Origin of the sequence: Streptomyces sp. NPDC048295 (assembly GCF_040652135.1) — a bacterium.
Taxonomy (GTDB): domain Bacteria; phylum Actinomycetota; class Actinomycetes; order Streptomycetales; family Streptomycetaceae; genus Streptomyces.
Window position 1 is genome coordinate 1 of the sequence record NZ_JBEZLL010000018.1, and the last position, 114071, is coordinate 114071.

Genomic DNA, 114071 nt, shown 5'->3' on the forward strand with positions numbered 1-114071 from the left:
TACTGGGTTCCCGCCCCCGGGACAGCGGAACCGGCGAAGATCCAGGAGGAGCTGGCCCCGGAGCAGCCCCGGCCCGCCCGCACCTCACAGCAACGCACAGCTCACACCCATCTGCCTCTCAACTTCCGTCTCTAGCCTCGACGTTCATGACAGAGACTCAAGGGCCCGCACACAAGAAGAACCTGTCCCGTCGCAGGATGGTGATCGCCGGAGGTGCCGCGATCGTCGCCGCCGGGATCGGGACCGGTGCCGTCGCCAACGCCTCCGCCGACGACGACACGTCCGCCGCGAGGAAGCCCGGTGGACAGGGCGAGGCGTGCTACCGGCTCACCTCGGAGACCACCGAGGGGCCGTACTACATCGACGCCGACAAGTTCCGGAAGGACATCACCGAGGACAAGGAGGGCATCCCGCTGACCCTCCGGCTCAAGGTGATCGACTCCGACACCTGCAAGCCCCTGCGCAACGCGGCCGTGGACATCTGGCACTGCGACGCCCTGGGGATCTACTCCGGGTACGAGGCCATGAGCTCCGGTGGCCCCGGCGGCGGTGGCCCCGGCGGTGGCGGCACCCCGCCGAGCGGCGCCCCCACCGACGCCCCCACCGGAACCCCCACCGGGGCTCCCCCGTCCGGCGGACCCGGAGGCGGGGGCGGCGGGCACAGCGAGCCCACCGACGACGAGCGGTACCTGAGGGGCACCCAGCTCACCGACAAGCACGGGTACGTGGAGTTCCGGACCGTCTTCCCGGGCTGGTACCAGGGGCGCTGCGTGCACATCCACACGAAGGTGCACGTCGGCGGGAAGATGACCGACGCCGGCTACGAGGGCGGGCACACCTGCCACACCGGGCAGTTCTTCTTCGCCGAGTCCGCGGTCCTCGAATCGGCGAAGTCCGAGCCGTACTCGACCAGCACGACCACCCGAACCACCCTCACGGAGGACACCATCTACGACGGGAGCGGGGTCACGGGCGGGCTGATGAAGCTCTCGTACCGCAAGGGCCGGATGGCCCGGGGCGTCGTCGGCTCGATCACGATGGGAGTGGACCCGGACGAGACGCACGACGGCACGGACCTCTGACCGGTACTCAGACCTCCGCTCCCCCCACGGAGCGGCGAGCCCGGAACCTGCACGCACGAAAGGGTTCCGGGCCCGCCCGGCGCGCGTCCCGCGGTCGGTACAGCCGTATGGCCCCCGTACGGATTCGCGCTCGCGCGACGCGGCGTTAACTGGGTTCGGCGGCAAGAGGCGTGACGGGGAGCTCGCCCGTGCTGCCGTCACCCCGCCAGCGCTGAGGAGTTCCTGTGTCCGTGTCCCGCCCGTCGGCCCTCCGGCGTCCCCCGTACGCCCTCCCTGTCGGTGCCTGTGCCGCCGCGCTGCTGCTGCTCACCGCGTGCGGCGACACCTCCGGGAACTCCGCCCACAAGGACCCCGCCGCCCGGGCGGGCGCCACGGCCACCGCCGGTGTCGCGGGCCCGCCCGCCGAAGGGGCACGGAAACGGGCCGCGCCGGCGCCGCGCGCGCCGGTCGTCCGGCCGCGCGAGATCCCCGCGCTCGGGCCGAGGACCCGGGCCGGGATCCCGGCGTCCTCCAAACAGGTCTTCGTCGTCACCGGCGACGACTACGACTCCAGCCTGTCCACCGCGGTCCTCTACACCCGCGACAACCCGGCCCTGGGCTGGCTGCCCGTCACGTCCCGCTGGCCGGCCCACAACGCGCTGAACGGCTGGACCGACGAGCACTGGGAGAACGATCTCCGCACCCCGGTCGGGGTCTACGGGCTGACCTACGCGGGCGGCCTGTTCGAGCCTCCCGAGACGGCCTTCCCCTATGACCGGAACCCGGCGTTCGTGGCGAGCGGCGAGGGCTTCGACGGGGAGCCGCTCGAAGGGTCCTTCGACTACGTCGTCGCCATCGACTACAACCGGACCCCCGGCGTCACCCCCCTCGACCACGAACGCCCGCTCGGTCGGGAACGCGGCGGCGGCATCTGGATCCACGTCGACCACGGCGGCCCGACCCAGGGCTGCATCTCGCTGCCCCTGGACCGGATGCGGGAACTCCTGAGCACCCTCGACCCGGCGAAGAACCCGGTCGTGGTGATGGGCGACGCGGAGGCACTGGAGCGGTGAACGGGATACGGGCCGGCAGGCGGGACCGTACGCTGGAGGCGGCCCGTTTCCGTACCAGTAGGCAGTGATGACCATGGTTGACGAGGGTGTGCTGACACAGGAGATCTTCGAGGACCTCGCCCGTCACGCCATACGCGCCGAAGAAGCGCTGCGTCTGGAATTCGTGAACGGGAAAATGGGGGTCAAGGCTGTGCCGGACGGGGATCACGGGCGGATCATCGAGTGGCTCACCCGGCAGTGCATGCAGGCTGATCCTGGCCGCTGGCTCTACGCCGAGCAAGGGCTGCGTATCGAGACATATCGGAGGGGCAACGCCCGGCCCGACGGGGCGCTCGCTCGCAGCGGCACCTTCGTCGGCCAGGGCGAATGGGCCAGCCCCGACGGCGTCCTGATGGTCGTCGAGGTCACCTCGTACGACGAGGACACCGACCGCCGGGACCGCGTCGAGAAGCCGCGCGCCTACGCCGAGACCGGTATCCCCGTCTATCTGCTGATCGACCGCGAAACCTGCGAGGTCAAGGTCCACTCGCAGCCGGACGGTGTGCGGTACGAGCAGGTGGTGACGGTGCCGTACGGGAAGACCGTCGAGCTGCCCGACCCGGTGGGCGTCGAGCTGGACACCGAACCGCTGAAGAACTGGGTCCGCTGACCAGGAGCCGGGTACGTCGAAGGGCGGGACCGACACGCGGTCCCGCCCTTCGACGTACGTACGTCGAAGCCGCTTACGCCGGCTTCTCCTCCAGGCGCGGGAAGAGCACCGCGCCCTTCGTCACCGTCGCGCCCGCCGGGAGCCGGCCCCAGCTGCCCGCGTCCTGGACGCGCTGGTCGGCCAGGGCGCCCAGGGACTCCTCGGCGCCCAGGGACTCCCACAGCTTCTGCGAGGTCTCCGGCATCACGGCGTTGAGCAGGACCGCGACACCGCGCAGCGACTCGGCGGCCGTGTAGAGGATCGTCGCGAGGCGGGCCTGGCCCTCGGGGGAGGTGTCCTTGGCGACCTTCCAGGGCTCCTGCTCCGTGATGTAGCCGTTGACCTGCTTCACGAAGTCGAAGATCGCCAGGATGCCGGCCTGGAAGTCCAGCTCCTCGCCGATCTTCTCGTCGGCCGCGGCGACGGCCTTCGCCAGACCCTCCTGGACCGCCTGCTCGGCCTCACCCGGCGCGGTGGCCTCCGGGAGCGCCCCGCCGAAGTACTTGCCGACCATGGCCGCGACGCGCGAGGCGAGGTTGCCGTAGTCGTTGGCGAGCTCGGAGGTGTAGCGGGCCGAGAAGTCCTCCCAGGAGAACGAGCCGTCGCTGCCGAACGCGATGGCGCGCAGGAAGTACCAGCGGTACGCGTCCACGCCGAAGTGCGAGGTCAGGTCCTGCGGCTTGATGCCCGTCAGGTTCGACTTCGACATCTTCTCGCCGCCGACCATCAGCCAGCCGTTGGCCGCGACCCGGCCCGGCAGCGGCAGACCCTGCGCCATCAGCATCGCGGGCCAGATCACCGCGTGGAAGCGGAGGATGTCCTTGCCCACCAGGTGCACGTTCGCGGGGAAGGTCCCGTCGAACTTCTCCTGGTTGGCGCCGTAGCCGACCGCCGTGGCGTAGTTCAGCAGGGCGTCGACCCACACGTAGATGACGTGCTTCTCGTCCCACGGCACCGGGACGCCCCAGTCGAAGGTCGAGCGGGAGATGGAGAGGTCCTGAAGGCCCTGCTTGACGAAGTTCACGACCTCGTTGCGGGCGGACTCGGGCTGGATGAAGCCCGGGTTGTTCGCGTAGAACTCCATCAGCTTCGGGCCGTAGGCGCTCAGCTTGAAGAAGTAGTTCTCCTCCTTGAGGATCTCCACCGGCTTCTTGTGGATCGGGCACAGCTTGACGCCGTCCTCGCCCTCCACCAGGTCGCCGGGGAGCTTGTACTCCTCGCAGCCCACGCAGTACGGGCCCTCGTAGCCGCCCTTGTAGATCTCGCCCTTGTCGTACAGGTCCTGCACGAACTCCTGCACCCGGTCGGTGTGCCGCTTCTCCGTCGTACGGATGAAGTCGTCGTTCGCGATGTTCAGGTGCTCCCAGAGGGGCTTCCATGCCTCCTCGACGAGCTTGTCGCACCATTCCTGGGGCGTGACGTCGTTCGCCTCGGCAGTGCGCATGATCTTCTGACCGTGCTCGTCCGTGCCGGTGAGGTACCACACCTTCTCGCCGCGCTGGCGGTGCCAGCGCGTGAGCACGTCGCCTGCGACGGTCGTGTAGGCGTGGCCCAGGTGAGGAGCGTCGTTGACGTAGTAGATGGGGGTCGATACGTAGAAACTCTTCACGCCGTCGCCCCCTTGCTTCTCGGATCCAGTGGCCGCCATGGTCGAAATCCTAACGGCCTGCGGGAGATCAACTCACACCGATAAACCCCGCCACGGCCGTGGAGACCTTTGCGAAACATCCCTTCCCGTAACAAAGACGCATCCTGGGAGGGAGTGGACACGCGTGTACGAGGCAGGGGACATCACGATGCGGGTACTGGTCGCCGAGGACGAGGAAATCCTGGCGGAGCTGGTCGCCACCGGGCTGCGGCGGGCCGGGTTCGCCGTCGACACGGTGTACAGCGGTGACGCCGCCCTCGCCTATCTGGGGCTGCACGACTACGACGTCGTCGTCCTCGACCGCGACCTGCCGCGGGTGCACGGCGACGACGTGGCGCGCGGCCTCGTCGCCTCCGGCTCCCGGACCAGGATCCTGATGCTCACCGCCGCCGGCTCCATGGAGGACCGGGTCGCCGGACTCGACCTCGGCGCCGACGACTACCTGGGCAAACCCTTCGAGTTCCCCGAGCTGGTGTCGCGGGTACGGGCGCTGCGGCGGCGCAGCGCCCGCCCCGTGCCCCCGCAGCTGGAACGGCACGGCATCCGGCTCGACACCGTACGGCGCACCGCCGCGCGGGACGGGCGGGAGCTGGACCTCTCGCCGAAGGAGTTCACCGTGCTCCAGCTGCTGCTGGAGGCCGACGGCGGGACCGTCAGCGCCGAGGAGCTGCTGGAGCGGGCCTGGGACGCCAACGCCGATCCCTTCACCGGCGCCGTCCGCGTCTGCATGAGCAAGCTCCGCGGGAAGCTCGGCGAACCGGCGCTGATCCGTACGGTGCAGGGTGTGGGGTACGCGCTGTGAGGCGCCTCGCGCAGGTGCCGCACTCCAGGATCCGAACCCGGATCGCGCTCGTGTACGGCGGAGTGTTCCTGGTCCTCGGCACGGCGCTGCTCGCCACCGTCAACCTCGCCTCCCGCGCCGGTACGGACTCCCAGGCGCGTGACATCGCCCGCACGGCCGCGGTCGTCCAGCCCGGTTACGCGGTGAACGGCCCGCTGGTCACCCGGCGCAGTCTCGGCCCGCCCACCGTGTACGACCTCACCGACCATGTCAGCGACGCGGCCGGGCATCAGCTGCTCATCTGGTCCGCGGCCTCGCTGCTCGTCATGACGGCCTGCGCGGTCGGTGTGGGCTGGTGGACCGCGGGGCGGGTGCTGCGCCCCGTCCACGCCATGACCGCGAAGGCGCGCCGGCTCTCCGAGCACAATCTGCACGAGCGGATCGCGTCCAGCGGGCCGGACGACGAGCTGAAGGAGCTCGGCGACACGCTCGACGCGCTGCTGGCCCGGCTGGAGAAGGCCTTCGACAGCCAGCGGCGGTTCATCGCCAACGCCTCCCACGAGCTGCGGACCCCGCTCGCCACCCAGCGCGCCGCGATCCAGATCGGTCTGGACGACCCGTCCCCGAAGGATCTCGTACGGACCCGGCAGACGCTTCTGGACAACAACCGGCGCAGCGAGCGGCTCATCGAGGGGCTGCTGGTCCTGGCCCGCAGCGAGCGCGGGCTCGCCGAGGGCGAGCGGGAGACGGTGGACCTCGCGCAGGTGGTGGCGGAGGAGGCGGCCCGGCACCCGGGCGTGAAGGCCGACACCCACTTCTGCAGGGTGCGGGGGAACCGGATGCTGCTCGCGCAGCTGGTGGCGAATCTGCTGGCCAACGCCGTCACGTACAACGTGCCGGGCGGGACGGTGGACGTGGCGTTGGTGACGGCCGGCGGCGGGGCGCTGCTGGAGGTCCGCAACACCGGGCCCGTGGTGGACGCGGCGGACATCCCCGGGCTGTTCGAGCCGTTCCGGCGGGGTGAGGGCAAGGACCGGATGGGGCGCGGGTCGGGGCTCGGCCTCTCGATCGTGCGCTCCATCGCCGTCGCGCACGGCGGTACGGTCACGGCGGTGCCGGGCCCTGGGGGCGGGCTCGCCGTGACCGTACGTCTGCCGGTGGATCAGGCGCCGGCCGCGGTGTCGCGGGCCGCGATCCACGCGGGGAGCGCGGCGAGGACCTCGCGGTAGAACGTGGTGTCCGCGACCTCGCGGGGCGCGGGGCCCGCGTGGAAGAACCCGGCGTTCGGGGCGTCCAGCTTGCGCAGGAAGTCGAAGCCCTTGGCGTCCTCGTCGCCGAACGCGACGAACTGGAAGAACAGCGGGAGCCGTGCCGCGTCGGCCAGCGCCTGCTTGGCGGCCTGCTTGGCGTCCGGCGGGCCGTCCGTCTGGAAGACCACCAGGGCGGGGCCGGTCGCCTCCGACTTCTCGTAGTGCGCGACGACCTCTTCGACGGCGCGCTGGTAGTTCGTACGGCCGAGGCGGCCGAGGCCCGCGTTCAGCTCGTCGATCCGGCCCTCGTGGTCGGCGAGGCCGACCGTGCCGGTGCCGTCGATGTCCGTCGAGAAGAAGACGACGGGGACGGTCGCGTTCTCGTCCAGGTGCGCGGCGAGTGCGACGGTGCGGTCGCCCAGGTGCTGGGCGCTGCCGTCCTTGTAGAACGGCCGCATGGAGCCGGAGCGGTCGAGGACCAGGTACACGGTGGCCCGCAGCCCGGTCAGCCCGTGGGTCTTCAGCCCGGCCTGGGCGGCCTTGTACGCGTCGACGAGCCCGGGAGCACGCGACTTCACCCGGGCGAGGGTGACGGCGGGCTTGGCGGTGGAGGCGGAGGCAGGCTGTGCGTCCGGCTCGGCGGGCTGTGAGGCTTCGGGCTCGGCGGGCTGTGCGGCTTCGGGCTCGGCTTCGGCCTTGGTGGGGGCTTCGGCCTTGAGTTCGATCTTGAGCTCGGCTTCGGGCTCGGCTTCGGCCTTGGCCTCGGTCGGCTCGGGCTTGGGCTCGGCTTCGGCCTCAACCTTGGCTTCGACCTCGACCTTGACCTCGACCTTGACCGGCTCGGCTTCGGCTTCGACCTTGACCGGTTCAACCTTGGCTTCGGCTTCGGCGGGGGCTTCGGCCTCAGCCTTGGCCGGGGCCTCAGCCTTGGCCGGCTCCGGCTCCGCGGCTGCCGGCTCGGGCTCCGCCGCGGCCTCCGCCTTGACCGGCTCGGGCTCCGCCTTCGCCTCCGCGACGGTCGGCTCCGCCTCGGCGGGCGTCTCCACGACCGCCACCTCCGCCGCCTCCGCCGCCTCTGCGGCCTCCGCCTTCGGCTCCGCTGCCTTCGGCTCCGCTGCCTTCGGCGCCTTCGGCTCCGCTGTCGCTTCCGCCTCTTCCTTTGCCTTTGCCTCTTCCTTTGCCTCTGCCTTCGGCTCCGGCTTCCGGGCCGAACCCTGCGACGGGACCGTGGGGAGGGACGGCTTGTCGAAGGCGGCCGCCACCAGGTCCGAGGCCAGACCGCTGTCGTCGGCGGACCGGGGAGAGGCGGGGGCCGGTACCGAGGCCTTCGTGGCCGGGGCGGTTTCGAGCTTCGGGGCCGGCTCGTCCGCCGTCTCCGTCTCCTTGACCGACTTCGGCTCCGACTCCGCGGGCGCGGTGCGCTCGGTCTGGGGCGGGACCGTGGCCGTCGGCGCGTCCTGCTCCGCGCGGTCACGGCCGAACACCTTGCGCAGCAAGCTCCGAATGCCCATGGGCGAGGCCTTTCGCGTGAGTTGGGTGCGAGAAATGTCCGACCTGCGGGAATTGATCCCTGGCCAGGGCGGATACGTAAGGTTAGCGGCCGGATCCGGCCCTTCGGTGGCGCGGCCCGCCCGTGTGGGAACTGAGCCGGAACCGATCCCTGAACGAGTCCTGTGCGCATGCCGTGCGGGCCTGATGTACGTCGTTCAAATGTGCGCACCAGGTCCTGAGTTGCCTCTTAACGTGAACGAACGGTGTGCCTGACGCGAAGTCAGGCACACCGTTGTCCGTGGTCCGCCCACGTTGTCAAGAAGGGCTCCCTCATGGGAAAACCATCCCGTAGAACACGTTTTGCCGCCTGTGCCGTCGCGGCAGGGGCGATGCTTTCCGGCCTCGTTCCGGCAGCCGGCGCCGCCGCCGCTCCGGCGTCCGCCCCGCCGTCCGCGGCGCGGGCCGCCGACGACCCCGTACCGGGCAACGAAGGTATGCCCGACGACGGCTTCGACAGTGAATCCGAGGGCGAACAGGACGACTTCGCCGGAACCGGAACCGGAACAGGAGCCGCAGCGGGCAATGGGGCCGCTTCCGCCGCCCCGGGCCGCTCCGCGGCCGCCGCCCCCGTCCCGGGACGGGCCGCCGACTTCAAGCTGGCGAAGGGCACCGACATCTCGGGTCTCGTCACCAAGCTGGACGACGCACTGCCCAAGCAGGGCCTCACGGAGCTGATGGAGCAGGCCAATCGGCCCGCCGACTGGGAGGGTGCCTGCGGAGACGCCGGCATCTACGGCCCCGATCTGGCGGTCAACCACCGCGTCTGCTGGAAGCACGACGACGCCGTCTCCTCGGAGTGGGTGCCGCAGGCCATCACCGGGGTCTCGGACGCGCAGGAGGACGAGGACTGGGGCACGTCCAATGCCGAGCCGATCGCCGTGGCCGGTTACGACGCGGAGAACCCGGGCCGTAGCGACTACGCCTCCGGCAAGGACAACTGCCTCCTGAGCCCGTCGACGGACGCGTGCAACGAGAAGGGCATCCGGGTCAGCTTCTTCAACCAGGCGACCAAGATGTACCGCCATGTGCTGCTGGTCTGGCCGTACATCAACTCCAAGGACCACATCTCCTTCGACGCGCTGCACGCGCGCGAGGGCAAGTGCCTCACCGAGGTGACGTCCGCCTGCGCCGCGCAGAACGGCATCCACGCCGGTGGAATGGTCTGGTACGGCAACTACCTGTACGTCGCCGACACCGCCAACGGCATGCGGGTCTTCGACCTGCGCAAGATCATGGACCTCAACCCGGACAACAACGCCGACGTCGACGACCCCACGCCGGACGGTCTGGTCAGCAACGTCGTGGACCAGAAGCGGATCGGCCGGCAGAACAACGTCTGGTACGGATACGGCTACCGCTACGTCATGCCGCAGGTCGCCACGCTGAAGTTCACCACGGCGAAGAACGGCGGGACCACCAGCGGGAACCAGTGCTACGCCACCGGCCGCCCGAAGGCCTCGTACATCTCGCTGGACCGCACCGACACCGACCACATGGTGCTCGGTGAGTACTGCAACACCAACAACGGCGGCACGAGCCCCGGCCGCGTGGGTACGTACCCGATGACCGCGCTGACCGCCGCCGTCGAAGGCGCGTCCGGCACGGCCGCCTCCGCCGATCTGGCCTACGGTCTGCCGACCGGAGCCACGTTCGGCAACGAGGCCCTGTGGCACAAGATCCAGGGCGTCACGCGGTACGAGGGCAAGTGGTACTTCCACCGCAGCAACGGCTACGACAACGGCCGGCTGCTCCAGGCCACGCCCGGCACCGTCGACGGAACGTCCCAGCTCGTCGGCAACACGAAGACGCTTCAGTCGTCGTTCGGGCCCGAGGACCTCTACCTCGCGCACGGGCGCGGTGACGGCTTCGCGCCGCAGCTGTGGTCGCTCAGCGAGCACGCGCCGAGCAAGTGCGGCTCGTGCAAGCGCGAGGTGTACAGCTACAACATGAGTGAAGTGATCAGCGACTTCGGCTGATCGCCGCGGTCCCTGCGCCCTCCACGACCCCCATGACAGGCCCTAGAGTCGGACACATGGTTTCCGGTGAGGCGCCGCAGGCGGAGGGCAGCGTTCGGGTCGACGTCTGGATCTGGTCGGTCCGGTTGACGAAGACCCGTTCGCAGGCCGCTGCCGCCTGTCGCGCGGGTCATGTGAAGGTCGCCGGTGAGCGCGCCAAGCCCGCCCAGGCGGTGCGCGTCGGCGACGAGGTACGGCTCCGGCACGCCGGCCGTGACCGGATCGTGGTGGTGTCGAAGATCGTCAAGAAGAGGGTCGGCCCTCCGGTCGCGGTGGAGTGCTTCATCGACAACAGCCCGCCCCCGCCGCCGCGCGAGGCGGCGATCCAGGTTCCGGTCCGGGACCGGGGTGCGGGGCGGCCGACGAAGCGGGACCGGCGCGAGATGGACCGGCTGCGCGGGGCCGGCCCCTCGGCGCGCGAGGCCTCGGCGCGTGAGGTCTCGGCCCGTGAGGCATCACGGGGTGACGGTCCCACGCGGTGACATGCGGCTACGGCTGCGGCTACGGCTGCGGCTGCGGCCGTGGCTACGGCTGGGGCGAGGCGATCGCCCGTGCCGCCGCCACCTCCTGGCGCAGCGGGGCCAGTACGCCCTCCTCGTCGCCCGGGAGTTCGGCGCGCACCCCCACCAGGACCTCGCTCGCCCGGATCCCGTCGGCCAGCTCCCGCAGCTGCCGCCGGACCTCCGCGACCTCCGCCGGCGGCGGCTCGGCTGCTCCGTGGTCGACGCGGACCCGGGCCGCCGTCGTCGCGTCCACGATGCGTTCGACCGCGACGACCAGCGGCCACCAGGCGGCGGCGCGGGTGCCGACCGGGGGCGGCTCCGTCAGGGCGCGCTGGAACTCGGAACGTACGACCGACAGATCGCGGTAGATCCGGCGCCGGGCCCGCACCCGTTCCGCCCGGTCGCCGGGTCCACCCGGTTCGAAGGCGTACGCCACGTAGTCGGCGATGTCCGTCACCGCGTCCGCGAGCCGGTGGCCGATCCGTACGTGCCAGCTCTCCGGCCACAGCAGATAGCCCGCCACCAGCACGATCGCGCAGCCGATCAGGCTGTCCAGGAACCGCGGCCAGACCAGGTGGAAGCCCTGGTGGTTCAGCAGGTCGGACAGGAGCAGGATGACCGGGGTGATGGCCGCGGTCTGGAAGGCGTAGCCCTTCGCCGTCAGCGCCGGGATCAGCGCGGCGAGCACCACCATCACCGGCACGTCCCACCAGCCGACCGGCACCGCGGCGAGCACCGGCGCGGCGACCACGAGACCGGCCGCGGTGCCCACCGAGCGCAGCACGGCCCGCGAGAACACCGAGCCGAAGTCCGGCTTGAGGACGAACGTGACGGTCAGCGCGACCCAGTAGGAGCGCGGCACCGGGATCAGCGAGGTCAGCGCCTGGGCCAGGCCGATGCACAGCGCCAGGCGCAGCCCGTAGCGCCAGGAGGCCCCGGAGAGCAGCACGTCGCGGGTGGCCCGCCGGATCCGTACCCCGAGCACGGCCGGGCGGCCGAGCCGGTCGTCGACGTTGTACGGGTCGGGGTCGGCCTTGTGCACGACGACCGCCGCGTGCCGCAGCGCGCTGTCCACGGCCCGGGTGGCGGGTGAGTCCGGTGCGGGCAGGGTGAGTTCGGGGCGGCCGGTGCGGCTCTCCTCGACGGCGGCTGCCAGTTCGCGTACCGCCGCCGGGATCTCGTCGGGGAGCGGGCACCGGCGCACATGGACGGCGGGGGCCGCCTCGACGAGCGGGATGACGACATTGAGCTGGGCGAGCAGCCGCACCATGGCGTTGCTGCGGCCGTGGTAGCGGGCCCGGCGGGCCAGGATCAGGTCGTAGGACGTGTTGAGGGACTGGGTGACGGCGTGCCGTCGGTCCTCGTACGCGTCGGTGCCCGCGGCGGCGAGCAGGTCGGCGACGGCGAGATAGGTGTCCGCGACCGCGACACGTTCCGGGAGCTTCCGGCGCAGCGGCCAGGCCAGCAGGGTCAGGGTGAGGACGAACAGTCCGCCGACCGTGAGCAGCAGGGGCGCCACCCACCAGGGTTCCGGCATCGGGAGCCCGGCGCCGACCACCGCGTTGAGCAGGAGGAGCAGCCCGGAAACGGAGGCGACGGCGCCGATCGTCGACATCATTCCGGAGACCAGGCCGACCAGGGTCAGCGCGGCGACCGCCGCCCAGCCGGTTCCGTACACCAGCGTGCCGAGCATGACGCCGAGCGCGCCGAAGAGCTGCGGCACGGCGATGTTGATGATGCGCATCCGGTACGCGTCGGCGGTGTCGCCGATGACGCCGGAGAGCGCGCCCATGGAGACGAGGGCGCCGTACGCGGGCCGGTCCAGCGCGAAGCCGACCGCGAGCGGCGTGGCCAGGGAGACGGAGGCGCGCGCGACCGCCGCCCAGGCGACGGGCGTGGACGACTGCGGGCGCAGCCCGCTCAGCAGCCAGGGCGGTGGCGTCACGCGGCGTCGTTCGGAAGCGGCCTCGGTATCGGTCAACGCGTCCCCCTGATCGTGCGGATCCCGGCGCTGTTCGAGCCGTGCCTCAACGGTACGCAGCCGTGCTTCGTCGGTACGGCGCCCGTGCTTCGACGGCACGGAGTCGTACTTCTGCGGTTCGCAGCCGTGACGGCGCCCGTCCGGGCCCGGACCCGTCCGAGGGCTCAGAGCACGATGACGGTCTTGCCGCGGGCGCCGCCCGTCCGGTTCCGGTCGAGGGCCTGCGGGGCCTTCTCCAGCGGGAGTTCGATGTCGATGGGCACCCGCAGCACCCCTTCGACGGCGCCGGCGGCCAGCACGTCCAGCAGGACCGGGGTGGGTTCGAGCCGGAAGTCGATGCCGGTCACGCCCGCGGGCAGGGCGGCCCCGGCGGCGACGCCCCGGGTGGTGAGCGCGAGGCCGCCGGGACGGACCGCTGCGGCACGCCCGGCGAAGGAGCCCGAGGTGGTGGAGGCCAGGTCGACCAGGGCGTCGACGCCGTCCGGGCAGCTCTCCTGCACCGCCGCTTCGAGGGGGCGGTCGGTGATGTCGATCGTGACGGCGGCGCCGAGCTCGGTCATCCGCTTGTGCTCGTCGCCGCGCACGGCGGCGATGACACGTACGTCGCGGGCCGAGGCGAGCTGGGTCAGATAGCTGCCGACGCCGCCCGCCGCACCGATGACCAGCAGGCTCTCGTGGCCGCGCAGGACCGCGGTCTCCAGGATCTGGGCGGCCGCCATCCCGGCGGAGGGCAGTGCGGCCGCGGCCCGGAGGGGGAGGCCGGGCGGGACGACGGTGATGGCGGAGTCCTGGGGCACGGACACGTAGTCGCAGTAGGTGCCGCCCCCTGCCGCGTTCGGCCGGGCGACCCGGCCGAAGACGTGGTCGCCGACCCGGAACCGGTTCTCGCCGCTGCCGATCATGTCCACCCGGCCCGCGAAGTCCACGCCGACGACCATCGGGAACACGCGCGGCGCCGGCCCGTCGTCCGGCGCCCCCTGTGCGGCCTGCCAGTCGGACGGGTTGAGTGCGGCGTACTCGATCCTGACCCGTACCTCTCCGGCCTCCGGCTCGGGCTTGGGCATCTCCACCAGTGCGGGGTCGGCCCGGAACGCGCCGACGGCTATGGCTCGCATGCGGAAGACCTCTCAGTCGCCCCCGATCCGGCAGTCACGAAATCCACTCTTCCCCGGCCCGTCCAACGCCGCACGTCGAGCCCGGGAGCCCGTCCCGTGCGGCGCCGCGCCCGGGTCATCCCGGGCCCGGCACGGACCGGCCCCGGACCGCCCGCAGCCGTACCAGCACCGCGCACAGCGCCACCGCCAGCCCCGCCGCGAACACGATCCACACCGCCGTGCGCAGCGAGCCCGTCAGCGCGTCGTACACCGCCGCGGCCCCCGCCGTCTCGCTGTCCGGCACCCCGGACAGCACCCGGCCGCGGGCGTACCAGACCGCCGCGCGCAGCAGGAGCGCCCCGAGCGCGAAGCCGAGACCGGCCACGGCGGCGGCGGAGAGCGCCGCGAGCCCGGAGCGCCTGCGCCCGGGGCCGCCGCCGCGCGCCCAGGCCACGACCACGGCCAGGACGGCGACCACGAGCGTGCCCACCGCCGGCCAGACGCTGCCGGTCCGCAGCAGGCGGAAGGTCTGGCGCAGCTGGTCGGCACGGTCGGCGGAGATGAGCGTGATGTCGGTGTGCTGGACCGGGATCCGGTCGGCGAACGGCACCCCGTTCTCCTCCAGATTCTGTTTGACCCGCTCGGTCACGGGCGCCAGGTCGATGGTCACGGCCTCGCCGGTGTTGCCGTTCAGGGCGGCGGTGACGGCCTCGTGGGCGGTGCGGTTGGCGGCGTTCCACGCGTCCTGGAAGGCGTCGGTGGTGGTGAAGGACAGCACCGCCTGGTGCAGGAAGTTCCGCACGGTGTTCTGGAGCGGTCCGGCGTCGATCTGTTTCATCGCCCCGTCGGTGATGAGGTCGGTGACGGTGCTCTGCACAGCGGGGTCGGAGGCGAGCGGGGCCACCGCGTCGACGTAACGGTCCGTGTTGTCGATCTCCAGATCCACCCAGGCGGACAGCGCGCCGACGGGGACGAGGACGGCGAGCAGCACCACCAGTACCGCCGAGAGACCCGCCGAGAGATACGTCCGCACCCTCCCAGGGAATCCCGCGGACGGGCGCCGCGCCCCGGGCCGTACGCCATCCGAGTTGCCGGGCGGCGCGGCCGGGTGTGCCCTGGAAGGAAAAGGAGTCACGGAAGGAGAACTCCGCCATGTCCACACACGCAGCAATGCCGGCTCGCGGACGGTCCGGGCCGAGGGCACACGCACGCGCACGCGGGCACAGCGCGCTCTCCTGGGCGATCCCCGTCACGCTGGGTGCGGCGTACGGCCTCTACGCCTCGTTCGTCCTGCGCAACAACGGTGCGACCGGCTACCGGCAGTTCTGGTACGGCCTGATCACGGCGGTGGTGCTCGCCGGCCTGTGCTTCGCGCTGGGCCGGATCCAGCACACCATGCTGCCCCTGGTGCGGGCGGTGGCCTACGGCGCGCTGACGGCGGCGGCGATCGGGCTGCTGGTCGGGCTGACCGATTCGAGCGTGCTGCGGTCCTCGATGCTGGGACTGGCGGTGGGCCTCGGCATGTTCATCACCACCTTCTACATCTTCTACACGCACGAGGACATCCGCCCCCGTGCGTGAACGCGGGCGGCACGCAGGTACGACGAGAGGGCGGGCCCGCACACGATCGGTGCGGGCCCGCCCTCATGTCCACGGCCGGTCCGTCGGCCGGCCCCGTCGTCAGCCGCGTACGACCGTCACCGGGCACGGTGCGTGCTGGGTGACATGGAGGCTGACCGAGCCGAGCAGGGTCGCCTTGAAGCCGCTGTAGCCGCGCGCTCCCACGACGAGCAGGCTGGCTCCCTCGGCGCGGTCCAGCAGGGACTGGGCCGGGTTGCCGATCACCACGATCTTGCTGATCGCCGCGGCGCCCTCGGCGCCCAGGGCCTCTTCCAGCGTCTCGGTGAGGGCCACGGTCGCCAGGGCCTGCGGGTCGAAGTCCTCCGGCATGCCGGGCATCATCGACGCCCAGCTCGTCGCGGGGTACTCCCAGCTGTTGACGGCCTCCACCGTGTCACCGGTCAGCTCCGCCTGGCGTACGGCCCAGTGCAATGCCTTGACCGACGACTCGGAACCGTCGACGCCCACCACGATCCTGCCCATCACTGCCTCCAGCTCGGTTCGGCTCAGTGCGCGGACGCGTCGTACGAGGCGAGCTCGTACGACGCACCTTTCGGTCCAACTCTAATCAAACCGGTACAAGGATTCCGTCGGCGGGTCCCTCAGTCCAGGCGCAGGTCGGCGAGCTGCTGCTCGAACGGCACGACCTCGTCGTCCAGCCCGAGTGTCCTCGGCGCCCCGGACGCCGCCCGGCCGCCCGTGATCATGGCGGCGAGCTCGCCGCCCGCCCGCCGGATGCGGGACGGCAGGCCGTCGGTGTACTCGTCGCCGGACGAGCCCCAGTCCTCCGAGGCCGCGTACACGGACGTCGGTACGACGGTGGCCCGCAGGTAGGCGAAGAGCGGACGCATCGCGTGCTCCAGGACCAGCGAGTGGCGGGCGGTGCCGCCGGTCGCCGCGATGACGACCGGCTTGCCGGTCAGCGCCGTGTTGTCGATCAGGTCGAAGAACGACTTGAACAGCCCGCTGTACGAGGCGGTGAACACGGGCGAGACGGCGATCAGCCCGTCCGCCTCCGCCACCTCCTTGATCGCGGTGTCCAGGGCGGCCGGCGGGAACCCGGTGACCAGGTGGTTGGCGATGTCGACGGCCAGGTCGCGCAGTTCGATCACCCGGACCTCGACCGTGCGGTCCTGCTCGGCCAGCAGCCGCTCACGGGCGGCACCGGCCAGCCGCTCGGCCAGCAGCCGGGTCGAGGACGGGCTGCTCAGCCCGGCGGACACGGCGACGATCCTCAGGGGCTCGGTCGCGAAGATGTCGGACACGGTGGTCAGGCCTCCTTCGTGGCGGCAGTGGCGGCAGTGGCGGCAGTGGCGGGAGCCGCGGTGCGGGCGGCGACGGCCGGGTGGACGGGCGCGGAGTCCGGGACCCCGGCCGGGCGCAGGGCGGCGAACTCCTTGCGCAGCACCGGGACGACCTCCTCGCCGAGGATGTCGAGCTGCTCCAGGACCGTCTTCAGCGGCAGCCCCGCGTGGTCCATCAGGAACAGCTGGCGCTGGTAGTCGCCGACGGCGTCCCGGAAGGACAGGGTCCGCTCGATGACCTCCTGCGGAGAGCCGACGGTCAGCGGGGTCTGCTGGGAGAAGTCCTCCAGGGAAGGGCCGTGCCCGTAGACCGGCGCGTTGTCGAAGTACGGGCGGAACTCCCGTACCGCGTCCTGCGAGTTCTTCCGCATGAACACCTGGCCGCCGAGGCCGACGATGGCCTGCTCGGCGGTGCCGTGCCCGTAGTGCGCGTACCGCTGCCGGTACAGGTTCACCATCTTCTTGGTGTGCTCGATGGGCCAGAAGATGTTGTTGTGGAAGAAGCCGTCCCCGTAGTACGCGGCCTGCTCGGCGATCTCCGGCGAGCGGATGGAGCCGTGCCAGACGAACGGCGGGACGCCGTCCAGCGGGCGCGGGGTCGCGGTGAAGGACTGCAGCGGCGTACGGAACTTGCCCTCCCAGTCGACGACGTCCTCGCGCCACAGCTTGTGCAGCAGGGCGTAGTTCTCGATGGCGAGCGGGATGCCCTGACGGATGTCCTTGCCGAACCAGGGGTAGACCGGACCGGTGTTGCCGCGCCCCATCATCAGGTCGACGCGGCCGTCCGCGAGGTGCTGGAGCGTCGCGTAGTCCTCGGCGATCTTCACCGGGTCGTTGGTGGTGATCAGCGTCGTGGACGTCGACAGGATCAGGTTCTCGGTGCGGGCGGCGATGTAGCCGAGCGTGGTCGTCGGCGAGGACGGGACGAACGGCGGGTTGTGGTGCTCGCCGGTCGCGAAGACGTCCAGGCCGACCTCCTCGGCCTTCTGCGCGATGGCGAGGGTGGCCTTGATCCGCTCGTGCTCGCTCGGCGTCCTGCCGGTCGTGGGGTCGGTGGTGACGTCCCCGACGGTGAAGATCCCGAACTCCATGGTCCGCCTCCGATTTGGTTGAACGTTGAACTATGTGAACACACCCTACAACGGAGCACCCCCCTGACCTATTCCGCGGGGGGTGTACGGGTCGGTGCGTACCCTGGACGGGATGTGCGGCCCGGCCACGGACCGCCCCGGACTGAGGCGGGAGCAGTGAGCGGGAACGGCGGCGAGAGCGAGCGCTGGAAGGAGCGCGGTGTGGCCCTGCGCGTCTTCGTCTACGTCTTCGCCACGCATCTCTTCGCGGGCTTCATCTGGATCCTGTTCTACGTGGGCGAGCACGCCAAGAAGTGAAGCGAAGCGATCGGGGTGGGGCGGGACGGTGCGCGGGCATGGCCGGCACCAAGCGGCGCACGGGCTTGTTCAAGGGCGCACCACCTGGGTCATCTCGGCGTCGGGGTCGGGGGCGGCCGCGGGGCGGCGTGCGGTGTCGCTGATGCGGATCAGGATGCCGATGAGGGCCCAGTTGGCGATGACGGAGGAACCGCCGTACGCCAGGAACGGCATCGTCATACCGGTCAGCGGGATCAGGCCCATCACACCGCCGGCGACGACGAAGACCTGTAGTGCGAACGCGCCCGACAGGCCGATGGCGAGCAGCTTGCCGAACGGGTCGCGGGCCGCGAGGGCGGTGCGTACGCCGCGCTCCACGATCAGGCCGTAGATCAGCAGGATCGCCATGATGCCCGTCAGGCCCAGTTCCTCGCCGAACGTGGCGAGGACGAAGTCGGAGTTGGAGGCGAACCGGATGAGGTCGGAGTGCCCCTGGCCGAGACCGGTGCCAAGGGTGCCGCCGGAGCCGAACGCCCACAGCGCCTGCATCGACTGCTCGGAGTGACCGGCCACGCCCTGGCGGCTGAGCATGTACTCGTGCATGGGGTCGAGCCAGGCCTGGACACGTTGCTGGACGTGCGGCTCGAAGGAGGCGACGCCGACGGCGCCGGCCGCGGACATCAGCAGACCGAACACGATCCAGCTGATCCGCTCGGTGGCGACGTACAGCATGATGACGAACATTCCGAAGAACAGCAGCGACGTGCCGAGGTCGGTCTCGAAGACCAGGATCAGGATCGAGAGGAACCAGACGACCAGGATCGGGCCGAGGTCGCGGCCGCGCGGCAGGAGCAGGCCCATGAAGCGGCGGCTGGCCAGGGCCAGCGCGTCGCGCTTGACCATCAGATAGCCGGAGAAGAAGACCGCGAGCGCGATCTTCGCGAACTCGCCGGGCTGGATGCTGAAGCTGCCGACGCGGATCCAGATCTTGGCGCCGTAGATGTTGGCGCCCAGTCCCGGGACCAGCGGAAGAAGCAGAAGGAGCAGCGCGCCCACCATGGATATGTAGGTGTAGCGCTGCAGGACGCGGTGGTCCTTGAGGAATATCAGCACCACGACGAACAGTGCGATGCCCATCGCCGTGTACATCAGCTGCCGTGGCGCGGCGGTGCCCGCCTGCTTGATCGACTGCAGCAGCTCGGACTGGTCCAGCCGCCAGATGACGACCAGGCCGAGCCCATTCAGCAGCGTGGCCAGCGGCAGCAGCAGCGGGTCCGCGTACGGCGCGGACTTCCGTACGACGAGATGGGCGACGCCGGCCACCAGACCCAGGCCCAGGCCATGGCTCAGCAGGCCGGACGGCAACTGGTCGTTGATGGCCAGGCCCACGTTGGCGTAGGCGAACACTGGGACGATGACGGCGAACACCAGCAGCGCGAGTTCGGTGTTACGCCGATTCGGCGCGCCGATCGGGGACGTGTGGTGCGCCGACGTGTTCGTAGTGCTGCTCATCGTGTGACCGAGCCCTTCACGGCTTGCCTACTGCCTACTGCACAGCGGGACGAACTCCCGCTCATCCTCCGAGGGGCCGGGGCCGGGTGCGGTAGTGCTCTTGGACGTGGATGGCGACTCGATGCCGACGGATTCGGCGGCGCTGCGGCCTTGGTTTTTGTTTTAGACGTGAAGGAAACGTGTGCGGTTCCTGTGGTGCTTGTGGTTTCGCCGGCCTGGCGTCGGCCCGGGGCGACTACAGCTACGTGGAGGCGGACTGGAGCAAGGCGTTCGACGGGGTGCTGAGCCAGTCGCAGGCCGGGCGGCGGAGCGGCGTACGTCCCGGGACCCGGGCCCGCGGGCCGATGTCGACGACGACATCGCCCGACTACGCTGCGGACCCGGGTGCGCACAGGGCGTGCCGCTGTCGGCTGGGAGCCCCGCCATGCAGTTCACCGGACAGACCCACATCCGCATCGCCCGACCGTCTCGGGACCTCGCCGCCGCCGAGCGTTTCTGGGTGGCGGGACTCGGGCTGACGGTGCTGTTCCGCGCCGACGCGGGCCGGGAGCCCGGCACCCACGACCTGCTCATGGTGGGCCACCCGGACGCGTCCTGGCACCTCGAACTCGTCCACGGCGGCGACCACCCCACCGCCCCCCGCCCCACCGAGGAGGACCTGCTCGTCCTCTACTTCGACGGCCCGGTACCGGAGGAGACGGTGGAGCGGCTACTGGAACACGGCGGCAAGCGGGTCGCCTCGCCGAACCCGTACTGGAACGAGTGGGGCGCCACCATCGAGGACCCGGACGGGTACCGGCTCGTGCTCTGCCGGCGCGGGTGGTCCAACTCCTGACGGGGTCGCGAGGGCGCGCAGCAGGGAATGATAGGCGCTGGGTATCATTGCGTCATGCTGTACGAGATGCCACGCCTGGACTCGGCCGACCTTCAGGTCCTGGAGCAGATCAACGGCCTGCGCGAACAACTGCGCCATGCGGTGCAGCAGGCTCCGATGAAGTGGACCCTTGATCTGCGCAAGGCCCTGACAGCCAGTGCCATCGCGGCGTCGAACACGATCGAGGGCTACAGGGTCGATGCCGTGGACGTCGCCGACCTGATGGACGGCGAGCGCCAGGTCGAGGCCAGTGATGAGGACAAGGCGGAGACTCTGGCCTGCCAACAGGCCATGACCTACATCCAGTCGCTGCACGACGTGAGCGATTTCCGCTACAGCAAGGAACTGCTCAACGGCCTCCACTGGATGCTTCAGGGGCATCACCACCCCCGCAAGCTCGCCGGGCAGTGGCGCAGGACCTCGATCCGCATCACCGCACCGGGCGACGAGCTCTCCACCGATTACGAAGGCCCTGACCAGGAGCGGGTTCCCGGGCTCATGGGCGAGCTCGTGGACTGGCTCGACGAGGGCGACCCGGACAGCCATGTCCTGCTTCGCGCAGCCATGGCCCACCTGAACCTGGTGAAGATCCATCCGTGGTCCGACGGCAACGGCCGCATGTCCCGCTCGCTGCAGACGCTTCTCATCGCACGCGGCGGTGTTCTCGCCCCCGAGTTCTCCTCGATCGAGGAGTGGCTGGGCATGCCGGGCAACACCTGGGAGTACTACAAGGTGCTGCGAGAGGTCGGAGGACCGGTCTGGTCGCCGGAGCGCGACACCTTGCCCTGGATCAAATTCAACCTGCTCGCCTACCACCAGCAGACTCAGCGGGTGCAACGCCGTGTCGACCGTTCCAACGACTGCTGGATGCAGCTGATGGAGGAGACAGGTACGCACGGAGTCACGGAGCGGCAGGTCACCGCGCTGCACGAGGTGGCCATGGTCGGCCGGGTTCGGCGCAGCCGGTACGAGAAGGCCGAAGCGATCAACACGCAGCAGGCCACGCGGGATCTGCAGGCACTCACCAAGGCGCAGCTGCTGACGGCCGTGGGCCGGACGAAAGGCCGTCACTACGTCGCAGGCCCACGGTTCCCGGAGCGGGTGCTGGCCACCGCGCGTCGGCATCACACCATCAGCAACCCGTACGCCACATGATCTCGTGGCGCCGCATGGCTCCTGGAGCGGGACCCGGACGCGTAGCCCTTGGGCGCGGAAAGGCCGTGGGGGCGGAGCTCGGTTCCGTTAAGCTCGGGTCATGACCTCCGTACCGTGCCGAAACTGGTGGCGCTCCTTCTAGGAGCGGCCACCTCCTCTCTGCACGGAATCAGGGCCGTTCGATAGGGACGGCCCTTTTCGCTGCCCTCGTACGGGTACGGATTCCGGCGATCACGGTGGGCCGTCCTCCACGCAACCAGCAACGCGAGGAGAGAAACCCCATGAACAGCACCGTCGCCACCGCACCGCCCGAGCAGCGCGCCGCCGAGCTGGAGGCGCGGATCCGGCAGGCCCCCGAGAAGTTCCGGGTGATGACCGGGGACCGGCCCACCGGGCCCCTGCACCTCGGGCACTACTTCGGCACCCTCCACAACCGGGTCCGGCTCCAGGAGCTCGGGGTGGACGTCTTCGTGATCATCGCCGACTACCAGGTGCTCACCGACCGGGACGTCGCCGACCGGCTCGGCGAGCACATGGAGCAGATGCTCCTGGACTACCTCGCCGTCGGGATCGACCCGGCACGCTCGACGGTCTTCAACCACAGTGCCGTGCCCGCGCTCAACCAGCTGATGCTGCCGTTCCTGAGTCTGGTCTCCGTCGCCGAGCTGAACCGCAACCCCACCGTCAAGGACGAGATCACGCACTCCCGGCAGTCGGCCGTCAGCGGGCTGATGTTCACGTATCCCGTGCACCAGGCCGCCGACATCCTGTTCTGCAAGGGCAATCTGGTGCCGGTCGGGCAGGACCAGCTGCCGCACCTCGAAGTCACGCGGACGGTCGCCCGGCGCTTCAACGAGCGGTACGGGGCGGTCTTCCCGGAACCGGACGCGCTGCTCTCCGACGCGCCGCTCCTCCTCGGCACCGACGGCACCAAGATGAGCAAGAGCCGGGGCAACTCCATCGCGCTGGGCGCCGGTGCCGACGAGACGGCACGGCTGATCAAGGGGGCGAGGACGGACGCCGAGCGGTACATCACGTACGACCCCGAGAACCGGCCCGGGGTGTCCTCGCTGGTGCTGCTGGCGGCGCTCTGTCTGGACCGGGACCCGCATGCCGTGGCCGAGGAGATCGGCGGGGGCGGCGCGGCCGCGCTCAAGCGGACCGTGACCGAGGCGGTCAACAGCCGGATGGCGCCGATCCGGGCCCGGCGGGCCGAGTACGCGCGGGACATGGGGTACGTACGGTCGGTGCTCCGGGCCGGGAACGAGCGTGCCAACGAGAGCGCGGCGGCGACGCTTGAGGAGGTGCGGGGGGCGATGGGGGGTGTGGTCTAGGACCACGGGCACCGGGGCCCGGCCGGCCATGATCCGCCGGACGGGCCCCGGGGGCTGCCGCCGCCCCGTGTCGCGGTGACGCGTCGCCCCCGTCGCCCCCTGCGATCCACGAACCGGGTTCGTCCCGGCGCCCGGACTACGGCTTGGCGCGGGTCAGTTCGCACCTCCCGTCCGCGCAGGACCGGCGCAGCCGGCCGGCCGAGACGGTCTCCGCGAGGCCGGCCGCCCAGCACATCGGGCAGCCGCGCAGCGCGACCAGGCCGACCGGGGCGAGCAGCAGGCTCGCCGGGCCGACGACCGGCAGCAGGGCCAGGGATCCGGCGAGCGCGCCGAACCCGACGGCTCCGCGGGCCAGATGGCGCGGAACGGTGGCGCTCGCGAAGCCGCCGCGGGCCGGCGCTTCGGGTGCACCGGCGGTGCCCGGCGCGGTGGGTGCCGTGGGCACGGTGAGCGTGGTGGGCGTGGTGGGGCGTGTTGCCGTGGTCGGGTCAGGCGCCATCGTCGGTTCCCTTCGTTCCGGTGGCTCCGGTGGCTCCGGTGGCTCCGGTGACTTCGGTGGCTTCGCGTGTTCCGGGCGTTCCGGCCGGTTGCTCGCGGAGTGCTTCCCGTACTGCCGAACGCGCGCGATGCAGGCGCGACTTCATCGCGGCGGTGCTGAGTCCGAGCCGGTCCGCGACGGTGCGGCCGGGCAGGCCGCCGATGTCCCGCATGATCAGCACCTGCCGCTGGTCGTCGGGCAGCGCGGCGACGGCGGACGCGACGCGTTCGGCCTCCAGGCGCAGCAGGACGTCCTCCTCGGCGGACCGCGCGGTGCCGCCGGACGCGTCGAACCGGCCCGCCGCGTCGAACCGGCCGGGCTCGTCGGCCGGTTCGCGGTGGCGCAGGGTGCGGGCGCGGCGCAGGCACTCGTTGCGGACGATCCGGAACATCCATGAGGCCAGCGCCCCGGAGGCGCGCAGCATGCCGATCTTGCGGTAGAGGATGATCAGCGCTTCCTGGGCGGCGTCCTCGGCGTCCTGAGGTGTGGCGCACAGCGTGTGCGCGAACCGCTGGACGTGCGGGTAGGAGCCGTACACCAGCGCGGTGAGCGCCTCGACGTCCCCGCTCTGCGCCGCGGCGACCAGGGTCGCGCCGGGCCAGGTGCGGTCAGCCACGCCGACGCCTCCGGCGGCGCAGCAGTGTGGCGGTGCACGCGCACAGCAGCAGCGCGGCGGCCGCGGCGGCGATGACGACGGTGGTCACGAGGGCCTCCCGGGGGGTGCAGGGCGGACGCGGTCGTCCGCACACCCATGAGAGGCGCGGCGGCCCCGGAAGGATTCACCCCCGCGCCCCGGCCGGGTCAGGGGGTGTCCGGCCAGGCGCCCCGGGCCGCCACTTCCAGGATCAGTGCCGCGATGTTCCAGGCGTCGTCCGCGCCGCTGTGGTGGCGGCCTTCCAGGGGGAGGCCCGCCACCTCCAGGGCCTGGGCCATGCCGGGGCGTTTGCGCAGGCCGTAGGCGGCGGTGAAGGGGAGCTTGGCGTTGGTGTGGCGGTGGCCGAACGGATAGCGGGTTCCGGTGGCCCGGCACTGGCGGGTGAACTGGTTGCGGTCGTAGTCGCCCCAGCTGGCCCAGGGACGGGTGCCCGACTCGTGCTCGGACGCCAACAGGCGGCAGGCCTCGGCGAAGGACACGCCCGTGTCCACCTCGGCCTGGGTGAGGCCGGTCAGCCCGGTGCAGAAGGCGCTGACCGCGGACCGGGCGGGCCGGACCAGGATCCGGTGACGGGCGAGCCTTCCCCGGGCTCTCGATCCCGTTCGAGCAGGGGAGATCCCCTCGGCCGCGCGCAGGTCGACGACGGTCAGCCCGATCTCGATGATCTCGCTCACCGCGCCCGGGGGCGGCTGCCCGTCCCAGCACGTCGCCTCGATGTCGATCACGTTGAGGAGGAGGTCGGGGGAGTGGGTGTCCATGGGGGGAAGGGTAGGCGCGGAGGGGAACGCCGGGCAGGTGGATTTCGGCGTCCACCGGGCGGCGCTACGGCCTTGGGGTCACCGGTCGCCACCACGTCCTTGGGATCACGGGGCGGCGCTACGGCCTCGGGACCCCCGGTCGCCGCCACGGCCTCGGTATCGCCGGCCGCCGCCACGGCCTAGGGACCACCGGCCGCCGCTACTGCCTAGGGATCACCGGGCGGCGTCGGCGCAGGAGTTCGGCCAGGCCCCGGCGGGTCGCGGCGATCACCACGCGGTCCTCGGGGCGCAGTACGTACCCGGGGTGCAGGTCCCAGACCAGGCCGGACGGGCGGTCAGGGGAGAGCGGGGCCAGGTCCGGGCGGCGGTCCTCGGGCGGGGTGGCGTCCAGGGCGAGGACCCGCCAGGCGCCGGCCCGGAAGGCCTGCTCCACCGTGCGGCCCTCCAGTTGGGGATGGCCCGCCACCTCGACCGCCGCGAAGAGCATCACCTTCCGTTCGACCGGGATCGCGCCCAGGATCTGCCGGCCCATCATGGCGACCGCGAAGGCGGGTGCGGCCAGATGGGAGACGGAGCGGGAGCGGGTCACGGCATGGGGGTGGGCGGTGCGCAGGGTGCGGTAGACGGCGGTGGCGAACTCGTCGTCGTACAGGCGCAGCGCCACCCGCAGGTCCGGCTTGACCGAGCGGGCGTAGAGGGCCGCCTCCAGGTTGGTGGTGTCGATGCTGGTCAGGGCGAGGAGGGCGCGGGAGCGCTGGATCTTCGCCGCCTCCAGGACGCCCTCCTGCGTGACGTCGCCGATGACCACCGGTACGTGCAGCCGCCGGGCGACGGGGATGCCGCGCGCGTCCGGGTCGTCCTCCACGCACACCACCGGTATCCCGAGCTCACGCAGCCGGACGAGGACCCGCGTACCGATCTTGCCGAGGCCGAGCAGCACCACATGGCCGGACAGGCCGCGGGGCGGGCGGCGCAGCGAGGACGCGGTACGGAGCGAGCCGAAGGCCTCCAGGACGCCCGCGACGAGGAGGGGGAGGAGCATCAGACCGGCGACGCCGGAGAGGAGCTGGATGATCTGGCGGGCCGTCGGGTCGCCGATCGCCGGGTCGCCCATCGCGAACAGGTCGAGCAGGGTGAGGTAGGTGGCGTGCACGGGGTTGTCGCCGGTGGTGAGCGTGGAGGCGATGGCGAGGGCCAGGACGGCCAGGCCGACGCCCAGCGCGGACCAGCGCAGCCGCCGCGAGAAGACCTGGCCGAGCGGTGCGCCCCGGCCGCTCATCCGGGATGCCGGGCCGGGCGGGCCGGCCTGGCTGACGGCTTCCAGGACGATCGTGCCGCGCCCCGTCGCCGCCGCCACCTGCCGTTCGTCGGGCAGCAGCCGGGGGCCTTCGTCGCCGCTGCTGTCGGAGCCCTCGGTGCCCGCCGGGTCATGGGTGGTGGAGGAGAGCAGCGCGAGGGTGCACAGGCCGGGGTCGGCGATCTGGCCGCCCCCGGGCGGGGTGCGTTCGGCGGCGCGCAGCAGCAGGCCCTCCGCCTGGATGACCTTGCTGGAGCCGGTGAGGACGGTCGCCGCGAGGGCGGGGGCCGCGGTGTCGGCGTCGGAGAGCACGGTGGTGGAGGCGTCCAGCGCGGCCCGGTCCAGGCCGGGGGTGGCGAGGGCGGCGGCCTGGTCGAGCAGGGTCTCCAGGTGCTGGCCGAGCTTGCGGTTGTAGAGCCGGATGACCAGCCGGAGGCGGGGGTTGATGCGGCGGGCGGTCAGCGCGGCGCGGATGTTGCGCTCGTCGTCGTCGTAGACCAGCGCCAGCGCGGCGGCCGACTCGATGCCCGCCTCCTCGAAGGCCTCGTCGGAGGGTTCCGGGGCCTCCATGATGCGGACCGCCTCGACCCCGGCGTTGGTGTCGTCGCCGAGCGAGTCGGCCCCGCCCCCGCCGTTGCCGCCGTTGCGGTTCATCGCCGAGGACATGCGCCCGAACAGCGCCGCCGCCAGTCCCCTTCCGGTCAGCGGCAGTTCGGGGCGGCGGGCGTCACGTCCGGGCGGCAGTACGAGAGTTACCCGCTCCCCGTACACGTAGCGCAGTTCGACGGCGAGCCGCCGGGCCAGTGCGTCGTCGCCGCAGACGACCATGTGTCCGCTGAACGGCGAACGTTGGGGCTGCTGGGGAAGTGGGGGCACATGACCCAGCATGCCTTGTCCTCTCCTTCGCGCGTGTGCGGTCAGTGATCTTCCGCCGGTCCGGCGGGCGGGGGTGCCGCGTGCCGGGCCTGCGGGTTGGCGAGCACCTGGCGCGGGTCGGCGACCCGGACGATCGCCGACTCCACCGCCGCGATCCGGTCCGCGAGCAGCCCCAGAGCGGCGACGGCCCGGGTCATGGGATCGCCGTCCGGGCCGCCCAGCGCCTGTGTGCGGACGTAGGCGGCGGTGATCGCGGACCAGCGCGCGGACTGTTCGGGGGTGAGCCGGCCGCGCAGCGCGGCGAGCTTCAGCAGGTTCGACTCCGCGCCGGACGTCAGTGTCTGGGCCTCGCCCGCGTAGTGGTCCTCGACGACGGCGGACAGTTCCGCGTCGTTCATCACCGGCACGATCCGCTCGGCGATCTTGTTCATGTTGCGGTACGAGCCCTGGAGCCGGAACGGCGGCTCGGTGCGCGTCGCGTCCGTCTGCGCCGCCGAGGCGATGTACGCGGCGTTCACGGCGAGCACCGTGTCCCGGGCGGTCAGCAGATGGCGCAGGACCGCGACGATCCGGTCCACCTCGGCGGGTGTGTACGGGTGCTCCAGCCGGTCCGCGCCGGGCGTCGGGGAAGTGCTGGAAGCCATGCGTACGAACCGGACGAGGTCCTCGCGGGAGCGGCCCGCGAGCGGGGCCAGCACCGGGTTGGCGGTCAGCGCGTTCTCGACGAAGCTCAGCGCGAAGACGTCCTCGCGACCGCTCAGCACCTCGCCGAGGTTCCAGACGTCGGCCCGGTTGGCGAGCATGTCGGGGATCCGGAACCGCTCGCCCGACTCCGTGTACGGATTGCCCGCCATGCACACCGCGAACCGCTTGCCCCGCAGGTCGTGGCTGAGCGGCTCGCCGTCCCGCACGCCCTCGATGCGGCGGGTGGCGTCGCAGAGCGGGATGAACTTCTGGAGCAGCTCCGGCGATGTGTGCTGGATGTCGTCGAGGTACAGGAGCGTGTTGTTGCCGGACTCCAGGGCGAAGTTGATCTTCTCGATCTCCTGGCGGGCGGTCGCGGTGCGGGCCTGGGCCGGGTCGAGCGAGGTCACGTCGTGGCCGAGGTTGGGCCCGCTGATCTTGACCAGGACCAGGCCGAGCCGGTCGGCGACGTACTCCATCAGCGTCGTCTTGCCGTATCCGGGCGGCGACACGAGCAGCAGCAGGCCCTGCGAGTCGGTGCGCCGGTCGGCGTCGGCGGTGCCGAGCTGCTTGGCGAGGCTGTCGCCGATCAGCGGCAGGTACACCTCGTCCAGCAGCCGGTTGCGGACGAACGCCGACATGACGCGCGGCCGGTGGTCGTCCAGCCGCAGCCGGGCCCGCTCGGCGTTCACCAGCGCGGTGCGCCGCCGCTGGTAGGCGCGGAAGCCGGGGACGGCCGCGGTGCGGAACTCCGCGGTACGGGCGAGGAGTTCGTCGAGGCGGACGGTCAGCGCGCCCCGGTCGATGCGCGGATGGGTGCCGAGCAGGCCGTCCACCCGCGCGGTCAGCGGGGCCTCACAGTCGTAGCGGTCGAGCACCGGCTCCGGGCACAGCTCCACGGCGACCGCCTCCGCGAGGTCCCCCGCGTCGGTCCCGGTGCCGCTCGCGGCGGCGTACGGGGCGAGCCAGCCCTCGACGAGCTGGCGGCGGGCCGGCAGGTCGTCGCCGAGCGCGGCGAGATCCTCGTCGTACGCCGGAGTCCCCGTCGTGCGCCGGAACTTGTCCAGGAAGGTGCGGACGGCGGTGCTGGTGACGAAGCCGGCCGGGCCGCTCGTCAGCTCCTCGAAGAGGTACGCGGCGACGGCGGACGGCGCCTCGCCTTCGATGACGGCCGCCCACTCCTCCTGGAGGGCCTCGACGGCCGGGGCGAGGCCGAAGGTCTCCCGGGCACGGGCCAGCGAGCGCGCCCGCCGGGTCCATGAGGTGCGCCGGGCCTCGTCCGTGCCGTACGCCCAGAAGAGCTGGGCCGCCGCCCGTACCGCGGGCGGGCAGCGCAGCAGCCCGGCCCCGGAGTGCAGCCGCAGCAGGGCGGTGAGGATCGCGGTGGCGTCCTCGTCGTGGACGCCGCGCTGATAGCCCTCGTCGTACGCGGCGGCGGCCGACTCCCTTACCAGGGCGGCCAGTTCGGCCGGGTCCAGGGCGGCGAGGGCGTCCGCGCCCCGCTCGTCGAGGAGCCGCGCGGCCAGGTGCTCGCCCCGGTAGACCCGCGGGGACTCCGAGGGGAGGGTCTGCTCCCAGTACGGGCGGGTCGCCTCGAACTCCGGGTCGGTGACCGGGGCGCGGTAGTCCGTGCCGGTGAGGGCGAACGCCAGCCGGTCCCCGTGCGGGACGAGCGTCAGGTCGAAGGGCTGGGTGTTCACCGCGAACCGGTGCCGGCCCAGCCGGATCACGGCGCCGCCGTCCGCGTACAGCTCGCTGCGGTCGCGCAGCGCCCGCCCGGCCTCCTGGCGGGCGGCCAGCAGCTGCCCGTCGAGCTCCTCGGCGCGCACCGGATCGCCGAGCGAGCGCAGCTCCTCGGCGGTGCGGCGGATCTTGGCGACCATCGGGTCGGAGGAGAAGTAGGTGTGGACGGCGTCCAGGTCGGGCAGGGCGGACAGCCGCCGGGAGACCGTCTCCAGGACCCGGGCCGCCGAATCCGCCAGCCGCTCGGCGCGCCGGGCACGGGCGTCCTGCAGGGTCTGCTTGCGGGCCGAGAACGCCTCGTACACCTCCGTACGGCGCTCGGCCAGCTCGGCGAGGAAGTCGTCGAACTCCGCGAACCGCGACTCCAGGTTCTCCAGCTGGAGGAGCAGCCTGGCCAGTTGCTCGTCACAGGCGTCCGGGGTGTCCGAGGCGGCGATCGCCCCCGTGACGGCCTGCCCCAGCAGGGCGAACTCGGCGGCGAACTCGGCGCGGCCCTCGTGGTCGAGGAGTTCGCGGCGGCGGGCCTCCAGCGTGGCGCGGGCCCGGTTGACCCCGCCGAGGACCTCGGCGATCCGCTCCAGGATCGACGTACGGACCGTGGTGTCCCCGATGTCGAGACCGGCGACCACGTCCGTGACGGTGCTCAGGCCCTCCGTCATCGCGCTCAGCCGCTCGCCGAGCGCCGCCGCGTCCGCGACGGTGGCGAGCGCGGACGCCTCGGCGGTGAGCCGGGCGATGTCCTCGTGGTAGCCGGTGAAGGCGTCGTCCCGGCCGAGGAAGGCGACGGCGCGCTGCGCCGCCGCTTCGAGGTCGGCCGCGGTCGCGGCGGAGAGTTCGGCGATCCGCCCGGTGTCCGCGTACCGCATCTCGGCGAGTGTCGCCAAGTGGCCGTGCGACTGGCGCAGTTCGGTGAGCTGGGCCACCCAGGCGGCGGCCGAGCGCGGGGCCTCGCCGCGGATGCGGCGGACGAGTGCGGTGATCCGCTCGGCCGCTCCGTCGAGCGCTTCGGCGGCCTGCCGGGTCAGCTCCCGTACCGTCTCGAACTCGCTCAGCACCTGCTGGGCGGTGGCCTTCAGCTCCGCCAACGGGTCGGCCAGCGAGCCGAGTTCGGTGTCGGTGAGCCAGTGGTAGCGGTCGGTGGCGCGGGTGCAGTCCGTGACCAGCTGCGCGTACACGGCGGCGGTCGGGGTGGTCTCGGCGGCGCTGTGCGCCAGCGCCAGGCAGTCGGAGATCCCGCGCACCAGATCGGCGTTGCCGACCCGGGCCAGCGGTCCCGTCCCGGTGGGGCGGGAGGCCGCGTAGGTGTCGGAGACGTACGGGGTCCGCCAGCGCTGCAAGGGGTGGACGCGGGCCGGTTCGTCGCCGGTGGCGGTGGTGCGCAGCAGGACGAGGGTGCCGTCGTCGAGCAGGGCGTGGCCGCGGCCCTGGAGCGGGGTGGCGACCTCCTGCCGGATCAGGTTGTAGGGCAGCAGCAGCTCGCGGCCGTCGTCGGGGGAGCGGAAGACGTACAGGACGTCCTCGCCGTTCGGGGAGCGGACGGCGCCCTCGAAGAGCGGGTCGGTGAGCGGCTCCGCGATGTCGAAGGTCTTCGCGGTACCGGTGGTGAGGTAGTAGCCGCCGGGGAAGATGATCCCCTGGTCCTCCGGGAGCCGGTGGCAGGCCGGGCCGATGCCGTCCAGGCGCAGCACGCTGCCGAGCAGCGTGTTGAAGACCAGGTGCCGCCAGGACTCCTCGTTGTACGGGCGGATACGGAGCAGGACCAGCGGCCCGATCGTGGCGTGCTCGACCTCCGCGTCGGCGAGCGACTGGAGGGGTTCGGCGACCGGCTCCTGGTAGATCCCGTCGGGGGTGTCGGTGTCGTTGACCGTCTTGACGGTGAGGGTGCCGCCGAGCGTGTCGACGAAGAGCAGGGCGGAATCCGGGCCCTCCCCGCCCACCGCGATGTGCGGGTGGCGGCCGAGCACGTGCGACTCGCGCCCGGCGGCGGTCCAGGAGAAGTCGTGCGAGGGCGGGAAGACATGGTCGCGGTCGCCGCGCGCGTCGAGGAACGCGCCCGGCGAACCGTCCGCGGCCAGCGCCCAGCGCAGCACCCGGATGCCGTCCGCGCTCTCGCCGGTACGGAAGACGGCGAGCAGCTTTCCGTCCACCCGGCGCAGCCGCAGCAGCCGGGCGTCGCGGTAGTAGCGGTGCAGGCCCGTGAACTCGCGCACGAAGCTCTCGTCGGCCAGCGGCCCGTCGTCCGCGGGCGAGTCCAACTCCGGCCCGTACAGCGCGAGTACGTCGGACACCTCGGCCGGGTCCGCCGCCCCGGGGCCCCGCTCGAAGCCGAACAGCAGCCGCCCGCCGACCGCCAGCAGATCGCGGGGCACGGCCGCGTACCCGGTGCGGATCTGCTCGGTGCCGGTGAGCCGGAGCCCGGTCGAGCCGAACTCCTCGGTGCGCCGCGCGTTGAGCTCCTCGGCGCGGCGTGCCAGCTCGGCGGCGCGGTCGCCGAGCCGGCGGCGCAGCACGTCGTACGTACCCGCGTCCACGGGGCCGCCGGTGGGCGCTGCGGTCGTGGTGTCGGTGTCCATACGTACGGCTCTCCCTGCGAGGTGTTACGGGGCGGGCGGGGTGGGCGGTGCGGCCTATGCGACCGGCGCGGACCCGTTCCGCGAGACGGGTACGGCGGAGGCGTCCGCCGTACCCGGTGCCGCGGAGGCGTCCGCTCCGGTCAGTACGGAGACCGGCTGGTCCGCGAGCCCCAGCTCCTTCGCGGCGGCCAGCAGCTGCTGGATCTGCCCCGAGGAGCCGGCGGCTCCGGGCGCCTGCATCATCCGCATCAGCAGCGCGGACACCGTCAGGTTCTGCACATCGCCGGTGGACACCGAGCCGAGGACCCGGGTCAGGTCGTCGGTGAACGACGAGGTGCCGTTGAGCCACGGACCCGCGAGGACCTTCGCCGTCTGCGAGTTCTCCACGAAGCCGTCGAAGCTCTTGCCCATCGAGACGGCCGAGACCAGCCGGTCGAAGAAGACCGACTCCCCGCCGACGATGTCGATGTCGGCGTTCTCCAGGCCCGTGGCGAGCACCGTCGCCTGCGCCTCGGCCACCTGGCGCTGCACGTCGAGACCGGCCAGCCGGATCTCCTTCTCCGCGGCGAGCCGCAGCCGGTACTCCTCGTGCCCGCGCGAGGCGTCGTCCAGCGCCGCCATCGCGGCCGCCTTCTCGGTCAGGCCCGCCGCCTCGGCCTTCAGCTTCTCGCCGATCATCGCCGCTTCGGCCGTCGCCTGGGCCTGCGTGCCCTCGGCCGCGGCCAGCGCCTTGAGCCTGGCGCCCTCCGCCTCGGCCCTGAGCCGGGCGGACGCGGCCTCGGCCTCGGCGAGACCGGCCTTCTCGATGACATCGGCCTCTGCTTCACGCACCTGGATCTGGGCGAGGCCGGGCGCCGCGGTCTCCGCCTGGATGCCCTCGGCCAGCCGCAGCTTCGCCTGGGCGTCCAGGTCCGCGGTCTTCAGCCGGGCCTCGGCGAGCGTCAGCTGCTCGGCGGCCAGGTGGGTGGCGGCGGACTCGGCGGCCTCGGCGGCCTTGATGTCCTTGACCAGCTTCTCCTGGGCCTCCGCCTCGGCGGCGATGATGACCGACCTGCGGGTGCGCTCCGACTCCTCGACGGCCCGCAGCGTCTTGATGGACTCCTCCTGCTCGGCGACCGTACGGTCCACCGCGATCCGCTCCCGGATCACATCGGCGACCTCGCGGCGCTCGGCCTCGACCTCCTTCGTCGCGGCGATCCGGTCGAGCTCGGTCTGCCGCTCGCGCCCGATGACCTCGATCAGCCGGTCCTTCTCGATGCGCTCGTTCTCCACGGCGATGACGCGCTCGCGGTTCTTCTGCGCGACGGCGATCTCCCGGGCCTGGTTCTCGCGCTGGATGCCGAGCTGCTCCTCGGTACGGATGAACGCGGCCTGGGCGCCGAGCCGTTCCTCCTCCTGGACCTTGGCGGTGGCGGCCTCCTCGCGGGCCCGCAGCGTCTCGACCTCGCGGCGCTGCTTGATCTCGGCCTCGGCCTGCCGGCGCTCCAGCTCCAGGATGGTCTCGCGGGCGTCGACGTCCTGCCGGGTGATCTCCTTCTGCTCGGTGCGCTGGAACTCGTTGGTGCGCACGTGCTCGATCGCCGTCAGTTCGGTGATCTTGCGGATGCCCTGCGCGTCGAGGATGTTGGCGCCGTCGAGCTGCGTCATCGGCGTCTGTTCGAGGAAGTCGATCGCGGCGTCGTCGAGGTGGTAGCCGTTCAGGTCCGTGCCGATGACCCGGATGATCCGGTCCCGGAACTCCTCGCGCTTGGTGTACAGATCGACGAAGTCCAGCTGCTTGCCGACGGTCTTGAGCGCCTCGGCGAACTTCGCGCCGAAGAACTCCTGGATCGCCACCTTGTCGCTGGCCCGCTCCGTACCGATGGACTGGGCGACCTTGATGACGTCCTCGACGGTCTTGTTGACCCGCACGAAGAAGTTGATGTGGATGTCGGCGCGGATGTTGTCCTGGCAGATCAGGCCCTCGCGCCCGGTGCGGCGGATCTCGATGGTCTTCACCGAGATGTCCATGGTCTCGGCCTTGTGCAGCACCGGCAGGACGACGGCCCCGGTGAAGGTGACATCGACCTTCTTGGTCTTGGAGATGATCAGCGCCTTGCCCTGCGCGACCTTGCGGAAGAGCCGGCTGATGACGAGGAGCAGGGCGACGGCGATGAGCAGGACAACGGCTACGAGCACACCGAAGCCCAGGGTGATGGCATCCATGACAGTCCTTGACGGCTGGTGAGGAAGGTGGTGAAGGGAATGTGGGGCGCGCGCGGCGGATCGGGAGCGGTGGGCCGGGTGTGGTCGGCCGGTGGGCCGGAGCGGTCCGGTCGGTCCGAGTGGTCCGGTCGGTCAGCCGGTGCGGCGCGGGGCGCGGCGCGTGGGTGTGCGCGGCGCCGTGCGTGGTCGGGGTGTGGGCGGACCCGGGTCCAGCGCCCTGTCGTAGGGCGAGACCCAGAAGAACTCGCCCTCGTCGTCGTACGCGTAGAGGAGTCCCGCACTGCCCGCGGCGAAGGCCGTGCCGTCCGCCGGGGCGAGCAGCCTGACCTGGACGATCGCGGTGGAGCCGTCGTCCGCCGTGACCTCGGCCTGGCCGAAGTCGGAGCTGACGGAACCGGTACGGATCGTGCAGACCCGCCCCAGGAAGTCCTGCCGCGATGGCGGGGGCTCGTCCGGGAACCTCCGGCGGAAGAAGCGCACCAGCAACCGCAGTACGACCCAGCCGAGCAGCAGCGCTCCGGCGAGCACGGCGCAGGCGAGCGCGGCCCGGGTGAGACCGGTGACATCGCTGCGGTGCAGCAGGACCGTGCCGGTGAGGCTCGCGAACCAGCCGACGACGACCATCACGGACACCGAGACGGTGACCGGCACCCCGCCGATCCCGGCGAGGTCGGTGTCGATGTCGCCGTCGAAGGAGTGGTGGTCGGCCGCGCCGGCCAGCACGAGGAGCCAGAAGAAGACGACGACGGCCAGCGCGGCGCCGAACAGAACGGCGGGAAAGGAGGTCGCCGCGCTCAGGAACTCCTGCATCCGTCCACCCCCTTGTCGTGCCGGGGCGGCCGGTGGTGGCCCAGGTGCTGCGGCGCCGCCTGAAACAGCGCCGCAGCATCCGGGTCGTCCCCCGTGTCCCCCCGTGTTTCCCCCGGTTGGTGCTGACCGGATCGTGTCATTCGTGGGCATCGCACCGCACTGCCGGACTCCGGCAATCTTTGCCCTTCCTTGATGCCGGGCACCGGCACCGGCCGGTATGCGTTGGGTGAGTGTCAAAGTCGTGTCAGGACTGGAGGAAAAACGAGTGCCGGAGCCGGAGATAACCGATGAGCTTCTGGGCGACTATGCCCGCATCCTGGAGGATGTGGCCGCCACCGGCCGTCGGCTCACCCGGGACGAGCTGGAGGACCGCCGCAGGCTGGGCCGCGAGGCCGCCGAGTCCGGCTTCCAGCTGCGTGCCCTGGTCGTCCGTCATCTCGCGGCGACCCGCACCGGCTGGCCGGTCGGCTCCTACGCCGACGGCGCGGGCACGGACTCGGTGCTGGCGGCGGTCGAGCAGGCCGTCGACGCCTTCGCGGAGGGCTTCGAGCGGGCCCAGCGGATGACGGTGCGCCGCGAGGAGGCGGCGCGGCGCGAGTTCATCGACGACCTGCTGTACGGGCGCAGCGATCTCGGGCGGCTCGCCGAGCGGGCCACCCGCTTCGGGCTGCGGCTCTCCCGCGCCCATGCGGTGGCGGTGGCGACGGGCCCGGAGGCGTACACGGAGACCGACTCGGTGCCGCGCACGGTCGAGTCGGCACTGCTCGCCCGCTTCGGCGGCCGGAAGATCCTGCTGACGACGAAGGACGGGCGGCTGGTCTGCATCGCCCCCGGCAGCCAGCCGGACGTGCTGCGGTACTTCGCCAAGCAGTCGCACGCGGCGACGGACGGCGGCCGGGTCGCGGTGGGCCGCCCGCACCACGGGCCCGGCGGCGTGGTCCACTCCTACGACGAGGCGCTGGACGCGCTGGACCTGGCGGAGCGGATGGATCTGGACGATCCGGTGCTGTACGCCGCGGACCTGCTGGTCTATCCGGTGCTGACCCGCGACCGGCAGGCGATGGCCGATCTGGTGCGCAGTCAGCTGGCTCCGCTCCAGCGGGCCCGTGGTGGTCCCGAGCCTCTGCTGAAGACGCTCAATGTCTACTTCGAGGCGGGCTGTGTGGCCGCCGAGACGGCCCGACGGCTGTCGCTGAGCGTGCGGGCGCTGACGTACCGGCTGGAGCGGATCCATCAGCTGACCGGCTCCGACCCGTCGGATCCGATGCACCGCTACACCCTGCAGACCGCGGTCATCGGCGCCCGGCTGCTGGACTGGCCGGCCAAGGAGGTGTGACGGGGGAGGCGTGACGGGCCGGACACCACAGGACCCCGCGTCCGCCGGCGGGGGCCGTGGAAGCGGGGTCCGTGAAGGAGTGGCCGGGGATGCACAGGGGGGAGTCGCGCATCCCCGGCCCGCCGGGCGCCGACCGGTGGTCAGTCGGTCCGCGCATCGTCCGGCGGTTCGGGGCCGGACCGGGCAACCGGTCCGGGGGCAGGGCGGGGGCCCTGGGGCCTTTCGGTCCTGCTGGTCGAGCTTGTCCTGCCGGCCGGACTCGTCCTGCGGGTTGAGTCCGTTCTGCGGGTCGAACTCGCCCTGCGGGTCGGACTCGCCCTGCGGGTCGGACTCGTCCTGCGGATTGAGTTCGACCTCCGGGCCGAGGCCGCCCTACAGGCCGAGCCCGCCCTGGAAGCCGAACTCGGCCCGGAGGCCGAACTCGGCCTAGAGGTCGAACTCGTGCGGCGGGAGGTCGAGGGCGAAGCACGCCTCGCGCACGACGGCCTGCTCCGACTTGTCGAAGTCGCCGTCGGCGCCGCCGATGACGATGCCGATCTGAATGACGGCACGCGCCTCGGCCGGCTTCTTCTTCGCCTTGCCGATCTCCTGGAGCACGCTGACCTTGCCGAAGGCGAAGTCGGCCGTGAGCTTGTTCACGTAGTCGTTGAAGCGGCGCTGCAGATCGTCCGCCGGGAAGTTCTGCAGGACCTCGTTGGTCGCGATCAGCGAGGCGACGCGCTGGCGCTCGGACGGATCGATGGAACCGTCGGCCGCGGCGACGAGGGCGCACATGGCCATGCTCGCGTCGCGGAACGCCCCGCTCTTCAGGTCGTTCTTCTTCGCTTCCAGCTGCGACTGCATCGACGAGGCGGATTCCTTGATCCGATCCCACAGTGCCATGACGTCTCCATACGTTGCGTTGCGGTGCGTTGCCGGATGGAAGTCCAACTCTACAGACGTGTAGAAGTTAGCAGCAGGGGCGCCCGCTGTGTCCCGGAAACGGCGGTCAGTAGGATGCTGCGACGCCGCGGCCGACGCGGCATCACAGAAGGGCGGACCCCCGATGGACTCGGCCAGGCCCGGCCACCACATGGACAACGAACCACGGTGCGACGGAGTGCCCGCCGCCGCGGATCCCGGAAGCGGGCGACTGCGCAGGCGGGGCCAGGGCGAACTGGAGGCCCAGGTGCTCGCCGTGCTGCGGACGGCGAACGGCCCCGCGACGGCCGGCTGGGTCCAGGAACACCTCGAAGGCGACCTCGCGTACACCACCGTCATCACGATCCTCTCCCGTCTCTATGCGAAGAAGGCCGTGACCCGCTCCCGCGAGGGCCGCTCCTACACCTGGACGTCCGCCTCCGACGAGGCCGGTCTCGCGGCCCTGCGGATGCGCCGCGTGCTGGACGGCGAACGGGACCGGGACGCCGTGCTCGCCCGCTTCGTCTCGGCCCTCTCACCCGGCGACGAGGAGCGGCTGCGCACCCTGCTGGCGCGGGCGGACGCCGCGGGCGGTCCGGGCGATCCCCGTGACCGGGAAGGCCTGTAGCCCGCCGATGGGTGTCTTCGTCTACCTGCCGCTCGTGCTGCCGCTGACCGCCCTGCCGATCGCGCGCCTGGCCGAACAGCATCTGCACCCCCGCAGCGCGACCCGGCTGCTCGCCGTCGTCGGCGCGCTGCTCGCCCTGTGCAGCACGCTCTGCCTGGGCCTGCTGATGGTGGTGGGCACCGCCCAGCTGCCGGGCAACCCGCTGCCGGACAGCTGGTCGGACCCGGAGGTGCGGGCCGCGGTGCCGTACGAGGTGAAGGCGGGCATCGCCGCGATCGGGGCGCTGGCCGCGGTCCTCGGGGCGTGCGGGCGAACGGTGTACCGCCATGTGCGGCTGCGCATCGGCGCGGGCCGGGCGCTGGCCGCCGCGCCCTCCGTCGTCTCGGGTGACGTCGCGGTGCTCCCCGACCCCGAGCCGTACGCCTACGCGCTGCCCGGAAGTCCGGGCCGGGTCGTCGTCTCGACCGCGATGACGGAGTGTCTGGACGCGTCGGAACGGCGGGCGCTGATCGCCCATGAGCGGGCCCATCTGGCCGCCCGGCACCACCGCTATCTGCTCGCCGTCCAACTCGCGGCGCGCGCCAACCCGTTCCTGCTGCCGCTGCGTACCGCGGTGTCGTTCAGCACCGAGCGGTGGGCGGACGAGGAGGCCGCGGGCGCGGTCGGTGACCGGCGGGTGGTGGCGATCGCGGTCGGCAAGGCGGCGCTGTACTCGCACCGCGCCCCGGACGTCTCGGCCGGTTTCGCCGCCTTCGCGGCCCCGGCGGGCCCCGTGCCGCGCCGGGTCGCCGCGCTGCTCGCCCCGGTCCCGCCGGTCCGGCTGTGGCCGCCGTCCTCCGCCCATGTGGCCCTCGCGGCGCTGATCGCGGCGGTGGGCACGGCGGCCTCGGCGCTGTCGTCGCTCAACGCGGCCGTGGCGTTGGTGGGGATCCTGCACGCGGCGACCCCGCTGTGAGCGCGGTACGGGCCCTGCGGACGGTCGTCCGCAGGGCCCGTACGCCCGGTCTTGGTCCGTCTCCAGTCCGTCTCCAGTCCGTCTCCGGTCCGCCTTCGGTCCGGCCTCAGTCGGCGGAGGCGGCGAACTCCTCCTGGACGGCGGGCGCCGCGGGCGCCGGACGCGCGGCGGGAACCTCGCCGCTGCCCTTGCCGCCGTCGCTGCCGTCCCGGCCGCGCCATGCCTGGATCTTGGCCACGACGGGCTGGGTCCAGCGGGCGGTGAGCGGTCCGACGATGACGAGGATCAGGACGTAGGCGGTGGCGATGGGCCCGATCCGGGGCTCGGTCGCCACGGCCAGACCGGCGATGACGATGGAGAACTCACCGCGTGCGACGAGCGTTCCGCCGGCCCGCCAGCGCCCGCGCGAACCGATTCCGGCGCGCCGGGCCGCGTACCAGCCGGTGGCGATCTTGGTGAACACGGTGACGATCGCCAGCAGCGCGGCGGGTAGCAGCACCGGCGGGATCTCGGCCGGGTTGGTGGAGAGCCCGAAGAACACGAAGAAGACGGCGGCGAACAGGTCGCGCAGAGGCGTCAGCAGCTTGCGCGCGCCCTCGGCGACCTCGCCCGAGAGCGCGATCCCGACCAGGAACGCGCCGACGGCGGCGGACACCTGCAACTCCTGGGCCACACCGGCCACCAGGACGGTCAGCCCGAGGACGACCAGCAGCAGCATCTCCGGATTGTCGGAGGACACCGCGCGGCTGATCAGCCGCCCGTGCCGCAGCGCCAGATAGAGCACGAACCCGACGGTGCCGAGCGCGATGAGCAGGGCGATGCTGCCGCCGGCGAGGCCCACTCCCGCGAGCATCGCGGTGAGCAGCGGCAGGTAGACGGCCATCGACAGGTCCTCGATGACGAGCACGCCGAGGATGACGGGTGTCTCCCGGTTGCCGAGCCGTCCGAGGTCGGTGAGCACCTTCGCGATGACCCCGGACGACGAGATCCAGGTGACCCCGGCCAGTGCGACCGCCCCCACGGGCCCCCAGCCGAGCAGCAGCGCCGCCACCGCTCCCGGGGTCGCGTTGAGTACGAAGTCCACGGCCCCGGACGGGTACTGCGTCTTGAGGCTGGTCACCAGCTCCGAGGCGCTGTACTCCAGGCCGAGCAGGAGCAGCAGCAGGATGACGCCGATCTCGGCGCCGACGGCGGTGAATTCCTCACTGGCCCCGAGCGGCAGCAGCCCGCCCTCGCCGAACGCGAGCCCGGCCAGCAGATACAGCGGGATCGGCGAGAGCCCTATCCGTCCGGCGAAGCGGCCGATGATGCCCAGCCCCAGAATGACGGAGCCGAGCTCCACCAGCAGCGCGGTCGTGTCGTGCACGGTCAGCCCTCCGCAATGATCTCGGAGAGCGTGTCGACGCCCTCCCGCGTTCCGACGGCGACCAGGGTGTCGCCGATGGCCAGCCGGAAGTCCGGCCCGGGGGACGGGTGCGCACTGTGCGTCCGCAGTACCGCCACGATCGAGGCCCCCGTCCGGGTCCGCGCCTTCGTGTCCCCGAGCAGCCGCCCGCCGTACGGGGAACGGCTCCCCAGCGGAATGTGCTCGGTGACCAGGTCGATGCCCTCGGTGCGCACGGCGTCGATGGGCGCCGAGTCGATGAGGTGCGCGAGGCCGGTGGCCTCCTGCGGTGTCAGGGGTACCGAGAGCCGGCACGAATCAGGGTCGTCCTGGTCGTAGAAGCCGATGAAGCGGCGTCCGTCGTGGTGGACGACAACGGAGATGTGCTGGCCCGACTCGGTCGTGTAGTCGTACTGCACACCGACTCCGGGCAGCGTGGTGCGGTGGGTTCCCATGGCTTCCTCCCGAGAGGTGCGGCGGCTCTTGACGCACTTGGTGATCTCTTTATTCGCCCATTACCTTATCCGGAGGCCCCCGCCGCCTGCGGGGCGCGGGGCTGCCGGGTGCGGAGTGCGCGTCCGATGCTCGTCACTCGCGCCATAGCGAAGGCCCCGGTCGGCGACCGGGGCCTTGCTCGTTGTCCGGACCGGGGCCAGGGCCAGGGGCCCCGCCCTGTGGCTGTGAGCTGCCGCCTTCGGCTAGGTCACGGTCCGTATGCGTGCAATACTTCTATTGATGAAAGTATCCTGAATGGAAGTATCAAGGGCTGAATCGCGGAGGTCGACCATCGTGAACGGGTTCATCGGGCGCCGTAGCGAACTTGCCCAACTCGGCGAGCTGTTGGGTCTGGTGAAGGGCGGCGGGCGCAGTGGAAGGCCCGGGCGGGCCGTGCTGATCCGGGGGCGCCGCCGAGTGGGCAAGTCGCGCCTGGTGGAGGAGTTCTTGGAGCAGTCCGGGCTGCCGCATGTGTTCTTCACCGCTGTCGGCGGCTCCCGCGAGGAGGATCTGGCAGGCTTCGCCACCGAGGTGGCGGCCTCCCGGCTTCCCGACGCTGCGCGGTTCCGTGATTTCACCGCCCCGCTGACCTGGGATGCCGCGCTGACCATGCTCGCCTCCGCGCTGCCCACCGACTCTCCCAGCGTGGTGGTCCTCGACGAGATGCCTTACCTCGTACGCGAGGACCCGAGCTTCGAGGGTGCGCTGCAGAAGGCGTTCGACCGGACGTTGTCGAAGCTGCCCGTTCTGCTCGTCCTCATCGGCTCCGACATCGCCATGATGGAACAGCTCAACACCTACGGGCGGCCCTTCTACCAGCGGGGCACCGAGATGGTCGTGCCGCCGTTGAATCCGGCGGAGGTCGCTTCGATGCTCGATCTGTCGCCCGCCGACGCCTTCGACGCCTACCTGATCTCCGGTGGGCTCCCGCTCGTCCTGGAGGAATGGCCGCAGGGCGCCGGTCCGTGGGAGTACCTCGAACTGGCCCTGCGCAGACCGACATCCGCCCTGCTGGTCAGCGGCGAACGAACTCTGGCCGCCGAATTTCCCACCGAGGCGCAGGCTCGCACCGTCCTGGGCGCCATCGGCCACGGCGAGCGCACCTTCACCCTGATCGGCAGAGCGGCCGGCGGCCTCAACCCCAGCTCGGTGTCCCGCTCGCTGGAGCTCCTCACCTCCCGCCGCATGGTCGCCGCCGAACTACCTCTTTCCTCCAAGCCCAGCCGTGAGACCCGCTATCGCATCGACGACCCGTACCTGCGCTTCTGGCTCTCCTTCATCGGCCCCGGCATCCCGGCGGTCGAGCGTGGCCGTGGTGACCGCGTCCTCGACACCATCCGTGCCGGCTGGACGTCCTGGCGGGGCAGGGCCATCGAGCCCGTCATCCGCGAGGCCTTGTGGCGGCTGGGCTCCGACGAAGGGCAACTGCCCCTGGGCACCCATGCGATCGGCGGCTACTGGACCCGCACCAACGACCCGGAAATCGACATCGTCGGCGCCGACCGCTCTCCCATCGCCAAGAGAATCACTCTCGTGGGTTCGGTCAAGTGGCTGGAGAAGAAGCCCTTCGACAACCGCGACCTCGCCCGCCTCATCACCCACCGCTCCCAGCTTCCCGGCGCCGACGACAGCACCCCCTTGCTCGCCGTGACCCGCAGCGGGTGCACCGCCGACGGCGTCCATGTCCTCACCCCCGAGGACCTCCATGACGCCTGGGCCTGAACCCATGGCCGGTCGTGCCACGGGATGCGGATCGCGGCGGTCGTAGCAGCGGTCAAGTCGCCCCGGGAAGCGTCGTTTTCGGCCGGGCCGGGCGGTTCGGGGCGGGGTTTCCGGTTGTGGCGCAGAGGGGTGATTCCATGCGGTACCGTGATCGCGTCATCACGCTCCGTGTGCTCCTGCGCGCGGAGCGGCCCCCGGGGGTGTTACAGCACCGCTCCGAGGGCCTTCACCGCGAGTGGAAAGAGAGTCCACTGAGATGCTTTGGCATGCTATCGCGCCCTCTCGGCGCTACACGAAGGCTTCGCACGATGTCGTGCGCCATCCGCGTCTGAACAGTGACGCGAAGATTCTTCTCCTGTACGTACAGGGGCTTCCCGAGCAGCAGGCCGGCAAGGCGCTCAGTGAGCACGGGAAGAAGCTCGGGATCACCGGCAGGGCCTACCAGAAGGCCAAGACGCAGCTGATCGCGCACGGGTTCGTGCACGAGTGGAAGCGGCAGGGGGACCGGGGGTTCTGGGTGACCGACCAGCTCTTCGCCAATGTCCCTCTCACGGACGACGAAGCCGGGGCGGTCCGGGAATCCTGGGTGGGCGCCGTCGCGGACCGTCCGGGTGCGCGGAATCCGGCCGTCGGTGAGCCGGGGTGCCCGGTGGCCGGTGGCTATGAACCGGTGGAGGAAGAACTCGGGGAGAACTGTTCCCACCCACCCTCCGAAGAGCCCGGGGCCGCCGAAGCCGCCCAGGGCGAGCGGGTGTTGCTGTCGCTGCGGCACGCGCATCCGCAACTTCACCTCGGGGTCCGGGAGGCGCGGGGGCTGGCCGAGGTCGCCGGTGAGTGGATTCGGCGCGGTGTGAGCACGGCCGAGCTGCGGCGGGCGCTGATCAGTGAGCTGCCCAGGGACGGCGTGCGGTCCGCCGTCGGGTTCCTGCGCCACCGGCTCGTCCAGAAGCTTCCGGCGCCGGTGGCCGCCCCGGCCCAGGCCCCACCCGTCGCGCCGCCGCCCGCAAGGGAGTTCGTCGTCTGCGAGGGGGAGGGCGAGGAGCATGTGTTCCGTCCCGTCGGCGACGAGACCCTGTGCGGGCCGTGTGCCCGTGAGGCGAACCGGGTCTACTGGGCGGCCCGGCGGGCCGAGATGGAGAACGAACCCGATCCACTGCCGTGGCGGGAGCGGATCGCGGCGATCATCGAGAGCGAGCAGGAGCAGGAGCCGGAGCGGGAGCGAGGGGCGGAGGCGGGTCCGTCCGGGGTTCTCGTCGCCACGCGCGCTTGTGGAAGCGTCCGGGATGCGGGAGCGGGGTCGTAAGCTCACGGTCACCGGCGGAAAGGACACGCGATGGCGGACTTTCGGGATCTGAAGTTCAGGGCGGTCGCGTCGCTCCAGCGGCACGTGGTGAACCCGCTGGCCAGGCGGTCGGGATCGCAGATCCTGCTGGAGACGACGGGGCGGTCCTCCGGGCTGCCGCGCCGTACCCCGGTCGGCGGTCGCCGTGTGGGCCAGGAGTTCTGGCTGGTCTCCGAGTACGGCGACAAGTCGCAGTACATCCGCAACATCCGGGCCGACCCCCGGGTCCGGGTCCGTATCGCGGGTCGCTGGTACGACGGGACCGCGCACCCGCTGCCCCAGGACGACGCCCGGGCCAGGCTCAGGACCCTGCCGCGTTACAACAGCGCCGTCGTGCGGGCGGTGGGTACGGATCTGCTGACCGTGCGGGTGGATCTCGCGGACTGAGCCCGGACATGGGCGTGCCCGGGTGGTGTGCGACCACCCGGGCACGCGAGGCCGCCGGAGCGGCCCGGTCAGTCGGTGATCTCGATCTTGCCGTTCTGGGCGCCGTCCTGGGCGGCCTCCGGCTGGGCCGGGACCTTTGCCCCGGCGCCCGAGCCCTTGAGGTTCTTCAGCAGGGCGGCGAGGTCGACTCCCGTGGTGGAGCTGAGGAGTTCCATGCCCTGGGCGACGTTGTCGGCGACCGTACGCGACAGTTGGCTCGCGCCGTCCGTCGAGATCACGGTCATCTTGTCGACGGCGCTCAGCGGCTCGGACGCCTTGGCGACGACCTGCGGCAGCACCTCGACCAGCATCTGGAGCACGGCCGCGTCGCCGTACTGCGCGAAGGCGTCCGCCTTCTTCTGCATGGCCTCGGCCTCGGCCGTGCCCTTCGCCGCGATGGCCGCGGCCTCCGCCTCGCCCTCGATGCGCACGGCGTCGGCGAGCGCCGAGCGGTGCAGCTTCTCGCCCTGACCGGTGAGCCGGGAGCGCTCGGCGTCCGCCTCGGCCTCCTTGACCTGGGCGATCCGGCGGGCCTCGGCCTCCTGCTCCGCCTGGTAGCGGGCGGCGTCGGCGGGCTTGCGGACCTTGGTGTCGAGTTCGCGGTCGGTCAGCGCGGCCTGGCGCTCGGCGACCTTCTCCTGCTCGGTGAGGACTTCCTGCTGACGGGCCGCCTCGGCGAGCGGGCCCGCCGCGTTGGCCTTGGCCGCAGCCGCCTCGGTCTCGGCCTTGATCTCGGCCTGCTTGAGGTAGAAGGTCCGCTCGGCGATGGCGATCTCCTCGGCGGCCTTCAGCCGGGCCTGCTCGGAGGCCTGCTTGGCGATCGCCTCGGCGATGTCCGCCTCCTGCTTGGCGCGGGCGGCCTCGGGGCGGCCGAGGTCCTCCAGGTACGAGCCCTCGGTGGTGATGTCCTGGATCTGGAAGGCGTCCAGGATCAGGCCCTGGCCGGAGAGGCTGGCCTCGGCCTCCTCCGCCACCTGGCCGGCGAACGCGGCCCGGTCGCGGATGATGTCCTCGACCGACATCCGGCCGACGATGGCGCGCAGCGCACCGGAGAGCACTTCCTGGGTGAAGCCGACGATGCCGTCCTGCTGCTGGAGGAAGCGCTGGGCCGCGGCGCGGATCGCTTCCTCGCTGCCGCCGACCTTGACGATCGCGACGCCCTCCAGGTTGGACTTCACACCGCGCAGGGTGACGGCGCCGCGCACCGCGATCGGGATGTGCCGGCTGGAGAGGTCCAGGGTGAACTTCTGCTGGACGAACGGGACGACGAAGACGCCGCCGCCGACGACGACCTTCTGGCCGCTGTTGTCGATGCTGGTGCGGCCGGTCACCGGGTCGGTGGACTTCTTGCCGCGGCGGCCGGTGATGATGAAAGCCTCGCTGGGCCCGGCGACCTTGTAGCGGGTGATGACGACGAGGGCGAGCAGCACCAGGAGTACGACGACTCCGACGACTGCGGTCACGACTGGGCTCATAAGGGTTTCCTCCCTGCCTCCCTGTGGGGACGGCAGCTCGGTCTCGGGCGGTGCGCCGCGCCGCGGTGCGGTGTGGCGCAGTGCGGTGCGGCGTGGCGCGGTGGATCGGGATCGGGCGGTGGCCGGTGCCCGACGGGTCGGGCTCGGTGTCCGGCGGTTCGGACTTGGTGTCCGGCGGTTCGGGCTCGGCGCCCGCCGGTTCGGGCTCGGTGTCCGGTGGTCGGACTCAGCGCTCGACGGGGCGGACCGCGACCGAGGTGGCCGACAGTGCGGCCTCCACCCAGATCTCGGCGCCGCGCTCCACCGGCGCCGCGCTCTTCGCCGCCAGCTTCACGTGCTGGCCCGCGAGCCGCAGCAGGACCTCGCCGTAGCCGTCGGCCGGGATGGCCGTGACGACCGACCCGGACGTGCCGACGAGGTCCTCGCCGCGCGGTGTGGTGCTGGTCTGGTCCCGCATCAGGGCCTTGCTGAACTTCCAGGTCAGCCAGGCCGCGACGAGTCCGGCCAGCACTCCCGCGACGGTCGCGGCGACCGTTCCGGCGCTGGTGGCGCCGAGCACGATCGCGCCGCCGAATCCGAGCATCGAGAGGAATCCGGCGATGACCGGGAGGGACAGCAGACCGTCGAAGAGGCCGTCCAGCACACCGCCGAAGAGGCCTTCGAGGATTCCGTCGAAGATCAGCGACAACGCGAGCAGAACGATTCCCGCGATGCCGAGACCGAGAAACAAGGTCACGTGATCACCCTCCCCGAGATCTCCCCGAAATCCCCCGAAAATTTCCGTCGAACTGGGTGGATGATCCCATAAGCGCCTGGCGGCTCGTACTGCCGGGTTCCGGCAATCTTTTACGCGCTCTTGATGCCGGAGAGCTGCTCGGTGAGTTTGTCGAGCGACTGGTACGTGGCGCCGAGCAGCGCGACGTGCTTCCAGCGCAGCACCCCGTCGGGGCCGATGAGGAAGATCGAGCGGCGCACCCCGATCCCGGGCGCCGCGACGCCGTACGCCCGCGCGGTGTCCCGTCCGGTGTCCGCGAGCAGCGGCATCCGCAGACCATGGCTGCGGGCGAAGGACTCGTGGCTGTCCACACCCTGTGGACTGATTCCCCAGACCTCCGCGTCGAGCTCGCCGAAGGCCTCCAGGCCCGAGGAGTACGAGCAGAGCTGCTTGGTGCATACGGCCGTGTTGTCGCCCGGGTAGAAGGCCAGGACCACGCTACGGCCGCGCGCTCCGGCGAGCGGGTAGTCGCGGCGTTCGAAGTCCTCGCCGGTGAGTACACCGCCCGGAAGGGTGAAGTCCGGTGCGGGCAGGCCGAGTTGCGGTGACGATCCCATGTCGGTTCCTCCGTGGTCCGGTGTGGCCGGGTTTCTTTCCCGCGCCGTGCGTACAGCATGCTCGGTACGGGTCCGGCTCCCGCACCAGGAGGTACGTATGGCACGTCCGCCGTCCGCCCGTCGCCCGTCCGCGGCCGTGCTCCTGCTGCACGGCGGCGTCGAGACGGGCCCGGCCGCGCCGCTGCCCGGTCCCCTGAACCTGCCCGCCATGCGGATGCGCCCGTTCGCCCGGTCCGTCGCCGGGGCGACCTGCGGCGCCGGAGGAGACGTACTCGTACGCACCGTCCGCTATGTGCACCGCGGCTGGAACGGCCCCCGCGCGGACCCGCTGCGCGACGCCGTACGCGCCCTCGACGCACTGGGCCGCGAGGCCGGGGAGATCCCGGTGGTCCTGGTCGGCCACTCGATGGGGGCCCGCGCCGCCCTGCGCGCCGCCGGTCACCCGCTGGTGCGCGGGGTGGTCGGCCTCGCCGCCTGGTGTCCGGACGACGACCCGGTCGACCAGCTCGCGGACCGCGACGTCGTCCTGCTGCACAGCACCCGGGACCGGATCACGAGCCCTCGCGCGGCCCAACTGCTCACGGCCCGTGCCCGGCTCGCCGGTGCCCGCTCCTGTCTCGTCGCGATCCGGGGCAGCGACCACGGGATGGTCCGGCGCGCGGGGGAGTGGCACGCGCTGACGGCCCGGATCGTCGCCGGACTACTGCGACTGGGCCCGCTCCCCGGGCCGGTCGCGGATGCGCTCTGCCTCCCGCCGGACGCCCCGGCGGTCGACGGCACGCTCGATCTGGACCTGCTGGGAGCCTGACGGGGCGCCGCGTTGCCTGTGCGCCCGAGGCGGCGCCGGAAACACCCGCCGGACACTGCCCGCGCGGCTACCCCGTCCTGTCCGCCCGGCCACCCCACCCTGCCCTCAACCCCCTAGCCGTACCCCCGGCCCACCCCGTATCCAGGAGGCGTCGGTGTTCCCGGAGGGGAAGAGGTCCCGTTGTGCGTGCCCAGGACCAGGACAGGGCCAGGGGGAACGAGCGCTCCCGTACGCCGGTGGCGCCCACTCCGGTGGCGGGGCGCGGGGTGCCGCCGACGGGGCTGATGGCGCAGCAGGGCAGTGTGGGAAACGCGGTCGTCCTGCAGATGCTTCGTGAGGCCGGGCATCCCTGGGCGGGCGAGGCGGGTGGCGCGGGCGAACAGGACGCGCCCCACGTGCAGCGTTCCGCCGTGCACGACGTGCTGCGCGGGCCCGGCCGGCCGTTGGACGGCGCGCTCCGTGCCGAGATGGAATCCCGGCTGGGCGCGGACTTCTCGGATGTCCGTGTGCACGACGACACCGCCGCCAGAGCCTCCGCCGCCGAGATCGGTGCTCACGCCTACACCAGTGGCAGCCATATCGTCCTCGGTGGTGGCGGCGTCGACCGGCACACTCTCGCGCATGAGCTGACGCACGTCGTCCAGCAGCGCCGGGGGCCGGTGAGCGGGCAGGACAACGGGGCCGGGCTGCGGGTCTCCGATCCGTCCGACCGATTCGAGCGGGAGGCGGAGAACACGGCGAGCCGGGTCATGGCCGCGCCCGTACCCACCGTGCCCACCGTCCCCGCAAGCCCCGCGTCCCCCGTGTCCGACGTGACCGGTGACGATTCCCGGCGGGGTGGCGAGCCCCTGCAACGGGCCGTCCCGGCCACCGGCACAGGGACGCCGGTGATCCAGCGGAAGTCGCGCTTCAGCAGCATCACGCCCAGGGAGACGAACGCTCCGCTGCCCGTGGACAGCCTGCACACCGCGTTCGAGCAGTACTTCCGGGAAGTCGGGCTGCCGGAGCAGTACCTCTTCGCCCCGCTGGGCCTGGTCAGGTCCGCGGACTACCGGACCGGCTTCCACCGGGCCGGACAGGTCACCGCGGAGATCGACCCGGCGTCCCACCGCAACGCGGACGGCAGCAACCGGGACAACGGGGTGATCGGGCCGTACGGCCACTTCGGCGTCATGGAGCGGGCCATCTTCGGGCGGCAGAACCTGGGCAACACCTACGACGGCGGGCATCTGGTCGAGCACACCCTGATGGAGGCACGGGACGCGGATGTGCACGGCAACATCGCGCCCCAGGAGAACAGGAACTTCAACCAAGGGCTGATGCGGGGCTGGGAGAGCATCCCCGAGGAACTGATGCGTACCGGGCAGCCGTTCCTCTACCGGGTCGAGGTGCGGTACTCCTCGGACACGTACCGGCGGACCGGACAGCAGCTGGTGGCGGCGGGCATCATTCCCGGCCCGGTCCTCGACGCACTGGCGAAGAAGCCGTCGCCGGTCGACCCCACCCGGACCCTGGCCGACCACTTGTACGCGGAGACCGTCTCGTTCCAGCGCTGGGTGCCGACACAGTGGGTGGGGACGGTGCAGGAGCCCACCGGGGCGGCCCTGCCCACGCTGACCCTCACCAAGGGCGCGCACTTCAGGAACCTGCACGGTTCGCAGGCCGACGCCATGAACGGCGTGGTGGACCCGGTCGCCCACGCGCTGGCCACCAACTCCGGTCTCCCCGGCCTGCCCCGGCAGAACTCGGGGACCCTGGGCGGCTACATCGAGACCGCCGCCGTGACCAACACCGGGCTTCTGTCGGTCGGCGGCCTGCCGTCGCTCTCGGCGCACATGTATCAGCCCGAGCCGCAGGATCTCGCCGATCAGCCCACCGCCACCACCACGCCCGCCGGAGCGGCACCGGCGCAGCTTCCCGCGTCGAGCATCGTCGTGAACATCCTTCCGCAGCAGGTGAGGCTGGCCGAGCTGTACCGGGAGCTGATGAGCATCGAGACGAAGAAGCGGAAGCGGCCCGGCGGGGAGCTGTCGAACGAGAACAAGGCGGCCGCGACGATCGACCAGGACGCCAAGAACGCGTCGGTCGGCTTCCGGACCCTGCGCACGCTGCTCGGCAACGCCGAGGACGGGAAGAAACTCGTCCTCGCCATCAGGGGACACGACGCGAGCACCGCCTTCAAGCACGGCGCGTTCGTCGAGGCCGTCCACCGCTCCGGCCTCGGCATGGACTTCCGCCGGACTCTGCTCGCGCTCGGATACGACCCCAACCTCGTGGCGTGACGAGGGAGCGGGAGAGGCCCGCCCGGCCCCGCCGCGCCGCGTGGGAGCGGGGCGTGGTGCGGTGCCGTGGTGCGGTGCCGTGGTGCAGGGGCGCGGTAACGGGAGCACCCTGGTAGGGAGGTGATCGTCATGGTGATGACAACTGTCGGGTGGCATATCGAACTCGAATTCGACGAGGACACCCACCGCACCCGTGCGGCCGCCATGGTGCGGCTCCCGGACGGGAGCGAGGTGCGCGCCCACGGGTACGCGAGCCGCCATCCTTCCGACAAGAACCAGCCGAGGGTGGGCGAAGAGATCGCGGGAGCCAGAGCGCTCAACGAACTGGCGATGAAGATGCTGACGAAGGCGCACGACGAGATCGACGAGGTGTCCGGCCGGACCTCGCACCCGCTGGCCTGACCAGCACGAGAGAACTGATCGAGGGGCCGGGCCCCGCGAACCCTTCCGGGCCCGGCCGGGCCGGCGGACGCCCGGCCCGCGGCGGTGGTCCGCGGATGCGGTCTGCGGATGCGCGGCGGGGGCGGGCGGCCGACGATTGAGGGGCGGGCAGCGGGTGGTCCGCGCCCGCCCCAGGAGGTGGACGTGGCGGCCGATGTGTACGCGGACAGCCCTGTGCCGTTCGACCCCGGTGCCCTGGCGGCCCTGGTCGACGGGACCATGGCCGGGGTGGGCGTGCTCGACACCGGGCTGCGCTACCTCTACGTCAACCCGGCCCTCGAACGGATCAACGGCATCCCGGCCGCCGAACATCTCGGGCGTACCGTCACCGAGGTCCTTCCCGGGCTCGACGCGCGTGAGGACATGATGCGGGCGGTGCTCGCCGACGGGAAGCCCCGCGAGATCACCGTCAGCGGCTTCACCGCCCAGGACGCCACGGTCCGGCGGCAGTGGCACGGGGCGTTCCACCGGCTGGAGTCCGACGGGCGGGTCGTGGGGCTGGCCGGGATCGTGCTGGAGGTCATGGCCGCGGACAAGGAGCAGCGGGAGCTGGAGCAGGCCCGGCGCCATCTGACCCTGCTCGACACCGCGGCCGCCCGGATCGGCACCACCCTGGACATGGACGCCACCTGCGCCGAGCTCGTCGACCTCGTCGTGCCGGGGCTGGCGGACCTCGCGACGGTCGAGGTGTTCCCGCCCGACGTCGCCCCGCCGGTCCGCCCCGCGCCTCCCGGGGTGCTGAGGCTGCGGCGGGCGGCGCTGAAGGCCGTGCCGGGGCTGAGCGAGGAGCTGGACGGGTTCGGGCTGACCGGCGAGTACATCGACTACCAGGACAGCGCGGCCGTACCGCGCTGTCTGGCCACCGGCCGGCCGGTGGTGGAGAACCTCACCACCGACGAGCAGCTGTTGCGCTCCGCCCCCGGCCCCGAACGGCTCGCCGCCTACCGCGCCCTCGGGATGCACTCGGCGGTCATCGTGCCCGTCACCGTGCGCAGCGGCCCGCTCGGCATCCTCGGTCTGATCCGGGCGGGTGACTCACCGGTGTTCAGCGACGAGGACGTGGTGGTCGCCCGGGAGCTCGCGAGCCGGGCCGCCGTCGCTCTCGACCACGCCCGCCGGTACGCCCATGAGCACACCATCGCCCTGGAGCTCCAGCGTTCCCTGCTGTCCGAACCGCGCCCGCCGCACCCGCACATCGAGATCGCCACCCGCTATCTGCCGGCCGGCCGGAGCGTGCTGGTCGGCGGCGACTGGTTCGACGTCATCCCGCTGCGGGACGGGCGGCACCTCAAGGCGATGGGCGATGTGATGGGGCACGGGGTGGAGGCGGCGGTCGCCATGAGCCACTACCGCTCCATGCTGCGGATGTTCGCCGAGGACGAGCTGCCGCCGCACCGGATCCTGGAGCGGCTCGACCGGCTGGTGGAGCGGTCCGGGCTGGACCGGGCGGCGACCTGTCTGCTGGCCGTCGTCGACCGGTTCGGCGGGGCGTGCGAGGTGGCGAGCGCCGGGCATCTGCCACCGGTGCTGATCGACCCGCTGGAAGGGGCCAGGGTGTGCGACGAGATGGCGGTGGGGCCGCCGCTCGGCACCGGGTTCGGCGGGTACCGGACGACGCTGCTGGAGTTCGATCCGGGCACGGTGCTGTTCCTGTACACCGACGGTCTGGTCGAGCGGCGCGGCGAGGACATCGACGTCTCGGTCGGACGCCTCAAGGAACTGGCCCTGCCGCCCGGCGGCAGCCTCGACGGCCTGCTGGACGACGTCCTCAAGCGGTTCGGTCCGGGTGCCGAGGACGACATAGCGGTGCTGGCCTCCCGTACCCGGAGCCAGGCGGCGCTGATGCCCGACGCCACCTGACCCGGACGGGAGCCCCTGACCCCGGGCGGCCGTCAGCCCAGCTCCAGGCTGGTGATGCCGAACAGTCCGGCGTGGTCGACGTCCGGCGCCGGTCCCGTGTACATCCGGGCCGTCTCGAACGACGGGGTGAGGCCCAGCTCTTCGGCGAGCCGCACCGCCGCCGGGTTGACGTCGGGCACGTCGATCGCGACCGGCACGCCGGGATCGGCCGCCGCCAGCGCACCGACCAGAGCACCCGCCACCTCGGGCGATTCCGCGTACACGGGACCGATGCGCGACGACGCACGGCAGGGGCGCATCACGGCCAGGCCGCGCAGCTCCCCGTCACGGACGGCCGCGAGGGAGATGCGTGTGGGGTGGGCGATCCACGGGGCGAGGAAGCTGTCCCGCTCGGCCGGGAAGAAGCGGCGGTCGTAGGCGGCGAGCCGGTCGAACGGGACGGTGCGCCCGTCGACCAGCTCCGTACCGGCCGGGGTGGCCGGGGCGGCGGGCGGCAGGCCCTCGTACCGCATGTTCGTCCATACGGAACGGAAGCCGGACTTACGGTAGTTGGGCTGCTGCGCCACCACCCCGTCGAGCCCGACGTTGCGCCCCTCCAGCCGCGCCATGCCGGCCTGCCAGAGCCGGATGCCGTATCCCCGGCCGCGCAGGTGCGGCCGGGTGAGGTAGAAGCCGAGGAACCCGAAACCGGAGCCGTAGCGGACGACGGAGACGCAGGAGACCGGCTCGCCGTCGAGGCGGCCGATCAGGAAGCCCCGGGGATCGGCGGCGAAGAAGGCGTGACGGTCGGTCAGCCCGGGATTCCAGCTCTCCTCGTGGGCCCATTCGGCGAGCATCGTGAGGTCGTCGGCGCTTGCGGTGGTGATCTCGAAGTTCGGCACGGGGCACCTGTACCCCGCCGGACGGCCGTTTCAACGACGGTTCACACGAACAGGAACACACCCGCCGTCGCCGCCCCCAGCGAGCCCCCGGCGACGGTCTGCGCCACCGAGTGGTACCCGAGCGCGACGCGCGACCAGCACACGGCGACCGTCATCGTGTAGGCGAGCAGCCACCACGGCGAGTGGACCGCGGCGAGCAGGGCGACCACGGCCGAGGCGACCGCGGCGTCCACCGAGATCTTCCAGACCGTGTTGACGGCCAGCAGGACGACGGTCATCGCCCAGAGGGCGAGCATCGCCGCGAGGATGCCGGTGGGGGCGTGGCCCAGGACCATCACCAGCGAGCCGATGCCGATGGAGCCGAGGATGACGAAGAAGATCGGGGCCCGCTTGGTGCGGTCGACGACATGGCGGTCGCCCCAGGTGCCGCGCCCGCGCTCCCACTCGATGTACCCGGCGGGTACGAGGCCCGCGCACAGGGCGCCGAGGAATCCCCAGAGCAGACCGGTCCAGTGACCGGCGGCGGCCAGGCCGACGCCGAGCATGCCGATGAGCAGGAGGTTGCGGGGCTGGAAGACGTCGGTGACGGTACGCGCGGTGGCGTGGTCCGGCGACGCGGTGGTGTCGGTGGTGTCGGTGTTGTCGGGGGTGGCGGTGTTGCCGGTGGGGGTCATGCCGTCTCCTCGGTGGAGGCCGTGCGGGGCGCTGCGGTTGCGGTTGCGCTTGCGGTGGACGGGGTGGGTGCGGCATCCGCCAGCACCTGTGCCGCCCGGTTCTGCGGGACCGTCCGGTAGGCGGTGGCGACCCGGACCAGCCAGGCCACCTCGCCGTCCTGGTCGGTGGCGTGCTGGGTCTCCACCGCCGCGGCGACGGAGGCGGGTGCCCCGCTGTTCTTCGCGGTGAGCGCCGCCTTGATCCAGTACGCCTCGGCGAGCGGGCCCGCCCGGTCCGGGTCCGTGCCGCCGTCTGCCGCCGCGGCGGCCTTCGCGGCCGGGAGCAGGGTGTCGGGCACGTAGTGGCGCAGCTTCTCCACCGCGTCGGCGATGTCGGCGGCCCAGCGGTCGATCCGCAGGTCCGCGGGGGTGTCGAAGCGGGTGAGTTCGCGGGCCAGGGAGGCCGGGGGGTCGAAGGGCTGCTCGGGGAAGGCGGTCATCAACTCGCGCCAGAGGCCGTGCAGTTTGACCTGGGCCCGCCAGAGCTTCGCGCGCCGCTGCCCCTTGCTGAGGGCGGGGATGGAGGCGCCCACGGCGAAGAAGGCGAACAGCACCACCTGCGCGGCCTCGGTGATCTCGTCGAAGCGGAGCGCGAAGGACTCGCTCGGGTTGTCGACGACGCTGACCCACAGGAACAGGGTCCGGCTGACGGTGTAGCCGACCCCGATGAACATGGCGAACGTCATCATCCCGAGCCCCACCCGCAGGTAACGGAGCCCGGCATTGGCGGTGGCCAGTGCCCACTGGTACGCGCAGACGGCGGACGCGGCGCCCAAGTAGAGGTAGAACACGCTCATGTACAGCGTGGCCCCCCACTGTCCCGCGTGGTCGGCGACGAAGCGGTCCGAGGGGACGGAGCGGTCGACGACGGTGAAGAACAGCACCGTCAGCAGGATCAGTGTGGCGATCGACGCCTTCGTCGCCACCTGCTGGATGGCACGGGCGAACCGCACATGGCGCGGCACGGTTCCGCCGTCGGGGTACCGGCCGTAGATCGCGACGATGTAGCTGAGGATCGCCAGGATCGCGATCGTCGCCGTGTAGTGCTTGATGAGGACGGCGAGGTCGGTGACGGCGCTGTCGTTGAGCGCGAGCCGTACGGCCCGGGTCTTGGTCCACAGCGCGGCGGCGAACCCCGCGTAGCAGCCCCAGAGGGCCCGGCGGCGCTTGTCTTCTTCGTCGCCCCACAGGGCTGCCGGCATGCGCCACAGGGCGACGGCCGTCATCAGAGCGGCCACGAGGTAGCCGGCGAGGTCGAGCGGGGTCACGGCGGGGTCCTTGGGGTGGTGGTGGGGGGTGGGGAGGCGAGGCGGGGACGGTCGGTGTCAGCTGCGGCGGAACAGGCCCCGGCGGCGGTTGGCGACCGGGCGGGAGAGGGAGTTGGCCAGCCGCCCCACCATGTCGTCGCTGGTCACGTCCATGGCCATGCGGGGGATGAGCGAGGCACCGAACTCGGCCATCCGCTCGTCGAGCGTGTCGTACTGCGCGCGGGCCTGCACGGTGCCGTCCCCCGACCGGAGCGCGTCGGCGATCTCGGCCACGACCGGCGACGGCTGCGGGGGCGAGGGCGGGGGTTCGGTCCCGAGGACCCGGCTGATCAGCGAGGTGTCGAAGACCGGGAGCAGGCGCCGGAGTTGCTCGGGATCGAGGGAGGTCCCGTGGTCGAACCACTCGTGGCACAGCTCGTGCAGGATGACGTGCTGGGTCTGGTACGCGGTCGGCCGGCGGCGGTAGAGCACGAAGCTGGTCCCGCCGGTCTTCAGCCGCAGCCCGCAGGCGGCGTTGACGCGGGCCAGCCGGTCGGGCATCTCGTGCAGCACGATGGTGCGGCCCCGGGCCGCCTCCATGTTCGCCACCAGTGCGTCGATGGAGAAGGGCGCGGGGATGGGCAGATCGGCCAGCCCGGCCTCGCACTCCTTGCGTAGTTCGCGCAGGGACATGGAGGGCTACTTCTCCGGCTCGCCATGGGCGCCGACGCCGTCGGCCGCACCCTGCCGGTCCCTGGCGTCCTCCAGCAGGGAGAGCGCGAACTGCAGCAGCTCCGGCGGGAGACCGTCCTCGTCGAGGCCGCGCCCGGCCACGCCGCTGATCTCCCCCGTGCGCCGCATCGCGAGGAACTGCAGACCGGCGACGACGTCGTCGACGACCTCGGACTCCTCCTTGAAGAACCGCCAGTCCACGCCGAAGCCCAGACCGAGCGCCTTGAGGATGTCCTCGGAGGGCTGGGTGACCTTTCCCGCAAGGATGTTGGAGAAGTAGCTGTGCGAGAGCGACCCGCCGCGCTCCTTGACCAGATCGGCGAAGACGCGCCCCGAGATCTTCTGGCCGGGGAATGTCTTCTCGACCATGTACTCGACCTTCTGCTGCAACGTCCGCAGCTCCGGCGTGCGTTCCTCGACGCTGTCCATCCGGCCCCCCACCTGTCCGTTCCCGTCCGATCGGTGTTCACCGTCGTCGATTCGGTCAACGGGCTCGTACTGTAACGAACCCTGACGCGGCGTCCTCAGTGCGGTGGGCGGTACGGGAACGGGCTTGCGCAAATACGCAACGTCACTGTTAACTCGAAAAAACACGGGCAGGGGACCACGAGGGGAGTCCCTTGCCCGTGATAACAACGGGTTCCGTGTAAATTCACCACGGACAAAAGGTGCATGACGCACATGCATGATGCGCGGACATAGGTGTAGCCCTTCACGACGGGGGATGCGTGAAGGGCTACACGTGCATTATGGCTGCTGGTCAGGCCGTCATCAACTGTCCTCTGCGGCGGCGTGTCCGGGGGTGGGGCCGGTGCGGGGTCGACCTGGGGTGCTCGCCGGCGGGGCCGCGGCGCCCGGCCCGGCCGCGTGAACATTGATTTCCGGCGGACAGAGAATTCACGCGATGTCCGGCTCGATTCTAATGGGCGCCGAATCGGGGCGGAATAAGTGCTGAATCGGATCGGGATCGGAGTTGAATTCTGATCCGGTGTACCGGAATTACTTTCCCTGCCGGGCTGCTTCCGCCGTGCTATTCTGGAAGCAGTTGCAGTTGTGGTTCCCGAAGACTCCAAGTGCGCTCCCCGGCTCAATGTGCCGGGGGCTGCGCTTTTGTGTTTTCCGGTGCTTTTCCGGATGGGGTAATCATCGCGGCGACGTGGGATGCGCACCGTGCGCATCCCCGGGAACTGCCCCCCCATGAAGGAGACAGAACATGGCTACTGGCACCGTCAAGTGGTTCAACGCGGAAAAGGGCTTCGGTTTCATCGAGCAGGACGGCGGCGGTCCCGATGTCTTCGCCCACTACTCGAACATCGCGGCCAGCGGCTTCCGTGAACTCCAGGAAGGTCAGCGGGTGAACTTCGATGTCACGCAGGGCCAGAAGGGCCCGCAGGCGGAGAACATCACCCCCGCCTGATCCCGCCGCTCCGGCGCCGACGCGCTGTGACGACTTGCACGATCGGGGCCCGCACCTCCGGGTGCGGGCCCCGGTTCGCTGTCGTCCGGGTCGGCCGCCGGCCGCCCGAGCCGCTCCGGGGCGGCTCGTTTTTCGCAGCCGGGCTTCGCCCAGGCTTGTCAATGGCCCGTTCTTGCGATTCCTGTGCCGCCCGCCGCCGCAGCGAATTCCTCGATACGTGCCCCGTCGAGGAAGGGTTCTGCATGGACCGCGATCGCACAGCACGTTCGAACGACCGATATTCCCGTACCTCCCGCACTTCCCGTTCCGGCAGTCGCGGGCCCGCCCCCGTGCAGGGGGAGTTCGCGCTGCCGAAGACCATTACCCCGGCGCTGCCCGCCATTTCCGCCTTCGCGGAGCTGGAACTGCCCGGACCGCTGCTCTCGGCGCTCACCGCCGAGGGCGTCACCACGCCGTTCCCGATCCAGGCGGCCACCCTGCCGAACTCCCTCGCGGGGTGCGACGTACTGGGCCGCGGCCGGACCGGTTCCGGCAAGACGCTCGCCTTCGGCCTGGCCCTGCTGGCCCGGATCGCGGGCAACCGGGCCGATGCCCGCCGCCCGTTGGCCCTGGTCCTCGTCCCCACCCGGGAACTGGCCCAGCAGGTCACCGACGCGCTCACCCCGTACGCCCGCGCGCTGAAACTGCGGATGGCCACCGTCGTCGGCGGCATGTCGATCGGCCGGCAGGCCACCGCGCTGCGCGGCGGTGCCGAGGTCGTCGTCGCCACACCGGGCCGGCTCAAGGACCTCGTCGAGCGCCGCGACTGCCGGCTGGACCGGGTCTCCGTCACCGTTCTCGACGAGGCCGACCAGATGTGCGACATGGGGTTCATGCCGCAGGTGACCGAACTGCTCGACCTGGTGCTGCCGCAGGGCCAGCGGATGCTGTTCTCGGCGACCCTGGACCGCAATGTCGACCTGCTCGTACGCAACTATCTGCACGACCCGGTGGTCCACTCGGTCGACCCGGCAGCCGGTGCGGTGACCACGATGGAGCACCACGTGCTCTACGTGCAGGGCGCCGACAAGTTCGCCACCACGACCGAGATCGCGGCCCGCGACGGCCGGGTGCTGATGTTCCTGGACACCAAGCACGCCGTGGACAAGCTCACCGGCCATCTGCTCGGCAGCGGGGTACGGGCCGCCGCGCTGCACGGCGGGAAGTCCCAGCCGCAGCGCACCCGCACCCTGGACCGGTTCAAGAGCGGCCAGATCACGGTGCTGGTCGCGACGAACGTCGCGGCGCGCGGCATCCACATCGACAACCTGGACCTGGTCGTCAACGTCGATCCGCCGACCGACCACAAGGACTATCTGCACCGGGGCGGCCGCACCGCCCGGGCCGGGGAGTCCGGCAGCGTCGTCACGCTGGTGCTGCCGGGACAGCGCCGCGAGATGACCCGGCTGATGGCCGACGCCGGGATCACCCCGCAGATCGCCCAGGTCCGTTCCGGCGAGGCCGAACTGAGCCGGATCACCGGAGCGCGCAAGCCCTCGGGGGTACCCGTCGACGGCAGCGCACCGGTGACGGAGCGCCCCAGGAGCGTGCCCTTCCGGGGCCGGGGCAGCGTGTCCCCGAAGGCGGGCCGGTCACGCCGCTCCGACCAGCCCACCGCGGAGGCACGCGCCGCCGCGAAGCAGCGCCGCGCCAACCGCGGGGGCTAGCGCGCGTCCGCCTGAGAAGCCCCGCCTGCCCGGAGCGATGCGCGGTTCGGCGTCCGCCCGTGAAGCCTCGCCCGGAGGCGTGGCTCATCGGTCGCCTGTGAAGCCCCGCCTGCCCGGAGGCGCGGTGCTGTTCACCGGCCGCCCGGAAGGCCCTGCCCGCCTGGGGCGCGGTGCGGCTTACCGTCCGCCTGTGAAGCCTCGCCCGCCCCGCCCGGAGGCGCGGTTCATCGCCCGCCCGCGACCCGCAGGACCGTCCCGGTCACGTAGGACGCCTCGCCCGACAGCAGCCAGGCGATCGCGGCCGCGATCTCCGGGGCGGATCCGACGCGGCCGAGCGGGATGCCGGGGACGGCGGCGTCCGCGCGGCCCGGGTCTCCCGCCGTGGCGTGCATGTCGGTGTCGACCATGCCGGGGGCGACCGCGTTGACCCGGATGCCGTCGGGCCCCAGCTCCTTGGAGAGCCCGATCGTCAGCGCGTCCGTCGCCGCCTTGGTCGCGGCGTAGTGCACGAAGTCCCCGGGGCTGCCGAGGGTGGCGGCGGCCGAGGAGACATTGACGATCGCGCCCGCCCCGTGGGCCGCCATGTCCTTCGCGGCCCGGCGGCAGCAGAGCAGGTAGCCGAGGAGGTTCACGTCCACGACGCGGCGCAGCGTCTCGGCGGAGGTGTCGGCGAGCCGCCCGAGCGGGCCCGTCACCCCCGCGTTGTTGACCAGCCCGGTCACGGGGCCGAGCTGTTCGGCCGCCGTGTCGAAGAGGCGTTCCACATCGGCCTCCTCGGCGGTGTCCACCCGTACGGTGACGCAACGCGCCCCCGCGGCCCGCACCGCCGCCGCGGTCCGCTCGGCGGCCTCCGCGTTGTTCACGAAGCCCAGGGCGAGGTCGTGCCCGTCGGTCGCCAGACGGATACAGGTCGCGGCGCCGATGCCCCGGCTGCCGCCGGTGACGACGGTGACGGGACGCGATGAAACAGTGGTGCTGCTGTCCGGCACGGGAGGCCTCTCACTTCGCTCGCGGACGACGATCACGACCGATCACGGAGATCACAACCGGTCACGACCGATCGCGACCGATCGCGGAGATCACGGAGATCACGGAGATCACGGAGATCACGGGGATCACCGGGATCACCAGGATCGTGCTGATCAACTCAGCGAACCACCGCGGACGCCGGTGGATCAAGGCCCGCCCATCAGGTGACCGCCGGCGCCTGCCGTTGGAGTGGCGCCGGGCCGCGCACCGGCGTGGTGCCGGGCGCGCGGCGCGAACGGTTGCCTAGCGTCGGCGCCTGACGGACCGCTGTCGGCGCGGAACGGGTTGAATCGCCCGGGCGCTCGGTGACGGTTCCTCCCCAACGGCGTTCCTCTGCCACCGCCTCGCATTGCGGTGGCAGGGGACGCCGGCCGCAGGCCCCGGGGCCTGTCCGGCGGATCGGGGTCCGGCAGGCCCTACGGCCAGAGCACCCCCGCCAGCGCGACCCCGGCGAACGCCGCGCCCAGCCCCGCCGCCACACTTCCCACGACATTGGCCACCGCGTAGGACCTGGCGCCGTCCTCGGCCAGCCGCAGCGTCTCGTAACTGAACGTCGAGTACGTGGTGAGCGCCCCGCACAGTCCCGTGCCGAGCAGCAGCTGCAGATGCGAGGAGGCGGCGCCGGCCGCCACCGCGCCGGTCAGCAGGCCCAGGATCAGCGAGCCCGACACATTGATCGTGAAGGTCCCCCACGGGAAGACGCTGTCGTGCCGGGACTGCACCGCCCGGTCGGTCAGATAACGCAGCGGCGCCCCGACCGCCGCCCCGATGATCACCAGCAGCCAGTTCACCGGCCCCGCTCCCGTCCGCCGCCGAAGCGCACGATCTCGCACTCGTCCAGGACGACCAGACCGCCTTTTGCGACCAGTTCCTCGATGAGCGGCAGGAACGCGCGGATCCGGTCCTCGGTGTCCACGATCACGACCGCCACCGGCAGGTCCTCGCTCAGCGACAGCAGCCGCTGTGTGTGGATCATCGACGAGGCGCCGAAGCCCTCGATCCCCCGGAACACGCTGGCACCCGGGAGCCCCGCCCGGTGCGCCCGGTGCACGATCTCGGTGAAGACCGGCCGGTGGTGCCAGATGTCGGACTCGCCGACGAGCACCGTCAGGCGCAGGGCCCGTTCCGTCTCCGGGGTCGTCATGGCTGCCTCCAGGCCAGCACGCGGCGGGTCGCCCACACCGCACTCCACACCGCCGCGAGAGCCGCGAACAGCGTCAGTCCCAGATAACCCAGGCCCGCACGGACCCGGCCGACGTCGACCAGGCGCTGGATGTCCACCGCGTACGTTGAGAACGTGGTGAACCCGCCGAGCACCCCCGTGCCGAAGAACGGCCGCACCAGCCGGTGCGCCGACCACACCTCGCTGATCACCACCATGAACACGCCGATCACCGCGCATCCGACGGCGTTCACGATCAGCGTCGTCCACGGGAAGCCGCCCGGGGCGGTGGGCCAGATCAGCGTGGCCCCGTAGCGGGCACACGCTCCGATCGCACCACCCAGCGCCACCACCGCGACGACGGATCCTTGCGGATTGGGGGCTCCCATGGGCACATGTCTCCTGCCTGCTCCACGCACCAGGCTATCGCCGCCGCCCGGGCCGGGCGTCCCGGGCAGGGCATCCCGGGCCGCTCACCCGAACGGCCCGCACGGCGCGGGCGGCGGCCACCGCCCCGGGCCCCGGCCCCGTCACCCGTTCGGCCCCGCCCATCCGGCGCTGCGTGACTCCGACGGCTCAACTGTCAGGACGTCGTACACGCTGTCGCACCCGGAGGTACGCCCGAGATGACGACCGGCTCCCCGCAGACCGCCACCGCCACCACCACCGCTGTTCGAGGCACCCTCGTCCGCTACCGGAACGACCCGTTCCTGACGAGCCGGGAGGACGCCTTCGTCCATGAACCGGACGGCCTGCTGATATGCGAGAACGGGAGGATCACCGCGGCCGGTGACTACACGGCCCTGCGCGACCGCATACCCCCGGGTGTCACACCCGTGCACTACCCGGGTCACGTCATCAGCGCCGGATTCATCGACACGCACATCCACTACGTGCAGACCGGCATCATCGCCGCGTTCGGCTCGCAGCTCATCGACTGGCTGAACCACTACACCTTCGTCGAGGAGCAGCGCTTCGCCGACGGCGCCTACGCCCGCAGGGTCGCCTCCGCCTTCTGCGACGAACTGCTGCGCAACGGCACCACCACCGCGCTCACCTTCGCCGCCGTCCACCCGGACTCGGCCGACGCCCTCTTCGAGGAGGCGTCCAGGCGCGACATGCGCATGGTGGGCGGCAAGGTCCTGATGGACCGCAACGCCCCCGACGCCCTCCTGGACACCGCGCAGTCCGGCTACGAGGACTCCAGGAAGCTCATCGAGCGGTGGCACGGCAAGGGCCGCAACCTCTACGCCATCACACCGCGCTTCGCACCCACCAGCACCCCCGAACAGCTCGAAGCGGCAGGGCAGTTGTGGAAGGAGAACCCAGGGACCCTCGTCCACACCCATGTCTCGGAGAACACCGGCGAGATCTCCTGGGTGCGGTCCCTGTTCCCCGAACGCCGCGGCTACCTCGACGTGTACGACCACTACGGGCTCCTCGGTGACGGCGCCGTACTCGCCCACGGCGTCCATCTGACCGGCCGCGAGCGCGACCGCTGCGCCGAGACCGGCACCGCCGTGTCGCACTGCCCGACCTCCAACCTCTTCCTGGGCAGCGGCCTCTTCCACGTCCACGACGCCAAGGACCCCAGGCACCCGATGAAGGTCGGACTGGGTACGGACATCGGCGCCGGCACCAGCTTCTCGCTGCTGTCCACGATGAACGAGGCGTACAAGGTCGCCGAGCTGACCAACTACCCGCTGGACTCCGTCAAGGCGTTCTACCTCGCCACCCGCGGCGGCGCGGAGGCCCTCGGCCTCGAAGACACCATCGGCTCCCTCGAACCCGGCCAGGAGGCGGACTTCGTGATCCTGGACCCCGAGGCCACCCCGCTGCTCGCCCAGCGCACCGCCAGGGTCGAGGACATCGAGGAACTGCTCTTCGTCCTGGCCGTGATGGGCGACGACCGGACCGTGCGCGCGACCTACGTGGCCGGCGCCCTCGCCCACGACCGGGAGGCCTGACATGTCGACCACCACGGACACCGACCGGCCCGCCGCCGAGCACCGTAACCATCCCGGCGCCCGCATCCTGCACGGCCCGCACCGCACCATCGGCGGGGTCGAGGCCTGGGTCATCTGGGTGCTCTGCGCGCTCTTCGTGGTCTGGCTGTTCGCCATCCAGACCGGGTACGCCGTCGTCTCCCCGGAGATCCAGAAGACCGCGTCCCTCACGGTCGCCCAGATCAGCCTCGCGAGCTCGGTCTACACCTGGGCGTTCGCGCTGTGCCAGTTCTTCAGCGGGGCGCTGCTGGACCGCTTCGGTACGCGTCCGCTGCTCGCGATCGGCGTCGCGTTCGTCACCGCGGGCGCCTTCCTGTACGCGCAGACGACGAACATGGCCACGCTCGTCCTCGCCCAGATCGTGCTGGCCATCGGCTCGTCCTTCGGCTTCGTCGGCGCGGGCTACGTCGGCGGTCAGTGGTTCCCGGCGGCCCGCTACGGGCTGATGTTCGGCCTGGTGCAGATGCTGGCCTCGCTGGGCTCCGCGGTGGGCCAGCCGGCCATCTCCTGGCAGCTCGACCACATGACCTGGCAGCAGCTGCTCAACGGCTTCGGCGCGATGGGCGTGCTGCTGATCGTGCTGTTCGTCCTGCTCGTACGCAATCCCGCGCCGGGGCCGGAAGCGCTCCGGCAGGCCACCGCCAGGCCGCCGCTGTTCGCCAGCATCTTCAAGGACCTCGGCAAGTGCTTCGCCAACCGCAACGTGGTGCTGTCGTCCGTGCTCGCCGGGGTCTCCTTCGGCTCGATGCTGGCCGTCGGCGTGCTGTGGGGGCCCCGGGTGATGGAGGCGCGCGGCGCCGACCCGGGGTTCGCCGCGACGCTGACCGCCATGTCCTGGCTGGGCCTCGCGGTCGGCGCGCCGGTGTTCAACCTGCTCTCCGACCACTGGCACAACCGCCGCACCCCGGCGGTCGTCGGCGTACTGCTCCAGGCGGTGGCCATCGCCCTGCTGATCTATCTGCCCAAGGAGACCAACAGCGTCTCCATGGTCGTGATGTTCGCCGTCGGGCTGTTCGCCGGGGCGCACATGCTGGGCTTCACCGTGGCCGGGGAGTCCGTCGGCGGTGCCCTGGTCGGCAGCTCCGCGGCCATCGTCAACGGCATCTGCTTCATCGTCGGCGGTGTGCTCCAGGCCGTGCCCGGCCGACTGCTCCCGGACAACCCCGGCCTGTCCGACTACGGCACCGCCCTGCTGATGATGCCGATCCTGCTGGTGATCGGCGCACTGGCCGGCTTCTTCATCAAGGAGACCGCCCGGAAGCCGTCGGACTGACGGTTCCGGGCGGCCCGCTCCCGTCCGGTGAGGCCCCCCGTACAGCCCCCGGTGCTCGACCTACCAGGTCTTGCCCGGGGGCTGCTTGGTGGTGACGTTGACGCGGTTGAACAGGTTCGTCAGACCGATGGAGAGCACCAGGGCGGAGAGCTGCTTCTCGCTGAAGTGCCGGGCGGCCTCGTCCCAGATGGCGTCCGGCACCGGGTCGGAGCGGTCGCTGAGCCGGGTCGCGTGCTCCGCGAGCGCCAGCGCGGCACGCTCGGCGTCGGTGAAGTACGGCGCGTCGCTCCAGGCCGACACGGCGAAGAGCCGCTCGTCGCTCTCACCGGCCTTCCGGGCGTTGCGTACGTGCCCGTCGACGCAGAAGGTGCAGCCGTTGATCTGGCTGACCCGCAGCCCGACCAGTTCCAGCGTGGTCTCCGGCAGTCCGCCCTTGCCGATGGCCTTGACCAGGCCCAGCACGGGTGGCAGGGCCTCGGGAAGGATCTCCGCCGGGTTCTCGATACGTGCCTGCATGATGTGGTCCCCTTCGATGTCCGTCGCGGTCGCGGCCGCGTTCTCGCCGCGCCCTCACCGCACTGACGGACGGCGGAGGGGAAGTGTGACGAGCGCGGTGGGCCGGCGCCCTCACCGCGTCCGCCGGAGGGAGCTGCGCAGCCCGTTCTCCTCGGTGACCCTGGCCCGGAGCTGCCGTATCGACGTGGAGTCCGCTGCGTCGGCGTCCCCGCCGGAGCGGCACCGCGCGCACTCGCAGGGGGGCCAGCGCAGCGGGTTGAACTCGGGGAACTCCGGCTCGGGAACCGGCTCTTGCTCCTTCACGCCGACCCCCGTTCCGTGCAGTCCGCCGTGCGCCGGTGACGCTGGAGCAGCACCCGGCAGTCGGTCGCCCCGCTGTGGTCGCGCTGATCATTGGCGAGGGCCTCGGCCAGCCGGAGCTTCTGGCACTCGGGACAACAGCCTTCTGTTTCACGCCTGTTCTCGGCGAGCACGGAAAACTCCTCTCCGTAGTCATTCCACTACTAAGGGGGTTCAGATTGGCCTAGAGTCGGGAGTGCTTCAACTTGTTCGGCGCGAACGAAAAGTCAGGTGACAGCAGTTGAATCGCAAGGAGCTGGACCCCGAGAGCAGCCCGGAAGCCGCCTTCGGCGCACGCATCCGCAGCTTGAGAGAGGAGCACGGATGGAAACAGGAGGAGTTAGCCGAGCGGCTGGGCTACTCCGGCACGCATGTGTCCGCCGTCGAAACTGGTCGCAAGATGCCGACTCTTCGGTTCTCGCGCAACGCGGACCAGGTTTTCGGCACCGGGGAAACAGCAGACACCTTCGAACGCCAGTACCGCGAGATCCGGCATGGCTCGCTGCTGGAGGGGTTCCCGCAGTACGTGGGCTACGAAGGACGTGCAGTGGAGATCCGGCTCTACGAAGTCGGGATCGTCCCTGGGCTGTTGCAGACGCCGGAGTACGCGCGAGCGTTGGCGGAAGGCGATGTGTGGCGCGGCTCCATCACGTCCGAGCAAGCGGGAGACCGCGTCTCGTTTCTGGCTGAGCGTCAGGCTGTGCTGGTGCGGCCTCGACCTCCCACGATGCTGGTGGTGATGGACGAAAGTTGTATCCGCAGACGGGTCGGCGGGGACGAGGTAGTGGCCGCCCAGCTCGACCGGCTGCTGGAATTCGCCGAGCTGCCGAACACCGTGCTCCAGATTGCCCCCTTCGACATGGCGGAGCGCCGCCCGTTCAACCTTCCGATGAACCTGCTCACGCTGTCGGACCTGTCCGCAGTCGCGTACGCGGAATCCCAGATGCGGGGCCATCTGGAACGCGATACGACCTTGGTGCTCCCCTTGCTGGCGTCCTACCATCAGCTACAGGCCGAAGCGCTGTCCCAGGCGGCATCGGTGGCCATGATCAACGAGGCACGAAAGGGCACCCCGTGACGACCACGACCGAGTCACCCCGCTGGTTCAAGTCTTCGTACAGCTCCAACGGCGGCAACTGCATCGAGGTCGCCGCCAATCTCGTCGCCCCGCGCGGCGTGGTCCCCGTCCGTGACTCCAAGAACCCCGGCGGCCCGGTGCTGAACGTTCCCGCTGCCTCGTTCGCCTCCTTCGTGGCGGGCGTCAAGGCCGGAGAGTTCGGCACCGTCTGACCGCCCCAACCGGCGCATGTAAGCGCGAAGGCCTCATCCCGCAAAGCGTGGTGGGGCTTCTCGTTGTCCGCGACGGGCGGCCGGGGGCTAACCCCACCGCATTCCGTCGTGCCTCCCGGATGGGTTGCCGACGCTCACTCAACAAGGCTTGTTCCATGAGGACTTACGGAAAATCAGCCGCCTTCGTCGCCCTGTCCGTCACCGCCGTCGCCACCGCGCTCACCGGGGCCGCGCCCTCGCCGGCCGCCGCGTCGTCCAACCCCGCAACCGCGCTCTCCTGGCGGCCGTGTGCGCAGGACGGCGGCCCCGCCGGGCAGGAGTGCGCCGAGCTTCCCGTACCGCTCGACTACCGCGACCCGGGCGGCCCGCAGATCTCCCTCGCGGTGACCCGGGTCCGCAGCGACCGCCCGGCCGCCCGGCGCGGGACGCTGATCGTGATCCCGGGCGGTCCGGGCTCCTCCGGGGTGCAGCGGGTGACGCAGAAGGGGGAGAGGTTGCAGCGGGAGACGGAGGGGCGGTACGACATCGTGAGCCTCGACCCGCGCGGGGTCGGCGGCAGCCCGAAGGCGAGCTGCGGGCTCGACCCGGAGGACCGGGAGCTGGTGAACCTTCGGTCCTGGCCCGGTGCCGACGGCTCGATCACCGAGAACGTCACCCGCTCCCGGCGCGTCGCCGAAGCCTGCGCCCGCAACGGCGGAGCGATGCTGAAGAACCTCACCACGGCCAATGAAGTACGGGACATCGACCGCTTCCGGCAGGCCCTCGGCGAGGAGAAGCTGTCGGCCTGGGGCAGCTCGTACGGCACCTACGTGGGAGCCGTGTACGCGCAGAAGTACCCGCAGCACACCGACCGTTGGGTGCTGGACAGCAGCGGCGACCCGAACCCGTCGCGCGTCGCCAAGGGCTGGCTGGCGAACATGGCGGTGGGGGCGGCCGACCGCTTCCCCGACTTCGCGCGCTGGGCCTCGGACCCGGCCAGGGACGCGGAGGGGCTGCGACTCGCGCAGCGGGCCGAGGACGTGCAGCCGCTGGTGCTGGACCTGGCGGCGCGACTGGACCGTGAACCGAGGGAGTCCACCACGCCGGGCGTCCCGCTGACCGGCAACCGGCTGCGCCAGGCGGTCCAGCTGGCCCTGTACGAGGACGACGCCTTTGCCGGGCTCGCGGGGCTCGTCCGGGCGGCCGGTGACCCCTCGGCGAAGCCGGTCCTGCCCGATGCGCTGAGCGGGCCGATCCCGGACGCGGACGCGGCGGTCACGGTCGGCGTGATCTGCAACGACGTGCGCTGGCAGGGCACGGTCTCCTCGTACGAGCGGGCCGTCGCCGCCGACCGCGTGAAGTACCCGCTGACCGCCGGGATGACGGCGAACATCACCCCGTGCACCTTCTGGAAGGACGCCCCCGCCGAGCAGCCGACCAGGATCACGGACCGGGGACCGTCCAACGTCCTGATGATCCAGGGCCTGCGCGACCCGGCGACCCCCTACTCCGGCGCCCTGAAGATGCGCGCGGCCTTCGGCGACCGGGCCCGCCTGGTGGCCGTCGACCACGGCGGGCACGGCATGTACCTGGGCCACGGGAACGCCTGCGGCGACCGGGCGGTCACCACGTTCCTGAACACCGGGGTCCGCCCGGAGCGGGACGCCTACTGCGCGGACTGACCCGTGACCGGGCGGGGCCGTACCCGCTCGCTCAGTCGCAGCCCGGTGTCACATGGCCGCTGTTCCTGGCCTGTGCCAGCAGGGTGACGACCTCCTCGTCGGACGTCTGGGAGAAGTCCCGGTACCACTCGCCGACCGCGTAGAACAGGCGCGGCACCGACAGGCACACCACCTCGTCCGCGCTCCGGCGCAGCCGCACGACCGCCTCCGGCGGCGCCACCGGTACGGCCACCACCAGCCGCGCCGGCTGCTGCGCCCGTACCACCAGGCAGGCCGCCTCGGCCGTGGCGCCGGTCGCGAAGCCGTCGTCCACGACGATCACCGTCCGGCCGTCGAGCGGGGTCCGGGCCCGGCCGGCGCGGTACACCTGGGCCCGGCGTACGAGCTCCGCCTCCTCGACCCGTTCGACCGCCGCGAGATCCTGCTTCCCCACCCGCAGCCGGCCGGCGACGTCGTCGTTGACGACCCGTACCCCGCCCTCGCCGATGGCGCCGAACGCCACCTCCTCGTGGTGCGGTACGCCGAGCTTGCGGACGACGATCACATCGAGTTCGGCACCGAGGGTCTGGGCCACCTGGAAGGCCACCGGGACACCGCCGCGGGGCAGTCCCAGCACGACGGGCTTCTCCCGTTCGAGGTGGTGGAGCGCTTCGGCGAGCTGCTGTCCCGCGTCCACGCGGTCGGCGAACAGCACGGTGGTCTCACCCCCAGCCAGGGGACCGGGGCCGCGTGCGTACGTACCCCGCCGGCATCCCTACTACCGAAACAACCGCATGCGCGGCGCCCCCGCAACTCGGGCGGTCGCGGCCGGCCGCCGGGCGGGACGCCGCGCTCGGGAGACAGGTCAGGAGACCGGAGTCGTCGTGGGGATCTCGCCCTCGGTGGTGTGGACGTCGATGACGGAGAACGCCGCGCCCTGCGGGTCCGTCAGTGCGGCGAACCGGCCGAACGGCATGGTCATCGGGCCGAACCGCAGGACGCCGCCGCGCTCGGTGGCCTTCGCGACCGCCGCGTCGCAGTCGGCGACGGTGAAGTACACGTTCAGGTGCGGCGGGACCTCGGGCGGGAACTCCTCGCCCATCTTCATCCGCCCCATGACGGTCCTGTCGCCGAGGTTGAACATCCTGAAGTCGACGTGCTCGTCCGCGATCTTCACCATCGTGTAGGGGAAGACGGCGGGGAAGAAGGCGTCGGACTTCTCGGGCTCCCGGGTGAAGACCTCGGCCCAGCAGAACGCGCCGGGCACCCTCTCCGCCTCGAAGCCCTCGTGGCTGCCGGCCTGCCACACACCGAAGACGACGCCGCTCGGGTCGCGGGCCAGCAGCATCGTGCCGAAATCGCCGACCTGCATGGGGTCCATCAGCGTCTCGCCGCCGTTGTCCCGGATCTTCGCCGCGGTGGCCTCCGCGTCCGGCGAGGCCAGGTACAGGCACCAGGCCGACGGGCCCTCCTGGCCGGGCATCGGGGGCACCACCGCGGCGACCGCCTTGCCGTCGGCGTACGCCTGCGTGTAGTCGCCGAACTCCGACGAGGACTCGCCGAACGTCCAGCCCAGCACATCACCGTAGAAGCTCTTCGCTCCCTCCAGGTCGGCGAACATCGCGTCGGCCCAGCACGGAGTGCCCTCCGGTCGTACAGCCATGGCCCTGACTCCTTCGCGCTCGGTGGGTGGTCCCGCCTTTCACGCTAGCCAGCCGACCGACTCCCCGCGCGTCGGGAACGAGGGCGAGAGGCCTCAGACGGCCGTGCCCCGGCCCTGCGGCGGGTCCACCCGCACCAGGCCCGACTGGTAGGCCATGGCGACCAGTTGGGCGCGGTGCCGGGCGCCCAGCTTCGTCATCGCACGGCCGACATGGGTGCGTACGGTCAGCGGGCTGACGTGCATCCGGGCGGCGATCTCGTCGTTCGACAGGCCCTCGGCGGCCTGCGCCATGACCTCGCGCTCGCGGGCGGTCAGGACGTCCAGGGCCTCCGGCACGGCGACACCGCCCTCCGGGCGGGCCAGGTAGCGGGTGATGAGGGCCCGGGTGGCGGTGGGCGACAGGAGGGTGTCGCCCGAGGCCACCGTCCGGATGGCGTCCAGGAGCTCCTCGGGGCCGACGTCCTTGCCGAGGAAGCCGCTGGCGCCCGCGCGCAGGGCGCGGGCCACGTACTCGTCGATCTCGAAGGTGGTGAGGATCAGGATGCGGGTGTCCCGCAGCGCCTCGTCCCGGCAGATCGCCTCGGTGGCCGCCAGCCCGTCCATGCCCGGCATGCGGATGTCCATCACGACCACGTCCGGCGCGGTGGCACGGGCCCGCTCCACCGCCTCCCGGCCGTCCGCCGCGACACCGACGACCTCCATGTCGTCGTTCGAATCGATCAGCAGCCGGAAGGTCCCGGCCAGCAGCGCCTGGTCATCGGCCAGCAGTACCCGGATGGTCACCGCGCCGTCCTCTCCTTGTCGTCCTGATGGGGGTCGGGCTCCGCCGTCTCCAGGGGAAGCTCCGTGGTCACCTCGAAGCCCCCGTCCGCCCGGTGCCCGGCGGCCAGCCGGCCGCCCGCGGACAGGGCCCGTTCGCGCATGCCGATGAGGCCGTAGCCCGGCTCGCCCGCCGCGGGCGGTGCGTGCCCGTCGTCGGAGACGGTGAGCGTGAGCAGTCGGCGCGAGTAGCCGAGGCGGACCGAGGCCCTCGCACCGCCCGAGTGCTTGGTGACGTTGGTCAGCGCCTCCTGAACGATCCGGTACGCGGTCAGGTCCGTGCCCGACGACAGCGCCCGCCTCTCACCTTCCACCGACACCGAGACGGACAGGCCCGTCTGCTCGAACGAGGTGATCAGCTCGGGGAGCTGGGCCAGCCCGGGGGAGGGTTCCAAAGGTGTCTCCGGGTCGCCCTCGCGGCGCAGCAGTCCCACGGTCGCCTTGAGTTCGCGCAGTGCGGAGGAGGTCGTTCCGGCGAGCTGGTCCATCATGTCCTGCGCCTGCTCGGGCCGGCTGCGCAGCAGGTACGCGGCGGTGGCCGCCTGTGCGTGGGCGAGCGCGATGTGGTGCGCGACGATGTCGTGGAGCTCGCGGGCGATCCGGGTCCGCTCCTCGCTCACCCGGCGGCGCGCCTCCTCCTCGCGGGTGCGTTCCGCCAGCTCGGCCCGTGCCTCCACGGCGGCGAGATGGTCGCGCCGGTTCCGTACCGACTCGCCGACGGCACCCGCCAGCAGCACGCACGAGAGGGTGCCGATCTGGTCGGGCCGCAGCAGCGTGCCCTTGCCCCAGCCGACGGAGAGGATGACGAGGGCGACGGCCGCCCCGCTCGTGTACAGGATGGTCGTGCGGAGTTCCGTACGCAGGGCCAGGAGATAGAGCGCGACCAGGGCGGCACCGACGACGCTGGGGCTGGGGTCGAAGCCGATCCGGCCGCCCATGACGCCCAGGACACCACCGCACACCGTCGTCACCGCCACCACCGTGCGCGGGAACCTGCGCCGTCCCAGCAGCAGAACGACGGAGGGCACGACGGCGGCCAGGGAGAAGGCGAGGGGCGGGACGCGGACGATCCGGGCGTCGGTCAGGGTGCTGGAGAAGACCGCGGAGATCCACAGCGCCACGGCTATCGCCACGTCGACGGCCCGGGGGTGGCGTCGGGCCCACTGCCACCAGTCGGTGAACACGCAGTCTCTCTTCTTCCTCTTCCACAGGATGCGGGTCCGCGGGGTTCGCGGGTTCTACGGGCTCAGCAGGCCCGCAGGCGGGGTCCGCAGGGCCTGTCCGACCATCCATGGTCCTCGATCCGCCCGTCCGCCCGCGCAGCGAGACCGGAGGCCCGTCCGTCGTACTCACCACGGACGGGCCTCCGGCCGCCTCACATCACTCCGCCGTGACTCACACGCGTACGGGGTCGGGGGCCGGTTCCTCCGCGGGTGCGGGTGCGGGCGCCGCCGGTCCGCCGTGGTTCAGCTTCTCGCCCTCGACGTCCACCTGGGGCAGGACCTTCGCCAGCCACTTCGGCAGCCACCACGCCCGGTCGCCGAGCAGGGCGAGTACCGCCGGGACGACCGTCATCCGGACGACGAACGCGTCGAAGAACACGGCCGAGGCGAGACCGACGCCCATCATCTTGATCATCGACTCGCTCATCCCGATGAACCCGGCGAACACCGCGATCATGATGACGGCGGCGGCCCCGACGACCCGGGCACTGTGCCGGAACCCGGTGACGATCGCTTCGCCGGGCCGCTCCCCGTGGACGTACGCCTCCCGCATCCGGGTCACCAGGAAGACCTCGTAGTCCATGGCCAGCCCGAAGACCACGCCGATCAGGAAGATCGGCATCATGCTCATCACCGGCCCGGTCTGCTCCACGCCGAGGGCGTCGGCGAGCCAGCCCCACTGGAACACCGCGACGATCGTGCCGAAGGCCGCCGTCACGGAGAGCAGGAAGCCGAGCGCTGCCTTGAGCGGGACCAGCAGCGAGCGGAAGACGACCATCAGGAGCAGGAAGGCCAGACCGACGACGAGCGCGAGGTAGGGGACCAGCGCGTCGGTGACCTTCTGCGACACGTCGATGTTCACCGCGGTCGCGCCGGTGACCAGCATCGTCGCACCGGTCCCGGACTCCAGGCCACGGGCCTCGTCGCGGATGGTGCGGACGAGCTCCGTGGTGTCCTCGGAGCTGGGCCCGGTGGCGGGCACGGCCGTGAGCACCGCGGTGTCACCGGCCTCGTTGAAGGCGGGGGGCGTCGTGACGACGACGCCCCTGGTCGCGGTGAGCTGCTCGGCGGCCTGTGCCGCGGCGGCCTTCGGATCCTTGGCGGCCTTCGCGTCGACGACGACGGTGAGCGGTCCGTTGAAACCGGGACCGAAGCCGTCGGCCAGGGCGTCGTAGGCGCGGCGCTGGGTGGTCGAGGTGGACTTCGCCTCGTCGCCCGGCATACCGAGCTGGAGATCGAGCGCCGGTACGGAGATCAGGCCGAGACCGAGGATGCCGAGCACCAGGACCGCGAGCGGCCGGCGGATCACGAAGCGGGCCCAGCGGGTGCCGAGGTTCGGCCGGCCGTCCTTGGCGCGCTGCCCGCCGTGTCCCTTGCGCCGGGAGCGCGGCAGGACGGCCTTCTGGAAGAAGCCGAGCAGTGCGGGCAGCAGGGTCATCGCGACGAGGACGGCGATCACTACGGTGCTCGCCGCGGCGAGACCCATCTTGGTCAGGACGGGGATGCCGACCACGGCCAGGCCCGCCAGCGCGATGACGACGGTGAGCCCGGCGAAGACGACGGCGGAACCCGCCGTGCCCACCGCCCGTGCGGCGGCCTCCTCGGCGCCGTGGCCCTCGGCGCGTTCCGTCCGGTAGCGCGAGACGATGAACAGCGCGTAGTCGATGCCGACCGCGAGCCCCAGCATCAGGGCGAGCGTGGTCGTGGTCGTGGACATCCCGATGGCGACGATCGAGGCCACGCCCACGCCGATGCCGACGATCGCGGTGAGCAGCGGGAGGCCCGCCGCGGCGAGCGACCCGAAGGTGATGAGCAGGACGACCGCGGCGGCGGCGACACCCACGAGTTCCGTCGTGCCGCCCATCTCGCTCTCCGGCACCAGGGCCGAACCGCCGAGCTCCACGGTCAGCCCCGCGTCCCGCCCCTTCTCGGCGGTGTCCTCCAGCGCCTTCTTGGTGGCGGTCGTGAGATCGATGCTCTGCACGTCGTACGAGACGGTGGAGTACGCGGTGGTGCCGTCCTTGCTCACCGCCCCGGCCATCTTGAACGGGTCGAGGGCGCCCTTGACCTGGTCACCGCCCGCCACGTCCGCGACGATCTTCTCGATGGCCGCCTTGTTCGGGCCCGCCGTGACCTTCTGGCCCTCGGGCGCGACGAAGACGATCCGGGCGTCGGCGGCGTTGGAATTGCCGCCGGGGAAACGCTGGTCCAGCAGGTCGAACGCCTTCTGCGACTCCGTCCCGGGCATCGAGAACCCGTCCTCGGGGGCGGTCGGGGCCTTGGCCGCGGCGAACGCGCAGGCGGCCAGGACCACCACCCAGAGCAGGGCGACGAGCCGACGTCTCCGGAAGGAGAAGCGGCCGAGCCGGTAAAGGAAGGTAGCCACGAAGAGGCGCTCCAGTCTCTCTGGATCGGGCAACGGTCCGCGGCGCGGTGCCACGGCTCCGGCCGTGCCTGGGCCGTGCCGGGGCACGGCGGGGCCGGAGGAATGCCTCAATCCTTCGTGAACAGGGGCGTCATCGTCGTCGTCGCCCTGCATGCACTCGTACGTACTGTCGTTGCAGTACGTACGGCTGCGCGGGGCCGTCAGTCTCCGGCGGTCCTCGTACGCGCGAAGTTCCGTCGGCATGGCGGGAGATGGAGAAGGTGCGCTACGGTGACCACGTCATCACGTTCCGTGTGCTCCCGTGCGCATGGAGCGGCCCCCGGCGGTGCGCTAACACCAATCCGAGGGCCTACACCACCAGTGGACTGCGAGGCCACCGGAAATGCTGCGTCATGCTATCGCGCCGTCCGCGCGCTATACGAAGGCATCGAACGATGTCGTACGCCATCCGCGTCTGAACAGTGACGCGAAGATCCTGCTCCTCTACGTCCAGGGCCTCCCGGGCGATGCCCTGTGCAAACCGTTGGGCGAACTCGCCCGCAAGGTGGGCATCAAGGGCCGCGCGTACCAGAAAGCGAAGCAACAGCTCGTCGAGCACGGCTTCGTGCACGAGCGGCGGCGCCAGGTCGCGGGAGGCCGCTGGCTGACCGCGCAACTGGTCGCGAACAATCCCCTGACCGCTGAACAGGCGGCACTCCTCCTGGGCGAGCCCGCCCCCTCGGCCACGGCCACCGCCACCGCCACGGCCACCGCCACGGCCACGGCCACGGCCACGGCCACGGTCCCGCCGCCGGGTACACACTTCCCGACGGTCGGTGAGCCGACCCCTCGGGTGGCCGGTGGTCATGAACCGGTAGAAGACCACGGTGATAAGACAACTCCCCACCCACCCACCAAACCTGAGCGGGCGACAGGCGCCACACCCGACCCGACCCCACGGACCCCCACGGCGGATCCCGCCCAACTGGCCCGCGCGGAACGGGTCCTGCTCTCCCTGCGCCACACCCGACGCGAGCTGTTCCTGGGGGTACGCGAGGCCCGCGCCCTCGCCGTCGAGGCCGTCAAGTGGCTCGAACGCGGCCTGAGCGAATCCGACCTCCGCCACGCCCTGCTCGCCGAACGCCCGCAGGACGGCGTCCGCTCGGCCGTCGGCTTCCTGCGCCACCGCCTGATCCAGAAACTCCCCGAACCCCCGGCCCGGCACCGGCCCTACGAACGCCCGCCCCTCGCCGAACTCGTCGAATGCGCGGGCCCCGGCGAGCCACATGTCTTCCGCCCCCGGTTCGGCGAATCCGAATGCCCTGCCTGCCACCGCGCCGCCGCCCGCACCGAACCCGAACCCGTCCCCTGGCGCGAACGCATCGCCGCAATCAACGGCACACCTACGGCCCTGCCGACCGGGGCCTGACCGCCGCCCTACCGTCGCCGGGTCGCCGACGCGGTGAGGGGCCCCGTTCGTGCCGAACGCGGAGGAGGCATGGGCTGACTCGCTGAGCAGCTGAGTCGCCCACCGGTGGGCGCTCAATGCACCATACTTGCGCAGAAATTCGAGTTTCTGCACGCACGTGCGCACGGGGAAGGACGGCATCGATGGCCTGGGGCGAGTGGGATCAGTTGAAGTCGGAGGCACGCGCCAGCAGCTCGGTGTCGATGCGTCTCAACCAACTTCCCGCCGGTACCGACGGGGCGCCCCCTTCCCCGTCCGTCGCCACGCCCGACTTCGCTTCGACTCCGGCCGAGAAGAAGGCTGCTGCCGACGCCATCGACGGGCCCATCCTCGATGGCACCCGTAAAGCCGGCAACTGGGCGGACGAGTCCAACAGCGCGGCGGCCAAGGCGTTCGGAGCCAAGGACGGGGACGGGTGGGCCACATCGAGCGCGTTGAAGAAGGCTGACAAGGACTGGGGCGAGCAGGTCGAAATGCTGTGCAAGAGGCTGGCCTCGGAGAGTGCGCTGCTGCGCGACACCGGCATCCGGTTCCAGAGCCACGACATCGGCGTCGGCAACCGGCTCAAGGGCGTGTCGAAGCTCAACGACATCAACTGATCGGGGGATCAGAAGTGCCCAGCTACCACGAAGTCATGACCACTGACCTGTCCGCGCTGACTACGGCGGCCGAGAAGTGGGACGCGATGGCTGCCGAGTTCGAGAAGGTCGAGCGCGCTTACAAAAGGGACGTCCATGGCATCAGCTTGGGACAGTCCTGGTCCGGTCTGAGTGCTGATGCGGCCAACAAGCGCTTCACCGCAACCCTCAAGGAATACCGGTCCGCGCAGACCGAGGCGAAGGCGGTCGCCTCGCTGATCCGCGACGCGCACACCCAGTTCGTCGATCTGCGGGCGAAGGTGAAGGCTGCCGTCGCGGATGCCGTCGAGGTCGGAATGGCTGTTTCCGACCAGGGACAAGCCCGCTTCGATTACAGCAAAGCCACAGAACAAGAACGTTTTGCCGCTCATCATGACCCGGGGTTGCGTGATACCGAGCAGTCCTGGACTGATCACATAGCCGCCGCTGTCCGCGCAGTCGGAGACGCCGACGACGGATTCGCACTGGCACTGAAGGCCGCGATGCAGGACAGCGACCCATTCGACGGCACCATAGGAGGCTTCAACTCCATGGCGACTGGCGACATCGAGAAGTACGAGGCCGACGCCGCCGCAGACACGGCCATGAAGCTGAACTCGGGCGAAAAGGTGTCCGAAAGGGAGCTCGCAGGGCTGGAACGCGCGTTGCGTGATAACAGCGGCAACAAGGAATTCAGCCAGCCTTTCCTGAAGGCGCTGGGCGCGGACGGCTCCATCAGGCTCAGTAACAAGCTCTTCGAGATGGCATACGGCGGCGACAAGAGTAACCGCACGCAACTACTGCAAACTCAGCGAGAGTTGGGGAACTCGGTGGCCAGTGCGACGTGGAAACCGAGCAGTGATCAAGATCGTGCGTTCTACGAGGAATTCACCAAGGACCTCAAGGAGAACGGCACCAAGAACTTCGGCTCGGACTCCAACCCGGTCACTGGTTACTCCACGTTTGTCAGCATGATGAACGCGGCTGATGGCAAGTTCAATCAAGATTTTCTGCACGGACTGGGTGACGATCTCATCGCCGCGGAGAAGAAAGATCATGAGCTCTTCGTGCAGAAGGGCGCCGGCCACAACGGCGTTCGTGCCGACGCCATCGACACCCTGCTCGGTGTGATGAGTCGTGACCCCGACACAGCCACTGCTTTCCTCGACCCCGGCCAGGACCCGGAGAAGGGCAACCAGCGGCTGGAGTATTTGACCGGAACCGGCGAAAAGTCCAGAGACTGGCCGAAGATTCTACTCACCGGTTATCCCAAGGTGGAGGTCGACGACCCCTACAGCCACACCGGCCTCGGTGCCGCGCTGGAGGCCGCCTCCACCGGACATCCGCCGCTGGCCGAGGGCGAGTCCAACGGCCGCCCCGGCCCGCACACCCCCGCCCAGGCCCGGGTCATGCAGGGCACCATTGAGTACCTCGACAGTGGCGCGGCCGGTGACAGCGTGCCCAAGAACATGCACCAGAATCTGGCCAACGCGATGGCGGACTACGCGGCTGACAACCACAACATCCTCGCGGAGACCGACGGTCCTCGTTACGGAAGTCCGGCGGGACGAGACGGCATTTGGCAGGACGGCTCGGGGCACGACGCCAAGGCAGGGATCACCGTGGGCAAGGACTCGCTCATGCGGGTTATGCGTGGCGTCACCGAGGAGGCCGACACCGCCAACTTGCTTTACGCGACGCAGAGGGACTACGCAATGGAGCGCCTGGTCGACGCTCCGGCACAGGGAGGTGAGGGCTATGTGCGCTGGACCAACCCGGCCAACGATCTCGGCCACGTCATGGGTGCCATGAACTCCATCGGCTCCGATGTGATCCTCGACGAACGCGACGGCAAGATTGCCCAGGTCAACGACGATACCCGGTACGGATACCACTTGATCGGTGCTCCGATCACCGGCCTTCCGGTGCTGGGCGACACCGCACAGCGTCTTGTGGACGCGGCTGGGTACGAGTGGTCAAAAGATGTCAGCGAGGCAGCCGAAGCGGCAGCCGTGGAGAAGAACTCCGGCCACTACAGCTCCGGGATCAACGGTACGTACGAGCTCATCGATGCCTGGGCCAAGGACCGGGGTGTGGACATCGAGGACCATGAGAACTCGAAGCACGACCCTGACTGGGATGCGTGGAGGGACATGCGCACCAGGGCCAAGCAGTCGTATACCAGCGCTCGCAGCGATGCGGCCACCTACCTCGGATGGGAATGAACGCACGTGACCACGGAAACACCCCGAACGCGGCGTCGGTGGCGGCGGGGCCTCGTCCTGGCCGGTTGTGCACTGCTCGTGGTAGCGGGAGTGACGGTGGCGGCCAATACGAACGCGTTCGGACCCCGGGAACTGTGTGATGGCTGGCTGAGCAGTGATGACGCCCAAGAAGGTCTCGGCGGCAGTGGCCGGGTGACCAGCCGCTTCGACTCGACCAACGCCTGCGTGCTGGAACGGGCCGGCTGGCTTCCTGGCGGGAAGGACGTGGAAGTCCGCCTCCGGGCCACCGCCGTCGCAGCCGACCATCCCTTCGCCGATTCCCTGTGGACCGTCTCGGGCGAGCACAACACTGTGGCGGGCCTCTTCCCGGGTGCCTTCGACACGCACGGCACCGGCTGGGTCTCTCTCCCCGCTTCGTGCGCCATGGTGGGCGAAGGGGCGGCCAAGGGCGATCGCACCGTCCTGCGGGTGGGAGTGGAACGGGGTGATGTGGACCCGGCCAAGCTGTCCCGGACGGCGGAGCGGGTGGCCCGTGCCATCGCCACGTCTCACCAGTGCCTGCCGGCCACCTCGCAAGCGGGCTCCACGGCGTCGGGAACGGGCGGCTTCCGCTACTTCCCCGCCTCCCGGGTGAGCAAGTCAGATCCGGCCAAGGTGTGTGGGCTGGCCGGCTTCTCCTTCGCCGCCACGGCCCCGGCGGGCACCTCCGTGCAGCAACAGACCTCGGGTTCCTTCGACGGCGCCTGGTTCTGCGACCTGTCCCTGGAGCGCCCCGCGACCGGCTTGCCGAGGGACGACGAACACGGCCCCTTCGCCCGCCTCGCCGTCATCCGGAACCCGGAACTGTTCAGCGGCGCCGAAAAGCGTGGCTTCGAACGGGCCGTCTGCGGGGGCAAGGAGACTTATTTCGCCATGGACAATCTCTTCCTCGAAGAGAACACGAAGGGCCCGGTGGACAAAGCGGCCATGGACTTCTTCCGCAACTCCTCGGTCCTGGAGCGCTTCCCGAAGGCCGCGCGCACCGCTCTCGGCTGCGGCTGAGCAGGCCGCCTCGCCCCGGCACCGGCCGGGGCGGGAGGCCGACCGGGGCCTGACCGCCGCCCTACCGTCGCCGGGTCGCCGCCGCGACGGTGGCCATGAGTTCCGCGTCCAGGACGGACGGGTCGGCCAGCCGGGTCGGGGCGGCGTAGGAGTTGAGCAGCGCCTTCGTGACGCGGAGGGCGGCTTCGGGGCGGCGCACGATGGGCTTGGCCCAGGCGGTGACCGCCGCGTCCAGGTCGCTCTCGGGCACGATGCGCTGGAGGACCGACAGCTCGTACGCCTCGGTGGCGTCGAAGGCGCGTCCGGTGAGGATGAGTTCACGGGCGCGGGCGGCGCCGACCTCGTGGATGAGCCGGGGCAGTACGCCGCCCCAGGCGGTGGGCAGCCCGAGCGCCAGCTCCGGCAGCCGGAAACCGGCGGTGTCGGCGCCCACGCGCAGATCGCAGGCGAGGGCCAGCGCGAGACCGGCGCCGATCGCCTTGCCCTGGATCCGGGCGATGGTGACGGCCTGGTTCGTGGAGATCGCCTCGCAGACCCGGCGGGCCTTGTCACCGGCGATCCGGATGCCCCGCCCGGTGGGGTCCTCATCGAGCCAGTCGGCGAACTCGTTCCGGTCGCCGCCCAGGCAGAAGTCGTCCCCGGCCCCGCTGAGCACCAGTACCCGCACGTCGGGGTCCGGTACGGCCAGGACCGCCAGCAGATCGTCCAGCATCGCCTCGGTGACCGCGTTGCCGGTGCCCGGGGAGTCCAGCTCCACCCGGAGAACGGCGCCCTCCCGCTCGGTGCGCACCGTGCTCGGGCGCCTGTGCGGGGTCAGGTACTGCGGCAGCGAGAGCTTCATATCGCCACGCCCAGCGAGGTGACCCGTCTGAAGACCAGCCGGGAGGCGTACGTGGCCGGCGCGATGGCGCGCAGGGTGGGAAACCGTTTCAGCAGCTGCGTCAGGAGCGTGCGTGCCTCCAGGCGGGCGAGGGCCGCGCCCAGGCAGTAGTGCACCCCGCCCCCGAAGGTCAGATGCGTTCCGGAGCGCTGTACGTCGAAGGCGTCCGGGTCCTCGTTGCGCCGCGGGTCGTGGTTGGCGGCCCCGTACATGACGTGGACCATGCTGTCCTTGGCGATCGGCACACCCGCCAGCACGGTGTCCTCGGCCGCGATCCTGGTGTTGATGTGGATCGGCGGGTCGTAGCGCAGGACCTCGTCGACGGCGGCGTCGATGTAGCCGGGGTTCTCGCCGAGCCAGGCCCACCGGCCGGGTTCCTTCAGGAGCAGTTCCACCATGGCCGACAGCAGGGTCGCGGTGGTCTCCAGCGAGGCGATGGTGACGAACATGGTGAGCCGGTAGAGGATCTCGTCCGCCGCCTCGCGGTCGGGTTCCCGGGCGTCCCAGGTGTGGATCCAGCCGGTCAGGACATCGTTGCCGGGGTTGGCCCGGCGCTGCTTCACCAGCTCGGTGAAGTAGCTGCGCAGACGCACGGTCGCCTCGGCGGAGACGGCGAGCTGCTTCTTGGTGGGCAGCAGCTCCTGGGCGTGCACCTGGTCGTGGGTGATCTCCAGGATGTGCGCGTAGTCCTCGGGAGGTATCCCCAGCCAGGAGCCGATGGTGCTGATCGGCAACTGCTCGCTGACCGTACTGACGAGGTCGGCCTCGCCCCAGTGCAGCTTGTCGGCCAGCTCGTCCAGGAGCCGGGCGACGTGCCCCTCGACCTGCGGGGTCAGCCGCGTGATGGTCGAGCGGTCGAAGAGGTTGCCGAGGCTGCGGCGCTGGCAGGTGTGCTCGGGTGCGTTGAGGCGGGAGAGGGTCTTGGTCATCTCCTGCGTGGCGACGGCCTCCCAGCGCTCGGTGTCCGCCTGGCGTTCCTGCCAGGCGAAGTCGGGCGCCAGCCAGTTGCGTCCGCGCAGCACCTCGCTGCACGCGTCGAAGCCCGTGACGAAGTACGCCTCCCAGGGCGCGCGTACGACGTCGCCCATGGCTCTCAGATCGGCCAGCAAAGGGTAGGGATCAGCCTGCCCCTCGGGCGATTTGAGACGTTTCAGGAGAGAGATGAGGGCACGGCGGTCGACGGGGGGTCTGTCTGTGCCACATATAGCGCTCACGCAGAGTTCCTTGACCTGGTCTCATGGTTACCGGCAGAACCTACCCCTCCGCATATGCCCGCCATGCGTGGATCGTTGTTGCCCGTATCACAGAGAAACTCTGCTTCAGCCCCTTGTCATCTGTCGCGTGCGCCTCAACTCCCTCTCCTGTCACAGCTGTTATGCGCGAGAAAACCCGCTTTGCGGGCATGGGCCGTACGGCACGCCCGATTAGACGTTCCTCACACCCGGAACACGTCCAGGAAGGAACTCCACCAGCCCTTCGTCTTCTTCTGCGGCTCCGCGTGGTCGTAGTGCGGGGCCGGCGTCTCGCTCGGGGCGGCATGCCGGGCCGGAACGGGCGACTGCGCCGCCGACGTCGTGGTCCGGCGCGCCGGGGCGGCGCTGAAGAACACGGGCAGTGACACCAGGGCCCGGTGGAAGGGGCCCGGACGCCATTCGACCGCGTCGGGCGACACCGCGAGGGCGAGGTCGGGCACCGAGTTGAGGATCTTCTCGATCGCGGTGAGGGCGATGAGCTGCGCGGGCGACTTCGCCGGGCAGACGTGCGGGCCCGCGCCCCAGGCCAGATGGGCGCCCTTGCTCAGGGTCTGCCGGGCGTCGGTGAGCGCGGGGTCGCTGTTGGCGGCGGCGAAACTGATCAGTACCGGGGTGTCCGCCTTCAGCGTCACACCGCCCAGGTCGATGTCCTGGACCGGGTAGTGCGTCGCGTAGTTGGCGATCGGCGGGTTGTTCCACAGCACGTCGTCGAGGGCGTCCTCGACCAGCATCCCGGTGCCCCGCCGCTGCGCGGCCCCGGTGTCGCTGGACAGCATGAGCAGCAGCGCGTTGGCGATCAGGTTGCGCTCCGGCTCGATGCCCGCGCCCATCAGCATGACGAGCTGGTCCTTGAGCTCCTCGTCCCGCAGCCCCGCCGGGTGCTGGATCAGCCAGGAGGTGATGTCCTCGGCGGGCTGGCGCCGCTTGAGCGCGACGAGCTCCATCAGACACTCGGTCAGCTCGGCGTTGGCCCGGAGCACGTCCTCGCCGTCGAAGATCGCGGACATGCTGCGGGTCAGCCGGTCGCCGATGTCGCCGGGGCAGCCGAAGAGCTGGTTGAACAGCAGGAGCGGCAGCAGCTTGGCGTAGTCGCCGAGCAGGTCCGCGCTGCCGCGCTCGATGAACTGGTCGATGAGGTAGTCGGCTATCCGCTCCACATCCCGGCTGAGCCGGGTGGTGTTGAGCCGGCCGAGGCTCTCGGTGACCGCCTTGCGCAGCCGCAGATGCTCGGTGCCGTCCGTGAACAGGCAGTTGGGCCGGTACGCCATCATCGGCAGCACCGGGCTGTCCAGCGGTACGCGGCCCTCCCGCAGCGCGGCCCAGCGCCTCGCGTCACGGGCGAAGAAGGACGGATTCTGCAGCACCCGGAGCGCGGCCTCGTGCTGCACGACCAGGGTGGCCTCCACACCGGGGGCCAGCTCGATCGGAGCGGCGAGTCCGTGCGCCCGGAACGCGTCGTACACGCGCTGCGGATCGGACGCGAACTCCGGCCCGTAGAGCGACGTCTGGTGCTCACCGCGCATCGGGCACCCGGTGGGGGCGCTGTACGGGGTGGATCCCGGCGACGAGTCCATGTGTGATTCCTCGATGTGATCGCGGGCCCAGAAGGGCCCGGACGGTGGTAGGAGAACGGGCCCGGGAGCCATCGCCCGACCCGGGCCGTCCGAACGGCGGCCGGGCGACAGCTTCTCAGGCCACGTGTGCCAGAAGGTGCTGGACCAGAGTGATCAGGGCCTGCGCGGACGAGTTCTCGTCCCGGGCGTCGCAGTACACGACCGGGGTGTCCGGCAGCAGATCGAGAGCCTCGCGCAACTCCTCCTCGGCATGCCGGGAGTACGGATCGAAGCTGTTGACCGCGACCGCGTACTCCAGTCCGTACGTCTCGACCAGGTCGATCACCGGGAAGGTGTCGGCGAGACGGGCCGGGTCGACGAGGAGCAGCGCGCCGAGCGAGCCGCGGGCCATGTCCTCCCACAGCTCGACGAAGCGCTGCTGGCCCGGCGTACCGAACAGGTACAGCACCAGTTCGTCGCTGAGCGTCAGACGGCCGAAGTCCAGCGCGACCGTCGTGGTCACCTTGTCGGGTGCGCCGCGCAGATCGTCGATGTGCGCCCCGGCCTGGGTCATCCGCTCCTCGGTGCGCAGCGGCGTGATCTCCGAGAGGGTGCCGATGAGCGTCGTCTTGCCCACGGCGAAGTGCCCGACGACGAGAATCTTCGCCGCACGCCGTACCGCGTCCGGCACATAGATGCTGTCAGCCGAACCGGACGTGGAGTCCATGCAACACCTCTTCGAGGATCTTCCTGTCAACGAGCTGGGCCGGCGGTGGCGCCTTGCGGCGCATCAGGTGACCTTGTTCAGCTAAATCGTTCAGCAGCAGCCGCGCCACACCGACCGGCTGACCGAGGTGACCCGCCACCTCCGCCACCGAAAGATAGCCGCCGGAGCACAGCTCCCAGATGGCCCGTACCTCCGGGCTCGGGTTCGGGGGCGGCTGCCGGTCGGGCGCGATGGTGACCAGGGTGACGAGGGAGAGGCCCTCCGCATCGGGCAGGCCGCGCCCGCCGGTGATCACGTACGACCGGACGAACCCGCTGTTGACCGCCTGTTCCTCGCCCGGGGTCGTCATACGTCGATTCCCGCGTCCTGGCGGGGAGGTGTGGTCATCGCCTTCCCCAGCGCGGTGACCTGTTGCTGCATGCGGAAGGACATGGCCTCCATGTCCACGTCGGCCGCCGCGGCCGCCGCCAGGTAGGCGCCGGTGCCCGCCGCGATCAGGAAGATCCAGCCGTGGTCGTACTCCAGCAGCGTCTGGCGCCAGCGGCCCGGGGCCTGGGCGCCGATGAAGGGCGCGACGGCCCGGCTCAGCGACTGCATGGAACTCATCGCGGCCGCCACGGTCTCCGCGTCGTCCCGGCCGATCTCACTGGAGTTGGCCAGCAGCAGACCGTCGGCGGAGACGAGGATCGCGTGCCGTGCGCCGGGTACCTGGAGCACATCGTTGAGCACCCAGGACAGATCGGGGTTCACTGGAACTCGGGTCCTTCCATCGTCGTCATGTCACGCCCGGACCGGGTACCGCGCTGGAACGCGCCCAGACGGGAAGCGGTCTCCTCGTTGCTGCGCACCGGCTCCGGTTCGGCCGACGGCACGACCGACACCGGGCTCTTGCGACGACGCTTGGGCAGCCCGCCGGCGGTGGTGGCGGGCCCGGTGGGCAGCGGAGCGGCGACCGGCTGCGCGGCCGGCGGGAACAGCGGGGTCGGGGACGGCGCGTGCGCCTGGCGCCGGGGGAGCGCCGAGATCTCCGCGTCGTGGTGCTCGACGAACGTGGGCGGCGCGGGCACATCACCGGTCAGCAACTCGTCGGGCAGCAGAACCACGGCGCGTACGCCTCCATAGGGGGACACGGAATCCACCGAGACCTTGAACCCGTAGCGGGCGGCCAGCATCCCGGAGACGGCGAATCCGAACTGCGGGGGGATGCCCAGACTGGAGAGGTTGATCGCGGCCTGCGGCGCGAGGAGGGCCGCGGCGCGGTCCTTCTCCTCCTGGCCCATGCCGAGACCGGCGTCGTCGACGATGAGGCAGACGCCCGTCGGGACGGCCTGGATGTTGATTTCGACCGGGGCGCCGGGCGCGGAGTAGTTGGTGGCGTTGGCCAGCAGCTCGGCGAGGACGACGGCCACGGGCTCCACGGCCTTGCTGACGACCGAGAAGTTCACCTGCCCGTTGATCCGCACCCGGTCGAACTGCCGGATACGGCCCTGGGCGCTGCGGGCCACGTCGAAGACGGACGCGACGGTCTCCCGGCGCCCGAGCCAGCCGCCGCACAGCACAGCGATGCCCTGGGCACGCCGTCCGAACTGGCTGTTGGCGTGGTCGATGGCCATCATGTCGGCGAGGATGCCGGGGTCGTCGCCGTACTTCTGCTGGGCGTTCTCGATGACCACCTGCTGCTCGTCCGCGAGCCCCTGGAGGGTACGCACGGCGGCCTTGAGGACCGCCTTGGTCTCCTCCTCGGCGTCCTTGCGGACCTCGGTCAGCTCGGAGGAGTGCTGATGCGTCAGACCGGTGTACGCGACGTGGAGTTCGTCACGTTGGCGCTGCAACGTGTCTCGTTGCTGGTGGAGTTCGGAGTTCTGTCTGCGCAGTCCGATGTTGGTCTTGCGAGCCCGCAGAACGGCACCCACGGCGACCAGCGCGACGACAACCAGTGCCCACAGAAGAGGGCCCTGTGCAAATGTCATGAGACTCACTTCAAGTGCCATGGCTATGGATACGGCTTGACGCTCCCTCACGTGCCGCAGTGCCGGGCCGGTCTAGCCGCGGTCTGCGTCACCCAGGAAGGGCCCCTCCGGGTGTGGGGCCGAGGAATTCATTCCTCCCGGAATGCCCCCATATGCCGTCAGCCCACTGGAAGTAAGATGATCTTAACATCGGTCAGGTGGGCAATTGTCAAGACCGACACGCCAGTTGCACTCTTGCGCTGAATGTTCACAACAGAGCCGCTGTGGCGGCGGTCGGAAGTCGGCCGCAGGACGGCCGGGAGTCGGCCGCGGGGGCGGTCCTGAGTCGGTCGCAGGGGGCGGTCGTGAGTCGGCCGTGAGTCGGCTGCGGGGGCGGTCCTGAGTCGGCCGGGGGGTGGTCAGCCGACGCAGAGGAGGAGCACGCAGATCCGGCCCGGCCGGGTCGTTTCCGGCGCGGGGCTCGGGGGCGGTGCGTCCGCCGCCGGGTTGCCGGCCTGCGAGGGAGCGGGTGCGGGTGGCGTGCTCGTCTGCGGGGCCGGGGTGCCGGTGGCGGGCGACCGAGGGGTCGCCGCCGTGGCGGGACGGGCGGCGGCGACGGAGTGCCGGGTGCTGTTCGTGACCGTGGCGGGCACCGTGGAGGTGTTCCGGGGCAGGCCGGTGGCCGCGAGCGATCGGTCGTCGGTGCCGGAGCTCAGTGCGTCGCGGGTGTGCGTGCGTACGGCACGCGGCGAGCCGGCACCGGTGTCCGTGTCCGTACCGGCGTCCGTGTCGGTGTGGGGGACGTCGGCCCGGTCCGTGGCGGTGGCCGTGGATTTCGGCTCCGGCAGCGTGGAGGCCTGGGTGCTGTGGGTGGTGGACGGCCGGGACGGGAGTACGGCGAGGGTCAGGCCGCCGCCGACGAGTGCGACGGTCGACGCGAGCACCGCCCGGCGCCGGTGCTTCTTCCAGCGCGCCAGTTGGCGACGCCTGGCCGCACGGCCCTGCGGTGCGGGGGTGCGCGGCCATTCGTCGACGTGCGGTGCGGGGGCGCGCGGCTCGGAGGTGTGCGGCTCGAAGGTGGCGGGCTCGAAGATGGCGGGCTCGAAGATGGCGGGCTCGAAGATGGCGGGCTCGGCCCCGATGTGCGGCGTGTCGAAGTACCCGGCCGAGTCGGGGAACTCCTGCGCCGGCCATTCCTCCACCACCCTGACGGTGGCCATGGGCGCCGTGGGTGCCACGGTCGTCGCCGCTGCCGGGCCGTGTCGGTGATATCCGTGCGGGGCGATGTCCGGCGCGTACGCACCGCATCCGGGGCACGTCAGGGCCCCGTTGAGCGTCCGACGGCACGAGGAGCAGTAGTCCATCCGCGATCTCTCTGTGCTGACTGCGCCACCAGGAACTCCGGCGACCTGTTCAAGTTCGCACTCACGATCGAGCGGGCAACAACGTAACGGCACTTGCGGGAGGTTGTGCGCAGTCGGTGTGTTGCTCTCGCGAAGATTGTTCGCCGACGGCCGGGCCGTACTCGCCTCCGGAGTCGGCCACTATATGAGACGACCTGTCTTGCATGGTGGATTCGGTGCAATAGTTGCAGCCTGCATGCACCAGGGAGGAACGGGGAGGACCGCTGTGCGCCGTTGGATGATGCTGGCTCTCGGGACCGCGGCGCAGACGGTTGCCTGCACCTTCCTCTACGGACTCCCGTACACCTCGGAGGCGCTGAGGCGGGACAACGGGCTCACGCTCGGTCAGGTCGGGCTGCTGATCGCCTGCCCCACCGTCGGCCTCATGCTGACGCTCATAGCCTGGGGCGCCCTGGCCGACCGCTTCGGTGAGCGGGTCGTCATCACCTCCGGTCTGGGCATGACGGCGGTGCTCCTCTCCCTGGGGGCCACGATGAACGGCCTGGTTCCCCTGGGCGTGCTCCTGGCGCTGGCCGGGGCGGCGAGCGCCTCGGTCTCCGCGGCGAGCGGCCGGCTCGTCGTCGGATGGTTCTCCGCCCGGGAGCGCGGGCTCGCCATGGGGATCCGGCAGACGTCGACCCCGCTGGGGATGGGCATCGCGGCTCTGGTGGTCCCCACGCTCGCCGCGCGCGGCGGCCTGGCGGGGACCGTGCTGTTCTGCGCGGTGCTGTGCGGCGTCGTGGCCGTGCTCGTCGGCGCGCTGACCTCGGATCCGCCCCGTGCCGCGCGGACCGCGGGGCGGGAACCGGCTCCCAATCCGTACCGCCGCGCCGGGCTGTGGCGCATCCACGCCTCCAGCGCGCTGCTGTGCGTACCGCAGTTCGCCACGAACGCCTTCGCGATGGTGTTCCTGATCGACGTGCGGGGCTGGAGCGCCGTGCACGCCGGGCAGCTCCTGGTGGTGTCGCAGGTGCTGGGGGCGGCGTCCCGGGTGGCCGCGGGCCGTTGGTCCGACCGGGTCGGCAGCCGGATGCGGCCGATGCGGCAGCTGTCCGTGTGCATCGCCGTCGTCATGGGCGCGACCGCGCTGGGCGCGCTGTGGCCCTCGCCGCTGACGGACCTCGCGATGGTCGTCGCCTGCGGTGTCACCGCGAGCACCAACGGGCTGGCCTTCACCGCCACCGCCGAGCTCGCCGGGAGCTCCTGGTCGGGCCGGGCCATGGGCGTCCAGAACACCGGCCAGAACCTCGCCGCGTCGCTGACGCCGCCGCTGCTGGGCGGGCTGATCGGCTCGGCCGGTTACGCGCGGGGCTTCCTGCTGGCGGGAGTGCTGGCGGCCGCGGCATGCTTCGTGATTCCCGCGCGGGGGGCCGCGGAGACCCGGCCCTGACCCTTGCCCCGGAGACCCGGCCCTGACCCTTGTCCCGGCCGGTGTCACGGAGGGCTCGTCGGGCCCGCGGGGTTCACCGTGCCGCGGGGCTCACAGTGCCTCGGGGTTCACGGTGCCTCGGGGTTCACAGTGTCGCGGGGTTCACAGTGCCGCAGGGCTCACAGTGCCGCAGGGCTCACGGTGTCGCGGGCGTGAAGATGCGGTCGAGGTGGTGGCGCAGTACCTCGGCGGCCGACTCCGGCCGGCGCTGGCCCACCAGGATGCTGGTGCCCATGCCCGCCGCCATGGCGAGCAGGCCGATGGCCTCCGTGCGCGCGTCCACGCCGGGATCGGCGAGACCGGCCTCCTGGGCCCGGCGCAACAGCCCGGCCAGGGCGTCCTCGGCGGCGTCGGGACTGTCGATGAAGGGCTGGGCGGCCAGCGCCTCGTCGGTCACGGACAGGATCGCGTACGAGGTGTAGAGGAGGTGGAAGGTCCGGCTCTCCTCGTCGGTCGGGAGGGAGGCCAGGAGCAGCGCCTCGGCGGTCGCACGCGGCCCGGTGCCCGCGCCGCCGTCCCGGAGACGGGCGCCCACGCGGGCGGTGAACCGATCGGTCAGATGCTGGAGCCCGTGGAGCAGCAGCTTCTCCTTGGTCCCGAAGTAGTACTGCACCAGCCGCAGCGACACACCGGCCTCGGCCGCCACGTCCCGCATGCCGACCGCGTGCAGTCCACGCCGCCCGGCGACCCGGACGAGCGCCTCGGCGATCTGGCTGCGCCGTTCCTCGTGGTCCACGCGTTTCGGCATGCTCTCGTGTCTCCACCCGTCGGTCGCGCCTGTGCGGCCCGGCTTCCCGGACCTCTTCATGGTACCGCCGTATCAGCATAGTGATACCGTCGTATTACGAAGGACGATTCCTCACCGGAGGTACCGCCGTGCCCGAGACCGCCACCCGAGCCCGCCGCGACGTAGGCCACTACGTCAACGACACCCTGCGCGAGCGGTACTTCGCCGCCTGCGACGCCGTCTACGCACTGGGCGCGCCAGCCCGCTCCGAGACGGATGTCGAGACCTCCTTCGGCACCACGCACGTCTACCGGTACGGCCCCGCCGACCCGGCCGCCGAGTCCCGCACGCCCGTCGTCCTGATCCACGGGTCGGGCGGCTGCTCCGCGATGTGGTACCCCAACACCCGGGCGCTCGGCGCCGAGCGCCCCGTCTACGCCCTCGACACCCCCGGCGACCCCGGCCGCAGCGTGCACCGCGAACCCATGTGGCAGCCCGAGCGCGCCGCCCAGTGGATGGACGAGGCCCTCGACGCGCTCGGCCTGGACCGGGTCCACCTCGTCGGCTCCTCCTACGGCGGCTGGCTCGTCATCAACCAGGCACACCTGCGGCCCGGCAGGCTCGCCTCGGTCACCGCACTCGACCCCGGCGGCCTGGAGAAGGTGGGCCTGCGCTTCTTCGTCTGGATCTTCGCCAGCCTCTTCGCCACCTTCGCGCCCAAGGCGCTGCGCCCGCGCCTGGCGGCCTGGCTGGAGCAACCGGTCCTCGTCGTACCGGAGTTGCGCGCGATGGTGCGGGCGGGCGTACGGGCCTTCCGTATCCGCAGGCCCGCGCCTCTGCCGCTCTCCGACGAGCAATTGGGCGCTATCCGGACGCCGTTCCACCTGATCATGGGCAAGCGCAGCCTGCTGGTGCACCCGCAGCGGCAACTGGAGCGCGTCCCGCGTCTGATCCCCGGAGCCCGCGCCGAGATCATCGCCGCGACCGGCCATGGACCGCAGATCGACCACCCCGACCTGGTCAACGCCCGGATGCTGGAGTTCATGGAGGACGCCGACTCCCTGGGCCGTGCCGCCGACCGGGGCGTGGCCGGGGCGTGACACCGCTGCCCGCGTGACCGTGACGCGCGCGGCAGCTTCCATCCGGTGGTCATCAACGGCGATCGGAAGAGGGTCGAGCGATGAGCACACAGCAGGAAGCCGCCGGGGAGTCGCCCATCACGTCCTGATCCTGGGGGCGGGTTACGCGGGCAGGTCCGCGGTGATCCAGCTCGCGGCACGGATCGAGCGGCGCGAGGACGCGACGTGCAGGTGGTTCTGGCGAACGCACAGGAGGGGCTCCCCCTCATCCGTCGCAGGGCTCCGGCGTTTGTCGCCGGTCCCCTGCGGGTTCGTCCGCGATCCGTAACAGAGGTATCCCGTAGCGGCGTTCGTGTGACTTGATGAGAGCAGCGCAGGTCAGGGCATCGGCGGAGACAGCAAAGGGGCGGGCGGGCATGGCGAAGCACAAGGGAAAGGGATGGCACAGCCGGCTCATGGGGGCGGCGCTCGGGGTGACCGTGGTGGCCGCTGCCGCCTCGGTGTGGACCGCGCAGGCCGACACCGCCGGAGGGCGTCCGCCGCAGGCGGGTGTCTCGACGCCGGACGCCCGGCATCAGGACGGGAAGGTGACCAAGGTGGCGGAGGACATCGCGCACGCCTCGGACCGCGGCGCCCGGGGCGTCAACATCACCATCGACGACGGACCGGACCCGACCTGGACGCCGCAGGTGCTGCAACTGCTCAAGGACAACGGCGTGAAGGCCACGTTCTGCATGGTGGGCACGCAGGCCCAGGCTTATCCGGACCTGGTCAAGGAGGTCGTGGCGGCCGGGCACCGGCTGTGCAACCACACGGTCTCGCACGACACCGCCATGGACCACAAGTCCGAGGCATACCAGTCCCAGCAGATCCTGGACGCCGAACGCATGATCACCAAGGCGTCCGGAGGTGTCCGGCCGCAGTACTACCGGGCTCCGGGCGGTGCCTTCACCCCGTACAGCCGGCACCTCGCCGCGTCCCGGGGGATGCGGCCGCTGGGCTGGAACGTCGACTCCAGGGACTTCGAGCGTCCCGGTGCGGACACCATGGTCGCCACCGTCAAGCGCGAGATCCCCAACGGGCCGACCGTCCTCTTCCACGACGCGGGAGGGGACCGCTCCCAGACCGTGGCCGCCCTGCGCGAGATCCTGCCCTGGCTGAGGCAGCAGGGGTACTCCTTCGGCTTCCCCGTGCGGTGATCGAGACCCGCCCGTACTGACGCGAAGACCCGCGCGCACTGACGCGAAGACCCGCGCGCACTGACGCGAAGACCCGCGCGCACTGACGCGAAGTCCCACCCGCACTGACACGAAGTCCCACCCGCACCGACATGAAGCCCCACCCGTACTGACGCGAAGTCCCGCCCCCTGCGGCACCGGCGGACAGATCACGCATCGTCAGGCGGACGAACCGCTGTCGATGACCAGGTCGGTGCCGACCACCGCGCCGGCCGCGGGCGAGGCGAGGTAGAGCACCGCGGCGGCCACTTCCTCTGCCTCCGCGACCCGCCCGAGCGGGTTCTGCGACTTCACCCGCTCGGTACGCCCGGCCTCGGTCTCGCCGGGCAGGAGCGACATGGGAGCGGCGGAGGCGCCTGGGCTGACCGCGTTGATGCGAATGCCCTGGTGGATGTGGTCGAGAGCCGCGGCGCGGGTCAGCGCGGAGACCGCTGCCTTCGAGGTGATGTACGCGGCGGCGTTCGGGATACGCAGGTGCGCGCCCAGGTTGGAGGAGACATTGACGATGACTCCGCCGCCGTTCTCCTTCATGTGCGCGATCTCGTGCTTCATGGCCAGCCAGACGCCGGTGACATTGGTCCGCAGCACCGCGTCCCAGTCCTCCTCGCTCACCTCCCCGACAGGTACGGCGCCGCGGAGTATCCCGGCGTTGTTGACCGCGATGTCGAGCCCGCCGAAGCGGGTGACGGTCTCGCGTACGAGGTTGTGGAGCCGGCCGGAGTCGGTGACATCGGCGGTGGCGGCGGCAGCCGTGCCACCGGCCGCCTCGATGAGGCCGACCGTCTCGTCCAGGGAGGCCGCGGTGCGCCCCGCGGCGACCACGGATGCGCCCTCGGCGGCGAAGGCGAGCGCGATCGCGCGGCCGAGACCGGAGCCCGCGCCCGTGACGAGCACGGTCCTACCGGTGAAGCGGTTCATCTCGATGACTCCTTCTGAGTAGTGGATGGCTTGGCGTGGTGCGGTGGTTCAGGAGGGCACGCGGTGCGGTGGTTCAGGAGGGCAGGGGCAGCCCCGTCGCGGCCAGGGGCCGGGGGCCAGGCGTCGCGACCCGTCGGCCGAGTCCCGTCGCGCCGTTCAGCGCACTGCCCGCGAGCCCGGTCCGGTCGGACCCCGACCTGATATTGGATCGATCGGTCCATTATTTGGGCGTGCGGGAGACGGCTCCGTGGCTCCGGCGAGTGGGATTCAGTCCAGCAGGGTCAGCGCCTGCTCGGTCGCGTCCCGCACCCGGGCGGAATCGCTGGACGCCTTGCCGACGACCCGTACGCCCTGGAGCAGGACGAGCAGCAGGCGGGCCAGTGCGCGCGGATCGCGGTCCGCGGGCAACTCGCCCTGGGCCCGGGCCCGTGCGAGCGCGGAGTGCAGCGCGGTTTCGATGTGCGCCCAGCTGAGCTCGACCCGACGGGCCGCCGCGGGGTCGTGCGGTGCCAGCTCGGCCGCGGTGTTGGTGATGAGGCAGCCGCTCAGCCGGGCCTCGGGGGAGCCGGCCTCCGAGGCGAAGCGGCGTACCAGCGCCCGCACCGCCGGCAATGCGGGCCCCGGCTGGGAGAGTTCGGCGAGGAGGAGTGGATCGTGCCCCTCGGAGTACCGGTCCATGGCCTTCAGGTACAGCTCGTGCTTGTTGCCGAAGGTGGCGTAGATGCTGGCGCGGCCGATGCCGAGGTGCTCGACGAGGTCGGCCATCGACGTCGCTTCGTAGCCGCGTCGCCAGAACAGCTCAAGGGCCGACTGCAGCGCCGCGTCCGGATCGAATTCCTTGGTTCTGGCCACACCGGAGACCCTAGATCCATGTGGAACGATCGGTCAAGAAACGTCCGCCGCCGCGGAGTCGGCGCACCCGGGGCTCCGTGGCGCTCACCCGGGGACGCTCGACGACAGGACCCGCCGGTGCGTCGGGCGTGGCCTCCTCATGGAGTGCGACGCCGGGGCCCGCTGCTGCCCGGTCCTCCTGCCGGCACGTTGTGACACGGCCTTACCGATGTGGGGCGGCTTCGCCGCAGGCGCCGTCGGCCGTCTCTCCTGCGGCGAAGCTTCGGACTCAGAGCAGCGAGCGGCCGGTGGGCGCGAGCCGGAGTACCTGAGGCGCTGCCGTCTGTTCCCGTTCGACACCCGGCAGGACCTCGCCCCGTACGAGGGGATGGGATCGCACCTCGGCGAGATGCCGGCGGTGCGCACTCTCATCGGGGTACGAGGTGAAGACCGCGGCGACGTTCTCGTCGGCGCGGACCGGCAGCCCGGCGAATGTGTTGTGCGCGTGCTCGGTGGTCAGGAAGGCGAGCGGCGCCGGCCCCGTCTCCCGGAGTGCGGGCAGCAGGCCGTCCCGGATCAGTGAGATGCCGCCCTGCCGTCCGGGAGGGAAGGACCAGACGGTTGCGGACATGAACCGGCCGGGTGCGGGAGCGCCGATCGGGGGTCGCCCGGAGAGGGAGCCGGTGAGGACGCCCCGGGCCGGCACGGGGCGCAGGAGGAGGACGTCGTCGGAGTCGATCATGGTGTCGTTCGCCTGCGGACCGTGCTCGGCCCAGACGGGCCCGCCGTAGAAGTCCGTGAGCGCGCGGTGGCGGGCCACCATGTCCGGGAATCCGCGCAACCAGACGAAGCGGTCCGGATCGTCGAGGTCCCGGAACTGGCCGAGCACCCTCATTCCCACGTCTTCCTGGGGTTCGACGAACTCCCGGTCGAACAGCTCGATGAGTTCGTCGCGCCGGCGGGGACGCAGGGTGTACTGGCGGAGCTCGATCACGGCAGGCAGAGCGACGAGTTCGGTGGGTGGCACGGCAAGACTCCTGTTCGGCGTTCTCCACGCAGGGCTCCGGTCTCTTCGGCCGGAGCCGGCAGCTGTGACGACGGTAGGGGGACCGTGTGACAGGTGCTGTCAGGGTTTCCGGGGAGAATGCGCGCATGCCTGCCAGTCGACTGCTCTCGGTGCTGCTGCTGTTGCAATCACGGGGCCGCATGTCCGCCCGGCAGATCGCCGACGAGCTGAACGTGTCCGTGCGCACCGCCTACCGTGACGTGGTGCGCCTGCAGTCCGCAGGGGTGCCGGTCTACGCGGAGCCGGGCCGCGGGGGCGGTTACCAGCTGCTCGACGGCTACCGCACCCGTCTCACCGGGATGAGCGAGGGCGAGGCACGGGCGCTGTTCTTTGCCGGACTGCCCGGACCCGCCGCCGATCTGGGGCTCACGGCCGAGATGTCGGCGGTCCGGCTGAAGCTTCTCGCCGCGCTGCCGACAGGACTGCGCGAGGAGGCGGAACGGGCCGCGGCGGTGTTCCATCTGGACGCCCCCGGCTGGTACCGGGAACCCGAACGCACGCCACACCTCCCCGTGTTCGTCGACGCGGTGCTCACCCGGCGTGCGGTGGACGTGCGTTACCGCCGCTGGCGCGCCCCGCAGGAGGTGAACCGCCGCCTCCACCCCTACGGCCTGGTACTCAAGTCCGGTACCTGGTACCTCGTGGCCGCCACCGGGAAGGGGACCGCGACGTACCGCGTCGCCCAGGTCCTCGACGCGGTGCCGGGCGACGAACGGTTCGACCGGCCGCAGGACTTCGACCTGGCTGCGCACTGGGCCGCCTATCTCGACGACTTCCGGGCTCGCCGCTACACCGGCACCGCCACCGTCCGCCTGTCCCCCCGCGGACGCCGCCGCCTCCCCGACAACGTTCCCCCGGAGGTGGTGCGGGCGGTCGACTCCACGGCGACCGCTGTGGGCGACGACGGATGGGTCGAGGCGGTCATCCCGATCGAGGGCACCGAGCACGCCTGTGGTGAGCTGCTGAGGCTCGGCGCGGACGTCGAGGTCGTCGCACCCGCCGAACTCCGCCGGGCCGTGGCCACCACGGTAGGGATGCTCGCCCGGACCTACGCGGACAGGGCGCCGGGTGGTGCGGAGGTGATGGGTGACGCCTGGAGCGGCCCGGGGAACGACGCTGCCCCGGGCCGCTGACCCGGGGCAGCGTGGACGAGCGGGTGACGAGGATCGAACTCGCGCCCCGGGCACGGGAATCGCCCGGCACGTCGTGGCACGGTCGCCGAGCGGGTTCGGTGGTGGTCGGACCCGCCGTCGCCCCGCCGGCATCGTTCAGCCCCCGCCCGAACTCCGGCGAAGCGTTTCGGCAGCGCCGGGGGCGGCCTCGGCGGAGAGGCCGCCGCGTACATGAGGAGGGAACCCTCCCGGAGGTCCCTGACAGCCCCCGGGAGGTGCTTGACGGGCTTCCGGGAGGTCAGTTCCAGAAGCCGGCGTGGACCTCGCGGGCCTCGGGGAGGTCGATCGGGCCGACGACCGGGAGGTCGCGCTGGCCGGCCTCGAAGACCTCGCGGCAGGGCAGGGCCATGGTGGGGTTCTCCTCGTTGGCGCCGGTCAGGGCGAGGAGTTCGTCCTCGCCGAGCGCGTACACGACGCGGCCGATGTTGCCCCAGTAGATGGCGCCGGAGCACATCGCGCAGGGCTCGGTGCTGGTGTAGAGCGTGCAGGTGCGCAGGAAGTCGGCGTCGTACTTCTCGGTGGAGAGGCGTACGAGGTTGGTCTCGGCGTGGCCGGTGGCGTTGCGCTCCGTCGTGACCGTGTTCTCGGCCTCCAGCAGGATCTTGCCGTCGGGGCCGGTGAGGACGGCGCCGAAGGGGTGGTTGCCGGCGGCGCGGGAGCGGCGGGCGAGCTGCACGGCGGCGTGCAGGATCCGGACGTCGGCGTCGGTCGCGGTGATGGTGGGGACGGCGGTCATGCGGAGATCTCCTCGTGCGTATCGGTGGTGGTGCGGGTGGTGGCTCCGGTCCGGGTCTTCCGGGTGAGCGCGTAGTGGACGAGCCCGGCGGTCAGGAAGGCGACGGCCGCGGCACAGGCGCCGAGGGCGGGATGGCTCTCGGCGATCGGGCCGACGAAGACACCGGGCTGGCTCATGAACGGGACGGCGGCGAGCAGTCCGAGGAGCCAGGCGGCGAATCCGGGCCCGAAGTTCCGGGGGGTTTCCTCGTCGCCGGAGCGGACGAGGAAACGGTGGACGAGCATCACGGCGAGCCAGGGGGCGATCCAGTTGCCGAGGACGATGAGGAAGTTCTCGAAGGACTTCCAGTAGTCGCCCTGACCGGCGAACCAGCCGATCGCGCTCCCGAGTCCGCCGACGACGAGGACGGCCTGCCAGCGGGCCATCCTCACTCCGGCGATGAGCCAGGCCAGGGCTCCCGAATAGCAGTCCAGGCAGCTGGAGGTGATGGTCGAGACGCCGAGGGCGAGCATCGTGACGGTCGCGAGTGCTCCGGGCAGCACCTGGCCGACCAGGTCGGTGGGGGTGCCGATGAACGCGATCGTGCCGATGGCGGCGCCCAGGCTCGCGATCCACACCGAGCCGAGCCAGGTGCCGGTGAAGGCGTAGAGGAACAGCTTGCGGGGCGGGGTGTCGACAGGCATGTAGCGGGTGTAGTCGGCGGCATACGAGGAGAAGCTCAGCGCACGGGCAGCCTGGACGGCGGCGACCAGGGCGAACGCACCGACGAACCCGAGCGGGCCGGCCTTGGCGGCGTCGAAGCCGGAGCCGAGGTCGCTCTCGGTGAATCCGTAGAGGGAGACGCCGATGAAGAGCAGCGGCAGGACGAGGGCCATCGCCTTCTGCACGAGGTGGATGAAGCCGTAGCCGACGAGCGCGATCGCCACCTGGGCGACGGTGACGATCGCGAAGGCCGGACCGAATCCCGTTCCGATCAGGGTCTGGACGGCGAAGGCCCCGAGGATCGAGTTGACCGCGAACCACGCACACGCCTTGAAGAACACCAGCACGGCCGGTATCGCGGCACCGCGCCGGCCGAGGGGAAGCCGGGTCTGTACGAGCAGCCCGACGCCCTTGGGCGGGCCGAACGTGGATGTGATGCCGATGGCCGTCGCACCGACGGCGCTGCCGAACACGATCGCCAGCAGAGCCTGCGCCCAGCCCAGACCGAAAGCGGCGGTGGCGAGCATGCCACTGGTGAGGCTGGAGAACTGGACGTTGGAGCTGAACCAGAGCGTGAACGACGAACCCGGTCCGCCTTCGCGATCGTCGGCGGGTATCGGTTCGATGCCGGATGTCTCCACCGCGGTGGCCGAGCGCACCGCGGCGGAGAGCCGCTGCGCGAGAGGGCCTTGTCGGGTCATGTCGTGCCCCCTTCCATGATTCGTAGGAAGTCAGGGATTGCCGGAGTGCTGCAGCAACGGCAGTACACACCCCGTGGACAGCGGCGAGGCACCCTCTCGGACAGCGAAGTCATGGCCGAATCACCGCTACTCTTCGTACGATCGTCGGAGAGTGGAGGAGGTCGGCGTATGCAGGTGCGGGATCTGTTGGGCATGCCGGAGCTGGGGCTCACCCTGCTGACCCCGGACGGCGACCTCGCACGGGAGCTGCGCTGGGTCTACGCGACGGACCTGCTGGAACCGGCGACGTTCCTGACCGGGGGCGAGCTCGTGCTGACCAGTGAGGGCTGGTACCGCACCGCCGCGGACTGCGAGACCTTCGCCGCGTCCCTCGCCGACGGCGGCGCGGCCGCGCTGGTGGCCGGCGACATCCTGCTCGGCGAGGTGCCTCCGGCCCTGGTCGAGGCGTGCGAGAGGCGCGGCATCCCCCTCCTGGCCGCCCCGCCCGAGATCTCGTACGGCGCGCTCTCCCGTACCGTCATCGAGCGGATCAACCGAGAGCGCGGCCTCGAACTCGCCGACGTCCTCGGCCGGCACCGACGCCTTGTCGGCGCCCTCGTCGAAGGGGCGGACCTCGGAGGTCTCGTCGCCATGCTCGCCGCCGAACTCCGCACGGACTGCTGGGCCCTGTCGTCGGCGGGCCGGCTCCTCGCGGGCCCGGCCGAACCCTTCGCCGGCCCCGCACGCGCCCGGCTCGCCGCCACCGCCCAGCGGACCGAACGGCTTCCGGCGACCATCGACGGGCACCGGGTCCTGCCCATAGGCCGACGCAGCGCGGGTGGCGGCCTGCTCGTCGTACGGGGAGAACCCTCCGACCCGGAGGCCGCCGAGCAGACGGCGGAGCTTCTCGCCCTGGGCGGAGCCCGTCGCGACGAACGCCGCCGCACGGAGCAGCGCTTCCACGCCGACCTGGTCGATCTGATCGAGCAGGCGACCCCGCCCGCCGCACTCGCGACCCGGCTGCGGACGGCGGGTCTCGACCCCGCCGGCCCCCTGCTGGTCCTGACCGCCCTCACCCGTGGCGCGCTGCGTCCCTGGGACCTGGCCGCCGACCTCGCCGAGAGCGTCCTCGACGAGAGCCCGGACACCCGCACCGTCGTCGCCGGCGGCGAGCACGGACTGACCCTGCTGATCTCGCCCGGCCCCGCCCTGGACGACACCGGCCTCGCCGACCTCCTGGAGGAACGCCTCGCCCGCTTCGAACCGGCCGCCGAAGGCGGCCGCATCGCCTTCGGCCTCGGCGCCCCCGCCACCGACGCCACCGGACTCGCCCGCGCCCTGGAGGAGTCCCGCCACGCCGCCCGCCTCGCGGCCCTGCGCCCCGCGCGCCTGGCACTGGTCACGGCACGCGCGCTCGACTCACACCTGCTGCTCCTCGCCGGTGTCCCCGCGGACATCCGCGCCTCCTACCGGCGGCGGCTCCTCGGCCCCCTCCAGGAGTACGACGCCGAGCACAGCGCCGACATGGTCCACACCCTGACCGTCTTCCTGGAACACAACGGCGCCTGGCGCACCACCGCCGCCGCCCTCCACATCCACGTCAGCACCCTCCACTACCGCATCGGCCGCATCCAGCACCTGACCGGCCGCGACCTCTCCACCGCTCGCGACCGAGTCGACCTCTACCTGGCCTGCGCGATCGACGAGGGCTGAGACGGGACCGGTCACGACCCGCGCGCGGCATCCCCAGCGGGTCCGGACAACACAGCAGCCCCAGGTCCCAGACCTGGGGCTGCGCAGAAGAGCGGGGGACGAGAACCGAACTCGCGCCCCGGGCGCGGGAATCAGCGGTCCCTGGGCCACCACGGTGGCCCAGGCCCGCGTGTCTGCCCGGACCGAGTGAGGTCGGCGAGGCATCGGGGAGCCGTACTCGACCGCTGCTGTCCGCTCCGAGGGCACGGATGGAGCACGGAGGGCGAGGGGCGGCCAACTCCTGTCGCGCATCGCGTTCCTGCCGAGCGGCGCCGGGCGTCCGTGAGGCCGTTGGTCCTCGTGCGGAGCCTCAAGCTCGTGGAGCCGTTCCCCGATGTCGTCGGCCCAGGCCCAGGCCCAGGCCCAGGCGTAGGCCCAGGCCCGTGCCCACTGCCGCAGCCCGGCGATTGCCTGCTCGTCGAGTCCGTGGGCGGCGAATTCCGTGTCGTCGATCCGGTCGGCTCCGGGTGGGGTGCCCGGCCGGCACCCCACCCCATGCGTCAGGCGTGGGAGCCGGCCTTGCGACGGCGTACCAGGAACACCGCGCCGCCGCCGATCGCCACGGCCGCGCCGCTCGCGAGGGCGAGCTGCGGCATCGCGGAGGACGAGCCCGTGGCGGCGAGGCTGCCGCTCACCGGACGGGACGCGCTGCTCTGCGCCTTGACGTCCGAGGTGTTCGGCTTGGTGGTACCGGGCTTGGCGTCGTCGACCTTGCCGGGCTTGCTGCCCGCGGCGGCGATCAGGAACTCGTAGCCTTCCAGGTCCGGGTTCCCGCCGCAGGTGCCGTTGTCGTTGAAGTAGTCACCGGCGACGAAGGTGACGCCGTTGCCTGCGGGGGCCGAGGCGTCGATCTTGAGGCGCATCTTGATGTCGGCGTGGGCGCCGGCCTTCAGCGGGCTGATGGCGTCCATGTAGTGCTTGTTGTCGACGGTCTTCCACTTCGAGGACGAGGCGGAGGACCACTGCAGGTGCACCAGATCGTCGATGCTCTTGAGCCCGCTCCGGTCGGTGGCGTGGACGTAGGCGAACGGAAGCACCTCGTCCATCGTCTTGTCGGTGCCGTTGGTCACCCGGAGATCGAAGTCGACCTTCGTGCCGGCGACGACGGTGGACGGAAGACCCGTGACGACCGTGGTGAGCCTGGCCTCCGGGACGCAGGCCTCGCCGTCCTCGCCGTCCTCCTCCTTCGCCTTGGCCAGCGCCTCGTCGGCGGCGGTCTTGTCGGCGAGGGCCGCCTTGGTGGCCTTCTGCGCCTGGTCCAGCTTCCGGACCGCGGCGACCCGCTCGTCGTCCCGCGCGTCCAGGGCCTTCACGACCTCCGCGTCGGCGGCGGCCTTGGTCTCCTCGGCGGTCTCGGCGTCGGCCTTCGCTTCGGCGAGCTTGGTCGCGGCGGCGGTCTTCTCCTCCTCGGTGGCCGTCTCCGGGAGGGCGTCGACCACGGCCTGGGCGTCGATGACCGCCTGGTCGGCGTCCACCTTCGCGGTGGCGGCCTTCGCCGCCGCGGCCTCGGCGGCCTTGGCGGCCACGGCCAGAGGATTGGTGTCGGACAGGATGACTTCCAGAGCCGCCTCGGCGGCACTCTCGGCCTCCACGGCGTCGTCGTACACCGCCTTCGCGGCGGCGGCGGCCTTTTCCAGCTCCGCGATGGACGGCTTGTCCTGCGGCTTGTCCTGCGTCTGCGCGGCCGGCCTGTCGTCGGCGAACGCGGGGGCGACCGACAGCAGGAGGGCAGGCATGGTCACTGCGGCGGCAACAGCTGTGGCAAGAACCGGGCGAATCTTCACAAGAGCCCTTCGGTGTCCGGAAGAAGAGAAGAAGGGGTCGCAGCGGGAGGGGGGCACGCAGATGCGACTTGAGGGGATCGTATGACCGGGCCGACGGTCCACCATCACGAATTCTTCACCTGCTCCGGCTGATGCCACAGCACCGGGAACGACAGAAAAGACGAAAAGGTGCAGTTGTATTCACCGCCCGCACTTTCGCTGTGATCAATGCCATAGACCCCTGGCTGTGGTGTTCCACGCGTCCCCGGGCCGCCGCCCTGCCGTCCTCGACACCGACACCGACACCGACACCGACACCGACCGCGCCGGTGTCGACGCGCTTGCGGGCCCCGAGAGGGCACGCGAAGAGCACGCGGAGGGCACGCGGAGGGCACGCCGGGAGGCGGCTTCGCGACCTCGTTCGCCCTGTGTCCCGTACTGCCCGCGGCCGTGCGCGAACTCCAGCGCCAGGACTGACCCGGACTCACCGTCCGCGCGGCTGAGCCCGGTCGACGGGGACCCTCAGGTCACCGGCCCGAAGGTTCCGCGTCCGGGGGAGCGACGAGAAGCGGATGCCCACGCACGAAGGCTCACCTGCGCCCTTCCGCGGTCAGTCCTCGGCCACGGCCGGCCACGGATGCGGCGAAGTCGGCGATCGCCTTCCGCAGCGGTTCGGCCGCGGTACTCGGATCGGAGCGGGTGTCCAGGCCGAGCGACAGGATGCACCCCACCAGCCCGCGCGGCCCACGGAATTCCAGCTGGTGGGCGGAGGGTCCTTCCGGGTCGGGATGGACCACCAGGGCGAGGGGATTGCCGGGGTCGGTGTACCCGGCGATGCAGGTGAGGGGGATGAGCCGGTCGTTGCTGCACGGGTTGTCGGTGGCACGTACTAGCGTGTCCGCAGCGTTCGTCGCTGTTTGTACGCCTTGAGAATCCACGATGCCCGGAGGTGCGCCCGACTTCCCGCGAAGGACCCACATACCCTGAGTGCCCTGATAAACAATTTTGATCCGATCGGAGTTGTCGCTCGGTGCGCGCATTTCGGTGTTTTGTCTGGGTTGCGGCACAGGGTGCTGTGAATGCGTAATCTACTTGTGTTGTCCCCAAGGGGTGTCCAGTCCTGTAATCCCGGGCGGGCGGGCGACGGCAGACAAGGCGCCTCGCGGCGCTGTCGGAGCGTCCGTATACATCGAGTTTGCAGATGCCCCTCCGCCTTGCAATACACCGCGTCTGAAACCGCGAGCTGATCCACCAGGGATTTACGGAACAGTCCTTGGCCCGCACGGTCCTGGCGCCGAAAATCCGACCGACTTCACCTCGGTGACCGGCGTTGTTGCCGAGAACAGCGCCGAGGTGAGAAGGTCCCTCCTGGGGAGTGCCGTCGTATTTCTCCATGGGTACTGCGTTTCTTCGGTGATGCAGGAGGAGTTGTCCTCTGCTCTCCCGGAAGGAATTGCTCGCAGGCTGCCCGGTGTCGCCGTGAGTGCGAAGCCATGCGTAATGGGAAGTGACTGATCCTTTTCGTGGTAGAGTCTTAATGAATTCACAGGACGCCGCGATTAAAAGGGGAATGGCGTGAATACCGAGAAGGTTACGGCTCGACGTCTTACGGCCGAGGAGATTTCAGGCTTGGGCCTCCAGGACGAAATCTTCGTCTCGGCAAGGATGGATGGCCTTCCTCTCGACTGCTATGCCCCGGCTTTCCTTACGGAGCCGGGCAAAAATTTCGAGGGAGGGTCCTTCGCCGCGAGGACGGTTTTCGGTGAGGAGATTCACGTCCTCCCGGACAACGCTGAAGAGAGCGGCATCTGGATCGCTGACAAGGAGGGGGAGGAGATCGAGGTTCTCCAGAGTGCCGGCGTCCTCCTGAACCTCGCCCTCTTCGTGCCCGGCGGGAACAAGGAATCCCTGGAGTCGCTCTACTCCGCCGCGCGGGACGCGTTCGGTGCGGGGGTCGTTCAGCGCTGGAGCGAGGAAGTCGCCGCGGTGCCGGACGTCAAGGTCGACCTGTACGAGGAGCCGGCCCGGGCGCGGAAGGGCGCGAACAGCCAGAACCGCGACCGCCGCGCCCTGGACATCTACCCGACCCGAGTGCGGTTCCTGGAGCCCAGCGAGGGCTGGAAGTTCATTGTCGAACCGCACAAGGAGATCGTCGACGACACACCGACGATCTGACCTGATGGCAGCCCGGAGGCCACGCCGGATGCATAGGCACGCTCCTGGTGGCGGATTCAGGAGGGTATAGCAACCCGCTGGTCAAGCGGCTGTTGTCAGCAGTTCGGTCAGACGCTCGGCTGGATTTTCCCAGCCGAGCGTTCTGTGTGGGCGGGAGCCGGATTCCGTGGCGACAGCGTCCGGGCGGTCGTGGCACCGAGGACGACGGTCAGGGCGAAGACGGCAGAGACGGCGGTCCATTCCACAACCACCGGAATGTCTCCGGGCCGGGCCGGTCCTGGAGGCTCATTGTCCGTGGCGGTCGATTTCAGGTGGCCCATGGCCGGGTGATCCAGGGCCCTCAGGGCGCCGGAGTTTCGGGTTCTGGGATGCGCCAGACGATTCGGACCTGCTGGTCAAGTGGCAGTGAAGGCCCGGAGATGTAGTTGCGGCGGATGAGGCAGTGGAGAGTAAGCCGGAATGCCTCCGGCTCGATGCCGTGCACCGTTGTCACCGTGGCCCGGCTCAATTCGGTTACCTGGCGGACGATGCGTGGGTCGGCTTCGAGGTGACCGAGCCCGGCGACGATCTCGGGCCCGATTTCAGCATCCTCACTCATGGCGAGGATGGAATGACGCAGTAGGCTGGGTCCGGCCTCGATCCGGTCGAGGATGCAGGCCATCACGCAGTCGTGGAAGACGTCGGCCTCGATACTCCCGTGTTCCTCGGGCTCGCAACAAAAAGGGCCCGAGCCGCTGACCCCGGCCTTCATCAAAGAGCGAGTGCCGAGAATCGAACTCGCGCTCTGAGCTTGGGAATCAACGGTGCCTACTCAGTGGGCAGGTCGCTGACCTGCTTGTTTGTGCTCACAGGTGGGGATTGCGCGGGCTCTGGTGGCCGTGCTTGACCGCTGTTGTCCGGTCCGGAGGGAACGGATGGGGCACGGTCGCTGGGGCCGAGTGGCCCGATGCGTATCTTGCTGAGCGTGTCCGGTCTCCATGCGGCCATCAGTCTTCGTGCGGGGCCTCCAGCTCTTGGAGTCGTTCGTCGATGTCGTCGGCCCATGTCTGTGCCCACTGCCGCAGCCTGGTGATGGCTTGCTCGTCGAGTCCGTAGGCGGCGAATTCCGTGTCGTCGATCCAGTCGGCTCCGCCCAGTCGCGCCTGGAGCTCGCTCAGTTCGAAGGAGTTACGGGCATGGCGCCGTCCGAGCTCCTCGAGTTCGACATGGCTCCAGCGGTCCGCCGCGGCCTGTACATCGATCAGGTCCCTGGCGAGTCCGCGGTCGGACAGTGCACGGACCTTGGTTCCGACGACATCCTCAAGGGACAGCACCAAGCCGTGCTGTGCGCACAGGTGGCCGCCAGAGTGCTTCCTTGAGGATGTCGACTTCGCATTCTTCACGACTGCCGGGATCCGTGACGATCAGGCGGGCGGAGAGCGGGTCTGTTTCCAGAGTGCTGACCTGCCACCCGCGTTGTTCCAGACCGGTTCGTACGGCAGTAGCGATGTCCTCCATGCGATCGGGGTTCTCGGTCGCGACATCGAGGTCCTGGCTGAGCCGGTCGACCAGGCCGTGCGCCTTGACCGCATAGCCGCCGGTAAGGGCCAGAGGATACCCACCGCCTACGACGAGCACGTCTGCGAGCAGACGACGGTGCAGGTCTGTGAGGTTCACGCAGCGGCTTGGGCGCTGTGGGCCAGTTCATCGAAGGAGCGTTCCCAGACTTCACGAACATCACGGCTGATCAGTGTGCGCAGTGTGGGCCACAGGCCGATGAGGAGTCCGCGATTCAGGTACCGGACCAGGTCGTCGTGCCGGCCCTCGGCCAGGACGATGCGGTAATAGCTCATCCGCAGCCGCGGCTGGTCGAGGTCGAACGTGGTCAGCCCTGACCACGCAACGTGGAGCGGCAGGCTCACTGTGCCGTGCTCGGGACCGGCAAGCTCGGAGAGTGTTGCGGGCACGCGCCGGGCGAACTTGGCGCGGCGGAGATCGGAAAGGCTGGGCTGTGATGCCATGCGTCGATTATCCAGGAAAAGGCCCCACGGGCACTCGGCCAGCCGGTGGCACGGCACTGCAAAAGAAGAAGCCCCCGGCCGCTGGCCTGGGGCTCTTTTATGGAGCGGGTGACGAGAATCGAACTCGCGCTCTGAGCTTGGGAAGCTCATGTTCTACCATTAAACTACACCCGCGAAGCATGCCGCCTGAGCGGCGTCTACCGTTCCATACTGTACCCCATCGCAGGTCCCCGGCGTTTGAGCCGTGGGGCCTTTTTGTTGCGTGCGGATGGTGGATGCGGGTGCCGTGGGCGGGAGTTGAGGGCGTAGCGTGGGTGCTCGGAGTGCCGCCTGGAGTGGCGTCCCGTTCATCCCCTAATGTGGCTTTCTCGTCCAAGGCTTGTTGGGGAAGGGACTTGATGGACTCCATGGAGCGCACCGTCGTCCGCTGTGCCGAAGGGCACGTTTTCGCTACCGCTTCGTTCCCGATGCAGCAGCTCGGGGCCGGGCGGATCGGGCCCGGGCGGCTCATTCGCTGTCCGCGCTGTGCGCGGTTGCGGCATGCCGTGCCGGTGGTGTTCGAGCAGCGTTAGGCGGTGGTGGCAGGCGCGCGGGTGGTCCCGGATTGGGGTGGGCCCGCGCGTTCTGCGTATCCTCGGGGCGTGCTTCTCTCAGATAAGGACATCCGGGCCGAGATCGACGCCGGACGTGTGCGCATTGATCCGTTCGACGCGTCGATGGTGCAGCCCTCGAGCATCGATGTGCGGCTCGACCGCTACTTCCGGGTGTTCGAGAACCACCGCTATCCACATATTGATCCGGCCGTCGAGCAGGCCGATCTGACACGCATGGTCGAGCCGGACGGGGACGAGGCGTTCATCCTGCACCCCGGTGAGTTCGTGCTCGCTTCGACGTACGAGGTCATCTCGCTGCCCGACGATCTCGCGTCGCGGCTGGAGGGCAAGAGTTCGCTGGGGCGGCTCGGGCTTGTGACGCATTCGACCGCGGGGTTCATCGACCCCGGTTTCTCGGGGCACGTGACGCTGGAGCTGTCGAATCTCGCGACGCTGCCGATAAAGCTGTGGCCGGGGATGAAGATCGGGCAGCTGTGCATGTTCCGGCTGAGTTCGCCCTCGGAGTTCCCGTACGGCTCCGAGCGGTACGGATCGCGGTACCAGGGCCAGCGCGGGCCGACCGCGTCGCGTTCATTCATGAATTTCCACCGGACCCAGGTGTGATGTCCCATGAGCGATGAGGCGGATGACGTGCGCGAGAACCTGACCTACGAGGGGTTCGGCCGTGCCGTGCGTGAGCTGGCGCAGACCGTGGCGGACGACGGGTTCGAGCCCGACGTCGTGCTCAGCATCGCGCGCGGCGGGGTGTTCGTCGCCGGCGGGCTCGCCTACGCCCTGGATTGCAAGAACATTCACCTGGTGAACGTCGAGTTCTACACCGGTGTGGGCACCACGCTGGAAATGCCGGTCATGCTGGCGCCCGTTCCGAATGCCATCGACTTCTCGGACAAGAAGGTCCTGATCGCCGACGACGTCGCCGATACCGGGAAGACGCTGAAGCTGGTGCGTGATTTCTGTATCGATCATGTCGCCGAGGTGCGCAGCGCGGTCATCTACGAGAAGTCGCATTCGCTTGTGAAGTGCGAATACGTGTGGAAGAAGACCGACCGCTGGATCAACTTCCCGTGGAGCGTGGACAAGCCCGTCGTACGGCGCAGCGGGCAGGTTCTGGACGCCTGAGCGGGATGGGACGCGAGAAACCCCCGGCACATTCTGTGTGCCGGGGGTTTCGGTGTTCTCGGGCGGGCGGGCCGGTGGTGTCAGATCGTGCCGAGTTTGATGATCGACAGCAGGGCGAGCAGTTGGATCGCGGATGCGCCCAGCGCCTTCGGCCACGGCAGGTCGTGCGATTTGCTCACCATCGAGGTGAAGAGCGCGGCCGAGGCCAGCCAGGTGATCCAGCCGAGAATCTGGACCAGGGAATTCTCGCCGCCGAGGAAGAGCGCGAATATCAGGCGGGGCGCGTCCGTGATCGACATGATCAGCATGGACAGGCCCACCGTCGGCTGCCACGCGCCGTCGCCGCCCAGCTGGCGGGCGAGCGTGTGCGTGACCGCGCCCAGGACCAGGCCGCCGATGACGAAGCCGAGGCCCGTGATGATGACGTAGGGCACCGCTGTGGAGATCGTCGCGTTGATCGCGTCGTCCCGGGCCTGGTCGAAGCCGAAGAGCGCGAGCAGGCCGTACAGGAACGTGACGATCAGCGCCGGACCCCAGACGGGGTAGTCGCGCATCTGCCAGAACGTCGGTCCCGGGCGCAGCACGATGCCGGTGAGCAGCTCCTTCCAGCGCAGCCGGGGGCCCGCGGGCTGGGCGGGGGCCTGGCCGGCGCGGTAGGTGTCGCCGGGGCCGTACGGGTCCTCGCCGATGCTGAATGCCTGGGTGTGGCCGGCGGTGTTGGCGTACGGGTCGCCCTGCTGGGGGGAACCGTGGGGGTGCTGGGGCTGGTGGTACGGGTCGCCGAAGTACTCCGGTTCACCGTGGCCGCCGCCCTGGCCGCCGCCGTAGCCGCCATTGCCATTGCCATTGCCGTAGCCGCCACCGCCGTAGCCGCCGTTGCCGCCGTTGTTGTACGGGGGCGGGGGCGGGGCCGTGTTGCCTCCTGCCGGGGGCCAGGGCTGCTGGCCGTACGGCGGCGGTGCCTGTGTGCCGTACGGCTGCTGCCGCGGTTGCTGTTGCGCTTGCTGCGGGGTGCGGTTGTCCCGGCCGCGTCCGATCCTGAATCCAGCCACGTCATCGAACGTACCTGGTCCGGGGCGGTGCGGTCAGAGGGCCTGGGGAACCTGCCCGCCATTGCGGCCGAGCTGTGACATCCCCTAGGGGAACCCCGGGGGGACAGCCCCGGGGCGGGAAAGCAGAAGCGGCCGGTCCTGCCCCCGAGGCAGGTCCGGCCGCTTCCGTCACGCGACTGAGCGCTCTACTTCACCGGTTCCGGCTCCGGCGCGTCCGCCGGCTCCGCCTCCCCGGCCGGGTCGGCAGGGGTCTTCACGGAGTCCAGCAGCAGCTGCGAGACGTCGACGACCTGGACCGACTCCTTCGCCTTGCCGTCGTTCTTCTTGCCGTTGACCGAGTCGGTCAGCATGACCAGGCAGAACGGGCAGGCGGTGGAGACGATGTCCGGGTTGAGGGAGAGTGCCTCGTCGACGCGCTCGTTGTTGATGCGCTTGCCGATCCGCTCCTCCATCCACATCCGGGCACCACCGGCGCCGCAGCAGAAGCCGCGCTCCTTGTGGCGGTGCATCTCCTCGTTCCGCAGGCCCGGTACCTTCGCGATGATCTCGCGCGGCGGGGTGTAGATCTTGTTGTGACGGCCCAGGTAGCACGGGTCGTGATACGTGATCAGGCCCTCGACCGGGGTCACCGGGATCAGCTTGCCCTCGTCGATGAGGTGCTGGAGCAGCTGGGTGTGGTGGATGACCTCGTACTCGCCGCCGAGCTGCGGGTACTCGTTGGCGATGGTGTTGAAGCAGTGCGGGCAGGTCGCGACGATCTTCTTCGACGACTTCGGCTTCTTCGTCTCCGGCTCGTCGTCGTCCTCGCCGAACGCCATGTTCAGCATCGCGACGTTCTCCTGGCCGAGCTGCTGGAACAGCGGCTCGTTGCCCAGGCGGCGGGCGGAGTCACCGGTGCACTTCTCGTCGCCGCCCATGATCGCGAACTTGACGCCCGCGATGTGGAGGAGTTCGGCGAAGGCCTTGGTGGTCTTCTTCGCCCGGTCCTCCAAGGCACCGGCGCAGCCGACCCAGTACAGGTAGTCGATCTCCGTGAGGTCCTCGACGTCCTTGCCGACGATCGGGACCTCGAAGTCGACCTCCTTGGTCCACTCGACGCGCTGCTTCTTCGCCAGGCCCCAGGGGTTGCCCTTCTTCTCCAGGTTCTTGAGCATCGTGCCCGCCTCGGACGGGAACGCGGACTCGATCATCACCTGGTAGCGGCGCATGTCGACGATGTGGTCGATGTGCTCGATGTCGACCGGGCACTGCTCCACGCACGCACCGCAGGTGGTGCAGGACCACAGCACGTCCGGGTCGATGACGCCGTTCTCCTCGGCCGTGCCGATCAGCGGGCGCTCGGCCTCGGCGAGAGCGGCGGCCGGGACGTCCTTGAGCTGCTCCTCGGACGCCTTCTCCTCGCCCTCCATCGTCTTGCCGCCGCCGGCCAGCAGGTACGGGGCCTTGGCGTGCGCGTGGTCGCGCAGGGACATGATCAGGAGCTTGGGCGAGAGCGGCTTGCCGGTGTTCCAGGCGGGGCACTGCGACTGGCAGCGGCCGCACTCGGTGCAGGTGGAGAAGTCGAGCAGGCCCTTCCAGGAGAAGTGCTCGATCTGCGAGACGCCGTAGACGTCGTCCTCGCCCGGGTCCTCGAAGTCGATCTCCTTGCCGCCGGAGGTCATCGGGAGCAGCTCGCCGAGCGAGGTCTCGCCCTTGGCGTTGCGCTTGAACCAGATGTTGGGGAAGGCCAGGAAGCGGTGCCAGGCGACACCCATGTCCTGCTTCAGCGCGACCGTGATCATCCAGATGAAGGAGGTCGCGATCTTCAGGCCGGCGAAGAAGTAGGTGAGGTTCTGGAGGGTGGAGACGTCCATGCCCTCCAGCCAGTTGACCACCGGGTACGAGATGAAGAAGGAGGACTCGTAGCCGGCGACGTGGTGCTGGGCGCCTTCGAGGGCGTGCAGCATGAAGATGCAGACGCCGACGATGAGGATGACGGCCTCGACGAAGTACGCCTGGCCGAAGTTGGACCCGGCGAAGCGGGACTTGCGGCCCGGCTTGCGCGGGTGGGCCAGCTGGCGGATGACGATCAGGGTCAGGATGCCGAGCACGGTCATCGTGCCGATGAACTCGACGAAGACGTTGTACGGCGCCCAGTCGCCGATGATCGGCAGGATCCAGTCGGCCTTGAAGAGCTGGCCGACCGCGTTGACGATCGTCAGCAGCAGCGAGAAGAAGCCCACCGCCACGAACCAGTGCGCGACACCGACGATGCCCCAGCGGTTCATCCGGGTATGGCCGAGGAACTCCCTGACCACGGTGACGGTGCGCTGTGCGGGCTCGTCCGTGCGGGTGCCGGCGGGCACGTTCTGGCCGAGCCGCATGAAGTTGTAGATCTGCAGGAGGGCGCGGAGGAACAGGGCCACGCCGACCACGATCAGAACCAGCGACACGATGATCGCGGCGAGTTGCATTTGGGGGCTCCTCGGGCCTGCGAGGGTGGGGAGGGTCGGATCCGGCGTCGATGAGACGCGTACTGGCGATTATCTGTGATTACTAAGCAGTAACTTAATCAGTCTGTGCTGACACTACCCACTTCTTCTGTCGCGCTGTAGCCGGACAGGCGGTGATCTGTGTCGCTCAGGCGTGCCTTTCCGCGCCGGGTGAGCCCTCGGGCCGCCTCGCGGAGTGGAGCATGCACCGACCTCGCCAGGATGGCCAGGTCCAGTCCCACTCCGTGGTGCTCGGCGTAGTGCTGGTCCAGCAGCGCCGGCTCGTCCCACGGCATCCCGGAGCGGGAGCGCACCTGCGCCAGGCCGGTGAGGCCCGGCTTCAGTTCCTGCCGCCAGTGTCTCGCGGCGGGGGAGGTGCCCGGGTACGCGGCGCGTCCCGCCTCCGCCTCGTCCGGGGTCAGGGGCTCCGGGCCGACCAGGGAGAGGTCTCCCCGTACGACGTACGGCAGCCTGGAGAGCAGGTCGAGCCGGAGCCGCCGGGTGCGCAGCGAGCGCAGTACGAAGACGTGGCCGTCCTGCCCGACCCGTGGTGAGTGGGTCAGTACGCCGCCGGGGGGCCGCCGTGCCGCCAGGACGGCGGCGCCCGTGGCGAGCAGCGGGGCGGTCAGGGCCAGGAGGGCCGAGCCGAGGGTCAGGTCCAGTACGCGCTTGGCCGACGGTCGCTCCCGGCGCGGCCGTCCTCGCCCTGCGCGCACCGCGCTCTGCCTCTGTCTCTGCTGTGTCTGCATCGTTCGCACCTGCCCGGGGTTCGCGGCGGATCGAGTGCCGGTTTTGCGTGGCTCACTGCATTTTGTGACAGAACGATCCCATGCGGCGATGATGGGGAGGGGTTGCGTGGCCAGGGGGCGGCGAGTGTCGCGCGCGATCGGCCCGCGCGTATCTCGCAGGTGCCTTCCCGTGCGCGTCTCGCATGGGGAAATCCGCAGGTGGCGGTAGGTGTCCGCACGATAGTTGAGTCCGCTCGACTCAGGTCTGTTGACAGTGGGACGGGTGTCATGCATCCTTGAGTCAGATCCACTCAAGTAGTCAAGCTGGAGGAATTGAAATGGCACGTGCGGTCGGCATCGACCTGGGCACGACTAACTCCGTCGTCAGCGTTCTCGAAGGCGGCGAGCCCACCGTCATCACCAACGCAGAGGGCGCCAGGACCACGCCGTCCGTCGTCGCCTTCGCGAAGAACGGCGAGGTGCTGGTCGGCGAGGTCGCCAAGCGCCAGGCAGTGACCAACGTCGACAGGACCATCCGCTCGGTCAAGCGCCACATGGGCACTGACTGGAAGATCGACCTGGACGGCAAGAGCTTCAACCCGCAGCAGATGAGCGCCTTCATCCTGCAGAAGCTGAAGCGTGACGCCGAGTCGTACCTGGGCGAGAAGGTGACCGACGCGGTCATCACCGTCCCCGCGTACTTCAACGACTCCGAGCGTCAGGCGACGAAGGAGGCCGGCGAGATCGCAGGCCTGAACGTCCTGCGTATCGTCAACGAGCCGACCGCCGCCGCGCTGGCGTACGGGCTCGACAAGGACGACCAGACGATCCTCGTCTTCGACCTCGGTGGCGGCACCTTCGACGTGTCGCTCCTGGAGATCGGCGACGGCGTCGTCGAGGTGAAGGCCACCAACGGTGACAACCACCTCGGTGGTGACGACTGGGACCAGCGCGTCGTCGACTACCTGGTGAAGCAGTTCGCCAACGGTCACGGCGTGGACCTGTCCAAGGACAAGATGGCTCTCCAGCGTCTGCGCGAGGCCGCGGAGAAGGCGAAGATCGAGCTCTCGTCCTCGACCGAGACCACGATCAACCTGCCGTACATCACGGCGTCCGCCGAGGGCCCGCTGCACCTGGACGAGAAGCTCACGCGCTCGCAGTTCCAGCAGCTCACGGCCGACCTCCTGGACCGCTGCAAGAGCCCGTTCCACAACGTCATCAAGGACGCGGGCATCCAGCTCTCGGAGATCGACCACGTCGTTCTCGTCGGTGGCTCCACCCGTATGCCGGCCGTCGCCGAGCTCGTCAAGGAGCTGACCGGTGGCCAGGAGGCCAACAAGGGTGTGAACCCGGACGAGGTCGTCGCCATCGGCGCCTCGCTCCAGGCCGGTGTCCTCAAGGGTGAGGTCAAGGACGTCCTGCTCCTCGACGTCACCCCGCTGTCCCTCGGTATCGAGACCAAGGGCGGCATCATGACCAAGCTCATCGAGCGCAACACCACGATCCCGACCAAGCGCTCCGAGATCTTCACGACGGCCGAGGACAACCAGCCGTCCGTGCAGATCCAGGTCTACCAGGGCGAGCGCGAGATCGCGGCGTACAACAAGAAGCTCGGAATGTTCGAGCTGACCGGCCTGCCGCCGGCCCCGCGTGGCGTCCCGCAGATCGAGGTCGCGTTCGACATCGACGCGAACGGCATCATGCACGTCGCCGCCAAGGACCTCGGCACCGGCAAGGAGCAGAAGATGACCGTCACCGGCGGCTCCTCGCTGCCGAAGGACGAGGTCAACCGGATGCGTGAGGAGGCCGAGCAGTACGCGGAGGAGGACCACCGCCGCCGCGAGGCCGCCGAGTCGCGCAACCAGGGCGAGCAGCTCGTCTACCAGACGGAGAAGTTCCTCAAGGACAACGAGGACAAGGTCCCCGGCGACGTGAAGACGGAGGTGGAGACCGCGCTCACCGAGCTGAAGGAGAAGCTCAAGGGCGAGGACACCGCCGAGATCCGTACCGCCACCGAGAAGGTCGCGGCCGTCTCGCAGAAGCTGGGCCAGGCGATGTACGCCAACGCCCAGGCCGACGGCGCCCCGCAGGGCGACCCGCAGCCGGGCGCCCAGGGCAAGGCCGACGACGACGTCGTCGACGCCGAGATCGTGGACGACGAGAAGGACGCCAAGGGCGGTGCGGTGTGACCGAGGAGACCCCGGGCTTCGAGGAGAAGCCCGACGTCCCCTCCGGCGCCACCCCTGACGGAGCTGAGCCGAAGGACGCCTCTTCCTCCTCTTCGGAGGAGGGGGCGGCCCCGGCCGGGGACGCAGTACAGACAGTCGGCCTGACCGCGCAGCTGGA

At 70.8% G+C, this 114071-nt stretch carries 102 protein-coding genes, 1 tRNA gene and 2 pseudogenes (1 of these 105 running past the window's edge); 43 read left to right on the forward strand and 62 right to left on the reverse strand.

The window, feature by feature from the left end; translation table 11 throughout:
- Positions 1-146: 146 nt before the first annotated feature.
- The 3 genes from AB0D53_RS25090 (at position 147) to AB0D53_RS25100 (ending at position 2783) form a co-directional block, all read left to right on the forward strand.
- On the forward strand, positions 147-1082 hold the full coding sequence (locus AB0D53_RS25090) for an intradiol ring-cleavage dioxygenase (protein ID WP_362450266.1): 936 nt from the start codon (positions 147-149) through the stop codon (positions 1080-1082).
- 230 nt (positions 1083-1312) lie between these two features.
- On the forward strand, positions 1313-2134 hold the full coding sequence (locus AB0D53_RS25095) for a L,D-transpeptidase family protein (protein WP_362450269.1): 822 nt from the start codon (positions 1313-1315) through the stop codon (positions 2132-2134).
- Positions 2135-2201: 67 nt separating this feature from the next.
- Entirely contained in the window at positions 2202-2783 is a 582-nt protein-coding gene (locus AB0D53_RS25100) for a Uma2 family endonuclease (protein ID WP_362450272.1), read from the forward strand.
- 73 nt (positions 2784-2856) lie between these two features.
- Here AB0D53_RS25100 and metG read toward each other — a convergent pair whose 3' ends face one another.
- Entirely contained in the window at positions 2857-4470 is a 1614-nt protein-coding gene (gene metG, locus AB0D53_RS25105; RefSeq protein WP_362450274.1) for a methionine--tRNA ligase, read from the reverse strand.
- 148 nt (positions 4471-4618) lie between these two features.
- On the opposite strand from metG, the gene AB0D53_RS25110 reads away from it, so the two are divergent.
- Positions 4619-5272, forward strand: a complete 654-nt coding sequence (locus tag AB0D53_RS25110) for a response regulator transcription factor (protein ID WP_329820461.1) — start codon at positions 4619-4621, stop codon at positions 5270-5272.
- Positions 5269-6480 (forward strand): HAMP domain-containing sensor histidine kinase, encoded by a 1212-nt coding sequence (locus tag AB0D53_RS25115; RefSeq protein ID WP_362450276.1) that lies wholly within the window; start codon positions 5269-5271, stop codon positions 6478-6480. The genes AB0D53_RS25110 and AB0D53_RS25115 overlap by 4 nt, the downstream gene beginning before the upstream one ends.
- Here AB0D53_RS25115 and AB0D53_RS25120 read toward each other — a convergent pair.
- Positions 6414-8012 (reverse strand): VWA domain-containing protein, encoded by a 1599-nt coding sequence (locus tag AB0D53_RS25120; RefSeq protein ID WP_362450278.1) that lies wholly within the window; start codon positions 8010-8012, stop codon positions 6414-6416. The two genes, AB0D53_RS25115 and AB0D53_RS25120, sit on opposite strands and share 67 nt — an antisense overlap.
- A gap of 369 nt (positions 8013-8381) precedes the next feature.
- Between AB0D53_RS25120 and AB0D53_RS25125 the strand changes: the two genes are divergently transcribed.
- Positions 8382-10028 (forward strand): hypothetical protein, encoded by a 1647-nt coding sequence (locus AB0D53_RS25125; RefSeq protein WP_362450280.1) that lies wholly within the window; start codon positions 8382-8384, stop codon positions 10026-10028.
- Between the two features lie 56 nt (positions 10029-10084).
- Entirely contained in the window at positions 10085-10549 is a 465-nt protein-coding gene (locus tag AB0D53_RS25130; protein WP_362450282.1) for an RNA-binding S4 domain-containing protein, read from the forward strand.
- Positions 10550-10592: 43 nt separating this feature from the next.
- Here AB0D53_RS25130 and AB0D53_RS25135 read toward each other — a convergent pair whose 3' ends face one another.
- The 3 genes from AB0D53_RS25135 to AB0D53_RS25145 all read right to left on the reverse strand — a co-directional run bounded on the left by AB0D53_RS25135 (position 10593) and on the right by AB0D53_RS25145 (position 14678).
- Positions 10593-12515, reverse strand: coding sequence for an FUSC family protein (locus AB0D53_RS25135; RefSeq protein WP_362450589.1), 1923 nt, complete (start codon positions 12513-12515; stop codon positions 10593-10595).
- A 200-nt stretch (positions 12516-12715) separates the two neighbouring features.
- Positions 12716-13666: an NADP-dependent oxidoreductase gene (locus AB0D53_RS25140; RefSeq protein WP_362450285.1), complete on the reverse strand. Its 951-nt coding sequence runs from the start codon at positions 13664-13666 to the stop codon at positions 12716-12718.
- A gap of 115 nt (positions 13667-13781) precedes the next feature.
- Positions 13782-14678 carry a hypothetical protein gene (locus AB0D53_RS25145; RefSeq protein ID WP_362450288.1) on the reverse strand — a complete coding sequence of 299 codons (897 nt, stop codon included), beginning with the start codon at positions 14676-14678 and terminating at the stop codon, positions 13782-13784.
- A 119-nt stretch (positions 14679-14797) separates the two neighbouring features.
- Here AB0D53_RS25145 and AB0D53_RS25150 point away from each other — a divergent pair, with 119 nt between their 5' ends.
- Positions 14798-15226, forward strand: a complete 429-nt coding sequence (locus AB0D53_RS25150) for a hypothetical protein (protein WP_362450291.1) — start codon at positions 14798-14800, stop codon at positions 15224-15226.
- Positions 15227-15325: 99 nt separating this feature from the next.
- Here AB0D53_RS25150 and AB0D53_RS25155 read toward each other — a convergent pair whose 3' ends face one another.
- The 3 genes from AB0D53_RS25155 to AB0D53_RS25165 form a co-directional block, all read right to left on the reverse strand.
- Positions 15326-15748: a universal stress protein gene (locus AB0D53_RS25155; protein ID WP_189543448.1), complete on the reverse strand. Its 423-nt coding sequence runs from the start codon at positions 15746-15748 to the stop codon at positions 15326-15328.
- 119 nt (positions 15749-15867) lie between these two features.
- A complete protein-coding gene (locus AB0D53_RS25160) occupies positions 15868-16521 on the reverse strand; it encodes an FMN reductase (RefSeq protein ID WP_362450592.1) in 654 nt (217 codons plus the stop codon).
- A 14-nt stretch (positions 16522-16535) separates the two neighbouring features.
- Entirely contained in the window at positions 16536-17660 is a 1125-nt protein-coding gene (locus AB0D53_RS25165) for an LLM class flavin-dependent oxidoreductase (RefSeq protein ID WP_362450294.1), read from the reverse strand.
- A gap of 156 nt (positions 17661-17816) precedes the next feature.
- Here AB0D53_RS25165 and AB0D53_RS25170 point away from each other — a divergent pair, with 156 nt between their 5' ends.
- Complete coding sequence (locus tag AB0D53_RS25170; RefSeq protein WP_362450296.1) at positions 17817-17957, forward strand: DUF6126 family protein; 141 nt, start codon at positions 17817-17819, stop codon at positions 17955-17957.
- Between the two features lie 69 nt (positions 17958-18026).
- Here AB0D53_RS25170 and AB0D53_RS25175 read toward each other — a convergent pair whose 3' ends face one another.
- Positions 18027-19448, reverse strand: a complete 1422-nt coding sequence (locus AB0D53_RS25175) for an FtsW/RodA/SpoVE family cell cycle protein (protein ID WP_362450298.1) — start codon at positions 19446-19448, stop codon at positions 18027-18029.
- A gap of 424 nt (positions 19449-19872) precedes the next feature.
- On the opposite strand from AB0D53_RS25175, the gene AB0D53_RS25180 reads away from it, so the two are divergent.
- The 3 genes from AB0D53_RS25180 (at position 19873) to trpS (ending at position 22811) form a co-directional block, all read left to right on the forward strand.
- Positions 19873-20283 carry a VOC family protein gene (locus AB0D53_RS25180; protein ID WP_362450300.1) on the forward strand — a complete coding sequence of 137 codons (411 nt, stop codon included), beginning with the start codon at positions 19873-19875 and terminating at the stop codon, positions 20281-20283.
- A 54-nt stretch (positions 20284-20337) separates the two neighbouring features.
- Positions 20338-21477: a Fic family protein gene (locus AB0D53_RS25185; protein WP_362450303.1), complete on the forward strand. Its 1140-nt coding sequence runs from the start codon at positions 20338-20340 to the stop codon at positions 21475-21477.
- A 281-nt stretch (positions 21478-21758) separates the two neighbouring features.
- Positions 21759-22811: a tryptophan--tRNA ligase gene (trpS, locus tag AB0D53_RS25190; RefSeq protein ID WP_362450305.1), complete on the forward strand. Its 1053-nt coding sequence runs from the start codon at positions 21759-21761 to the stop codon at positions 22809-22811.
- Positions 22812-22947: 136 nt separating this feature from the next.
- Here trpS and AB0D53_RS25195 read toward each other — a convergent pair whose 3' ends face one another.
- The 7 genes from AB0D53_RS25195 to AB0D53_RS25225 form a co-directional block, all read right to left on the reverse strand.
- The gene (locus AB0D53_RS25195) at positions 22948-23166 is read right to left on the reverse strand and encodes a hypothetical protein (protein ID WP_362450594.1); all 219 of its coding nucleotides are present in this window, start codon (positions 23164-23166) and stop codon (positions 22948-22950) included.
- Positions 23167-23299: 133 nt separating this feature from the next.
- Entirely contained in the window at positions 23300-23965 is a 666-nt protein-coding gene (locus AB0D53_RS25200) for a sigma-70 family RNA polymerase sigma factor (RefSeq protein ID WP_362450307.1), read from the reverse strand.
- A 185-nt stretch (positions 23966-24150) separates the two neighbouring features.
- Positions 24151-24762 (reverse strand): 3'-5' exonuclease, encoded by a 612-nt coding sequence (locus AB0D53_RS25205; RefSeq protein ID WP_362450310.1) that lies wholly within the window; start codon positions 24760-24762, stop codon positions 24151-24153.
- Between the two features lie 199 nt (positions 24763-24961).
- Positions 24962-26947 (reverse strand): NAD-binding protein, encoded by a 1986-nt coding sequence (locus AB0D53_RS25210; protein ID WP_362450313.1) that lies wholly within the window; start codon positions 26945-26947, stop codon positions 24962-24964.
- A gap of 29 nt (positions 26948-26976) precedes the next feature.
- Entirely contained in the window at positions 26977-31935 is a 4959-nt protein-coding gene (locus AB0D53_RS25215) for a DNA repair ATPase (protein WP_362450315.1), read from the reverse strand.
- Positions 31936-31989: 54 nt separating this feature from the next.
- Positions 31990-34140 (reverse strand): flotillin family protein, encoded by a 2151-nt coding sequence (locus tag AB0D53_RS25220; RefSeq protein ID WP_362450317.1) that lies wholly within the window; start codon positions 34138-34140, stop codon positions 31990-31992.
- Positions 34141-34272: 132 nt separating this feature from the next.
- A complete protein-coding gene (locus tag AB0D53_RS25225) occupies positions 34273-34950 on the reverse strand; it encodes a hypothetical protein (RefSeq protein WP_362450319.1) in 678 nt (225 codons plus the stop codon).
- Positions 34951-35215: 265 nt separating this feature from the next.
- Between AB0D53_RS25225 and AB0D53_RS25230 the strand changes: the two genes are divergently transcribed.
- The gene (locus AB0D53_RS25230; protein ID WP_362450321.1) at positions 35216-36286 is read left to right on the forward strand and encodes a helix-turn-helix domain-containing protein; all 1071 of its coding nucleotides are present in this window, start codon (positions 35216-35218) and stop codon (positions 36284-36286) included.
- Positions 36287-36712: 426 nt separating this feature from the next.
- Here the strand turns inward: AB0D53_RS25230 and AB0D53_RS25235 are convergent, their stop codons facing one another.
- Positions 36713-37168: a TerB family tellurite resistance protein gene (locus tag AB0D53_RS25235; protein ID WP_189543223.1), complete on the reverse strand. Its 456-nt coding sequence runs from the start codon at positions 37166-37168 to the stop codon at positions 36713-36715.
- Between the two features lie 190 nt (positions 37169-37358).
- Here AB0D53_RS25235 and AB0D53_RS25240 point away from each other — a divergent pair, with 190 nt between their 5' ends.
- Both AB0D53_RS25240 and AB0D53_RS25245 read left to right on the forward strand, forming a co-directional pair.
- Entirely contained in the window at positions 37359-37814 is a 456-nt protein-coding gene (locus tag AB0D53_RS25240; RefSeq protein ID WP_362450596.1) for a BlaI/MecI/CopY family transcriptional regulator, read from the forward strand.
- A 7-nt stretch (positions 37815-37821) separates the two neighbouring features.
- Positions 37822-38769, forward strand: coding sequence for a M56 family metallopeptidase (locus AB0D53_RS25245; protein WP_362450323.1), 948 nt, complete (start codon positions 37822-37824; stop codon positions 38767-38769).
- A gap of 106 nt (positions 38770-38875) precedes the next feature.
- On the opposite strand, the gene AB0D53_RS25250 is transcribed toward AB0D53_RS25245, so the two are convergent.
- Together AB0D53_RS25250 and AB0D53_RS25255 are read right to left on the reverse strand one after the other, a co-directional pair.
- Positions 38876-40135: a cation:proton antiporter gene (locus AB0D53_RS25250; RefSeq protein ID WP_362450325.1), complete on the reverse strand. Its 1260-nt coding sequence runs from the start codon at positions 40133-40135 to the stop codon at positions 38876-38878.
- A gap of 2 nt (positions 40136-40137) precedes the next feature.
- Positions 40138-40608, reverse strand: coding sequence for a TrkA C-terminal domain-containing protein (locus AB0D53_RS25255; protein WP_329820196.1), 471 nt, complete (start codon positions 40606-40608; stop codon positions 40138-40140).
- A gap of 334 nt (positions 40609-40942) precedes the next feature.
- Between AB0D53_RS25255 and AB0D53_RS25260 the strand changes: the two genes are divergently transcribed.
- The 3 genes from AB0D53_RS25260 (at position 40943) to AB0D53_RS25270 (ending at position 44099) form a co-directional block, all read left to right on the forward strand.
- A complete protein-coding gene (locus AB0D53_RS25260) occupies positions 40943-42370 on the forward strand; it encodes an ATP-binding protein (RefSeq protein ID WP_362450328.1) in 1428 nt (475 codons plus the stop codon).
- A gap of 256 nt (positions 42371-42626) precedes the next feature.
- A complete protein-coding gene (locus AB0D53_RS25265; protein ID WP_362450331.1) occupies positions 42627-43673 on the forward strand; it encodes a hypothetical protein in 1047 nt (348 codons plus the stop codon).
- A 30-nt stretch (positions 43674-43703) separates the two neighbouring features.
- Positions 43704-44099, forward strand: a complete 396-nt coding sequence (locus AB0D53_RS25270) for a nitroreductase/quinone reductase family protein (RefSeq protein ID WP_362450334.1) — start codon at positions 43704-43706, stop codon at positions 44097-44099.
- 68 nt (positions 44100-44167) lie between these two features.
- On the opposite strand, the gene AB0D53_RS25275 is transcribed toward AB0D53_RS25270, so the two are convergent.
- The 3 genes from AB0D53_RS25275 to AB0D53_RS25285 form a co-directional block, all read right to left on the reverse strand.
- Positions 44168-45613 (reverse strand): SPFH domain-containing protein, encoded by a 1446-nt coding sequence (locus AB0D53_RS25275; protein WP_362450336.1) that lies wholly within the window; start codon positions 45611-45613, stop codon positions 44168-44170.
- Positions 45614-45839: 226 nt separating this feature from the next.
- Positions 45840-46349: a hypothetical protein gene (locus AB0D53_RS25280; protein WP_362450339.1), complete on the reverse strand. Its 510-nt coding sequence runs from the start codon at positions 46347-46349 to the stop codon at positions 45840-45842.
- A gap of 110 nt (positions 46350-46459) precedes the next feature.
- Complete coding sequence (locus tag AB0D53_RS25285; RefSeq protein ID WP_362450342.1) at positions 46460-46945, reverse strand: peroxiredoxin; 486 nt, start codon at positions 46943-46945, stop codon at positions 46460-46462.
- A gap of 97 nt (positions 46946-47042) precedes the next feature.
- On the opposite strand from AB0D53_RS25285, the gene AB0D53_RS25290 reads away from it, so the two are divergent.
- The 4 genes from AB0D53_RS25290 (at position 47043) to AB0D53_RS25305 (ending at position 52336) form a co-directional block, all read left to right on the forward strand.
- On the forward strand, positions 47043-47753 hold the full coding sequence (locus AB0D53_RS25290; protein WP_362450344.1) for an alpha/beta hydrolase: 711 nt from the start codon (positions 47043-47045) through the stop codon (positions 47751-47753).
- A gap of 236 nt (positions 47754-47989) precedes the next feature.
- Positions 47990-50035 carry a DUF4157 domain-containing protein gene (locus AB0D53_RS25295; protein ID WP_362450598.1) on the forward strand — a complete coding sequence of 682 codons (2046 nt, stop codon included), beginning with the start codon at positions 47990-47992 and terminating at the stop codon, positions 50033-50035.
- A gap of 129 nt (positions 50036-50164) precedes the next feature.
- On the forward strand, positions 50165-50437 hold the full coding sequence (locus AB0D53_RS25300) for a DUF1876 domain-containing protein (RefSeq protein WP_362450346.1): 273 nt from the start codon (positions 50165-50167) through the stop codon (positions 50435-50437).
- 183 nt (positions 50438-50620) lie between these two features.
- The gene (locus tag AB0D53_RS25305) at positions 50621-52336 is read left to right on the forward strand and encodes a SpoIIE family protein phosphatase (RefSeq protein ID WP_362450349.1); all 1716 of its coding nucleotides are present in this window, start codon (positions 50621-50623) and stop codon (positions 52334-52336) included.
- A 32-nt stretch (positions 52337-52368) separates the two neighbouring features.
- Here the strand turns inward: AB0D53_RS25305 and AB0D53_RS25310 are convergent, their stop codons facing one another.
- From AB0D53_RS25310 to AB0D53_RS25330, 5 genes are read right to left on the reverse strand one after another with little or no spacing between them, the layout of a single operon-like run.
- Entirely contained in the window at positions 52369-53217 is an 849-nt protein-coding gene (locus AB0D53_RS25310) for a GNAT family N-acetyltransferase (protein ID WP_362450351.1), read from the reverse strand.
- Positions 53218-53258: 41 nt separating this feature from the next.
- On the reverse strand, positions 53259-53891 hold the full coding sequence (locus tag AB0D53_RS25315; RefSeq protein WP_362450354.1) for a hypothetical protein: 633 nt from the start codon (positions 53889-53891) through the stop codon (positions 53259-53261).
- Positions 53888-55198: an MAB_1171c family putative transporter gene (locus AB0D53_RS25320; protein ID WP_362450357.1), complete on the reverse strand. Its 1311-nt coding sequence runs from the start codon at positions 55196-55198 to the stop codon at positions 53888-53890. The genes AB0D53_RS25315 and AB0D53_RS25320 overlap by 4 nt, the downstream gene beginning before the upstream one ends.
- A 57-nt stretch (positions 55199-55255) precedes the next feature.
- Positions 55256-55870, reverse strand: coding sequence for a toxin (locus tag AB0D53_RS25325; RefSeq protein ID WP_362450359.1), 615 nt, complete (start codon positions 55868-55870; stop codon positions 55256-55258).
- Positions 55871-55876: 6 nt separating this feature from the next.
- Positions 55877-56338 (reverse strand): hypothetical protein, encoded by a 462-nt coding sequence (locus AB0D53_RS25330; protein ID WP_362450361.1) that lies wholly within the window; start codon positions 56336-56338, stop codon positions 55877-55879.
- 784 nt (positions 56339-57122) lie between these two features.
- Between AB0D53_RS25330 and AB0D53_RS25335 the strand changes: the two genes are divergently transcribed.
- Both AB0D53_RS25335 and AB0D53_RS25340 read left to right on the forward strand, forming a co-directional pair.
- On the forward strand, positions 57123-57326 hold the full coding sequence (locus AB0D53_RS25335; protein WP_072487806.1) for a cold-shock protein: 204 nt from the start codon (positions 57123-57125) through the stop codon (positions 57324-57326).
- Positions 57327-57568: 242 nt separating this feature from the next.
- The gene (locus AB0D53_RS25340; protein WP_362450364.1) at positions 57569-59032 is read left to right on the forward strand and encodes a DEAD/DEAH box helicase; all 1464 of its coding nucleotides are present in this window, start codon (positions 57569-57571) and stop codon (positions 59030-59032) included.
- Positions 59033-59256: 224 nt separating this feature from the next.
- Here the strand turns inward: AB0D53_RS25340 and AB0D53_RS25345 are convergent, their stop codons facing one another.
- From AB0D53_RS25345 to crcB (AB0D53_RS25360), 4 genes are all read right to left on the reverse strand, one after another.
- Positions 59257-60021, reverse strand: a complete 765-nt coding sequence (locus AB0D53_RS25345) for an SDR family oxidoreductase (protein ID WP_362450366.1) — start codon at positions 60019-60021, stop codon at positions 59257-59259.
- A gap of 456 nt (positions 60022-60477) precedes the next feature.
- Positions 60478-60852 (reverse strand): fluoride efflux transporter CrcB, encoded by a 375-nt coding sequence (gene crcB / locus AB0D53_RS25350; RefSeq protein WP_362450368.1) that lies wholly within the window; start codon positions 60850-60852, stop codon positions 60478-60480.
- Positions 60849-61205, reverse strand: coding sequence for a DUF190 domain-containing protein (locus AB0D53_RS25355; RefSeq protein WP_362450370.1), 357 nt, complete (start codon positions 61203-61205; stop codon positions 60849-60851). The genes crcB (AB0D53_RS25350) and AB0D53_RS25355 overlap by 4 nt, the downstream gene beginning before the upstream one ends.
- Positions 61202-61612 (reverse strand): fluoride efflux transporter CrcB, encoded by a 411-nt coding sequence (gene crcB, locus AB0D53_RS25360; protein WP_362450372.1) that lies wholly within the window; start codon positions 61610-61612, stop codon positions 61202-61204. Before crcB (AB0D53_RS25360) ends, AB0D53_RS25355 begins: the two co-directional genes overlap by 4 nt.
- Before the next feature lie 237 nt (positions 61613-61849).
- On the opposite strand from crcB (AB0D53_RS25360), the gene guaD reads away from it, so the two are divergent.
- Positions 61850-63190, forward strand: coding sequence for a guanine deaminase (guaD, locus tag AB0D53_RS25365; RefSeq protein ID WP_362450374.1), 1341 nt, complete (start codon positions 61850-61852; stop codon positions 63188-63190).
- A gap of 1 nt (position 63191) precedes the next feature.
- Positions 63192-64502 (forward strand): MFS transporter, encoded by a 1311-nt coding sequence (locus tag AB0D53_RS25370; protein WP_362450376.1) that lies wholly within the window; start codon positions 63192-63194, stop codon positions 64500-64502.
- A 60-nt stretch (positions 64503-64562) separates the two neighbouring features.
- Here AB0D53_RS25370 and AB0D53_RS25375 read toward each other — a convergent pair whose 3' ends face one another.
- The 3 genes from AB0D53_RS25375 to AB0D53_RS25385 form a co-directional block, all read right to left on the reverse strand.
- Complete coding sequence (locus AB0D53_RS25375; protein WP_362450380.1) at positions 64563-65018, reverse strand: carboxymuconolactone decarboxylase family protein; 456 nt, start codon at positions 65016-65018, stop codon at positions 64563-64565.
- Positions 65019-65129: 111 nt separating this feature from the next.
- Positions 65130-65321, reverse strand: a complete 192-nt coding sequence (locus AB0D53_RS25380) for a hypothetical protein (protein ID WP_362450382.1) — start codon at positions 65319-65321, stop codon at positions 65130-65132.
- A complete protein-coding gene (locus AB0D53_RS25385; RefSeq protein ID WP_362450385.1) occupies positions 65318-65491 on the reverse strand; it encodes a hypothetical protein in 174 nt (57 codons plus the stop codon). The genes AB0D53_RS25380 and AB0D53_RS25385 overlap by 4 nt, the downstream gene beginning before the upstream one ends.
- Before the next feature lie 107 nt (positions 65492-65598).
- Between AB0D53_RS25385 and AB0D53_RS25390 the strand changes: the two genes are divergently transcribed.
- From AB0D53_RS25390 to AB0D53_RS25400, 3 genes are all read left to right on the forward strand, one after another.
- A complete protein-coding gene (locus AB0D53_RS25390) occupies positions 65599-66435 on the forward strand; it encodes a helix-turn-helix transcriptional regulator (protein ID WP_362450387.1) in 837 nt (278 codons plus the stop codon).
- Entirely contained in the window at positions 66432-66647 is a 216-nt protein-coding gene (locus AB0D53_RS25395) for a DUF397 domain-containing protein (RefSeq protein ID WP_362450390.1), read from the forward strand. The genes AB0D53_RS25390 and AB0D53_RS25395 overlap by 4 nt, the downstream gene beginning before the upstream one ends.
- A 155-nt stretch (positions 66648-66802) precedes the next feature.
- Positions 66803-68308, forward strand: a complete 1506-nt coding sequence (locus tag AB0D53_RS25400; RefSeq protein WP_362450392.1) for an alpha/beta hydrolase — start codon at positions 66803-66805, stop codon at positions 68306-68308.
- Between the two features lie 67 nt (positions 68309-68375).
- Here AB0D53_RS25400 and AB0D53_RS25405 read toward each other — a convergent pair.
- The 5 genes and pseudogenes from AB0D53_RS25405 to AB0D53_RS25425 form a co-directional block, all read right to left on the reverse strand.
- Positions 68376-69002, reverse strand: a pseudogene (locus AB0D53_RS25405) (phosphoribosyltransferase); the annotation flags it as partial.
- 150 nt (positions 69003-69152) lie between these two features.
- A complete protein-coding gene (locus tag AB0D53_RS25410; RefSeq protein WP_362450395.1) occupies positions 69153-69950 on the reverse strand; it encodes a VOC family protein in 798 nt (265 codons plus the stop codon).
- A 93-nt stretch (positions 69951-70043) separates the two neighbouring features.
- The gene (locus AB0D53_RS25415; RefSeq protein WP_362450397.1) at positions 70044-70733 is read right to left on the reverse strand and encodes a response regulator transcription factor; all 690 of its coding nucleotides are present in this window, start codon (positions 70731-70733) and stop codon (positions 70044-70046) included.
- A complete protein-coding gene (locus AB0D53_RS25420; protein ID WP_362450399.1) occupies positions 70730-71953 on the reverse strand; it encodes a histidine kinase in 1224 nt (407 codons plus the stop codon). Before AB0D53_RS25420 ends, AB0D53_RS25415 begins: the two co-directional genes overlap by 4 nt.
- A gap of 211 nt (positions 71954-72164) precedes the next feature.
- A complete protein-coding gene (locus AB0D53_RS25425; protein WP_362450401.1) occupies positions 72165-74378 on the reverse strand; it encodes an MMPL family transporter in 2214 nt (737 codons plus the stop codon).
- 382 nt (positions 74379-74760) lie between these two features.
- Here AB0D53_RS25425 and AB0D53_RS25430 point away from each other — a divergent pair, with 382 nt between their 5' ends.
- From AB0D53_RS25430 to AB0D53_RS25445, 4 genes are all read left to right on the forward strand, one after another.
- Entirely contained in the window at positions 74761-75786 is a 1026-nt protein-coding gene (locus AB0D53_RS25430; RefSeq protein ID WP_362450403.1) for a hypothetical protein, read from the forward strand.
- A 182-nt stretch (positions 75787-75968) separates the two neighbouring features.
- Positions 75969-76424, forward strand: coding sequence for a hypothetical protein (locus AB0D53_RS25435; RefSeq protein ID WP_362450405.1), 456 nt, complete (start codon positions 75969-75971; stop codon positions 76422-76424).
- A gap of 35 nt (positions 76425-76459) precedes the next feature.
- A complete protein-coding gene (locus tag AB0D53_RS25440; RefSeq protein ID WP_362450407.1) occupies positions 76460-78667 on the forward strand; it encodes a hypothetical protein in 2208 nt (735 codons plus the stop codon).
- 192 nt (positions 78668-78859) lie between these two features.
- Positions 78860-79708, forward strand: coding sequence for a hypothetical protein (locus AB0D53_RS25445; protein ID WP_362450409.1), 849 nt, complete (start codon positions 78860-78862; stop codon positions 79706-79708).
- A 61-nt stretch (positions 79709-79769) separates the two neighbouring features.
- Here AB0D53_RS25445 and AB0D53_RS25450 read toward each other — a convergent pair whose 3' ends face one another.
- From AB0D53_RS25450 to AB0D53_RS25485, 8 genes are all read right to left on the reverse strand, one after another.
- Positions 79770-80549: an enoyl-CoA hydratase/isomerase family protein gene (locus tag AB0D53_RS25450; protein WP_362450411.1), complete on the reverse strand. Its 780-nt coding sequence runs from the start codon at positions 80547-80549 to the stop codon at positions 79770-79772.
- Positions 80546-81676, reverse strand: coding sequence for a cytochrome P450 (locus AB0D53_RS25455; RefSeq protein ID WP_362450413.1), 1131 nt, complete (start codon positions 81674-81676; stop codon positions 80546-80548). The genes AB0D53_RS25450 and AB0D53_RS25455 overlap by 4 nt, the downstream gene beginning before the upstream one ends.
- 347 nt (positions 81677-82023) lie before the next feature.
- Positions 82024-83415: a cytochrome P450 gene (locus AB0D53_RS25460; RefSeq protein WP_362450416.1), complete on the reverse strand. Its 1392-nt coding sequence runs from the start codon at positions 83413-83415 to the stop codon at positions 82024-82026.
- Between the two features lie 115 nt (positions 83416-83530).
- Positions 83531-84121 carry an ATP/GTP-binding protein gene (locus AB0D53_RS25465; protein ID WP_317862039.1) on the reverse strand — a complete coding sequence of 197 codons (591 nt, stop codon included), beginning with the start codon at positions 84119-84121 and terminating at the stop codon, positions 83531-83533.
- Entirely contained in the window at positions 84096-84470 is a 375-nt protein-coding gene (locus AB0D53_RS25470; RefSeq protein ID WP_072487820.1) for a DUF742 domain-containing protein, read from the reverse strand. The genes AB0D53_RS25465 and AB0D53_RS25470 overlap by 26 nt, the downstream gene beginning before the upstream one ends.
- The gene (locus AB0D53_RS25475; RefSeq protein ID WP_266417211.1) at positions 84467-84871 is read right to left on the reverse strand and encodes a roadblock/LC7 domain-containing protein; all 405 of its coding nucleotides are present in this window, start codon (positions 84869-84871) and stop codon (positions 84467-84469) included. The genes AB0D53_RS25470 and AB0D53_RS25475 overlap by 4 nt, the downstream gene beginning before the upstream one ends.
- Positions 84868-86091, reverse strand: coding sequence for an ATP-binding protein (locus tag AB0D53_RS25480; protein WP_362450419.1), 1224 nt, complete (start codon positions 86089-86091; stop codon positions 84868-84870). Before AB0D53_RS25480 ends, AB0D53_RS25475 begins: the two co-directional genes overlap by 4 nt.
- Before the next feature lie 398 nt (positions 86092-86489).
- Positions 86490-87290, reverse strand: a complete 801-nt coding sequence (locus tag AB0D53_RS25485) for a hypothetical protein (protein WP_362450421.1) — start codon at positions 87288-87290, stop codon at positions 86490-86492.
- Positions 87291-87699: 409 nt separating this feature from the next.
- On the opposite strand from AB0D53_RS25485, the gene AB0D53_RS25490 reads away from it, so the two are divergent.
- Positions 87700-88863 carry an MFS transporter gene (locus AB0D53_RS25490; RefSeq protein ID WP_362450423.1) on the forward strand — a complete coding sequence of 388 codons (1164 nt, stop codon included), beginning with the start codon at positions 87700-87702 and terminating at the stop codon, positions 88861-88863.
- A 175-nt stretch (positions 88864-89038) separates the two neighbouring features.
- Here the strand turns inward: AB0D53_RS25490 and AB0D53_RS25495 are convergent, their stop codons facing one another.
- Positions 89039-89650: a TetR/AcrR family transcriptional regulator gene (locus AB0D53_RS25495; protein WP_362450425.1), complete on the reverse strand. Its 612-nt coding sequence runs from the start codon at positions 89648-89650 to the stop codon at positions 89039-89041.
- A 128-nt stretch (positions 89651-89778) separates the two neighbouring features.
- Between AB0D53_RS25495 and AB0D53_RS25500 the strand changes: the two genes are divergently transcribed.
- Together AB0D53_RS25500 and AB0D53_RS25505 are read left to right on the forward strand one after the other, a co-directional pair.
- On the forward strand, positions 89779-90729 hold the full coding sequence (locus AB0D53_RS25500) for an alpha/beta fold hydrolase (protein WP_362450428.1): 951 nt from the start codon (positions 89779-89781) through the stop codon (positions 90727-90729).
- 395 nt (positions 90730-91124) lie between these two features.
- Entirely contained in the window at positions 91125-91907 is a 783-nt protein-coding gene (locus tag AB0D53_RS25505; RefSeq protein ID WP_362450430.1) for a polysaccharide deacetylase family protein, read from the forward strand.
- Positions 91908-92105: 198 nt separating this feature from the next.
- Here AB0D53_RS25505 and AB0D53_RS25510 read toward each other — a convergent pair whose 3' ends face one another.
- The 3 genes from AB0D53_RS25510 to AB0D53_RS25520 form a co-directional block, all read right to left on the reverse strand.
- Entirely contained in the window at positions 92106-92864 is a 759-nt protein-coding gene (locus AB0D53_RS25510; RefSeq protein WP_362450432.1) for an SDR family oxidoreductase, read from the reverse strand.
- A gap of 267 nt (positions 92865-93131) precedes the next feature.
- Positions 93132-93716 (reverse strand): TetR/AcrR family transcriptional regulator, encoded by a 585-nt coding sequence (locus AB0D53_RS25515; RefSeq protein ID WP_362450434.1) that lies wholly within the window; start codon positions 93714-93716, stop codon positions 93132-93134.
- Between the two features lie 268 nt (positions 93717-93984).
- Positions 93985-94722, reverse strand: a complete 738-nt coding sequence (locus tag AB0D53_RS25520) for an NIPSNAP family protein (protein WP_362450436.1) — start codon at positions 94720-94722, stop codon at positions 93985-93987.
- A gap of 125 nt (positions 94723-94847) precedes the next feature.
- On the opposite strand from AB0D53_RS25520, the gene AB0D53_RS25525 reads away from it, so the two are divergent.
- Positions 94848-95894: a WYL domain-containing protein gene (locus AB0D53_RS25525; protein ID WP_362450439.1), complete on the forward strand. Its 1047-nt coding sequence runs from the start codon at positions 94848-94850 to the stop codon at positions 95892-95894.
- 277 nt (positions 95895-96171) lie between these two features.
- On the opposite strand, the gene AB0D53_RS25530 is transcribed toward AB0D53_RS25525, so the two are convergent.
- Complete coding sequence (locus AB0D53_RS25530; RefSeq protein ID WP_362450442.1) at positions 96172-96669, reverse strand: nucleoside deaminase; 498 nt, start codon at positions 96667-96669, stop codon at positions 96172-96174.
- On the reverse strand, positions 96666-98072 hold the full coding sequence (locus tag AB0D53_RS25535; protein WP_362450445.1) for a cytosine permease: 1407 nt from the start codon (positions 98070-98072) through the stop codon (positions 96666-96668). Before AB0D53_RS25535 ends, AB0D53_RS25530 begins: the two co-directional genes overlap by 4 nt.
- A gap of 168 nt (positions 98073-98240) precedes the next feature.
- Here AB0D53_RS25535 and AB0D53_RS25540 point away from each other — a divergent pair, with 168 nt between their 5' ends.
- Positions 98241-99764 carry a helix-turn-helix domain-containing protein gene (locus tag AB0D53_RS25540; RefSeq protein ID WP_362450447.1) on the forward strand — a complete coding sequence of 508 codons (1524 nt, stop codon included), beginning with the start codon at positions 98241-98243 and terminating at the stop codon, positions 99762-99764.
- A gap of 539 nt (positions 99765-100303) precedes the next feature.
- Here AB0D53_RS25540 and AB0D53_RS25545 read toward each other — a convergent pair.
- Both AB0D53_RS25545 and AB0D53_RS25550 read right to left on the reverse strand, forming a co-directional pair.
- Positions 100304-101587: an LAETG motif-containing sortase-dependent surface protein gene (locus tag AB0D53_RS25545; protein ID WP_362450449.1), complete on the reverse strand. Its 1284-nt coding sequence runs from the start codon at positions 101585-101587 to the stop codon at positions 100304-100306.
- 569 nt (positions 101588-102156) lie between these two features.
- Positions 102157-102606, reverse strand: a complete 450-nt coding sequence (locus AB0D53_RS25550) for a hypothetical protein (protein ID WP_362450452.1) — start codon at positions 102604-102606, stop codon at positions 102157-102159.
- Between the two features lie 535 nt (positions 102607-103141).
- Between AB0D53_RS25550 and AB0D53_RS25555 the strand changes: the two genes are divergently transcribed.
- Positions 103142-103741, forward strand: a complete 600-nt coding sequence (locus tag AB0D53_RS25555; protein ID WP_362450455.1) for a hypothetical protein — start codon at positions 103142-103144, stop codon at positions 103739-103741.
- A gap of 340 nt (positions 103742-104081) precedes the next feature.
- On the opposite strand, the gene AB0D53_RS25560 is transcribed toward AB0D53_RS25555, so the two are convergent.
- The 4 genes and pseudogenes from AB0D53_RS25560 to AB0D53_RS25575 form a co-directional block, all read right to left on the reverse strand.
- Positions 104082-104492 (reverse strand): hypothetical protein, encoded by a 411-nt coding sequence (locus tag AB0D53_RS25560; protein ID WP_362450458.1) that lies wholly within the window; start codon positions 104490-104492, stop codon positions 104082-104084.
- Between the two features lie 235 nt (positions 104493-104727).
- Positions 104728-105397: pseudogene (locus AB0D53_RS25565) on the reverse strand (nucleotidyl transferase AbiEii/AbiGii toxin family protein).
- The gene (locus tag AB0D53_RS25570) at positions 105394-105741 is read right to left on the reverse strand and encodes a transcriptional regulator (RefSeq protein WP_362450461.1); all 348 of its coding nucleotides are present in this window, start codon (positions 105739-105741) and stop codon (positions 105394-105396) included. Before AB0D53_RS25570 ends, AB0D53_RS25565 begins: the two are co-directional and overlap by 4 nt.
- A 100-nt stretch (positions 105742-105841) precedes the next feature.
- Positions 105842-105915 (reverse strand) — tRNA-Gly (locus tag AB0D53_RS25575).
- A 467-nt stretch (positions 105916-106382) separates the two neighbouring features.
- On the opposite strand from AB0D53_RS25575, the gene dcd reads away from it, so the two are divergent.
- A complete protein-coding gene (gene dcd, locus AB0D53_RS25580; protein ID WP_072487843.1) occupies positions 106383-106958 on the forward strand; it encodes a dCTP deaminase in 576 nt (191 codons plus the stop codon).
- A gap of 6 nt (positions 106959-106964) precedes the next feature.
- Positions 106965-107474: a phosphoribosyltransferase gene (locus AB0D53_RS25585; RefSeq protein ID WP_362450464.1), complete on the forward strand. Its 510-nt coding sequence runs from the start codon at positions 106965-106967 to the stop codon at positions 107472-107474.
- Between the two features lie 80 nt (positions 107475-107554).
- Here the strand turns inward: AB0D53_RS25585 and AB0D53_RS25590 are convergent, their stop codons facing one another.
- The 3 genes from AB0D53_RS25590 to AB0D53_RS25600 all read right to left on the reverse strand — a co-directional run bounded on the left by AB0D53_RS25590 (position 107555) and on the right by AB0D53_RS25600 (position 111746).
- Positions 107555-108526 (reverse strand): Yip1 family protein, encoded by a 972-nt coding sequence (locus AB0D53_RS25590; RefSeq protein WP_362450467.1) that lies wholly within the window; start codon positions 108524-108526, stop codon positions 107555-107557.
- A gap of 185 nt (positions 108527-108711) precedes the next feature.
- Complete coding sequence (locus AB0D53_RS25595) at positions 108712-110979, reverse strand: (Fe-S)-binding protein (protein WP_362450470.1); 2268 nt, start codon at positions 110977-110979, stop codon at positions 108712-108714.
- 98 nt (positions 110980-111077) lie between these two features.
- Positions 111078-111746: a sugar transferase gene (locus AB0D53_RS25600; protein ID WP_362450472.1), complete on the reverse strand. Its 669-nt coding sequence runs from the start codon at positions 111744-111746 to the stop codon at positions 111078-111080.
- Positions 111747-112063: 317 nt separating this feature from the next.
- On the opposite strand from AB0D53_RS25600, the gene dnaK reads away from it, so the two are divergent.
- Together dnaK and grpE are read left to right on the forward strand one after the other, a co-directional pair.
- A complete protein-coding gene (dnaK, locus tag AB0D53_RS25605; RefSeq protein WP_362450475.1) occupies positions 112064-113914 on the forward strand; it encodes a molecular chaperone DnaK in 1851 nt (616 codons plus the stop codon).
- Positions 113911-114071 carry the 5' end (the start) of a nucleotide exchange factor GrpE gene (gene grpE / locus AB0D53_RS25610; RefSeq protein WP_072487848.1) on the forward strand. It continues 493 nt past the right edge of the window, so 161 of the gene's 654 nt are visible here — the first part of the coding sequence; the start codon lies at positions 113911-113913; its stop codon lies off the right edge, out of view. The genes dnaK and grpE overlap by 4 nt, the downstream gene beginning before the upstream one ends.

Bases quoted from the DNA above. Each gene is read 5' to 3' on its own strand.
- AB0D53_RS25125 (WP_362450280.1), top strand. From the start codon at position 8,382: ATGCTTTCCGGCCTCGTTCCGGCAGCCGGCGCCGCCGCCGCTCCGGCG.
- AB0D53_RS25570 (WP_362450461.1), bottom strand. From the start codon at position 105,741: ATGGCATCACAGCCCAGCCTTTCCGATCTCCGCCGCGCCAAGTTCGCC.
- AB0D53_RS25440 (WP_362450407.1), top strand. From the start codon at position 76,460: ATGACCACTGACCTGTCCGCGCTGACTACGGCGGCCGAGAAGTGGGAC.
- AB0D53_RS25400 (WP_362450392.1), top strand. From the start codon at position 66,803: ATGAGGACTTACGGAAAATCAGCCGCCTTCGTCGCCCTGTCCGTCACC.
- AB0D53_RS25550 (WP_362450452.1), bottom strand. From the start codon at position 102,606: ATGCGCGCACCGAGCGACAACTCCGATCGGATCAAAATTGTTTATCAG.
- AB0D53_RS25375 (WP_362450380.1), bottom strand. From the start codon at position 65,018: ATGCAGGCACGTATCGAGAACCCGGCGGAGATCCTTCCCGAGGCCCTG.
- AB0D53_RS25275 (WP_362450336.1), bottom strand. From the start codon at position 45,613: ATGAGCCCAGTCGTGACCGCAGTCGTCGGAGTCGTCGTACTCCTGGTG.
- AB0D53_RS25600 (WP_362450472.1), bottom strand. From the start codon at position 111,746: ATGCAGACACAGCAGAGACAGAGGCAGAGCGCGGTGCGCGCAGGGCGA.
- AB0D53_RS25220 (WP_362450317.1), bottom strand. From the start codon at position 34,140: ATGGATGCCATCACCCTGGGCTTCGGTGTGCTCGTAGCCGTTGTCCTG.
- AB0D53_RS25340 (WP_362450364.1), top strand. From the start codon at position 57,569: ATGGACCGCGATCGCACAGCACGTTCGAACGACCGATATTCCCGTACC.
- AB0D53_RS25300 (WP_362450346.1), top strand. From the start codon at position 50,165: ATGGTGATGACAACTGTCGGGTGGCATATCGAACTCGAATTCGACGAG.
- AB0D53_RS25560 (WP_362450458.1), bottom strand. From the start codon at position 104,492: ATGAAGGCCGGGGTCAGCGGCTCGGGCCCTTTTTGTTGCGAGCCCGAG.
- AB0D53_RS25460 (WP_362450416.1), bottom strand. From the start codon at position 83,415: ATGGACTCGTCGCCGGGATCCACCCCGTACAGCGCCCCCACCGGGTGC.
- AB0D53_RS25505 (WP_362450430.1), top strand. From the start codon at position 91,125: ATGGCGAAGCACAAGGGAAAGGGATGGCACAGCCGGCTCATGGGGGCG.
- AB0D53_RS25455 (WP_362450413.1), bottom strand. From the start codon at position 81,676: ATGGGCGACGTCGTACGCGCGCCCTGGGAGGCGTACTTCGTCACGGGC.
- AB0D53_RS25410 (WP_362450395.1), bottom strand. From the start codon at position 69,950: ATGGCTGTACGACCGGAGGGCACTCCGTGCTGGGCCGACGCGATGTTC.
- AB0D53_RS25585 (WP_362450464.1), top strand. From the start codon at position 106,965: ATGAGCGATGAGGCGGATGACGTGCGCGAGAACCTGACCTACGAGGGG.
- AB0D53_RS25270 (WP_362450334.1), top strand. From the start codon at position 43,704: ATGGCGGACTTTCGGGATCTGAAGTTCAGGGCGGTCGCGTCGCTCCAG.
- AB0D53_RS25315 (WP_362450354.1), bottom strand. From the start codon at position 53,891: ATGACCCCCACCGGCAACACCGCCACCCCCGACAACACCGACACCACC.
- AB0D53_RS25130 (WP_362450282.1), top strand. From the start codon at position 10,085: ATGGTTTCCGGTGAGGCGCCGCAGGCGGAGGGCAGCGTTCGGGTCGAC.
- AB0D53_RS25430 (WP_362450403.1), top strand. From the start codon at position 74,761: ATGCTGCGTCATGCTATCGCGCCGTCCGCGCGCTATACGAAGGCATCG.
- AB0D53_RS25205 (WP_362450310.1), bottom strand. From the start codon at position 24,762: ATGGACACCCACTCCCCCGACCTCCTCCTCAACGTGATCGACATCGAG.
- AB0D53_RS25530 (WP_362450442.1), bottom strand. From the start codon at position 96,669: ATGACCGCCGTCCCCACCATCACCGCGACCGACGCCGACGTCCGGATC.
- AB0D53_RS25240 (WP_362450596.1), top strand. From the start codon at position 37,359: ATGGACAACGAACCACGGTGCGACGGAGTGCCCGCCGCCGCGGATCCC.
- AB0D53_RS25090 (WP_362450266.1), top strand. From the start codon at position 147: ATGACAGAGACTCAAGGGCCCGCACACAAGAAGAACCTGTCCCGTCGC.
- AB0D53_RS25540 (WP_362450447.1), top strand. From the start codon at position 98,241: ATGCAGGTGCGGGATCTGTTGGGCATGCCGGAGCTGGGGCTCACCCTG.
- crcB (WP_362450372.1), bottom strand. From the start codon at position 61,612: ATGGGAGCCCCCAATCCGCAAGGATCCGTCGTCGCGGTGGTGGCGCTG.
- AB0D53_RS25185 (WP_362450303.1), top strand. From the start codon at position 20,338: ATGCTGTACGAGATGCCACGCCTGGACTCGGCCGACCTTCAGGTCCTG.
- AB0D53_RS25465 (WP_317862039.1), bottom strand. From the start codon at position 84,121: ATGGACTCCACGTCCGGTTCGGCTGACAGCATCTATGTGCCGGACGCG.
- dnaK (WP_362450475.1), top strand. From the start codon at position 112,064: ATGGCACGTGCGGTCGGCATCGACCTGGGCACGACTAACTCCGTCGTC.
- AB0D53_RS25595 (WP_362450470.1), bottom strand. From the start codon at position 110,979: ATGCAACTCGCCGCGATCATCGTGTCGCTGGTTCTGATCGTGGTCGGC.
- guaD (WP_362450374.1), top strand. From the start codon at position 61,850: ATGACGACCGGCTCCCCGCAGACCGCCACCGCCACCACCACCGCTGTT.
- AB0D53_RS25255 (WP_329820196.1), bottom strand. From the start codon at position 40,608: ATGGGAACCCACCGCACCACGCTGCCCGGAGTCGGTGTGCAGTACGAC.
- trpS (WP_362450305.1), top strand. From the start codon at position 21,759: ATGAACAGCACCGTCGCCACCGCACCGCCCGAGCAGCGCGCCGCCGAG.
- AB0D53_RS25140 (WP_362450285.1), bottom strand. From the start codon at position 13,666: ATGCGAGCCATAGCCGTCGGCGCGTTCCGGGCCGACCCCGCACTGGTG.
- AB0D53_RS25120 (WP_362450278.1), bottom strand. From the start codon at position 8,012: ATGGGCATTCGGAGCTTGCTGCGCAAGGTGTTCGGCCGTGACCGCGCG.
- AB0D53_RS25150 (WP_362450291.1), top strand. From the start codon at position 14,798: ATGTCCACACACGCAGCAATGCCGGCTCGCGGACGGTCCGGGCCGAGG.
- AB0D53_RS25355 (WP_362450370.1), bottom strand. From the start codon at position 61,205: ATGACGACCCCGGAGACGGAACGGGCCCTGCGCCTGACGGTGCTCGTC.
- AB0D53_RS25535 (WP_362450445.1), bottom strand. From the start codon at position 98,072: ATGACCCGACAAGGCCCTCTCGCGCAGCGGCTCTCCGCCGCGGTGCGC.
- AB0D53_RS25510 (WP_362450432.1), bottom strand. From the start codon at position 92,864: ATGAACCGCTTCACCGGTAGGACCGTGCTCGTCACGGGCGCGGGCTCC.
- AB0D53_RS25470 (WP_072487820.1), bottom strand. From the start codon at position 84,470: ATGACGACCCCGGGCGAGGAACAGGCGGTCAACAGCGGGTTCGTCCGG.
- AB0D53_RS25480 (WP_362450419.1), bottom strand. From the start codon at position 86,091: ATGACATTTGCACAGGGCCCTCTTCTGTGGGCACTGGTTGTCGTCGCG.
- AB0D53_RS25110 (WP_329820461.1), top strand. From the start codon at position 4,619: ATGCGGGTACTGGTCGCCGAGGACGAGGAAATCCTGGCGGAGCTGGTC.
- AB0D53_RS25155 (WP_189543448.1), bottom strand. From the start codon at position 15,748: ATGGGCAGGATCGTGGTGGGCGTCGACGGTTCCGAGTCGTCGGTCAAG.
- AB0D53_RS25435 (WP_362450405.1), top strand. From the start codon at position 75,969: ATGGCCTGGGGCGAGTGGGATCAGTTGAAGTCGGAGGCACGCGCCAGC.
- AB0D53_RS25225 (WP_362450319.1), bottom strand. From the start codon at position 34,950: ATGCAGGAGTTCCTGAGCGCGGCGACCTCCTTTCCCGCCGTTCTGTTC.
- AB0D53_RS25525 (WP_362450439.1), top strand. From the start codon at position 94,848: ATGCCTGCCAGTCGACTGCTCTCGGTGCTGCTGCTGTTGCAATCACGG.
- AB0D53_RS25245 (WP_362450323.1), top strand. From the start codon at position 37,822: ATGGGTGTCTTCGTCTACCTGCCGCTCGTGCTGCCGCTGACCGCCCTG.
- AB0D53_RS25285 (WP_362450342.1), bottom strand. From the start codon at position 46,945: ATGGGATCGTCACCGCAACTCGGCCTGCCCGCACCGGACTTCACCCTT.
- AB0D53_RS25335 (WP_072487806.1), top strand. From the start codon at position 57,123: ATGGCTACTGGCACCGTCAAGTGGTTCAACGCGGAAAAGGGCTTCGGT.
- AB0D53_RS25215 (WP_362450315.1), bottom strand. From the start codon at position 31,935: ATGGACACCGACACCACGACCGCAGCGCCCACCGGCGGCCCCGTGGAC.
- AB0D53_RS25100 (WP_362450272.1), top strand. From the start codon at position 2,202: ATGACCATGGTTGACGAGGGTGTGCTGACACAGGAGATCTTCGAGGAC.
- AB0D53_RS25165 (WP_362450294.1), bottom strand. From the start codon at position 17,660: ATGGAGTTCGGGATCTTCACCGTCGGGGACGTCACCACCGACCCCACG.
- AB0D53_RS25180 (WP_362450300.1), top strand. From the start codon at position 19,873: ATGCAGTTCACCGGACAGACCCACATCCGCATCGCCCGACCGTCTCGG.
- AB0D53_RS25325 (WP_362450359.1), bottom strand. From the start codon at position 55,870: ATGTCCCTGCGCGAACTACGCAAGGAGTGCGAGGCCGGGCTGGCCGAT.
- AB0D53_RS25210 (WP_362450313.1), bottom strand. From the start codon at position 26,947: ATGCTGGGTCATGTGCCCCCACTTCCCCAGCAGCCCCAACGTTCGCCG.
- AB0D53_RS25175 (WP_362450298.1), bottom strand. From the start codon at position 19,448: ATGAGCAGCACTACGAACACGTCGGCGCACCACACGTCCCCGATCGGC.
- AB0D53_RS25330 (WP_362450361.1), bottom strand. From the start codon at position 56,338: ATGGACAGCGTCGAGGAACGCACGCCGGAGCTGCGGACGTTGCAGCAG.
- AB0D53_RS25370 (WP_362450376.1), top strand. From the start codon at position 63,192: ATGTCGACCACCACGGACACCGACCGGCCCGCCGCCGAGCACCGTAAC.
- AB0D53_RS25450 (WP_362450411.1), bottom strand. From the start codon at position 80,549: ATGAAGCTCTCGCTGCCGCAGTACCTGACCCCGCACAGGCGCCCGAGC.
- AB0D53_RS25235 (WP_189543223.1), bottom strand. From the start codon at position 37,168: ATGGCACTGTGGGATCGGATCAAGGAATCCGCCTCGTCGATGCAGTCG.
- metG (WP_362450274.1), bottom strand. From the start codon at position 4,470: ATGGCGGCCACTGGATCCGAGAAGCAAGGGGGCGACGGCGTGAAGAGT.
- AB0D53_RS25290 (WP_362450344.1), top strand. From the start codon at position 47,043: ATGGCACGTCCGCCGTCCGCCCGTCGCCCGTCCGCGGCCGTGCTCCTG.
- AB0D53_RS25495 (WP_362450425.1), bottom strand. From the start codon at position 89,650: ATGCCGAAACGCGTGGACCACGAGGAACGGCGCAGCCAGATCGCCGAG.
- AB0D53_RS25485 (WP_362450421.1), bottom strand. From the start codon at position 87,290: ATGGCCACCGTCAGGGTGGTGGAGGAATGGCCGGCGCAGGAGTTCCCC.
- AB0D53_RS25265 (WP_362450331.1), top strand. From the start codon at position 42,627: ATGCTTTGGCATGCTATCGCGCCCTCTCGGCGCTACACGAAGGCTTCG.